Raw genomic sequence first — 112079 nt, 5'->3', positions numbered from 1 at the left:
CGGTATGAGTGCCCACTACCAGATCATTCACGACACCCATTACCACTACGACAGCCCGGTGTCCCTGGCCCAGCAGCTGGCGCACTTGTGGCCGCGGCCGTGCGCCTGGCAGCTGTGCCGCGAGCAGGCGTTGCAGATCAGCCCCGAGCCCACCTGGCGTGTGGATGACTATGACGTGTTCGGCAACCCGCTGACGCGCCTGACCTTCGAGCGGCCCCATGACGAGCTCAAGGTCAGCGCCCGCCTGAAAGTGGAAGTGCTGGCGCGGCCGGCGCTGGATTTTGCCGCCTCGCCAAGCTGGGAAGCGGTGCGCAGTGCCCTGTGCTACAGCAGTGCGCCCATTGCCGAAGACCTGATGAAAGCCTGTCGCTACCGCTTCGAGTCGCCCTATGTGCGCCTCAAGCAGAGCTTCGTGGCGTTCTCCGCCGATTGCTTCCCGCCAGGCCGGCCATTGCTGGAAGGCGCACGGGCGCTGATGGAAAAGATATTCGAAGAGTTCACCTTCGACGCCGAAGCCACGCAAGTGGCAACGCCGCTAGTGGAAGTGCTGGAGCGTCGCCGCGGGGTGTGCCAGGACTTTGCCCACCTGATGCTGGCGTGCCTGCGCTCGCGCGGCCTGGCGGCACGCTATGTCAGCGGCTACCTGCTGACCCAGCCGCCGCCCGGGCAGCCCCGGCTGATTGGCGCCGATGCGTCCCACGCCTGGGTGTCGGTGTATTGTCCGCCGTTCGGTTGGGTGGATTTCGACCCGACCAACAATGTGCAGCCCGCGCTGGAACACATCACCCTGGCCTGGGGCCGGGATTTTTCCGATGTGTCGCCGCTGCGCGGGGTGATCCTGGGCGGCGGCAGCCATGACCCGGAAGTGCAGGTCACGGTGATGCCGCTGGGGGAAATGCCGGACTGATCAGTCCGGCTTCTTGTCGGTCCACTTGGGCAGCACGGTAGGGCGCCAGGCATCCAGGGCGTCGAGCAGATCGCTGGCCGACTCGTTCACCTGCAGCATCGAGCGGTGCTGTTCACGCACGAAGTTCTCTTGCACCAGGTGGTCGAGGAAGCCGGTGAGCTTGCTGTAGAAACCATTGACCTCCAGCAGGCCCAGCGGCTTGCCGTGGTAGCCCAGTTGGCCCCAGGTCCACACTTCGAACAGCTCTTCCAAAGTCCCCAGGCCGCCAGGCAGGGCGATGAACGCATCGGCCAGCTCGGCCATGCGCGCCTTGCGCGCGTGCATGCCGTCCACCACTTCCAGGCGGGTCAGGCCCTTGTGGCCGATTTCCAGATCGTTGAGGCTGTGGGGGATGATGCCGATCACCTCGCCACCGGCTTGCAGCACCGCATCCGCGACGATGCCCATCAGGCCCACGGCGCCGCCACCGTATACAAGCGTCAGCTTGCGCTCGGCCAGGGTGCGCCCCAGGGTAATGGCCGCTTCACGATAAACCGGGTTGTTGCCGCTGCTGGCGCCGCAGAAAACACAGACTGAAGTCAGTGACATGGGGTTACTCCTGGCCGTTGAGGTGCCACAGGGTAAATCCGCGAGGGCTCTGGCTCCAGTCTTTCGTTCAGTCGTCCAGATAATCGGTGCCGGTGTTGCCGCAGGCGTAGGCGGCGAGCAGGCTGCGCAGGAAGTTGTTCATGTAAACGCTCCGTGATTGATATTGTATACAATATTGGGTGCGTGTTAGGTTTGTCTTGTTGATTGTCTCGATGAGGCTCATAGAAGAAGCCTTGCTTGAAACCTGTCCTGGAGAACCACCCATGTTCGCGAAAGTAGTAGCCGCTTCCCTGCTTGCCCTCGCTGCTGGCCAAGTATTTGCCGCCGAATGCTCGGTTGACGTCGATTCCACCGACAGTATGACCTTCGACAAAAAGGCCATCGAAGTCAGCAAGAGCTGCAAGACCTTCACCGTCAACCTGGGCCACTCCGGCGCCCTGGCCAAGAACGTGATGGGCCACAACTGGGTGCTGAGCAAGACCGCCGACGCCCAGGGCGTGGCCACCGACGGCATGGCCGCGGGTATCGAGAAGAACTACCTGAAGGATGGCGACGAGCGCGTGCTGGCGCACACCAAGATCATTGGTGCGGGCGAGAAGGATTCGGTGACTTTTGATGTGGCCAAGCTGCAGGCCGGGACTGATTACGCGTTTTTCTGCTCGTTCCCGGGGCACATCTCGATGATGAAAGGCGCGGTGACGCTGGTTAACTGATCCCCACACCCGTAGCCGCTGCCGCCAGGCTGCGCTGGCCCCTGAGTACACTGTAGATTTTCAGTGAGGCACAGGGCCAGCGCAGCCTGGCGGCAGCGGCTACGGGGTTTCAGGGTTTGACCTTGAACACATGGCGCAGATACGCCACGAAATTCTCATCCCGGCACTGCGTCTTCGCCGCCTCATCCGAGATCTTCGCCACCGGCTGGCCATTGCAGTCGGTCATCTTCAGCACAATGCTCATCGGCTCCACCCCCGGAATATCGCAGGTCAGGTTGGTGCCAATGCCAAAGCTGACGTTGATGCGCCCCCGCAACGCGCGGAAAATTTCCAGCGACTTGGGCAGGTTCAGCCCGTCGGAGAACACCAGCGTCTTGCTCATCGGGTCGATGCCCAGCTTCTGGTAGTGCGCGATGGCTTTCTCGGCCCACACCACCGGGTCCCCTGAATCATGGCGCAAGCCGTCAAACAGCTTGGCAAAGTACAGATCGAAATCGCTGAGGAAGGCATCCATGGTGATGCAGTCGGTCAAAGCGATGCCGAGCAGCCCCCGGTATTCACGCACCCAGCAATCCAGCGCCGCACTTTGGCTGTCGATCAGCCGCGGGCCCAGTTGCTGATGGGCCATGATCCACTCGTGGGCCATGGTGCCCAGCGGCTTGATGTCCAGTTCACGCGCCAGGTGCACGTTGCTGGTGCCGACGAAGCGCCCTGGGAAATCATGCTTGAGCACTGTCACCACTTCTTCCTGCACCTTGTAGGAAAAGCGTCGACGGGTGCCGAAGTCGGCTACCTGCAATTCAGCCAGCTCATCGGCCGAGGCGTTGGCGGTCAGCCACTCGAACTTGCGGTACAGCTGCTCGCGGGCCTGGCCCAGGGTGACTTCGCGGTAACGCACGCGGTTGCGCACTTCACTGACGATGGCCAGCAGTGGCACTTCGAACAGGATTACGTGCAGCCATGGGCCGCGCAGGCGGATGCTCAGCTGGTCGTTGTCGATGCTGGTCTGGATGTAACGCAGGTTGAAGCGGAACAGGCCCAGGAAGCGCAGGAAGTCCGGCTTCATGAAGTTGATGCGCTCAAGAAAGTCCAGCTGGTCGCTGCTCAGACTCAGTTCGCACAGCCGCTCGATCTGATAACGAATCTCGGCCAGGTAAGGGCGCAGGTCTTCACCGTTGCGGCAGCGGAACTCCCACTCCACCTCGACGTTGGGGTAGTTGTGCAGGACGGCCTGCATCATGGTCAGCTTGTACAAATCGGTGTCGAGCAGGTTCTGCACGATGCGATCAGCGAATACGCTCTCGCTCATTGAGGGCTCCAACTGGGCCTGGCGGCATGACGGAAACGGTAGTGGCGCACAGTAAAGGCACATTCTGCCAGTCTTTTGTGCCGGCCGCCGAATGCTTGAACCTGGCGCAAAAGCCTCTGGCCCAGCCATTTCGCCGCTTATATAAGTAGTTTCCTAACTAACTCTGTGTTTTTTCCTACACCGGCTAGCCTGTAATGGTGCGAGCCGTAGCAATCACGCACCTCGGATGTGCACTTCGGTTACGCAGCCTGTTACAGGTCGGTTGCACGCTGTGGCACGGGCAGGTTGCAATGATGGCACTTTAGGGTTGCTCCTTTTGTGTTGCAGGGTGCTACCAAGCGCCATCTAGACGGTTGCACGACCCGTATCGATGCGGGCGCAGGGCCTTCGCGCGGCAAAAGCGCGACGGTTTTCAGCATTTGAAAATCCGCTGGCACGGCGCTTGCTCAGAGCAATTGCTGAAGTTGTGAAGTTGTAGTGCCAACCAAAAAAACTCAGGAGCACCACCTCATGTCGCAGACGTTTTACAGGAAAGGTTTTCTGGCTCTCGCAGTGGCTACTGCATTGGGGGTTACTTCGTTTGTACAGGCAGCCGACATCAAGATCGGCGTGGCAGGCCCTATGACCGGTGCCAACGCATCGTTCGGCGAGCAATACATGAAGGGGGCCCAGGCGGCCGCTGACGAAATCAACGCCCACGGCGGCGTGAACGGCGGCAAGATCATCCTGGTGGCCGGCGACGACGCCTGTGAACCCAAGCAGGCCGTGGCCGTGGCCAACAAACTGGCTGACCAGGACAAGGTTGCCGGCGTAGTGGGCCACTTCTGCTCCTCGTCCACCATCCCGGCGTCCGAGGTTTACGGCGATGCTGGCGTGATCGCCATCACCCCAGGCTCCACCAACCCGGCCGTTACCGAGCGCGGCCTGACCGCCATGTTCCGCATGTGCGGCCGTGACGATCAGCAAGGCATCGTCGCTGGTGACTACATCGTCGACGTGCTGAAAGGCAAAAAAGTCGCGGTCATCAACGACAAGGACACCTACGGCAAGGGCCTGGCTGATGCCACCTCCGCCCAGCTGACCAAGCGCGGCGTCAAGCCGGTGCTGGAAGAAGGCCTGACCCGCGGCGAGAAGGACTTCAGCGCCCTGGTGACCAAGATCCGCGGCGTGGGCGCCGACGTGGTGTACTTCGGCGGCCTGCACCCCGAAGCCGGCCCACTGGTGCGCCAACTGCGTGAGGCCGGTCTGAAAGACGTGAAGTTCATGTCCGATGACGGCGTGGTTACCGACGAGCTGGTGACCACCGCCGGCGGCGCGCAATACGTCGATGGCGTGTACATGACCTTCGGCGCCGACCCGCGCCTGCTGCCAGACAGCAAGGCCGTGGTGGACAAGTTCCGCAAGGCCGGTTACGAGCCTGAAGGCTACACCCTGTACGCCTACGCTTCGATCCAGGCCCTGGCCGCCGGCTTCAACGGCGCCAAGTCCGACAAGGGTGAAGACGCCGCCAAGTGGCTCAAGGCCAACCCGGTGCAGACCGTCATGGGCACCAAAACCTGGGACACCAAGGGCGACCTGAAGGTCTCGGACTATGTCGTCTACCAGTGGGACAAGGACGGCAAATACCACCAGCTCGAAAAGCAGAAATGACATGAGGTCGGCCAGGCCTGCGGGGTAGCCCGCAGGCCGGGTCAAACAGGGCCTGGCCGAGTGTGCGGCGGGCCTGTCAGTTCTCTACCACCGCTCGTGTTCGAGTGGGCAGGCCCGGCTTGCCCGCGCGGACCCGTGCGGCCCAGAAGTTCGTGAGCGTGCATGATGGATGGTATTTTCCTGCAACAAATGATCAACGGCCTGACCCTGGGTTCGGTCTACGGTTTGATCGCCATCGGTTACACCATGGTTTACGGCATCATCGGCATGATCAACTTCGCCCACGGCGACGTGTACATGATCTCTGCCTACCTGGCCGCCATCGGCCTGGCCGTGTTGTCGTTCTTTGGTGTCGAGTCCTTCCCTTTCCTGATTCTCGGCACGCTGGCGTTTACCATCGTCGTCACCGGGGTCTACGGTTTTGTCATTGAGCGGGTGGCCTACAAGCCCCTGCGCAACTCCACGCGCCTGGCGCCGCTGATCAGCGCCATCGGTATCTCGCTGATCCTGCAGAACTACGCGCAGATCGCCCAGGGCCCCAACCAGCAGGGCGTGCCCACGCTGCTCAGTGGCGGCTGGCGCTTCGACATCGGCACCGGCTTCGTGCAGATCACCTACACCAAGCTGTTCATCCTGGTGGCCGCGTTCGCCGGCATGGCCGTGCTGACCTACATCATCAAATACACCAAGCTGGGGCGCATGTGCCGTGCCACCCAGCAAGACCGCAAGATGGCCTCCATCCTGGGCATCAACACTGACCGGGTGATCTCCTACGTGTTCATCATCGGCGCGGCCATGGCGGCGCTGGCGGGGGTGCTGATCACCGTCAACTACGGCACCTTCGACTTCTACGCCGGCTTCATCATCGGCATCAAGGCCTTCACCGCCGCGGTGCTGGGCGGCATCGGCTCGCTGCCGGGGGCCATGCTGGGCGGGTTGATCCTGGGGGTTGCCGAGTCGCAGTTCTCCGGCCTGATCAACTCCGACTACAAAGACGTGTTCAGCTTCGCCCTGCTGGTGCTGATCCTGATCTTCCGACCCCAAGGCCTGTTGGGTCGACCACTCGTGGCGAAGGTGTAATTTATGTCTGGTGCCCCAATCAAACCCATCGATATCAAACAAAGCGTGATCGATGCAGTCATCGCCGGGCTGCTGGCGCTGATCGTGTTCGGCCCCATCGTCGGCGTGGTGCTGCAAGGCTACGAGTTCAACCTGGAACCCTCCCGCGTGGCCTGGCTGGTGGCGGCGGTGGTGGTCGGGCGCTTCCTGATCAGCCTGTTCCTGCAGACGCCCAAGGGCATCCGCATGTCCCAGGGCATGGAGCGCGGCGGTTCGGGCGTGCATGTGCTGGCGCCTGGGCACAAGTCGGCGCTGCGCTGGGTGATCCCGCTGGTGATCGTGGCGGCGCTGGTGTTCCCGGTGTTCGCCAACAAATACGTGCTGACCATCGTCATCCTCGGCCTGATCTACGTGCTGCTGGGCCTTGGCCTGAACATCGTGGTGGGCCTGGCCGGGTTGCTCGACCTGGGTTATGTGGCGTTCTACGCCATCGGCGCCTACGGCCTGGCGCTGGGCTATCAATACCTGGGCCTGGGCTTCTGGTCGGCGCTGCCGCTGGCGGCCCTGGCGGCGGCGTTGGCGGGGTGCATATTGGGTTTCCCGGTATTGCGCATGCACGGCGACTACCTGGCCATCGTGACCCTGGGCTTCGGTGAAATCATCCGCCTGGTGCTGAACAACTGGCTGTCGTTCACCGGCGGCCCTAACGGCGTGCCAGTACCGTCGCCGACCTTCCTGGGCCTGGAATTCGGGCGCAAGGCGAAGGAGGGCGGGGTGCCGATCCACGAGTTCCTGCACATCGACTACAACCCCAACCTGAAATTCGTGTTCATCTACGCCGTGCTGTTCCTGGTGGTGATCGGCGTGCTGTACATCAAGCATCGCCTGACCCGCATGCCGGTGGGCCGCGCCTGGGAAGCGTTGCGCGAGGACGAGATTGCCTGCCGGGCCATGGGCCTGAACCACGTGCTGGTGAAACTCTCGGCCTTTACCCTGGGTGCCTCCACGGCCGGCCTGGCAGGTGTGTTTTTCGCCAGTTACCAGGGCTTCGTCAACCCTACCTCGTTTACCTTCTTCGAATCGGCACTGATCCTGGCCATCGTGGTACTGGGCGGCATGGGCTCCACGGTGGGGGTGGTGATCGCCGCCTTCGTGCTCACCGTGGCCCCGGAGCTGCTGCGCTCGTTTGCCGAGTACCGCGTGCTGCTGTTCGGCGTGCTGATGGTGCTGATGATGATCTGGAGACCGCGCGGCCTGATTCGCATCAGTCGTACCGGTGTGGTTCCGCGTAAAGGAGTGGCGCCATGAGTGAATACGTACTCACGGTCGAAAAACTGATGATGCACTTCGGTGGCATCAAGGCCCTCAGCGATGTCAGCCTGAAGGTCAAACGCAATTCGATCTTTGCCCTGATCGGCCCCAACGGCGCCGGCAAGACCACGGTGTTCAACTGCCTGACCGGCTTCTACAAGGCCACCGGCGGGCGCATCGAGCTGGAAACACGCGGCATCAAGACCAACGTCATCAAGCTGCTGGGCGAGCCCTTCCAGCCCACCGACTTCGTCTCGCCGCGCAGCTTCGCCAGCCGCATGTACTACAAGATGTTCGGCGGCACCCACCTGGTCAACCGGGCGGGCCTGGCGCGCACGTTCCAGAACATTCGCCTGTTCCGGGAAATGTCGGTGGTGGAGAACCTGCTGGTGGCCCAGCACATGTGGGTCAACCGCAGCATGGTCGCCGGCATCCTCAACACCCGCGGCTACCGCCAGGCCGAGGAGGACGCATTGAACACGGCGTTCTACTGGCTGGAGGTGGTGGACCTGGTGGACTGCGCCAACCGCCTGGCCGGCGAGCTTTCCTACGGCCAGCAGCGCCGCCTGGAGATCGCCCGGGCCATGTGCACACGGCCGCAGGTGATCTGCCTGGATGAGCCTGCCGCCGGCCTCAACCCGCAGGAAACCGAAGCGCTGAGCGGCATGATCCGCCTGCTGCGCGACGAACACGACATGACCATCGTGCTGATCGAGCACGACATGGGCATGGTCATGGGCATTTCCGACCACATCGTGGTGCTGGACCACGGCAACGTGATCGCCGAGGGCGGCCCGGAGCAGATCCGTCACGACCCGAAAGTGATCGCCGCCTACCTGGGCGCGGATGAAGAGGAGCTGGTATGAGTAACCCGATCCTCGAACTGAAAGAGATCGACGTGTTCTACGGGCCTATCCAGGCCCTGAAGAAAGTTTCGATGCACATCAACGAAGGCGAGACCGTGAGCCTGATCGGCTCCAACGGCGCGGGCAAGTCGACGCTGCTGATGTCCATCTTCGGCCAGCCGCGCGCTGCCAATGGGCAGATCATCTACCAGGGCACCGACATCACCAAGAAGTCGTCCCACTACATCGCCTCCAACGGCATCGCCCAGTCGCCGGAAGGGCGGCGGGTGTTCCCGGACATGTCGGTGGAAGAGAACCTGCTGATGGGCACCATCCCCATCGGCGACAAGTTCGCTGGCGAGGACATGCAGCGCATGTTCGACCTGTTCCCGCGCCTCAAGGAGCGCCGCAACCAGCGCGCCATGACCATGTCGGGCGGCGAGCAGCAGATGCTGGCCATCGCCCGCGCGCTGATGAGCCGGCCCAAGCTGTTGCTGCTGGATGAGCCGTCGCTGGGGTTGGCGCCGATTGTGGTGAAGCAGATTTTCAGCACGTTGCGCGAGCTGGCCAAGTCGGGGATGACCATCTTCCTGGTGGAGCAGAACGCCAACCACGCGCTGAAGCTGTCGGACCGGGCCTACGTGATGGTCAACGGCGAGATTCGCCTCACAGGTACCGGTCAGGAGCTGTTGAGCAACGACGAAGTGCGCAACGCCTACCTCGGCGGCCACTGATGTAGCCGCTGCCGAAGGCTGCGCTGGTCCTTGTCCACACTGCAGATTTTCAGCGAGGCACAGCGCCAGCGCAGCCTGTCTGCAGCGGCTACAGGCATCTCAAAAAGGGTTTTCCACACAATTGTGGAAAACCCTTTTTCATTTCCCGCTGACTGCGACATAAAACCACCCCAATTCATGATTCTGTCACCTTATGCACTTGTCCCCGTTTATTGTGGAACTGGCTGTGGGTAACTTGGGTGTATGTGGTTGAAGGCCTTGATTGGCGTGGCCTGCAGGCATGTGGTTGTTTTTTGATCAGTGATTTATAGGTCGCCGTGAGCGCGGTTTGTCAAGCCCTTATCCACTGGCAAATACCGTTCATCAGAGGCATAAAAACCTGTGGATAACTCTGTGGGCAAGCCTTGGAAAGACCGCCCGAAGCAGCGTAGTTACTGGCCTGGCGCCATCCCTTCGGTTTTCCTGAATGCGTGGTTGCTGGCAGGGCTACCTGACTGCACGGTCAAGGTCAAGGCAAAAAGCCGTTACACAGGGCTACAGGCCCCGCACCGCAAGGCTTTGTCCACAGCGAAGTTGCCCACGGATACTGTGCAAGCCCCTGTGGATAAGGTGCGTAAAAGTCGACGCGGACCAGCTGCGACAAGGGTTTGCGAGCTTCGATCATTTTTTGATCAGTGCGCCCTTTTACTTGCCGTCCCGCCGTGGGGCGGGCATGCTTCGAAACGATCTTTTCCACACAGCCTTTCAGGAGCATGCAATGACTTCCACCGTGTTTATCACTGGCGCCACTTCCGGGTTTGGCGAAGCCTGTGCACGTCGTTTTGCCGAGGCCGGCTGGTCGCTGGTGCTGACCGGGCGTCGTGAGGAGCGCTTGAACGCGCTGTGCGAAGAACTCTCCAAGCAGACCAAGGTGCATGGCCTGGTGCTGGACGTGCGTGACCGCAAGGCCATGGAAGAAGCCATCGGCAACCTGCCGCCTGAATTCGCCAAGCTGACCGGCCTGATCAATAACGCCGGCCTGGCCCTGGGCATTGAGCCGGCGCCCAAGTGCGACCTGGACGACTGGGACACCATGGTCGACACCAACGTCAAAGGCCTGATGTACAGCACCCGCCTGCTGCTGCCGCGCCTGATCGCCCAAGGCCGTGGCGCCAGCATCGTCAACCTGGGTTCGGTGGCGGGCAACTACCCGTACCCGGGCAGCCACGTGTATGGCGCTACCAAGGCGTTCGTCAAACAGTTCTCGTTGAACCTGCGCTGCGACCTGCAGGGCACCGGCGTGCGCGTGACCAACCTGGAGCCGGGCCTGTGCGAAAGCGAGTTCTCGCTGGTGCGTTTCGGCGGCGACCAGGCGCGTTATGACGCGACCTACGCCGGTGCCGAGCCTATCCAGCCGCAGGACATTGCCGACACCATCTTCTGGATCATGAACACCCCGGCGCACGTCAACATCAACAGCCTGGAACTGATGCCGGTCACTCAGAGCTGGGCCGGTTTCGCCATCGAGCGCCCGCACAAGGCGTGATGCCTGGGTTCGCTGGAGATTTTCAGTGGGGCACAGGGCCAGCGCAGGCTAGCGCCAGCGGCTACATCCCGTAGCCGCTGCCGCCAGGCTGCGCTGGCCCTCGAGTCCCCTGAAAGTCTCCAGGGAATCAGATAGCCAGGCTCTCGTAGCAGGTAGCCAGGTGGTACGGCGTGGTGGACGGCATGTCCAGGCGCGTCACCACACCCGCGGCATCACGGCACTCATACCAGCCGCCTGCGTGCAGGAAGCGCTCGCGCAGCACCTGCAATTGCCCCTCCACATCCCCAGCGGCCCGCAGCGTCAACGCACGCAGGTACTCAGCCTGAGCCCAGATACGCTGAGTGCCGTCGCGTACACCGCCGTCCACGTCCAACATGGCCAGCACGCCGCCATCCTTCACGCCCATACGCTCGGAGGTTGCGAAGGCCCGGTCCAGCGAACCGTGCAGATCGCCCCCGCGCAGCAGCGCGGAAGACTCCAGCAGGTAGAACCACTCGAACTGATGCCCGGGTTCCCACCAGTTATCCACAGCACCGCACGGCTTCTCCATCAGAAAGCCCGACGCCGGGTCGACGAAGCGCGCCTGCATGGCTGTGCATAAGCCCAGCAGGGCTTGGCTGACGGCCTCATCGTCGCGCACGGCCAGCGTGGCCAGGAAGGCTTCGGCCAAGTGCATCAGCGGGTTCTGCAGCGGCCCTGCGCCCACCTCGGACCAGTCCTCGGCCAGCGTGGCCTCGTACAGCCCGTCACCTGTGGAAAACTGCGTGGCCACCACGCTCAGCGCGGCGTCCAGCACCGATTCGGCCAATGGGTCGCGGGACTTGTGCCAGTAATGCGCGCAGGCAAACACGATGAACGCGTGGGTGTAGAGATCCTTGCTGCGATCAAGCGGGCGCGCCTGGGCATCGATGCTGTAGAACCAGCCGCCATGCTCGGCATCGTGGAAATGCTTCTGCAGCGAGCGGAACAGCGCTGCGGCATGCTCGCGCGCGCCCGGTTGCTCAATCAGCCCCGAAAACAGATACAACTGCCGCGCACAGGCCATGGCCCGGTAGCGCTGCACGGGCATGGGCCGGTGCTGCGGGTCCAGGGCTTCGTAGGGCAGGGCCAGTTCGGCGTTCCAGCCCGGGCCTTGCCATAGCGGCACGATGGTCTTCAGGAAGTGCTCATGCACGGCGGTGAAGGTGGCTTTGGGGGAGTGATCGAGCATGAAAGGTGTCGTCAGAGGGGCGATTTGGGCGACATGGTAACAGGGGGCGGGCGCAGATGGGCAAAGCAAGGTTTGTAGCCGCTGCCGCCAGGCTGCGCTGGCCTGTCATTCACTGCAAATCTTCAGTGAGCTCAAGGGCCAGCGCAGCCTGGCGGCAGCGGCTACGGATCAGCCGGCGAGCAGCCAGGCGCCAGTCAGGGCAGACAGGGCGCCGGCGATGCGCACCAGAGGGCTGGCCGCTTGCGGCAGCAGGCGCACCGCGGCGTAGCCGACCGCGTGCAGTGCGGCGGTAGCGGCGACGAAGCCGGCCGCGTAAGCCCACGGGCTGGACATTTCCGGCAGCTCCAGGCCATGCGCCACGCCATGGAACAGCGCGAACAGCGCCGTAGCGGCGACCGCCAGGGCCACCGGTGGACGAATGGCCAGCGCCACGGCCAGGCCCAGGGCCAGTACCGAGGCGGCAATGCCGCTTTCCAGGCCCGGCAGTTCCAGGCCTTCAAAGCCCAGCAGGCCGCCAATCAGCATGGTGCCGACGAAGGTGGCGGGCAGGGCCCAGCGCGCCTTGCCGGTCTGCTGCGCGGCCCACAGGCCCACGGCCAGCATGGCCAGCAGGTGGTCGATACCGGTCAATGGGTGCAATACGCCGGCGACGATGCCGTGCTCGCCGTGGCCGGGGTGGGCGAAGGCCAGGGCGGGGGTGAGCAGCAGGGCGGCAGCGCCGAGGAGTTTTTTCAGGGTCATCTCTAAGCTTCCTTGTTGAACGTACGTGTAGGAGCGGACTGCGTCCGCGAACCAGGCGACGCGGTGTGTCAGCAAGTGCGCGGTGTAGCCTTCGCGGGCACGGCCCGCTCCTACAGGGGGACGGTGGTGGATGAGCAGATCCGGGTCAGGCTGCGGTCAGCAGCCCCTGGCGTTCGATGAAGGCGATGATGGCTTCAAGGCCCTGGCCGGTCTTCTGGTTGCTGAACACGAACGGCTTTTCACCCCGCATGCGCTTGGTGTCGCCGTCCATCATCTCCAGCGAGGCGCCTACCAGCGGTGCCAGGTCGATCTTGTTGATCACCAGCAGGTCGGACTTGCAGATGCCCGGACCGCCTTTGCGCGGCAGCTTGTCGCCAGCCGACACGTCGATCACGTAGATGGTCAGGTCCGACAGCTCGGGGCTGAAGGTGGCGGACAGGTTGTCGCCGCCCGATTCGACCAGGATCAGGTCCAGGCCTGGGAAGCGGCGGTTGAGCTGGTCCACGGCTTCCAGGTTGATGGAGGCGTCTTCGCGAATGGCGGTGTGCGGGCAGCCGCCGGTTTCCACGCCGATGATGCGCTCGGGCGCCAGGGCCTCGTTGCGCACCAGGAAGTCGGCGTCTTCGCGGGTGTAGATGTCGTTGGTGACCACGGCCAGGTTGTAACGCTCGCGCAGGGCCAGGCACAGGGCCAGGGTCAGCGCGGTCTTGCCGGAACCGACCGGGCCGCCGATGCCGACGCGCAGGGGCTGGGTATTCATGGTTGTCATCTCCTAGGAACGGAACAGGCGGCTGTATTGGCGTTCATGGGCCATGCTCGCCAGGGACAGGCCGAACGCGGCGCTGCCGTAATGGTGGGGGTCTAGTTCGCTGGCGTGCTGCTGGGCTTGCTGCAGCAGCGGCAGCAACTCGCTGGTCAGGCGCTGGGCGGCTTGCTGGCCCAGCGGCAGGGTTTTCATCAGCACCGCCAGCTGGTTTTCCAGCCAGCTCCACAGCCAGGCGGCCAGGGCGTCGGCCGGGCTGATCTGCCAGGCACGGGCGGCCAGCGCCCAGCCCAGGGCCAGATGCGGTTCGGGCGTGGTGGCGAGAAAGTCACGGGCAGGTGCATCCAGCTCGGGCAGGCCGTCGAGCAATTGCTTGAGCGAATAGCCCATTTGCCGGCTTTCCTGCGCCAGTTCTCGGGTTTCGCGGCTGGCGCGGTGCTGGTCGCTGAGGGTACGCAGGCTGGACCAATCGTTTGCCGCGGCGGCCGTGCAATGGGCCAGCAACAGCGGCGCCTCGAAGCGCGCCAGGTTGAGCAGCAACTGATCGCTGATCCAGCGCCGGGCGTCGTCGGCCTGTTTCACCGTGCCCTGTTCCACGGCCATTTCCAGGCCCTGGGAATAGCTGTAGCCGCCGATCGGCAGTTGCGGACTGGCCAGGCGCAGCAGGGCCCAGGCCGGGTTCACGTGCGCACGCCGAACTGGTGGAGTTTGGGTGCGTAGTTGAAGTCTTCTTCGCCGTGACGGGAATGGTGGTGGCCACCGCCGTAGGCGCCGTGCTCCGGCTGGAAGGGCGCTTGGATGGCTTCGGTGCTGGCGCCCAGTTGTTCGAGCATGGCCTTGAGCACGTAATCGTCCAGCAGGCGCAGCCAGCCATCCCCTACTTGCAGGGCTACGTGACGGTTGCCCAGGTGATAGGCGGCGCGGGTCAGTTCAAAGGCGTTGGCGCAGGTGACGTGCAGCAGGGCTTCGGGGCGGGCCACCACTTTGACGATGCGTCCGTCCTGGGCTTCCAGGCATTCGCCGTCATGCAGGGGCGGTTGGCCACGTTCAAGAAACAGTCCGACGTCTTCGCCGTCGGCACTAAAACAGCGCAGGCGGCTTTTGCTGCGCGCTTCGAAATTGAGGTGTAATTCGGCCGACCAGTCAGGTTTTGGTTCGGTTCTGCGGTGGATCACCAGCATTTTCAGGCATCCGGCTGAGTGCGATACTCTGCTGACAGCAAGTGTCTTGCCAACTTGCTAGCGCTGCAAATGCCGGCCTTGTGCCAGAAGATTGGGCAACGAAATGTTACAACTTGGTGCGCTGTCGCCTGTATGGCACCAACTTGGGTCAGCCGTCAATGCTGCTCAAGCCTTGCCAGTGTTTGGCGCCCATGAAGATGAAGCGCAACTGCTGCGTGATCTTCGCCTGGGGCGTCAGTTGCCGGGGCAGAGCGGCGGCGGGCGGGTCGATCAATTCGGGCAGGGTGGCGAAGACCGTCTTCACCACCAGGTCAGCCATGACCGCCAGGGCGGCGCCGTCCAGATGCTGCCATTTGGGCATCAGCGCAAGGTCGGCGGCCAGGTCCGAACTGATGCCGTCACGCAGGCACGTCAGTGCCTGGCGCACCGGGCGCGAGTCGCCGTATTGCTCACGGGCCAGGAACAGGAACTGCGAACGGTTGGCCGCCACACTGTCGAGAAAGATGCGCACCGAGGCATCGGTGAGCCCTCTGAACTCGAATTCATTGCGACGCACGCGGCGGATGGTTTCTCGGAAGGTCTCGCCCACTTCATTGACCAGGGCCAAGCCCAGCTGGTCCATGTCATCGAAATGCCGGTAGAAACCGGTGGGCACGATGCCCGCGGCCTTCGCCACTTCGCGCAGGCTGATGCTGCCGAAACCACGGCCAGCGTCGATCAACTGCCGGGCGGCGTCCAGGAGGGCGTGACGGGTCTGCTGTTTCTGTTCGGCGCGGGGCAACATGGTGCGGAATTCTGTGAAGGGCAGCGCAGCACTCTAGCAAATCGCGGGGAAAATCAAAGCCCGGTGCAGAGACCGGGCTTTTTTCAAGGCTACCAAGGCTTAGCTCGCACGGTTCAGGGTGCGATCGGAACCGTCCTGGGCGACGCGGATCAGGGTGCGGTCCGAACCGTCTTGAGCAACGCGATTCAGGGTGCGGTCCGAGCCATCTTGAGCAACGCGGTTCAGGGTGCGGTCCGAACCGTCTTGAGCAACGCGGTTCAGGGTGCGATCCGAGCCGTCTTGAGCAACGCGGTTCAGGGTGCGGTCCGAGCCGTCTTGGGCAACACGGTTCAGGGTGCGGTCCGAGCCATCTTGGGCAACACGGTTCAAGGTGCGATCCGAGCCATCTTGGGCGACACGGTTCAGGGTGCGGTCAGAACCGTCCTGAGCCACGATCACCGCAGCACTGTGCTGGGCGACTGGTTGTTGAACATTGCTGGCGGCGAATACGTTGGCGGCCAGTACAGAGAGGGTCAGGGTCAGCAGCAATTGGCGTTTCATGATTTGGCGCTCCTTTGGAGGGCTGAAAAGTGGGTACGAAGCCAATGCTACTCTCAGGAATTAGATATAAAAGTTCATATAGGTAATGGTAACAATCAACGGAATTGATTGTTTGCCGGCAACCTGTCTAATCAACGGCTTACAGCGGTTTTTTGTGCACCGTCGCGGTGAGCGGCCGGGGAAAATGCGCCACCGTGGAACGTTCGTCGATCGCTGTGTTCGCCGATTTCATCAATCCGGTTAAACCCCCAGGCTGTTTGCCAGTCCTAAGGTAATGCTGCAACCGAGCGGGCCGCCCCCGCTGTCACTTGGAGATTCGTGCATGACGCGCCCCCGCAAGATCCTGGCCTGGGTAGTCGCCACCTTCGTGGTGCTGATCGCAATACTGGTGGTGGTGATCGCCACCTTCGACTGGAACCGCGTCAAACCGACGCTGAACGCCAAGGTGTCCGAGGCGCTGCATCGACCGTTTGCCATCAATGGCAACCTCGACGTGCTGTGGTCGCGTGAACCGGAGGAGGGCGGCTGGCGCGCCTGGGTGCCTTGGCCGCACTTCGTGGCCGAGGACCTGACCCTGGGCAACCCTGAATGGTCCAAGCAGCCGCAGATGGTCGGCCTCAAGCGTGTTGAATTCCGCCTGTCACCGCTGCCCCTGCTGGCCCAGCACATCGTCATCCCGCGCATTGACCTGACCCAGCCCGACGCCAACTTGCAGCGCCTGGCCGATGGCCGTGCCAACTGGACCTTCGATTTCGGCCCCAAAGACCCCAATGCCGAACCGTCGAAGTGGGTGATGGACATTGGCTCCATCGGTTTTGACAAGGGCCACGTGGTGTATGACGACGTGACGCTCAAGGCCCACGCCGATGTGCTCATCGACCCGTTGGGCAAGCCGATCCCCTTCAGCGACATCGTCGGCAGCGGCGCGGCCAAGAAGGTCAGCGACCAGGGTGCCACCGCTCAGGACTATGCCTTCGGCTTCAAGGTCACGGGGCGCTACAAGGACCAGCCCGTAAACGGCACCGGCAAGATCGGCGGCCTGCTGGCCTTGCAGGACGCCGCCAAACCCTTCCCCGTACAGGCAGACGTGCGCATTGCCGACACCCACGTGGCCGTGGCCGGTACCCTGACCGATCCACGCAACCTGGGCGCGCTGGATCTGCGGCTGAAGCTGGAAGGCGCCAGCCTGAGCAAACTGTACCCGCTCACGGGCGTAACGCTGCCAGACTCGCCGCCGTATTCCACTGACGGTCACCTGCAGGCCAAACTGCACGAACCTGCCGGGGCGACCTTCGACTACCAGGATTTCAACGGCAAGATCGGTGACAGCGACATTCACGGCGACCTGAGCTTCGTGGCCAGCCAGCCGCGGCCCAAGCTGACCGGCAAGCTGGTCTCCAATCAATTGCTGTTCACTGACCTGGCGCCGCTGATCGGTGCCGACTCCAACGCCAAGCAGGCTGCGCGTGGCAGCGATAGCAAGCAACCGACGGGCAAGGTGCTGCCGGTTGAGGAGTTCCGCACCGAACGCTGGCGCACCATGGATGCCGATGTCGAGTTCACCGGCAAGAAGATTGTGCAGAGCAAAGAGCTGCCGTTTACCGACCTCTATACGCACTTGATCCTCGATGACGGCCAGTTGAAGCTTGAGCCGCTGCGTTTTGGCGTGGCCGGCGGCAACCTCGACGCGCAGATCAGCCTCAATGGCCGCACCACGCCCTTGCAGGGCCGGGCCAAGCTGACGGCACGGGGCTTCAAGCTCAAACAGCTGTTCCCGACGTTCGAACCGATGAAAACCAGTTTCGGCCAACTCAATGGTGATGCGGACATTTCCGGCACTGGCAATTCCGTGGCGGCCTTGTTGGGCACCTCCAATGGCGACCTGAAACTGTTGATCAATGACGGTGCCATCAGCCGCGGGCTGATGGAGATCGCCGGCCTGAACGTGGGCAACTACGTGATGGGCAAGATCTTTGGCGACAACGAAGTGAAGATCAACTGCGCGGCAGCCGACCTGGGTATCAAGGACGGCCTGGCAGCGCCACGGCTGTTCGTGTTCGACACCGAGAACGCGATCATCTACATCGACGGCACGGCCAACTTCAAGACCGAGCAACTGGACCTGAAGATCAACCCTGAATCCAAGGGCTTCCGCCTGCTGTCGCTGCGTTCGCCGCTGTACGTGCGCGGCCCGTTTGCCAAGCCAAGTGCTGGCGTGCAGGCGGTGCCGCTGCTGTTGCGTGGGGCGGGGATGATTGCGCTTGGGGTGGTGGCTGCGCCAGCGGCCGGCCTGTTGGCCCTGGTGGCGCCAAGTGGCGGCGAACCTAACCAGTGCACGCCGTTGCTGGAGCAGATGAAGGCCGGCAAAGCCCCGAAAACCGTCCCCAGCACCCGCTGAGACCCAAACGTAGCCGCTGCCGGCAGGCTGCGCTGGCCCTCGAGTACACCCTGGATGTAAAGGGTGGAGGGGAGGGCCAGCGCAGCCTGGCGGCAGCGGCTACGGGGTGGGGTTGAATCAGAGGCCTTCGAGGATATCCGCCATGTCGTCGGCGTGTTCTTCTTCCTGGGCCAGGATGTCTTCGAACACACGGCGCGTGGTGGGGTCCTTGTCACCGATATGCTGGATGATCTCCCGATAGCTGTCGATGGCGATGCGCTCGGCCACCAAATCTTCGTAGACCATTTCCTTCAAAGTGTTGCCGGGCTTGTACTCGGCGTGCGAACGGCTGCTGAGGCTGTCGGGGTTGAAGTCCGGCTCGCCGCCCAGTTGCACGATGCGCTCGGCCAGCTTGTCGGCGTGTTCGGCTTCCTGGGTGGCGTGCTCCAGGAATTCGGCGGCTGCCACTTGCGCCTTCACGCCCTTGGCCATGTAGTAATGGCGTTTATAACGCAGCACGCACACCAGTTCAGTGGCCAGCGAATCATTGAGCAGGCGAATGATTTCCTCGCGGTCACCCTCATAGCCTTCGGTCACCGCACCGTTGTCCACGTTCTTGCGAGCGCGTTCACGCAGGGTGTTCTTATCGATCAATTCAATAGTCATGAGCATCTCCAGGCTATACGGTTGGGGTCGTCAGGCTCTATCGCGCCCGTCATTCAACGGGCGCCCGGCGTGATCGGTTCAGAGGTTGTGAGTACGCGGCACGGCGGAAAGTTTTATCGGCGCGACGTCAGGGCATGGCTTTCACGTTGGCCGTGCGTTGCGCACAGGTCATGAAACCCTTGCTGTCGACATGGCCGCTGGCGTCGAAGGTGACGTAGTAGGCCTGCTGCTTGCCGTCGGTGTTGAGCACGTAGTTGTTGCAGGTACCGGCGCTGGTCTTGCCGTTGCCGTCCACCACCGAAGAAGGCGTGCCGCCGATGGCGATGACTTGCTGCATGGTCATGCCGTTTTCCACCTGTTTGACCAGGGGCTCGTTGCGGTAGGTGACGAAGTCCACCGGGTTTTCGACCTTGGAGTTGGCGCAGCCCGCCAGCGAAGCCAGTACGCACACTGCAGCCAGGGTTTGCTTGTACATAGGTGTCGCTCCTTCGAATGAGCCAATAGTGGCCCCGTAGTATTGGGGCAACGGCGCAACGCAGGAGTTCGATGTCAGTGCGCTAGTATTGGAACTTGCCCTCAAGGATGTCACCGCCATGAACCAGCCCGGCGCTACGCGCTACCCCATCATCCTTGTGCCCGGCATGCTCGGCTTCGTGCGGCTGCTGCTGTACCCGTACTGGTTCGGTATCGTGCGGGCGTTGCGTCGTGGCGGCGCGCAGGTGTTCCCGGTGCAGGTGTCGCCGATCAACAGCACCGAGGTACGCGGCGAGCAACTGTTGCTGATCATTCAGCGCATCCGTCACGAGACGGGCGCCGCCAGGGTCAACTTGATCGGGCATAGCCAGGGCGCGCTCACTGCGCGTTACGCCGCTGCGAAGCGCCCGGAATGGGTGGCCTCGGTTACTTCGGTGGCCGGGCCTAACCATGGGTCTGAACTGGCCGACTACCTGGAAAGACGCTACCCGCATAACTCGGTGGGCGGTCGCCTGCTGCATTTCGTGCTGTACCTGCTGGGCCTGCTGATGGGCGCCCTGGAGACCGGCTGGCGCGGGCCGATTCTGCCCATCGACGTGCACGGCTCCCATGGTTCGCTGACCTGCGCCGGGGTGGCGCTGTTCAACCAGCGTTATCCACAGGGCATCCCGGCTACGTGGGGCGGGCAGGGGGAGCCGGTGGTCAACGGCGTGCATTACTACTCGTGGTCCGGCGTGTTGCAGGCCCCGGGTGCAGATGGCGCAGGCAACCGCCTGGACGGTTCGCACCAAAGCTGCAAGCTGTTTGCCCGCACCTTCGTGCGCGAAGCCGGGCAGTGCGATGGCATGGTGGGGCGCTTCAGCTCGCACCTGGGCCAGGTGATTGGCGACGATTACCCCATGGACCACCTGGATATCGTCAACCAGTCCCTGGGCCTGGTGGGCAAGGGCGCCGAGCCGGTGCGGCTGTTCACTGAACACGCCGCACGGCTGGCAGGTGCAGGGCTCTAGGCGCGCCCCAGCGGGGTGGTCCAGCGCTCAGCCAGCACCACGCCGCCCAGGGTGAGCAGGCCACCGACCAGGTGGTACAGGCCCAGTTGCTCGTGCAGCACTGCCGCTGCGATCAGCGCGGTCACCAACGGCAGCAGGTTGAAGAACAGCGCCGTGCGGCTCGGGCCCAGGCGGCTGACCGCCTGCATCCAGGCCAGCGGCGCGATCATCGAGGCCAGCAGGCAGGCGTACAGCACCAGGCCGATATTGCCCGTGCCCAGGCCCACCTTGGGCGACAGCACATACAGGGGCAGCAGCACGATGATCGCCACCAATACCTGCAAGTACAGCAATTGCAGCGGCGGCAGGCGTAACTGCCATTTCTTCAGCAGGGTGCTGTACACCGCATAGGCCAGGGTGGCCAGCAGCATCATGGCGTCGCCGCGGTTAAGCCCGTGGGCCAGCAGATTGCCCAAGTGTCCGCCGGAGACGACCACCAGCACCCCGGCCAGCGACAGGATCGCGCCGAACATGGCCCCTGCGGTGAGGCGCTGGCCCAGGCTGATGATGGCCAGGGTCAGGGACATCAGCGGCATCAGCGACAGGATGATGCCCATGTTGGTGGCGCTGGTCAGCGCGGCCGCGAAATAGGCCAGGCTCTGGTATACGGCCATGCCCAGCAGGCCGAGCACGAAGATTTTGCCCAAGTGGGGGCGGATGACGCTGCGATTGGCCCAGACCTTGGGCAGCAGGAACGGGGTGAACAGCACGGCGGCCAGTACCCAGCGGTAAAAGCCGATTTCGGCGGGGAAGATGGCACCAACGGCCATCTTGTTGATCACGGTGTTGCCGGCCCAGATCAGAATGGCCAACAACGGAAACGCGTATTGCATGGGGAACGCCTGTCAGTCGATAAGGCGCGATTATCCCTGCATGTGCGCCGTTGCACCTACTGATAACCGGTCAACCGACCCCACAAACCCGACACATCCCGGGTTGGCGGGCGTGTTACAAACTTTGTCTACACTTCAGGTCAATGCCGCGCGGCCCAGCGCGGCGCCAAGGAGAAAACTCCATGAAAATGCTCCACGCGCCTCTGCTGGTGCTCGGCCTGCTGCTGTGTTCGCAAGGTTTCGCCGCCACCGCGCAACAGAACAAGATGACCACCTGCAACGCCGACGCCACTGCCAAGAGCCTCAAGGGCGATGAGCGCAAGACCTTCATGAGTACCTGCCTGAAAGCCACGCCTGCGGCCGCTACCAAGACCCTGACCCCACAGCAGCAGAAAATGAGCACCTGCAATGCCTCGGCCAAGACCCAGAACCTGGCCGGGGATGCGCGCAAGACCTTCATGAGCACCTGCCTGAAGAAATAACCCCGTAGCCGCTGCCGCCAGGCTGCGCTGGCCTTCGAGTACACTGCAGACCTCCAGTGTGGCACATGGCCAGCGCAGCCTGGCGGCAGCGGCTACGCGGTGCCAAGGAGCACTGGCCCTGCCAGGCGAAGGCTGGCAGACTGCCGGTCCTTTCATGTGTTACATGTTCGAGGCTGTATGCCAACGTTTTCCCAGCGTCATGTGTTATGGGCCAGCCTGATCATCGTCTTTGGTGGTCTGTTGCTGGTGATGCCCCTGCGCCTGTTGCCCAGCCTGCTTGCAGGCCTGCTGGTATACGAACTGGTCAACATGCTCACCCCCAAGCTTGAGCACCTGATCTCGGGGCCGCGCGCCCGCTGGGTGGCGGTGGCGCTGCTGGGCACGGTGATTGTCAGTCTGCTGGCAGTGGTGTTTGCCCTGGCCATCAGTTTCCTGATGCACGAGGCCGAAAACCCCGGTGCCTTCCTCGACAAGTTCATGGACGTGGTCAATCGCGCCCGTGGGCAACTGCCGCCGTCGATCGATGCTTATTTGCCGGCCAACGTGACGGAATTCCGTTCGGCGATCAGCGACTGGGTCAGCAAGCACCTGGCGGAACTGCAACTGGTGGGCAAGGATGCGGTACGCACCTTCGTGACCTTGCTGATTGGTATGGTGCTGGGCGCCATTGTTGCCTTGAACCGTATCCCGCCCGAGGCACAGACCAAGCCCCTGGCCGGCGCCCTGCTGGTACGCCTGACCCTGCTGGTACAGGCCTTCCGCAACATCGTCTTCGCGCAGATCAAAATCGCCGCACTGAATACCGTGTTCACCTCGGTGTTCCTGCTGGTGATCCTGCCGCTGTGCGGCATCAAGTTGCCCCTGCACAAAACCATGGTGGTGCTGACCTTCATCCTCGGCCTGCTGCCGGTGATCGGCAACCTGATCTCCAATGCGTTGATTACCACCATTGCCCTGTCGGTATCGATCTGGGTGGCGGCGGCTGCATTGGGCTGGCTGATTTTGATCCACAAGCTGGAGTACTTCCTCAACGCCCGCATCGTGGGCAGTCAGATCAGGGCCAAGTCGTGGGAATTACTGCTGGCGATGCTGATTTTCGAGGCGGCGTTCGGGTTGCCGGGGGTGGTGGCGGGGCCGGTTTACTACGCGTATCTGAAAAGCGAACTGCGGCGCGCCGAGCTCGTGTGATGTAGCCGCTGCCGAAGGCTGCGCTGGCCCTTTCATACGCGGTGATTTCAGCGTTGAAAACCAGGGCCAGCGCAGCCTGCGGCAGCGGCTACAGGTGTCAGCCGTAACGCTTGCGCGCTTCAATCGCCAAACCGCTACCAATGCTGCCAAAGATGTTCCCTTCCACATGCCGCGCATTGGGCAGCATCGCCGCCACGCTGTTGCGCAGCGCCGGGATACCGCTGGAACCACCGGTAAAGAACACCGTATCCACCTGCGCCACGCCTACGCCGGCATCGCTCAGCAACTGGGTAACGCTGCCACGCACGCGCTCCAGCAGGGTGTCGATGGACGACTCGAACAGCGCACGGGTCATGTCCACACTCAGGCCCGGCTCGATGCGGTCCAGCGCTACCAGGCGGTTGTCGGCATGGGTCAGCTGGATCTTGGTTTCTTCCACTTCCATGGCCAGCCAGTGGCCGGCGCGCTGGTCGATCAGCTTGAACAGGCGGTCGATGCCGTCGGTGTCTTCGATGTCGTAGCGCATGCTGCCCAGGGCCAGCTGGGATTTCTGCGAGTACACCGAGTTGATGGTGTGCCAAGTGGCCAGGTTCATGTGGTGGCTGGTGGGCATGAAGGCACCGCTTTTCATGCGGCTGCCGTAGCCGAACAGCGGCATCACGCCCTGCAGGCTCAGCTGCTTGTCGAAGTCGGTACCGCCGATGTGCACGCCGCCGGTGGCCAGGATGTCGCTGTGGCGGTCGTCCAGGTTGTGACGCTCGGGGGCCAGGCGGATCAGCGAGAAGTCGGAGGTACCACCGCCGATGTCGACAATCAGCACCAGCTCTTCGCGCTGGATGCTCGACTCGTAGTCGAAGGCTGCGGCGATAGGCTCGAACTGGAATGACACTTCCTTGAAACCGATTTTCTTCGCCACGTCTTCCAGGGTGTCCTGGGCTTCCTGGTCGGCCGCCTTGTCGTCGTCGACGAAATGCACCGGGCGGCCCAGCACCACTTCGTCGAAGGCGCGGCCAGCATCGGCTTCGGCGCGCTTTTTCAACTCGCCGATGAACATGCCCAGCAGGTCCTTGAATGGCAGCGCGGTACCCAGCACGCTGGTGTCGTGCTTGATCAGCTTGGAGCCCAGCAGGCTCTTGAGCGAGCGCATCAGGCGCCCTTCGTAGCCTTCCAGGTACTCGTGCAGCGCCAGGCGGCCGTACACCGGGCGGCGTTCCTCGATGTTGAAGAACACCACCGACGGCAGGGTGATCTTGCCGTCTTCCAGCGCAATCAGGGTGTCGACGCCCGGACGGTGCCAGCCGACAGTGGAGTTGGAGGTGCCGAAGTCGATGCCGCAGGCGCGGGCCGGGGTTTGGTTGGTCATGTCGTTGCCGGATTCTGTGCAAAAAACGGCCGCGCAGTTTATGCCAGTGGCAGCGATAATCAAGGCCATCGCTGCTTTAATTGCCGCGCGGTCACACCTTGAAACCGGGCATGCGGCCCCCAATCTTGCAGTCATTCCTCACGACTGCGCCCACGGCCCTTCAACAAAGCCTGCCGGCAGTCGATAAACTTACACCTCATCGCCGGGTCTCTACACTATGTGGAATGACCTCGCGATCCCGATAAACGGATGGTGATCCTTAGATGGACTTCAAAGACTACTACAAGATATTGGGCGTGGAGCCGACGGCGGACGACAAGGCGATCAAGACCGCCTATCGCAAGCTGGCACGCAAATATCACCCCGACGTCAGCAAGGAAAAGAACGCCGAGGACAAATTCAAGGAGGCCTCCGAGGCCTATGAAGCGCTGAGCAACCCGGAAAAACGCGCCGAGTACGACGAAATCCGCAAGTACGGCCAGCACGGCCGTCCGTTCCAGGGCCCGCCAGGCTGGCAGGGCCGCGGCGGTGGCGGTTTCGAGGAAAGCGCCGGCGACTTCTCCGACTTTTTCAGCTCCATCTTCGGTTCGTCCGGGCGTGGCGGCAATGGCAACCCCTTTGGCCGCGGCCAGCAACGCAGCGCCGGGAGGCGAGGACAAGACGTGGAAATGGAACTGGCGATCTTCCTTGAGGAAACCCTGGCCACCGAATCGAAGCAGATCAGCTTCCAGGTGCCGCAGCACAACGCGGCTGGCCAGCAGACGGGCCATACCACCAAGACCCTCAACGTCAAGATCCCGGCCGGTGTCACCGACGGCGAGCGCATCCGCCTCAAGGGCCAGGGCGCGCCGGGCGTGGGTGGTGGCGCCAATGGCGACCTGTACCTGATCGTGCGCTTTGCCCCGCACCCGATGTTCGATGTGGAAGACCATGACCTGATCATCACCGTGCCCCTGGCGCCGTGGGAAGCGGCGCTGGGCACCAAGGTGGCGGTGCCGACCCTGACCGGGCGCATCAACCTCACCATCCGCCCCGACAGCCAGAGCGGCCAACGCCTGCGCGTGAAGGGCAATGGCCTGCAGCGCAAGCAGGGCGAGCGCGGTGATCTGTACGCACAGCTGAAGGTGGTGATGCCACCGCACGCCGATGAAGCCACCCAGGCACTGTGGAAAACCCTGTCGGAGAAAGCGGCCTTCGACCCACGCGCCAACTGGAGTCGTTAATCATGAGCAGCCCCCTGTACGTTCAACTGGATATGCACAGCTTCTGTCAGGCCGTCGACTTGTCGCCGGCCTTCGTGATCGAGATCGTCGAGCACGGCATTGTCGAACCACAGGGGCGAACGCCGGATGAATGGCTGTTCGATGACCACGCGCCGGGCATCGCCCGCCGCGCGGCCAAGTTGCATCACGACCTTGAGCTGGAATGGGAAGGCGTGGCGCTGGCGCTGGAGCTGCTGGAAGAGGTCCACGACCTGCGGGCCGAGAACGCCATGCTGCGCCAGCGCCTGGGGCGGTTTTTGCAAGGCTAGAAAATGGTTTCCTCGTCTATCAGGGCCTCCAGAGTACCCATCTCCAGCAGTACGTTGGCGCGGATGGGGGCCATCTCCGTTTTCAGCACCTCGCCCTTGTCCAGGCTCAAGCGCGGTACCAACCCGCGATCAATGTCCTTGACCCGCAGGCTGACGCTGCCCGTCAGGTCCGCAAGCCCTGGCGTGCCTTTGAATGTGCAGGCGCGGGTCTGATCCAGCAAGGCTATCCATTTGCCCTCGGGGTTTCCCGCCTGGTGCGCTTCGATGCGTTTGAAGGCGTAGTAGGCCCGCATGCGCCGCGCGGTGTTGGCCGGCACATCGGTCAGGCCTTGGCCGGACAGGCTGGCGGCGCAGTCCAGGGCCTTGAGCTTGATGCCCTGGCGTCGAGCTTCGGTTACGACCCTATAGGGCGTGTAGCGGCCCAGGTCGAGTAGTTCGCTGCGGTTGTTCATCCGTTTGAGTTGTTTTTCCAGTTCCCGTGGCATGCTGTTGGTATTCCAGTACTGGTCCAGCAGCTGTTGATGCAGGTCGTTGGCCAACCCCTCGATGTACAGCGTATCCACCCCATCCTGCTTGAGTTGCGCCATGTACTTGATCAGGAACTTGCGCCCGGCCATGCCACTGCGCGAGTCACCCAGTACCAGCCCGTAGGCATCCGAATACACTTCCTCCAGGAAGCGTGAAGGGGTCATGTTGCGGGTGATGACGGGTACCGCCGGCACGTCGCGGGCCGGCGGGGCGTCGAAGAATTCATTGGCCTGGCGTGCCAGCGCCTTGCGCAGGTTGACCAGCTCGCTGCGGGCACTGCTGAACACCCCGTCCAGTGCCGCGTTCATGAAGTTGTCGGCGTCGCGACCAATCAGGATTTCGGCCATGTCGTGATAACTCTTGGACACGTCCAGTTGCCGCAGTTGCAGGCTCAGCCGCCGTGCCTTGGCCAGTGGGTGCGCCGGATCGGTTGGCGTATGCAGCACCTGCTGCACGGGCGCGGTGACGCGCATCACGAAGGGCTCCCACTTGCCGCGCCAGTTGCGCTCCACCGGCCAGCTGCCGTACAGGCTGGCGGGGTTGGCCGGGTCGACGATTACCCAGCGCTCCAGCAGCTCGATATAGCGCACTTGATAGACCTGCCCGGCCATGCGGATGTACGAATGGGTTTCGTCCTGCTGATACACACCGCGACGTATGCCAACGCCCTGGGGGAAGGGCTCCGGATCAAGGTCCACGGCCAGGGCGCGCAAGGCCGGGTGGCTGTCCGGCACCGGTTCGACGCTGGCTACCTCGGTAGCCAGCAGCTCCTCGCCCAGGCCCAGGTCGGCGAACTCGCTCAAGGCGCTGTCCCCGGTGCTCTTGAGCAGTGGAACATCCAGCAGAATGGTCACTGCGTCCAGTACCGCGGCGCGGAACCCGGCCTGGCGGGACGCTCTGTCTTTACCATGCACCGCCTTGGCCAGGTGCGAGCCGAAACTCAACGAGCCCGCTGCCACTGTCACCAGGGCAATGGCCGGGTCACCCGGGGCCAGGGGGGCGGTGATGCGCACCAACGCATCCAGGTCTACCAGGAACAGCTCCTTGCGCAGCTCATAGTTGCTTTGCAGCAGCACGCGGGCGTCCTGTTTCAATCGCATCGCTACCTGTTCGAACAGAAAGGTGAACACATCACCCTGCAGCGTCTGGGTATTGACGTTGAGCAGCTGCTGGTCGGCACGCCAGGGGGTGGTGCGGATACGTTCCATGATCGGCAACAGCACCGAGCGTGGCGCTACGGTTGGGTCGTCGGGGTTGGCGAAGTGCTCCAGCAGGCGATCACGGGTGTAGGCATCGGCAGCGGTATCGCGCAGCCAGTCGTACATTTCCTGTTCATTGTGGAATACCTTGAACCAGCCGGGCGCCATGTACAGGATCTCGTGCTGGTCCTGGGTTTTGATGCGCAGGATGTCCCGTGCGCTCAAGTCGCCCAGGCTGAAGGTATGGACTGTGGCCAGCTTGCGGGCAGTGAACTCGGTGTCCAGGTTTTGCACACTGGGCGGCATGCCGGTGGTACCGGCCACCGTGTTGATGACCGTCTTCAGCTGGTTGCGGCTCAGGGAGCCGGCGTTGTAGGCGCGCCAGCTGAATGCGAAAAACAACACCTTGAGCAGCAGCCGGCCATCGCGGCCGCAGCGTTGCAGAAAGCCGTCCAAGCGCTTGTTGTAGTAGCTGGAAAAATCCGTGGCCCAGAACTCGTGCATGATCGAGGACGGTGCCAGCAGCACCTCATTGGTTTCGTCGAAGCGGGTGGCGTCCTTGGTGGTGTAGAAGCCTGACATCTGGTCCAGCAGGTCGAAGTTGACCTGGTAGAACATGTCGAAGCGGCGCAACACCAGTTCGGTCATGCTGATGGCTTGCTTGGGTGGCCCGAAGTGTTGCTGGCCAGTATGGGTGAGTGGGCTGTTCTGGGCGTTGTCGAAGTCCAGCCAGTACACCTGGTCGGGGTCCAGGTTCTGGTCGGTGTGGAACTTCAGCAGCTTGATCGCCCAGTCTCGGGCGCAGGTGCGCACGTCCGGGAAGTTTTCGTAGTAGCGGTCGGCGATGGCGCCGATTTCCTTGAGGGTGACTGCGTGGGCAGCGGACATGTCCGGCTCCTGGTGGGTAGGGAAGCCGGTACTCTAGGAAACCGCAGGGGGGGCCTGGCGGTAGATAGTTAGCGGGGGCTGGCGCGCAGCCCCCGCCGGGGTCAGAACAGGAAGTAACGCTGGGCCATGGGCAGCGTGTCCGCCGGTTCGCACCACAGCAGCACGCCGTCGGCCTTGACCTGATAGGTCTGGGGGTCGACGTCGATCGCGGGCAAGTAGCCGTTGTGGATAAGATCGGTCTTCTGCACGGTGCGGCAGCCCTTCACCACGCCAATCTGCTTCTTCAGCCCCAGCTGCTCGGGTACGCCGGCGTCCAGCGCTGCCTGGCTGATGAAGGTGATGCTGGTGGCATGACGCGAGCCGCCGTAGCTGGCGAACATGGGGCGGTAGTGCACCGGCTGCGGGGTGGGGATGGAGGCGTTGGCGTCGCCCATCAGGCTGGCCGCGATGGCGCCGCCCTTGAGGATCAGCGTCGGCTTGACGCCGAAGAACGCTGGGCGCCACAGCACCAGGTCGGCCCATTTGCCGATCTCGATCGAGCCCACTTCATGGCTGATGCCGTGGGTGATGGCCGGGTTGATGGTGTACTTGGCGATGTAGCGCTTGGCGCGGAAGTTATCGTTGCCGGCCACGTCCTCGGCCAGCGGGCCGCGTTGCTTTTTCATCTTGTCGGCGGTTTGCCAGGTGCGCGTGATCACCTCGCCCACGCGGCCCATGGCCTGGCTGTCGGAGCTGATCATGGAGAACGCGCCCAGGTCATGCAGGATGTCTTCGGCGGCGATGGTCTCGCGGCGGATGCGGCTTTCGGCGAAGGCAACGTCCTCGGCAATGCTGGGGTCCAGGTGGTGGCACACCATCAGCATGTCCAGGTGTTCGTCGATGGTGTTGCGGGTGAACGGCCGGGTCGGGTTGGTGGAGCTGGGCAGCACGTTGGGGAAGCCGCAGGCTTTGATGATGTCGGGGGCATGGCCGCCGCCGGCGCCTTCGGTGTGGTAGGTGTGGATGGTGCGGCCCTTGAACGCGCCCAGGGTGGTTTCCACGAAGCCGGACTCGTTGAGGGTGTCGGTGTGGATGGCCACTTGCACGTCGTACTGGTCGGCCACGCTCAGGCAGTTGTCGATGGACGCCGGGGTGGTGCCCCAGTCTTCGTGCAGCTTGAGGCCAATGGCGCCGGCTTTCACCTGTTCGATCAACGGCTCGGGCAGGCTGGCGTTGCCCTTGCCGGTGAAGCCGATGTTCATCGGGAACGAGTCGGCGGCCTGCAGCATGCGCGCCATGTGCCACGGCCCCGAGGTGCAGGTGGTGGCGTTGGTGCCGGTGGCCGGCCCCGTGCCGCCGCCGATCATGGTGGTAACGCCGCTCATCAGCGCTTCTTCGATTTGTTGCGGGCAGATGAAGTGGATGTGCGTGTCGATGCCGCCGGCGGTGAGGATCATGCCTTCACCGGCGATGACTTCGGTGCTGGCGCCGATGGCGATGGTCACGTCGGGCTGGATGTCGGGGTTGCCGGCCTTGCCGATGGCGGCGATGCGGCCGTCCTTCAGGCCCACGTCGGCCTTGACGATGCCCCAGTGGTCGATGATCAGGGCGTTGGTGATCAGCGTATCCACCACCTCGGCGGCCAGCAGTTGGCCCTGGCCCATGCCGTCACGGATTACCTTGCCGCCGCCGAATTTCACTTCTTCGCCGTAGGTGGTGAAGTCCTTTTCCACTTCGATCCACAGGTCGGTGTCGGCCAGGCGCACCTTGTCGCCGACAGTGGGGCCGAACATGTCGGCGTAGGCTTGTCTTGAGATTTTCATTGTCTGCCTTTGGGAATTCGGTGTGCTTGAGACCGTTCGCTTCGCTCACTTTCGCGGGCACGGCCTGCTCCTACAGAGGCACCGCTGTACCTGTAGGAGCGGGCCGTGCCCGCGAAAAGAGCAACGCCGAAATTACAGGTCGCCCATGATGCGGCCGGCGAAGCCGAACACGCGGCGGTTGCCGGCCAGGTCCACCAGTTCCACTTCGCGGCTCTGGCCCGGCTCGAAACGCACGGCGGTGCCGGCCGGGATGTTCAGGCGCATGCCGCGGCTGGCGGCGCGGTCGAAGGTGAGGGCGTCGTTGGTTTCGAAGAAGTGGTAATGCGAGCCCACCTGGATGGGCCGGTCGCCGCTGTTGGCCACGGTCAGGCTGAGGGTGCGGCGGCCGACATTGAGCTCGATGTCGCCGGGCTGGATCTGGTATTGGCCAGGGATCATTCAGGCCTCCTTAAAGGGTCTTGTAGAAAAACGCCGTGGCGGTGTATTCGCCGTCCGGGCGGCTGGCGAAGCCGGGGATCTGCCCGGCGCGCTTGTAGCCCTGGGACAGATAGAACGCCTCGGCGGGCGAGCCGGCCTCGGTGTCCAGGTGCAGCAGGCCGCGCTTGTACTGGCGCGCGGCAACTTCCACCGCTTCCATCAACTGCTGGCCCATGCCACGGCGCTGGGCGTCGCTGCGTACCATGAGCTTCTGCACCTCGGCACGGTTCAAACCGTTCACGCGCTTGCAGAACACCAATTGCGCGCTGGCCAGCACTTGCTCGTCACGCACTACCACCCACAGCACCAGGTCATTGATGGCGATGCGGTTCTTCACTTCGTCGAGGTAACTGTTGGCCTCATGGGCGTCCAGGTCGGTCAGAAAACCGATGGACGCCCCCTGCTTGATCGAGTCCAGCAGCAACTCGACCAGGCCCTGGCGGTAGTGGGCAAAGCTTTCAACGGTGACGCGGCGCAATTGGGCGGCATTCATGGCGGCTTACTCCACGGGAGTCGGGGAAGGTTCGGCGCCCGGGTTCAGGATCAGTTGCATGAAGGTCAGGTCCAGCCAGCGGCCGAACTTGCTGCCCACCTGGGGCATCTGCCCCGTGATCGTGAAACCGAGTCGCTGGTGCAGACGGATCGAGGCCGCGTTGCCACTTTCGATGGCGGCCACCATCACGTGTTTGTCACAGCCGCGTGCGCGTTCGATCAGGGCGTTCATCAGTGCGGGCCCCAGGCCCTTGCCTTGTTGATCGTTGCGCACGTAGACCGAGTGTTCGACGGTCTGGCGGAAACCCTGGAAGGGACGCCAGTCACCAAATGAAGCGTAGCCCAGCACGGCGTCGGCTGCGTCCACGGCCACCAGGATCGGGTAGTGCTGGGCCTGGCGTGCGGCGTACCAGGCCTGGCGGTTGCCCAGGTCCACCGGTTGCTCGTTCCAGATGGCCGTGGTGTTGGCCACGGCGTCGTTGTAGATGTCGCGGATGCCGGGCAGGTCGGCGTGTACGGCGTCGCGAATGCGGAAGGTCATGGCAGGCCTCAGGCGATGGGTTGGTGGACGGTGACCAGTTTGGTGCCGTCGGGGAAGGTGGCTTCCACCTGGATCTCGGGGATCATTTCCGGGATGCCTTCCATCACCTGGTCGCGGGTCAACAGGGTGGTGCCGAAGTGCATCAGCTGGGCGACGGTCTGGCCGTCGCGGGCGCCTTCCAGCAGCGCGGCCGAGATGTAGGCCATGGCTTCCGGGTAGTTGAGCTTCACGCCACGGGCCAGGCGGCGCTCGGCTACCAGGCCGGCGGTGAAGATCAGCATTTTGTCTTTTTCGCGGGGTGTCAGGTCCATGGTTCTTCCATATGTTCTTCGTTGGGTTTGCTGGCCTCTTCGCGGGCACGGCCCGCTCCTACAGATAATGCGCGGTCGTGTAGGAGCGGGCCGTGCCCGCGAAGGGGTCAGCAAATCAGGTGCTCCAGATTCTGGGGGCCAGGGCTTCTTTGCCCAGCACCTCGGGGCGCAGCAGTTTCCACAGGGCGATCAGCCAGTCGCGTGCGTGCAGGCCCTCATGGGCCAGGCAGCGGGCCACCAGCAGGCCGGGCAGCTGGCTGAGGTCGCCACGCACCTGGCCTTTCAAGGCGCGGCATTGTTCAAGCAATTCGGGGCTGATATCGGCACTCACCAGCAGGGTGGCGAACACAGTGTGGCCATCCAGCCCCATGGGCGAATCCAGCAGCCCGTCGTCGCCCACTACACGCTGGCGCTCATGCCACAGCAGCTCGCCGTCACGGCGGATGTCCACGTGGCTTTGGAAATGCCCGCGCTCAAAGCGCTCATCGGCCGCCGGGCGGCCTAGGGCAACCACGTCCCAATACACCAGACGGGCATCGCCTTGCAGCTCGATGGTTGTTTGCAGCTCTGCCTGCGCGGCGCTGTAGACGATGGTCTCCTGCGGCAGCCACTCCAGGGTCGCGCCGGGGGCCACGCTCAGGTTCAGGGTCTGGTAAGCGGGCCCGGCGGCGCGGTACCACTTGGCGGCGCCGGGGCTGGTCAGCTGCGCCCAGGCATTGGTGCCGACATCGACACTGATGTCCAGGCGGTCGCCGCCGGCAATGCCGCCAGGCGGGTGCACGATGATGTGCTGGCACACCTCGGGCCCCTCGGCGTACAGGTGCTTCTGTACCCGCAGCGGGCCAAGGTGGCGGCGCTGGGTGGGCCGGGTGGTGTCGCCGAAGCGGCCGTAGCCCAGCTCAAGCTCGGCGTGCCAGCTGGGCGTGTACAGGGCGGTGGAGACGGGCAGGTTCATAGGCGTGTTCGTTATTGGTTTGCGTGCAGATTAAATGGTTACCAGGCCGCGTACACCCTCGGCCTCCATATTTTCACCGCGACCCTGCTGCACGATCTCGCCGCGGGACATCACGATGTAGTGGTCAGCCAGTTCGGCGGCAAAATCATAGAACTGTTCCACCAGCAGAATCGCCATGTCGCCCCGCGCCGCCAGCTTCTTGATCACCGCGCCGATCTCTTTGATCACCGACGGCTGGATGCCTTCGGTGGGCTCGTCAAGAATCAGCAGGCGCGGGCGGCTGGCCAGGGCGCGGCCGATGGCCAGTTGTTGCTGCTGGCCGCCGGACAGGTCGCCGCCACGGCGGTGCTTCATTTGCAGCAGCACCGGGAACAGTTCGTAGATGAAGGCGGGCACTTGCTTGGCCTCGCTGGCGCTGAAGCGCGACAGGCCCATCAGCAGGTTTTCTTCCACGGTCAGGCGGCCGAAAATCTCGCGCCCCTGGGGCACGTAGGCGATGCCGGCGTGCACGCGCTGGTGCGGCTTGAAGCCGGTGATGGGCTTGCCTTCCCATTGCACCTGGCCTTCCTTGGACGGGATCAGGCCCATCAGGCACTTGAGCAGGGTGGTCTTGCCCACGCCGTTGCGGCCCAGCAGGCAGGTGACTTCGCCGACTTTGACGTCGAAGGACAGGCCGCGCAGGATGTGGCTGCCGCCGTAGTATTGGTGAAGCTTTTCGACCTGGAGCATAGTTTTTTATTCCTGTCTGTGGCGGCCTCTTCGCGGGCAGAGCCCGCTCCCACAAAGGCTGGGCTGATCATGAGCCTTGTGGGAGCGGGCTCTGCCCGCGAAGAGGCCCTAGAGGCTAGCGGCCGAGGTAAACCTCGATCACCCGCTCATCGGCCTGCACCTGCTGCAGCGACCCTTCGGCCAGCACGCTGCCCTGATGCAGCACGGTGACGTAGTCGGCGATGGTGTCGACAAAGCCCATGTCATGCTCCACCACCATCAGCGAATGCTTGCCGGCCAAGGTCTTGAACAGCTCGGCGGTGAACTCGGTTTCGGCATCGGTCATGCCCGCCACTGGCTCGTCCAGCAGCAACAGTTGCGGGTCTTGCACCAGCAGCATGCCGATCTCCAGGAACTGCTTCTGCCCGTGGGACAGCAACCCCGCCGGGCGCCGCACCGAGGTGGTCAGGCGGATGGTGTTGAGCACTTCGTCGATGCGGTCCTTCTGCTCGCCCGTGAGCCGCGCGCGCAGGCTGGCCCACACCGACTTGTCGGTTTTCTGCGCCAGCTCCAGGTTCTCGAACACGCTCAGCGCCTCGAACACCGTGGGCTTCTGGAACTTGCGGCCGATGCCGGCCTGGGCGATGTCGACCTCGCTCATCTTGGTCAGGTCCAAGGTTTCGCCAAACCAGGCCTTGCCGTGGCTGGGGCGGGTCTTGCCGGTGATCACGTCCATCAGCGTGGTCTTGCCCGCGCCGTTGGGGCCGATGATGCAGCGCAGCTCGCCCACGCCGATGTACAGGTTGAGGTTGTTCAGGGCCTTGAAGCCATCGAAGCTGACGCTGATGTCTTCCAGGGTCAGGATGGTGCCGTGGCGGGCGCTGAGCGCGCCGTCCACCCGCTGGCCCAGGCCGATGGCGTCGCGGCTGGTGCCGGCGTCGCGGTTGGGCTCAAGGATGGGTTCGAGCATGAACTCGGGGGTAGGCGTGCTCTTCATTGTTCGCCCCTTTTCTTGATCAGGCCGATGACGCCCTTGGGCAGGTAGAGGGTGACGATGATGAACAGCGCACCCAGGAAGAACAGCCAGTACTCGGGGAAGGCCACGGTGAACCAGCTCTTCATGCCGTTGACCAGACCGGCGCCCAGCAGCGGGCCGATCAGCGTGCCGCGGCCGCCCAGCGCCACCCATACGGCGGCTTCGATGGAGTTGGTGGGCGACATTTCGCTGGGGTTGATGATGCCCACCTGCGGCACGTACAGCGCGCCCGCCAGGCCGCACAGCACTGCGCTCAGCACCCAGATGAACAGCTTGAAGCCGCGCGGGTCGTAGCCGCAGAACATCAGGCGGTTCTCGGCGTCACGCAGGGCGGTCAGCACGCGGCCGAACTTGCTCTGTGCCAGGCGCCAGCCCAGCAGCAGGCTGCCCACCAGCAACGCCACGGTGAGCAGGAACAGTACCGCACGGGTGCCCTGCGAGGTGATGCTGAAACCCAGGATGCTGCGGAAGTTGGTGAAGCCGTTGTTGCCGCCAAAGCCGGTCTCGTTGCGGAAGAACAGCAGCATGCCGGCAAAGGTCAGCGCCTGGGTCATGATCGAGAAGTACACGCCCTTGATCCGCGAGCGGAAGGCGAAGAAGCCGAACACCAGCGCCAGCAGCCCCGGCGCCAGCACCACCAGGCACATGGCCCACAAAAAGTGCTGGGTGCCGGTCCAGTACCAGGGCAGCTCGGTCCACGACAGGAAGGTCATGAACGCCGGCAGCGCATCGCCGGCCGACTCGCGCATCAGGTACATGCCCATGGCGTAGCCGCCCAGGGCGAAGAACAGGCCGTGGCCCAGGGACAGCAGCCCGGCGTAGCCCCACACCAGGTCCAGGGCCAGGGCGACAATGGCGTAGCAGAGGATCTTGCCCACCAGGGTCAGGGTATAGGCCGACACCTGCAGGCTGCTGGTGTCAGGCAGCAGCGACATCAGCGCCAGGGCCACCAGCACCAGCACCACCAGGGCGCCGATGGCGATCGTGGCCTTGGGGCCGGCCTTTTGCGCGGCGGTTACCATCAATGGTTGGTTCATCAGTCGATCACCCGTCCTTTCAATGCAAAGAGGCCCTGCGGACGTTTCTGGATAAACAGAATGATCAGCGCCAGGATCAGGATTTTGCCCAGCACCGCGCCAATCTGCGGCTCCAGGATCTTGTTGGCGATGCCCAGGCCGAAGGCCGCCGAGACGCTGCCGGCCAACTGACCGACGCCGCCCAGCACCACCACCAGGAACGAGTCGATGATGTAGCCCTGGCCCAGCTCCGGGCCCACGTTACCGATCTGGCTCAGGGCCACGCCGCCCAGCCCGGCAATGCCCGAGCCCAGGCCGAAGGCGAGCATGTCGATGCGCCCTGTGGGCACGCCGCAGCAGGCGGCCATGTTGCGGTTCTGGGTGACGGCGCGCACGTTCAGGCCCAGGCGGGTCTTGTTCAGCAGCAGCCAGGTCAGCACCACCACGAACAGCGCGAAGGCGATGATGACGATGCGGTTGTAGGGCAGTACCAGGTTGGGCAGCACCTGGATGCCGCCGCTCAGCCATTCGGGGTTGGCCACTTCCACGTTCTGCGCGCCGAACATCAGGCGCACGGCCTGAATCAGGATCAGGCTGATGCCCCAGGTGGCCAGCAGGGTTTCCAGCGGGCGGCCGTACAGGTGGCGAATGATGGTGCGTTCCAGCGCCATGCCGATGCAGGCGGTGACGAAGAACGCCACCGGCAGCGCCACCAGCGGGTAGAACTCGATGGCGCCGGGGGCAAAGCGTTGGAACAGGATCTGCACCGCGTAAGTGGAGTAGGCGCCGATCATCAGCATCTCGCCGTGGGCCATGTTGATCACGCCCAGCAAGCCGAAGGTGATCGCCAGGCCCAAGGCCGCCAGCAGCAGGATCGAACCCAGGGACATGCCACTGAAGGCCTGGCCCAGCAGGTCGCCGATCATCAGCTTGCGCTTGACCTGCACCAGGCTGGTTTCGGCGGCGGTGCGCACGCCGGGGTCTTTTTCGACGTCGGGTTGCAGCAGGTTTTCCAGGCGGGTGCGGGCCATGGGTTCGCCGGTGTCGCCCAGCAGGCGTACCGCCGCCAGGCGCACGGCCGGGTCGGGGTCTACCAGCTGCAGGTTGGCCAGGGCCAGGCTCAGGGCGGTCTTGATGGTGCTGTCCTGTTCGCCGGCCACCACGTGGTCCAGCAGTTTCAGCTGGGCAGGCTGGGCGCTTTTCTGCAGTTGCTGTGCGGCGGCCAGGCGCACGGCCTTGTCGTTGTTGAGCAGTTGCTGGCTGGCCAGGGCGTTATCCACCAGGCCGCGCAGGCGGTTGTTCAGGCGCACTTTGCGCAGATTGCTGTCGGCAGGCGCGTCGGGTTTTTCGATGACGGCGTGTTTGTCGGCGTCCATGGACACCCGACCGTCCTGCAGCGCCAGCAGCAGGTCGAGGCGTTCGGGAACGGGCTCGGCGGCCCAGGTTTCCAGCAATTGGGCCTGCTGCGCGGAACTGCCGGCGACGAAGTCGTCAGCGTCGCTGGCGTGGGCGGCCAGGGGCAGCAGCAGGATGAGGGACAGCAGAAGGCGATAGAGGGACATGGCAGCGTCCTGGGCAGCGAAAAAAACGGATGGCGTCACGCATGTAGCCGCTGCCGACAGGCTGCGCTGGCCCCTGAGTACACCCAAAATTTGCAGTGAGGCTCAGGGCCAGCGCAGCCTTCGGCAGCGGCTACAGGGTTAGTTGCTCTTCACTGCGTAATCAGGCTTTTTGTCGTTGCCCGGGATGAACGGGCTCCATGGCTCGGCGCGGATCGGCTCCTTGGTCTGCCACACCACGTTGAACTGACCGTCGTCCTGGATCTCACCGATCATCACCGGCTTGTGCAGGTGGTGGTTGGTCTTGTCCATGGTCAGGGTGAAGCCCGACGGCGCGGCAAAGGTCTGGCCGCCCATGGCTTCGCGCACTTTATCCACATCGGTGGACTTGGCTTTCTCGGCGGCCTGGGCCCACATGTGGATGCCCACGTAGGTGGCTTCCATTGGGTCGTTGGTAACGGCCTTGTCGGCGCCCGGCAGGTTGTGCGCCTTGGCGTAGGCTTTCCAGTCGGCGACGAACTTGGTGTTGACCGGGTTATCCACAGACTCGAAGTAGTTCCAGGCGGCCAGGTTACCCACCAGCGGCTTGGTGTCGATGCCGCGCAGTTCTTCCTCGCCCACCGAGAACGCCACCACCGGCACGTCGGTCGCCTTCAGGCCCTGGTTGGCCAGTTCCTTGTAGAACGGCACGTTGGAGTCGCCGTTGACGGTGGAGATCACCGCGGTTTTGCCGCCGGCGGAGAACTTCTTGATGTTGGCAACGATGGTCTGGTAATCGGCGTGGCCGAACGGGGTATAGACCTCTTCGATGTCGCTGTCCTTCACGCCTTTGGAGTGCAGGAAGGCGCGCAGAATCTTGTTGGTGGTGCGCGGGTAGACGTAGTCGGTACCCAGCAGGAAGAAGCGCTTGGCGCTGCCGCCGTCTTCGCTCATCAGGTATTCCACTGCCGGGATGGCCTGTTGGTTAGGCGCAGCGCCGGTGTAGAACACGTTGGGCGACATTTCTTCGCCTTCATACTGCACCGGGTAGAACAGCAGGCCGTTGAGCTCCTCGAACACCGGCAGTACCGACTTGCGCGACACCGAAGTCCAGCAGCCGAACACCACCGACACCTTGTCCTGGGTCAGCAGCTGGCGGGCCTTCTCGGCGAACAGCGGCCAGTTGGACGCAGGGTCCACCACCACCGGCTCCAGCTTCTTGCCATTGACGCCGCCCTTGGCGTTGATCTCGTCGATGGTCATCAGGGCCACGTCTTTCAACGAGGTTTCGGAAATTGCCATGGTGCCCGACAGCGAATGCAGAATACCGACCTTGATGGTATCGGCGGCCTGGATGGTCCAGCTCATGCCCATGGCGGCGATGGACGCCGTGAGGGTAAACGCCTTGATCAAGCTACGACGCTTCATGGTGCAATCTCCATTTGATTTGGTTTTTTAGTGGGGCAGATGGCGACTTCTGCCAGGGAGATTGCAAGGGGTGTGCCGAAGTGGTGCGGGGCCGTGGGATGGCGCTTTGAGGGCGGTGGAGGTCGCACGGCTGCACCGGGCTGGTGCGCGTTTGGCAGGGCGGTGCGTGGGGTTGGGCATTGCTGGTGCATTGCTAGCGGTGTTGCTGGCAATCGCCCACCGCTGCGTTGAGTGCAACGCCATCTGTAGCAGCGACCGTCAGGTCGCGTCACAGGCGGCGCGCACCGTCTGACCCACCGCGTCGCTCGTGACGCAGCCTTCGGCAGCTGCTACAGGACCGCGTCGTCTGCATCGCGGCCAAGGCCGGCTCCTACCACCGACCGCGTAGGAGCCGGCCTTGGCCGCGATGGCGTCAGGTTGCGGTGCAGGCATCCACCAAAGCCTTGGCGCTTTCAATCAGCGGCATCACCGCGCGGGCCAACAGCTTGTCGCCGGTGGCATCGGCTTGCACGCCTGGCCGCTGATTTCAGCGACCAGAGGAGGCTATCCCTGGTACGGAGTGAGCTCAAGTCAGACGTTTCTGAAAATGAGGTTACTTTGTAGGACGTTTTCGCAGCAACGCGTTCTGATGCCGTGCAAACAAGGCCGACAACGCGAGTCCCATAGGCCATGGCACGTTGCAACAAATGTAGCACCGGCCGTGAGGCCGGGTCGCGCCGCGCGGGCGGCGCTCGATCTAAAGGGCGCTGCAAATGCCTTGGCTAGCGCCTGTCAGCCCTAACGCGGTCGCCTGCCATTGACGTGTGTTTTTTTGAGGTTTTCCCTGCGCTCAGCCGCATCATGGCTACCACCCGCCTGTCTTGATTGTTGTTGTGCCCTTTAGATCGAGCGCCGCCCGCGCGGCGCGACCCGGCCTAACGGCCGGTGCTACATTTGTTGCAACGTGCCATGGCCTGGGCTGCTACGAGTGCACCGCGCTCGAGCTTGGAATACGCGCCAACGCCCACTCGATTACCCACACCACCGCCAACGACACCCCCACCAGTGGAAACATCACCCCCAGCGCAACCATGATGCCGATCGCCACTTTCCATTTCGGCAAATCATGCCGCAACGGCGGCACCCCCAGTTGCCCCACGGGCCGGCGTTTCCACCACATGATCAAGCCGCTCGCCGAGCCCAGCAGGATCATCAGGCACACCAGCAGAATCACGATCTGGTTGAACGGCCCGAACATCTTCCCTTCATGCAGCATCACCCCGGCTTCGGTGGCGCGTGCGACGGGGCCGTAGTCTTTCCAGCCGACGCTTGCCAGCACTTCGCCGGTGTATTGGTCGACGTGCAGGGTCGCATCGTTGCGTGGGTCGTCGGCGAACACCGAGACGGTGAACACGCCGGTGTCGGTGGTCGGCAGGGTGATGCTGTAGCCCGGCTCAATCCGCTGCGCTGTGGCCAGGTCTACCACCTGCTGCAGGCTGATCAACGGATCGGCCGGCATCTGCATGTGGCCGCCGTGGGCCATGTGCTCGGCATGGGCGCCACCGGACATGGGCATCGGCGTGTTTTCCAGCGCCCACGGCACGGTCTGGCGGTTGGCTTTGTTCAGCTCGCCGGCCTGCACGTCGGACTTGGGTACGTTGTCCCACATGGCGGCGGGGAAGGTGTTCCACACCTGGGCGAATTGCTTGCCCCACAGGCCGGTCCAGGTCATGCCGCTGAGCAACATCAGCAGCAGGAACGCCGAGCCCCAGAAACCCAGCACGCCATGCAGGTCGCGCCAGAACAGCCGGCCGCGCGCGTTCAGGCGCGGCCATAGCACCCCGGCGCCGGCCTTGCCGCGTGGCCACCACAGGTACAGGCCCGACACCACCAGCACAATGCCCCAGCCGGCGGCCAGCTCCACCAGGCGGTCGCCGACGGTGCCGATCATCAGCTCGCCATGCAGGGCGCGGGCGATGGCCTGCAGGTTGAGTTTGGCGTCCTGGTCGCCGAGCACCGTGCCGGTGTAGGGGTTGATGAACACGTTGAGTTCACGCCCCTTGGCGGTCAGCACGAACTGCGCGCTGCGGTCGGCGGCGGTGGCGGGCAGGTATTGTGTGATGCCGTCCTGTGGATAACTGCTGTGCACGCGCTGCATCAGTTCGTCGGCGCTGAGTGTGTGCTCGGCGGGGGTGACGACCATCAGCGAGCGATACATCAGCGGATCGAGCTGGGGCTTGAATAGGTAGATGATCCCGGTGATCGCCAGCAGGATCATGAAAGGGGCGACGAACAGCCCGGCGTAGAAGTGCCAGCGCCAGGCCAGGTTGTAGAAATTAGTAGTTGGCTTGCTCATCAGGGAGCGCTCCACGGTAGCAAAAGGCGGCGCGATCCAGACGCGCCGCCGAAAGGGTTCAGAAGCTGAAATCAACCTTGGTCCACAGCGTGCGACCGGTTTCGTTCACGGCCTGCGGGTTGCTGGCGGGGTAGCCGAAACCGGCGTTGCCCGCCAGGTTCAGGTGTTCCGCGTAGGTCTTGTTCAACAGGTTGTCGACGCCGGCGCTGACCTTCAGGTGCTGGTTGATGCGGTAGGCGCCGTTGAGCGAGAACACGCCGAAGCCGGGGCTTTTTTCGTAGTCCTTGCCGACGACGTTGCCAGCGCCGATGTCCACGCGGTTCTGCGCGGCCACCAGCCGCCACAGCGCACCGGCGCTCCAGTTGTCCTGGGCGTAGGTCAGGCCCATGCGCGATTCCAGCGGCGGCATTTGCGGCAGGGCGCGGCCGTCGCTGCTGTTCTTGCCCCAGGCGTAGGCCAGGGTGGCGTCGGCTTTCCAGCCCTCGGTGAGCCGGTAGGCTGCGCCCAGTTCGCCGCCCAGGATGCGCGCGTCGATGTTGCGCGCCTGGGAGCTGCCGCCGCTGTAGTCGAACAGGATGAAGTCGCGCACCTGGCCGACGTAACCGGAGGCCCAGGCTTCCAGTTGTTCGGTCTTGTACTGCAGGCCGAAGTCCAGTTGCGTGGTTTTCTCCGGTTTCAGGTCGTGGAAGGCGTTGACCGCGCCGGGGCCGGAGGTGGGCGAGAACAGCTCCCAGTAATCCGGAAAGCGCTGCACGTGGCCCAGGCCGATGTAGGTGGTGGCAGGGACGGCGGCCAGATCATGCTCGTAACGCAGGAAGCCGCTGGGCAGCGTTTGCTCGCGCGTTTCATCGGCAGTGGGATTGGCCACGGCGCTCATCCCGGAGCCCGTGGTTTGCCGATAGTCGCGCGCCTGGGCGCGATCCACACGGGCGCCGCCGATGACACGGTCATTGCCGCTGACGTACCAGGTCAGTTCGCTGAACACGCCGATATCCTGCATGTCGGCGTCCTTGCTGCGCGGCACGTCCTTGTAGGCGTCCACGCCCATGGCGCTGCGCTTGCGGTGCTGGCTGGTCTGCGCGTCGATACCGCTCAGCAGTTGCCAGTCGGCCCACTTCCAGGTGGCCTTTATACGCGCCCCCAAGGTGCGGCGGTCAGGGTTACTGGCCATCGCGCCACTGCTGGACGGCGTGCGCAGGGTGTAGTTGTCCATCACGTGGTCGGCGTAGTTGTAGTAGACCTGGGCTTCGACCTTGTCCAGCACCTCGCCGATGTTCGACTTCTCGAAGCGCAGCCCCAGGCTTTCGCGCTTGAACTGGGTGCCGTCCATGCCGCGCCCGGCGTAGCGCGATTCGCCATCGCCCTTGCCTGCGGTCAACTCCAGCAGGGTGTCGGCGTCGGGCGTCCAGCCCAGGGCCACGTCGCCGTTCCATTTGTCCCAGCGCGAGGGCACGGTGTCGCCGTTGCCATCCTTGTAGTCGTCGGACTGCGAGGTGTTGCCGACAAAGCGGGCGTAGCCATCGGCATTGCCTACCGCGGCATCCACCACCTTGTCGAAGCGGCCGTTGGAACCGGCCAGCAGGCTGGCGTTGAAGCGGCTGCCCAACGTGCCGAAGTGCTCGGGCTCGCGCTCGAACAGCACGGTGCCGGCCGAAGCGCCGGGGCCCCATTGCACGGTCTGCGGGCCCTTGATCACGGTCAGGCGATCGAAGGTTTCCGGGGCGATGTAGGAGGTGGGCGCGTCCATGCGGTTGGGGCAGGCGCCCAGTACGTTGCCGCCGTTGGTGAGGATGTTCAGGCGTGAGCCGAACAGGCCGCGCAGCACCGGGTCGCCGTTGGTGCCGCCGCTGCGGATGGCGGAGAAGCCGGGGATGGTTTTCAGGTAATCGGCACCGTCGCTGGCCGGTACGGGCTGGCGCGGGTCCTTGGGGTTGGTGACGACTGTCAGCGGCGAGCTGGGCGCCACGGCGGTGATCACCGTGGGGCTCAGTTCGGCTGCGTCAATCAATTCGGCGGCAAAGGCCGCAGGGCAGAAAAGCGTGCCGCACAACGCGGCGGCCGTCCGTTTACGGGACAGCAATAAGGTAGCAGTAGACCTGGACATGGTTTATCCAACTTCGATCAGTCACAAAGGCACGGGTGCACGCCCGCCGCCGCGAGGGCAGCGTGGGAAACACGACGTGATCAGGGGCTAGGCGAAACGGATGGCAGGCGGTGCGCGGGTGCGGGCGCCAGGGAACACGGCCTGGGCGGCGTGGCCTTGCTGGGTGGGGGCAACCAGGCCAGCCACGGGCAGTGGCTTGGCCAATGGCAGGTAACCGGGCGCCTGGGGCAGGGCCGGGGTATGGAAGAACAGGCTGCAGTATCCGCACTTTTCCCACAGCGGGTGCAGCGTGGGGTCCGCATGATGGTCGCCCATGTCCATGCCGGGCATGTCCATGGACATTTCCATGGGCATGGCGCGGTCGTGCTCCATCGGCATCGACTGGGAAACCAGCGGGCCGAGGAACATCATCAGCATGGCGAACAGGCTTAGCCAGGTCGCCCGCCGGTTGGGCGGGGCATGGGGCCTGTGGTGGTTCGCGCGGCTCATGGCTTAGGGATTGGCTACCGGGGGCTGTTTCATGACCACTACTTGCACAGTGATATCACCGGCTTGTTTGAAGTGTAGTGTCAGCGGGAAGTGCCCGCCATCCTGCAACTGGCTGCGGTCGCTGAGGTTGATCAGCATCACGTGATAGCCCATGGGCTGGAACGTGGCCTGCTCGCCGGCGCCGATGTTCACGGCCTCCACGTGGGCCATTTTCATCATGCCGTCGCTGTTCATGTGCTGATGGATCTCGGCGCTGCCGGCGATAGGGCTTTCGGCGCTCAGCAGGCGATCGGCGGTGTTGCCGTCGTTGCGCAGGGTGAAATACGCAGCCACCGTGGGGGCGTTGGGCGGCAGTTCCTGGGACCAGGGTTGCAGCACCTGGATGTCCTTGGCCTGGGCCATGAAGGCGGGCAGCAGCAGGGTCAACGCTAACAGCACTTTCTTGAGCATGGTGGATATCCATGAGCAGCGTGTGGGATGACGGCGGTGGGGGATTATCCACGATAGCCCAGGGTTGCGCAGCCCCTCGTGGGGCAACTGGGCATTTCTAAGCTGTTACGACATATATCGTCAAATACGTTACAGGCTGGAGACGTATCCTGTTAGCTCATAGTCTGAAAAATATAAGTTGCTAAGGCGGGTTGGTAAAAAGATATTTAGTTAATATTCGGCAGCGGCCTGAACAATCTCCTAGCCTTTATTCAAGTGTTGCTTCATTGGCATGCGATGACAGATAACCTGGTTGAGGGAAATGTGATGGGGAACTTACTGACAACCTCCGAATACAGCAACTATGTGCGGCCGCTGAAGGCGCCGGCCCCAGTCCGTAACGTTGCAGAAGGTGAAATACCAGCTCCGGAAATTCTCGGGGCCGAGAATTATACCATCAGTGCCGAGCACGCACGGCAAGGCATCGAAGTCAGCGCTGGCCCTTACGTGGGCATGCGTGAAGGCGACGAGCTATCGGTTTACTGTTTGAGCGCTGCACCTATGGGCAGCGTTATTAAGCATTTTCTTATTGAAGTGCGTGACGTTGGGTTGTCGGTGAGGTTTTTTATCGAGCCGAGTGAGGTTTTACTTAGCAGCAATTCTACGCTTTATTTGCTTGCGCGTGTCAGTTCGGCAGGGGTTGATCGTTTAGGGTTGTGTGGTGCATACGAAGTCCAGGGTGCGCTGCCTGGGTTGATAGTCAATGACTCTTGGGGGGCTAGATACGATGTCTATCCGGTTCCTTACGAGGACCCTGCCCAGAAGATTGCGATGACGATTCCAGGGCTTTCGACAGTAGATGAGGACGACTATCAAGTTGTTTTTAACGTGGGGTCCCAACGCCCGGTCCTCAACGATTACGCATTATTCGAGCGACGTATGGAAGACCGACCCTTTGAAATCGGGGTGATTGCGGGCTCGCCTCAGTGGGCTGGCCGGCCTATTGGAATGACCAGTATAAGCCTGGTCGAAAAGCCTGACGGAACCTTGCTTTCGGGACCTCGCGTGCAATTTTACTTTTATCAACGGCAACTTGGGCTGGCACGTTCTCATTAAGGAGCTATGTCATGGCTATTCAGATTGTTCGGGGTCGGCTGAGCCCGGTCGAGGGCTTCGAAAAAGAGGAATTTCTTGAGGCACCTACCATTGATGAGGCTGTTGGTTTTGAGATTTCCGAGACCGTCGCCAAAGGTGGTCTCACGTTAAGAGCAAACGTTCCCCCCAGCTGGCCAGTGGGTAAAGAAGCTCTATTTATGATTGGCCCCTATGAGAATGCCAGTTTTGCCGCGCGAGTTTATGTTGATGAGAATCATCAGATTGTCAGGTTTCTCCAGCCAGAATACGCTTTGCGGCTTTTGAATCAAGAAGTGTGGTTCGCCTATGGCCCCTCCGACGAGCTGATTCTATCGGAGCAATCCTTCTATGCTATTGCAGTCGATACGTACAAAATCGATATAGCTGAGGCTGAGCGTCAAGGATATGTAAATAGAATTCCAGCTGATGCGGTTTTGAAAGGGCTGAACCTGTCTCTAAGGTTTTCTGGGGCGCGGCGCGAGGGTGATGTGGTTTCCATCTATCTCAGCGGTCTTGGTACGGCGCCTGCTTTTGTACGCCACATAGTGCTTGATTCTGATAATTTGAGAAAGGGAGTAGTGCTGCCAGTGCCGAGTCAATTTATACTTCCGCATATGGGAGGTTTTTTGACAGCTTTTTATGTTGTTAATGCGTTGGGCGTGGAGATACAAGGGCCGTCAGGGATTTTTCTGTTAGGCCGAACACCTGGGCTCCAAACGATTGGGCCCAAACTTGATAATTATGGAAACATTCGTGGCGTTGACACTTCTTTACAGATCAAGGCCCCCGAGTACCTTGACAAGCGAGAGGGTGACCTGCTCACCCTATGCCTCTATCACGATGTTTTTATCTACGATACTCGCAATTACAGCATTTACCGTCAGCAGGTAGCGTCGCCCGGTGTTGGTTGGGATATCCTTTTTGATGTGCCGCTTGCCACCATGATCCCTGAGAGTATCTGCCTGGCAACCATTATCCTGGAGCGCCAGCAGGGCGAGCCGCTTCTGGTGTCTGAGCAGATTGTTTATTTGCCTCCGTTCGGCCAGCGGGATAAGGAGGGCTTAACCCGAAGGGTCGTCGGCAACAATAGATGCGATCAAGTGTAGGAGCCGGCCTTGGCCGCGATGGCATCACCACCGATCTGTGGTGCCTGCATCGCGACCAAGGTCGGCTCCTACAAGGCCTGCAGCAGATCTGTAACTGAATAAAACTCGCGGTCTGTAGCGGGCAACACCGGGCGCGCCAGGACCAGCACCGGCACGCCTCTTTCCCGCGCCACTTCGAGTTTGGGCTCTGTCGCGGTACTACCACTGTTCTTGCTGATCAGCACATCAATCCCCCGCCGCTCGAACAGCGCCCGCTCATCCTCGATGTGGAACGGCCCGCGTGCGCCAATCACTTCGCACCGCTCATTACCCGGGCAACTGTCCAGGGCCCGCAACGTCCAGAACTGCCCCTCGGGGATCTCATCCAGATGCTGCAACGGCTCACGCCCCAGCGTGAACAGCGGGCGCTTGAACGGTTTGAGCGCTTCGATCAACGCCGGCCACCCCTCAAACTCGCGCCAGTCATCCCCCGCCTGCGCCTGCCAGGCCGGGCGGCGCAAGGCCCAGCATGGAACGTCCGCCATTGAAGCCGCCAGCACGGCATTGGCGCTGATCTGCGCGGCATAGGGGTGGGTTGCATCAATCAACAGGTCGACGCCTTCGGCACGGATAAACGCTGCCAGCCCTTCGGCGCCACCGTAGCCGCCAACCCGCACCTGGCAGCGCAGGTCTGTAGGCACCCGGCCCACACCCGCCAGGCTGTAGATATGTTCAGGCCCCAACGTGCGAGCAATCGCCAGCGCCTCGGTGACGCCGCCCAGCAACAGAATCCGTTTCAACGCGCTTCCCCCACAATGCCGCCCACCCGGTCGATGGCGAAGACTTCCACCTGCACCTGCGCCGGTACCACGCTGCGGGCGAAAATCAGCGCATGGCGGCACACTTCATCGCCTAACTTGATCCCTACCGCACTGGCCATGGCGAGTGCTTGCTGACTGGTGTTGGCGCCACGAATAGCCGCCTGCAGCTGTGCATCAGCACCGATGCCCGCCGCCCAGTCAGCCAATTGCTCAAGGTTGATACTCGAATGCCGGCTATGCAGGTCCATGTGCCCCGCCGCCAGCTTGCTGATCTTGCCAAACCCGCCACACAAGCTGAGTTTATCCACAGGCACCTTGCGCAGATGCTTGAGCACCGCGCCGACAAAGTCGCCCATCTCGATCAGGGCGATTTCCGGCAGGTTGTACACCCGGCGCATGGTGTCTTCGCTGGCGTTGCCGGTGCAGGCGGCGATGTGCATGAAGCCGTTGGTGGTGGCCACGTCGATGCCCTGATGGATCGAGGCGATGTAGGCCGCACAGGAGAACGGCCGCACGATGCCGCTGGTGCCCAGGATCGACAGGCCACCGAGAATGCCCAGGCGCGGGTTCATGGTCTTGAGCGCCAGGGCGGCGCCGTCCCGCACGTTGACCGTCACTTCGAAGCCGCCGCCGTAGCCGCACTCCAAAGCCAGCGCCGCGAGGTGCTCGGTGATCATGCGCCGGGGCACCGGATTGATCGCCGGCTCGCCCACGCCCAGCACCAGGCCGGGGCGGGTGACGGTGCCCACCCCTTCGCCGGCCACGAAACGGATGCCGTCAGCGACCAGCCGCACCCGCGAGTACAGCAGGGCGCCATGGGTCACGTCCGGGTCGTCGCCGGCGTCTTTAATGGTGCCGGCTTCGGCGCCAGCGTCGAGCCGCCGGCAGAACTCCAGGCGCATCTCCACCTGCTTGCCCTTGGGCAAGGTGATTTGCGCAGCGTCCAGCGCCTGGCCGGTCAGCAGCAGGCGTGCGGCGGCCAGGCTGGTGGCGGTGGCGCAGCTGCCGGTGGTCAGGCCGCTGCGCAGGGGTGAGGGTTGTTCGGCGGTTTCGTCACGCATCAAGGGGTTTGACCAGTTCCAGCAGGGTGATGGGCAGCGCCTGCCGCCAGGTGTCGAACTCGCCCAGCGGCTGCGCCTGGGCCACGTGGATGCGGGTGAGGTCGCCGCCGTGTTGTTCGCGCCAGTGGGCCAGGGCCAGCTCGCTTTGCAGGGTGACGGCGTTGGCCACCAGGCGGCCGCCGGGTTTGAGCTGCTGCCAGCAGGCTGCGAACACGCCCTCGCGGGTGACGCCGCCGCCGATGAAAATCGCGTCCGGGCGCTCCAGGCCGTCCATCGCCTGGGGCGCGCGGCCGCGGATCAGTTGCAGGCCGGGCACGCCCAGGGCGTCACGGTTGTGTTCGATCAGTTGCTGGCGGCCGTCGTCGCTTTCGATCGCCAGGGTGCGGCAGCTGGGGTGCGCACGCATCCATTCGATGCCGATCGAACCGCTGCCGGCGCCCACGTCCCACAATAGTTCGCCGGGCTGCGGGGCCAGGCGGGCGAGGGTGATGGCGCGCACGTCGCGCTTGGTGATCTGGCCATCGTGGCGGAAGGCGCTATCGGGCAGGCCGGCCAGGCGCGACAGGCGCGGCGCGTCGAGGGCGGCGCGGCAGTCGATGGCCACCACGTTGAGGTCGGCCACTGGCGCGTCGGGGCATCCGCAGGCGGTGAAGGACAGGCGCTGTTCGGCGGGACCACCCAGGTGCTCCAGCACGGTCATCGGGCTGTCACCGTAGCCGCGCTCGCGCAGTAACTGGGCGATGGCCGCGGGGCTGCTGCCATCATTGCTCAGCACCAGCAAGCGCACGCCGTTGGCCAGGTGGGCATTGAGCGCCGCCACCGGGCGGGCGACCACCGACAGCGTGACCACGTCCTGCAAAGCCCAGCCCAGGCGGGCAGCGGCCAGGGACAGGGACGACGGTGCGGGATGGATCAACAGTTCATCCTGAGCCACCTGGCGCGCCAGGCTGGCGCCGACGCCAAACAGCATCGGGTCGCCGCTGGCCAGCACGCACACCGCCGTGCCGCGCAATGCCAGCACGGGTGCCAGCGAAAACGGGCTGGGCCAAGGCTGGCGCTCGGCGCGGATGCAGTGGGGCAGCAGCTCAAGCTGGCGCGGGCTGCCAACGATGCGCGTGGCATTGAGCAGGGCATGGCGTGCGGACTTGCCAAGGCCGGGGTAACCGTCCTCGCCAATACCCACGATAGTCAGCCAGGGTGACATGAATCTTCCTCATAACCAGCTAATCCGACCGGCAGGCTTTTCATGCGCTCGGACAAAGCAGGCATAATACCGCGCCTTCTACACTGACAACGCCTTTTCACGATTGCCGGATGCCCTCTTGAGCCCACCTCAGCCCTCTGCTTCGATCCGCCCCTCGGCCTGCCCGGGGTTGTTGCGCATCGTCCAGGCGCTGGACGGCGGCATCTGCCGCATCAAGCTGGCCGGTGGTGAACTGAGTGCCGCCCAGGCGCGCGCCGTGGCCGAGGCGGCCGAGCGCTTCGCCGGCGGCGTGGTCGAGGCCACTAACCGCGCCAACCTGCAGATTCGCGGCATCACCGGCTCGCACCCGGCGATGCTGGAAGGCCTGCTGGCCGCAGGGCTTGGCCCGCGCAGCAGCGGTGGCGACGATGTGCGTAATCTGATGCTCAGCCCCGCCGCCGGTATCGATCCGCAAATGCTGTTCGATACCCGACCGTTGGCTGCGCAGATCCTCGACAGCCTGCAACGCCGCGAGCGTCTGCATGAACTGTCGGCCAAGTTCGCCGTGCTGCTCGATGGCGGCGAAGCCCTGGCCATGCATGAGCATGCCCATGACCTGTGGTTGGCGCCGCTGCAACTGGGCGGTGACATCTGGCTGGGCTTCGGCCTGGCCGGCTGCCCGGGGCAGGCACTGGCCGCCGTGCCGCTGCATCAGGGCCATGACCTGGTGATGGCCGTGCTGGAGCGCTTCCTCGACCTGGCCAGCCCCGAGCAGACGCGCATGCGCCATGTGCTTGCGCACGTCAGTGCCGAGGATTTCATCGCCCCGCTGGCCGTCACCCTGCGCCTGGGCCCGTTCCCGGTGCGCAAGGCGGGCAGCGACTGCCTGGGCACTTATCCACAGCGCCACGCGGGCAAAGTGTTCGTCGGCGCCGCGCCAGCCCTGGGCCGTCTCGACCCGCCGATGTTGCGCGGGCTGGCCCGGCTGGCCGAGCAATACGGCGACGGCACGCTACGCCTGACGCCTTGGCAAAGCCTGATCCTGCCCAATGTGGTCGACGCCCCGGCGTTGACGCTGGCGCTTCAGGCCTTGGGCCTGCTGTGCAGCGCCAGCCAGCCGCTGGCCGGGCTGATCGCTTGCACCGGCAGCGACGGCTGCAAGAAAGGCCTGGCCGACACCAAGGCCGATGCGCGCCTGCTGGCCACCCTGCTGCCTGCCGCGCAAGCCGTGCACCTGAGTGGCTGCACCCGATCCTGCGCCGCCGCCCATGTGGCGCCGGCCACCCTGCTGGCCACCTCGGCCGGCCATTACGACCTGTATCTGCGTGACGCCGGGCAACCGGGCTTCGGTGCCCTGCGCGCGCGCAATCTAGACCTGCACGCCGCCAGCGACCTGCTGGCGCGCCTGCCCACGGAGCAACACCATGATTGATTACATCCGCGACGGTCAGGAGATCTATCGCAACTCCTTCGCCATCATTCGCGCCGAGGCGGACCTGAGCGGTATCCCGGCAGACCTGGAAAAACTCGCCGTGCGAGTGATCCACGCCTGTGGCCTGGTGGACGTGGTGCAATACCTGCGCTTCTCGCCCGGGGCCGGCAAGGCCGGTCGCGATGCGCTGGCCAAGGGCGCGCCGATCCTGTGCGACGCCCGCATGGTGGCCGAAGGCATCACCCGCGCGCGCCTGCCGGCCAACAACGAAGTGATCTGCACCCTGCGCGATGAAAGCGTGCCGGCAATGGCTCAGCAGCTGGGCAACACCCGTTCGGCCGTGGCACTGGAGCTGTGGCGCCCGCACCTGGAAGGCGCGGTGGTGGTGATCGGCAATGCGCCGACCGCATTGTTCTACCTGCTGGAAATGATCGACGCCGGCGCCCCTAAACCGGCGCTGATCCTCGGCTTCCCGGTGGGCTTCGTCGGCGCGGCAGAGTCCAAGGCCATGCTGGCCGCCGACAGCCGCGGCATCCCGTTCGTCATCGTCGAAGGCCGTCGCGGCGGCAGCGCCATGGCGTCGGCGGCGGTCAACGCCCTGGCCACGGAGGTCGAATAATGCAGGCTCGTGGACGTTTGCTGGGCCTGGGCGTAGGCCCGGGTGACCCGGAGCTGATCACCGTCAAGGCCTTGCGCCTGCTGCGCGAATCGCCGGTGGTGGCGTATTTCGTGGCCAAGGGTAAGAAGGGTAACGCCTTCGGCATCATCGAAGCCCACCTGCAACAGGCCCAGACCCTGCTGCCGTTGGTGTACCCGGTGACCACCGAGGCGCTGCCCGCGCCGCTGTCCTATGAACAAGTGATCAGCGACTTCTACGACACCGCCGCCGTGGATGTGGCCGCGCACCTGGACGCCGGCCGCGACGTGGCGGTGATCTGCGAAGGCGACCCGATGTTCTACGGTTCCTACATGTACCTGCACGACCGCCTGGCCGAGCGCTACGAGGCGCAGGTGATTCCGGGCGTGTGCTCGATGCTGGGCGGCGCCTCGGTGCTGGGCGCGCCACTGGTGTATCGCAACCAGAGCCTGTCGGTGCTGTCCGGTGTGCTGCCCCACGAAGAACTCAAGCGCCGCCTGGCCGACGCTGACGCTGCAGTGATCATGAAACTGGGCCGCAACTTCCCCAAGGTACGCGACGTGCTGGCCGAACTGGGCCTGGCCGAGCGTGCGCTATACGTGGAGCGCGCCACCATGGCCAACCAGAAAATCGTGCCCATCGATGAAGTGGACCCGACCTCGTCGCCGTACTTCTCGCTGATCATTGTTCCGGGCGAAAGGTGGCAGGGCTGATGAATTCCAATGCACCGGCGATTGTCATCCTTGGCAATGGCAGCCTGGCCACCGCGCACCGCATCCAGCAAATCTACCCTGATGCGCTGATCCACGGCCTGGCCGAACGGGTCGAGGGCGCTGATCGCAGCTACGCCGATTTCGGCGCTACCTTGCGCCAGCTGTACCAGCAGGACACGCCGATCATCGCCCTGTGCGCTGCCGGCATCGTCATCCGTAGTCTGGCAGGCGTGTTGCTGGACAAGGGCGCCGAGCCGCCCGTGCTGGCCGTGGCTGAAGACGGTAGTGCCGTTGTGCCGCTGCTGGGCGGCCTGGGCGGCGTCAATGTCATGGCCCGCCAACTGGGCGCCGGCCTGGGCGTTGCTGCCGCGATTACCACCAGCGGCGAGCTGCGTTTTGGCACCTGCCTGCTAAACCCGCCCAGCGGCTATGCCCTGGCGGACCTGGAGCTGGGCAAGCGTTTCGTCAGCGACCTGCTGGCCGGTGAAAGCGTGCGCATCGAGGGCGCCGCCCCTTGGCTGGCCGACGCGCGCCTGCCCCAGGACGATCACGCGCAATTGGCCATTCACGTGGGCTGTACGGCCCGTGAGCCGTCGGCCAATGAATTGCTGATCTACCCGAAGAATGTGTTGGTAGCAGTGGACGCTGGCCTGGCGGACATCGCCGCCAGCGTGCGCGCAGCCCTGCAACAGGCGCGTATCGCCTTGCCATCGCTGGCCTGCCTGCTGGCCAATGATACGCAGATGGCCAGCCCGGCGTTGCGCGACGCGGCCCGCGAATTGGGCGTGGCCTTGCGCTTCGCGGCACCGGCCGACAGCGTTTGCGAACTGGCCGAACGCGCCGTGCCGCAATTGCTGCCAGCCCTGAGCGTGAACCCGCAACTGGCCATCGTGGTGGCCAAGCAGCCGCTGGACGTGCAGCACATCGGCCGCGAACGCGGACGGTTGGCGGTCATCGGCCTGGGCCCGGGTGCGGCCGAACTGATGGTGCCAGCGGTGAAGGCCGAGCTGGCGCGTGCCAACGATATCCTCGGCTACGAGACCTACGTGCGCATGGCCGGGCCGTTCCGTCCTGATCAGGTGATGCATTGCACCGACAACCGCGAAGAAATGCAGCGTGCCCGGCACGCCTTCGAGTTGGCGGCTCAGGGCCGTTCGGTGGTGGTGGTGTCCTCGGGTGACCCGGGCGTGTTCGCCATGGCCGCGGCGGTGCTGGAAGCGCTGCACGAGTCCAGTGAGGCGGCGTGGCACAACGTCGAGCTGGAGATTTTGCCGGGCGTTTCGGCCAGTTTGGCGACTGCTGCCCAGGCCGGCGCACCGCTGGGGCATGACTTCTGCGTGATGTCACTGTCGGACAACCTCAAGCCCTGGGACATCATCGAAAAACGCCTGGACCTGGCCTGTCAGGCTGACCTGGCGCTGGCGTTCTACAATCCCATCTCGCGCTCACGCCCTTGGCAGCTGGGCCGCGCGCTGGAAATCGTGCGCCTGCATCGCAGCCCCGAAACCCCCGTGGTATTGGGGCGCGACATCGGCCGACCAGGGCAGACCCTGCGCAACATCACCCTGGGTGAGTTGACGCCGGAGCAGGTGGACATGCGCACCATGGTGTTGGTCGGTTCCTCCACGACCTGCGCCTTCCCCCGCGCCGAGGGTGGCAGCTGGGTCTACACGCCGCGCTGGTACGGGCAACGCCCGTGACGGGTTAGTTTTCTACACTTTATTGTGTAGGAAGCACCACCTGATCGAGTCAGGCTTTCCTCTCAGCCTGCCCCTTTGCACAGGCAGCTCACCCTCCGTGAGCTGCTTCCCTGTGCCACCGCCCCAGCGCTGTTCGTACCTTGTGGCCATCGGTTCCACCCCGGAGCCGCATTGCGCAAGGGAATACGTGATGGCACATCTGCACGAAAAGGTCACTGTTGAAACACGGCTCGCCAGGATCGCCAACTATCAGCTTTCGGTAAAAGGCGTCGAGGACGAGGTGGACACTAGCGCGGCGGTGGTGGGCAACTCCGTCCTGTCGTTTGTCACCGGCATCGACAGCGAGCGCAAGCAGGATGCGATGAACACTTACCTGCTTGCTACCAAGGTGGCTGACAAGGCAGTGAAGTCGGGTCAGGGCGAAGACTGGTACGCCAAATTTCGCCAAGTCATGAAGGACTGCGGTTGGGTGGAAATCAACAATACCTACCGCCAGCACAGCAGCAAGAAGCAGCAGTTCACCATGGAAGAGGTTGCCGTAGAAATCCTCAAGGGCGCCGTGGTCACGGCGGCCATGTCGGGTGTGACGGCGATCACCGCCGTCGACGGCGCTCGCAAGGCCATCGAAGCACTAGCCAAGAAAGAAGGCCCGCTCAATGTCTTTGAACGTCATGTGCGCAGCGACCGCGGTGGCAGCTTCGGCCTGGGCAGCGCCGTGCAGACGCCGGAAGGCGATGTCATTCTGGCCCTGGGTACCGTCCATTACGCCAGCCAGACTAATGCTACCAGTGTGCTGTTCAGCAATTGGGACAGTGGGTCGGTGGAGATCTACCAAGGCGCCACATCCTTTGTCATGAACCCGATGCTGATCGCGGCAACCCGCGCAACCGTCGCGGCGAAGCTGGTAGGCAAGGCTGCAAGTGCCATTGCCGAATACGACATCGACTGATCGCGCAGGCGCACGGGGCCACCCGTGCGCCCTTCCACTCGGCAAGGAGGCATTCCATGTCTTTGAGTAACTACGAAGCCTGGCTTGATGGGGGGCAGTTGGTCTGTGTCGAGTCAGGCATGGCCGCTTGGCAGCGGGACATATTGCTCAAGTCCTCTCTTTATTTTCAATTCGCGGCCACCCGGCAGGTCGAGAAGTCCGGTGCGGCGCCTGGCTGGTTCGATAAATATGAGCAGGTGATGAAGGCTTTTGGCTGGCGGGTGCTGGAGAAGGGCAGCCACCACCAACGTGTCGCGGTGCTCGATGTGGGTCAACTGATCGCATCGCTGCATACCATGACCGGTGTATGCCGCCTCGATACCGTTCAGTCACTCTTCGCGTCACCCGCCCAGGTGCCGCAACAATGGCTGCGCCAGTCCTTACGCACGCGGATGGTGGGAGACCAGCCAATCCACGAGGTAAACCTGCTGCTGGGCAGCGCCCATTCCCGTCATCGACTGGACACGGTGCTGATCCGGTTTGAGCTGCGCCACCCTTCGTTGCCGGACCTGCTGAAAGAAACCTTCAGTGGCCCTGGCGTAGTCGGGGAGGTCAGCGTTTGCTGGTTGTGCGGTGAGCCTGACGGTCTGTCATTCCATCAGTTCAAGCCTGTCATCCTTGAGCGGTTGGCCAGGCGTGCCGACGGCAAGCCTGTGCGTGTCGATTTACCAGGGGGCCAGCCATGATCGAGCCAAACAGTGGCGTGGTGGCGTTCGGGCCAGGGCTGTCGGATGAAATTCGTGACGATATCTGCGACCTGCTGCAGTACGCCGACCGTATGGGGAGCAACGCCCGCGACCGCAACGAGAACTGGAAGGGGTGGGTGGACTACCACAGCAATCGCTTGCGCCGGTATGGCTGCGAAATGCGCAGCACCATTGCCACGGGGCCTCTGTTCATCTCCGCTCTGGACGAGATCGAGGCGATCAATCTCAACATTCATGGCCATGACGATGACCCCGAGCGCTTCTGGGCGCTCGGTGCCCAGGCCCTGCAGAAGCTGGATATCTACGGCTTTGCCGAAACCTTTTTCAAGCATGGCAGGGCCGGCGACACCTTGCAGTCCTGGCAGGTGGTGCCTTGCGAGCGCAACCGCCATGGGGAAATCATCCTGATGACCGTCGGCGTCCATGTGAAAACCGTGAAGGGCCACCGCGCCGGTGGCAGTTCTGGCCCGCTCGACGGGGAAATCATCATCCGTATCAACGGTGGCGTATACCTGTTCCAGCCTCACGACTATTCGGCATTCTTCCGTGACGACATTCGCAAGGCACTGATCGGGACTAGCCTGCGCCGCTTGCTGCGCCAGGAACTATGACGTTCAGGACAGGTAGCCCTTAATCCCGGTAAAGATGATCTGCGCAGCCAGGGCGCAGACGAACAGCCCCATCAGACGGCTGACGATCTGCAAGCCCTGTTCGCCCAGCAAGCGCTCGATGCGGTTGGACAGGTAAAGCACCAGCCCCACGGTAAAACTGGCCAGCGCGATGCTGAGGATGGCCATCAGCTTGTCATCCCAGTGCGGCTGGCTGACGCCCATCACCAGCAGCGCGCCGATGGTGCCGGGGCCGACGGTGATGGGGATAGTCAGCGGCACGATGGTCACGTCCTGCTGCACGTTGTCGGTCTGCACCCCTGATTTGCCTTGGGCCATGCCCAGTGCCGAGATGAACAGCACACTGCCGGCGCCGATGCGGAAGGCGTCGGCGGTGATGCCGAACACGTTGAAAATCACCCGGCCGAACAGATACAGCAGCACGCTGGCGATCAACACACCCAAGGCCACCTTCCACGCCAGGCGTTTGCGTTCTTTCAGGGAGTAGCCGCGTGACAGGCCGATGAAGCACGACAGAACGAAGAACGGGCTGTAGAGCACCAGCATCTTCAGGTAAACGCTGAACAACGTTTGCAGCATGGTCAAGGCTCGGGCGGGATGGGCGAGGGCAAAGTCTATAGTGCGAGCCGTCACGCCCGCGAGCTTTAAATCGCACCTGTAGCCGCTGCCGCAGGCTGCGCTGGCCCTGTGCCTCGCTGGGGAACTTCAGGGTTCACGCCGGCCGGCGCAGCCTGGCGGCAGCGGCAACATGGATCGCCTGTAGCCGCTGCCGCAGGCTGCGCTGGCCTTGTGCCTCGCTAGGGATCTTTAGGGTTCACGCCGGCCAGCGCAGCCTGGCGGCAGCGGCTACATGGATCGCCTGTAGCCGCTGCCGAATGCTGCGCTGGCCTTGTGCCTCGCTAGGGATCTTTAGGGTTCACACCGGCCAGCGCAGCCTGGCGGCAGCGGCTACATGGATCGCCTGTAGCCGCTGCCGAAGGCTGCGCTGGCCTTGTGCCTCGCTAGGGATCTTTAGGGTTCACACCGGCCAGCGCAGCCTGGCGGCAGCGGCTACATGGATCGCCTGTAGCCGCTGCCGCAGGCTGCGCTGGCCTTGTGCCTCGCTAGGGATCTTTAGGGTTCACGCCGGCCGGCGCAGCCTGGCGGCAGCGGCTACATGGATCGCCTGTAGCCGCTGCCGAATGCTGCGCTGGCCTTGTGCCTCGCTAGGGATCTTTAGGGTTCACACCGGCCAGCGCAGCCTGGCGGCAGCGGCTACATGGATCGCCTGTAGCCGCTGCCGCAGGCTGCGCTGGCCTAGTGCCTCGCTAGGGAACTTTAGGGTTCACACCGGCCAGCGCAGCCTGGCGGCAGCGGCTACGGGGCGTCAGGAATTGCTGGCGCGGTCCTGGCCCAGTTCGCGTTGAGCTACCCAGTGCTCGATCAGCTCGCGCAGTTGCGACAGCTCGATCGGCTTGGCCATGTGTCCGTCCATGCCCGCCTGGCGGGCGCGTTCCTTGTGTTCGGTGAGGATGTGCGCGGTCAGCGCCACCACTGGCGTACGCTCGCGCTGGGTGCCACGTTCCCAGTCACGCAGTTGCTCGGTGGCTGAGAAGCCGTCAAGGATCGGCATTTCGCAGTCCATCAGCACCAGGTCGTAGCGCTCGGCCTTCATCGCGCGCAGGGCTTCTTCGCCGTTGCTGGCGGTGTCGGGGGACACGTTGAGCTTGCCCAGCATGCCACGGATCACTTTGGTGGAAATGCTGTTGTCCTCGGCCACCAAAATGCGGAAGTCGGCGGGCACGGTGATGCTGCTGGCAGCGATACTGGGCGAGACCGGTGTGAGCTGTTCGCCCTGATTGCGCTGCGCCAGCTCGTCGGCCAGGGTGGTTTTCAGCGTGTAGCCGGCCACGGGCTTGGCCAGGATGCGCTTGATCCCGGCATTGCGGGCGATGATCTTGCTCGGCGCATTGCTGATGCCGGTGAGCATGATGATCAGGATGTCGTGGTTAAGGCTGGGGTCTTCCTTGATCTTGGCCGCCAGCTGCATGCCGGTCATGCCGGGCATGTTCTGGTCCAGCAACACCACGTCGAAGTAGTCACGCAGGTGCGCCTTGGTGCGCAGCAGCGCCAGTGCCTCCTTGCCCGACGGCACCGAACTGACGTTCAGGCCCCAGGCGCCGCATTGCTGCACCAGCACCTTGCGGCAGGTGTCGTTGTCGTCCACCACCAGCACGCGTGCGCCGCGCAGCGGGCTGTCCAGGTCCAGGGTAGGGTGCTCGAGACGCTCGGGGTCCAGCGGCAGGGTCAACCACAGGGTGCTGCCCTGCTGGCTGCCGCTCTTGATGCCGAACTCGCCTTTCATCAGCAGGATCAACTGGCGGGCGATGACCAGGCCCAGGTGGCCGCCCACTTCATTGCCCGATAGCAGGTTTTTGCTGTGCAGTTCGCTGTGCAGCAGTGCCTCGCGCTCGTCACGCGGGATGGGGACGCCACTGTCCTGCACGGCGATGCGCAGGCGCGGCTCGCCACTGCGTTGGTCCAGGGCCACCACCAGCAGGATTTCGCCCTGGTCGGTCTTCTTCAGCGCGTGGTCCAGCAAGGCCAGCAGTGTCTGGCGCAGGCGCGTGGGGTCGCCGCTGATCACCTGGGGCACCTGGGGCTGGGTGAAGCTGATCAGCTCCACGTTCTGTTGCTCGGCCTTGGCGCGGAAGATGTTCAGACAGTCTTCGATCAGCGCGCTGAGGTCGAACTGCACGTCGTCCAGCTCGATCTGCCCGGACTCGATCTTGGAGATGTCGAGAATCTCGTTGATCAGGGTCAGCAGTTCGTTGCCGGCGCTGTGGATGGTTTGCACATAGTCACGCTGCTTCACGGAGAGCGGCGTACCCAGCAGCAGCTCTGTCATGCCCAGCACGCCGTTCATCGGTGTGCGGATTTCATGGCTGATGCGGGCCAGGAACTCGGCCTTGGCGTTGACCTCGGCGTTGCTGGCGGCCAACTCGCGGCTGGCGCTGAAGCGGTCTTCGCTGATGTTGCGCAGGCGTTCGCTGAGGGCGGTGTTCAGCATCAGGCCGGTCAGCGCCCCCACCGCCATCAGGCCCAGCGCCAGCCACTGTGGCGGCGTGCGGGTGAGCACCAGCAGGGCCGGCAGCACGATCAGCACGCCCAGGTTGAGCAACAGCATGGCGCAAGTGAACAAGCGCGCCGGGCGGTAGCCCTGCTGCCAGTGATACGCGGAGGTCAGCAGCATCGCCAGGCCGCCCACTACCATCATCGAGTAGGTGATGGAGTTGATGGGCAGGCCGTCAATCAGCAGCACCATCAGCCCGCTCAGGCCGATCAGCAGCTTGGCGGCGGTCAGCAGGCGGTCGATCAGCGGCGTGGAGCGCGGCGCGAAGAAGCGCTGGGTGAACAATACGCAGCAAATGGCCGCCAGCATCAGCGCCAGGTAGCTGCCGGTGGTGCGCAGCGAGTGCCAGGTATCGAACCAGGGGCCGCTGAGGTTGAGCAGGATGGCGGCGCTGAGGGTCAGCAAGGCTTCCGAGGCCGCCAGCCACAGGCTGCTGCTGGAGCGGCTGTAGGCGTAGCGCGCCAGGTTGTGGACCACTAGCATGGCCAGACAGCCGAACAGCAGGCCCATCAATAGCGTTTCGCGCTGGTCGCTGGCGGCGCCGATGGCGGGCATAAGGCTGACGCTGGGGCGCAGTTGGTGTTCGGAAGTAAGGCGCAGGTAAAGGTCCAACGGCTTCTGGCTGACCGGCACGGGCAGCATGATGTCGGTGTTGGCGAACGACGGCTCGCCGCCGGGCACGCCGGCATCATTGCGGCGCTGGCTGATCAGCCGATCACCGTCCAGGACGTAGAAATCCAGGTCGGCAAGGTCGGGCGCATAGATGCGCACCACTTGTTCGTGGGCAGGCGGGGGCAGGCGGTAATGCAGCCACTGGGCGGCATTGGGCCCGCTGGCAACCAGTTGGTTGAGCTCGATGGGGCTGAACTGGTTCTGGAATCGGTCGGAGCGGATGTCGCTCAACTGCAGGCGTGCGTGTTCATCGAGCAATACCGACCAGCCGCTGCTGGACTCGGCCTGGGCCGGGCTTACGCAGAGCAGCGTCAGTACACTGACTATCGATGAAATGGCGATCCTGAGCCAGCGCACAGCGAAATCCCTTCCAAGGTTAATGACTGAGTATAACTATGCGCGGTGGATAAAGCGTAGGGCAAGTGGCCGAACGGCCTGAAAGTACCGGGAAAACCCGGTACTTCAGGCTTAGGCGCGGGGATTACTGACCGTTTTCGCGGGCAATGGCGCGGTAGCCAATGTCGGTACGGTAGAAGCAGCCTTCCCAGTCGATCTTGGCAGCCAGGGCGTACGCCTGTTGCTGGGCCTCGCCAACGGTGTTGCCCAGGGCGGTGGCGCACAGTACGCGGCCGCCGGAGGTCACGACCTGACCGTCCTTAAGTGCAGTACCGGCGTGGAACACTTTGCCGGCCAGTTGCGCGGCGGCGTCCAGGCCACCGATGGCAGCGCCCTTGGCGTAGTCGCCAGGGTAGCCGCCAGCGGCCAACACTACGCCCAGGCTTGGGCGTGGGTCCCACTGGGCTTCGATCTTGTCCAGGGCCTGGGCCATGGCGGCTTCCACCAGCAGTACCAGGCTGGACTGCAGGCGCAGCATCACCGGCTGGGTTTCAGGGTCGCCGAAGCGGCAGTTGAACTCGATGACCTTGGGGTTGCCCGCCTTGTCGATCATCAGGCCTGCGTACAGGAAGCCGGTGTAAACGTTGCCTTCCTCGGCCATGCCGCGCACGGTCGGCCAGATCACCTGGTCCATGACCTTCTGGTGCACGTCAGCGGTTACCACAGGGGCAGGGGAGTAGGCACCCATGCCGCCGGTGTTCGGGCCGCTGTCGCCGTTGCCGACGCGTTTGTGGTCCTGGCTGGTGGCCATTGGCAGTACATTCTTGCCGTCGACCATGACGATGAAGCTGGCTTCCTCGCCGTCCAGGAACTCTTCGATCACTACGCGCGAACCGGCGTCACCAAAGGCGTTGCCCGCCAGCATGTCGCGTACCGCGTCCTCGGCTTCGGCCAGGGTCATGGCCACGATCACGCCCTTGCCGGCGGCCAGGCCGTCGGCCTTGATCACGATCGGCGCGCCTTTTTCACGCAGATAGGCCAGGGCTGGCTCGATCTCGGTGAAGTTCTGGTATTCGGCAGTCGGAATCTTGTGGCGCGCCAGGAAGTCCTTGGCGAACGCCTTGGAGCCTTCCAGCTGGGCCGCGCCTTTGGTCGGGCCGAAGCAGTCCAGGCCGCGCGAGCGGAACAGGTCGACAACGCCGGCAACCAGGGGTACTTCCGGGCCGACGATGGTCAGGGATACGTTTTTCTCGGCGAAGTCGGCCAGTTGCTCGATGGCCTGCACGTCGATGGCGACGTTCTCGCACTTGGCTTCGATGGCGGTGCCGGCGTTGCCGGGGGCGACGAAGACTTTCTCGACGCGTGGGTCCTGGGCTACTTTCCAGGCCAGGGCGTGTTCACGACCGCCGCTGCCGATGATCAATACGTTCATGTCAAAACCTCGAATTCAGTAGGTGGCGGTCGTTCTATTGTGGGAGCGGGCTCTGCCCGCGAAAGGGTCGGTGGTGACCTCTTCGCGGGCAGAGCCCGCTCCCACAGGTTAACGAACCGCCAACGATCACTTAGTGGCGGAAGTGGCGCATGCCGGTGAAGACCATGGCGATGCCGGCTTCGTCGGCAGCAGCAATCACTTCAGCATCGCGCATCGAACCGCCTGGCTGGATCACCGCAGTGATACCCACTTTAGCCGCGTTGTCGATGCCGTCACGGAACGGGAAGAACGCGTCCGATGCCATGACCGAACCCTGAACCTGCAGGCCGGCGTGCTCGGCCTTGATGGCAGCGATGCGCGCGGAGTTGACGCGGCTCATCTGGCCGGCGCCGACACCGATGGTCTGGCGGTTCTTGGCGTAGACGATGGCGTTGGACTTCACGTACTTGGCCACTTTCCAGGCGAAGATCAGGTCGTGGATCTCTTGCTCGGTCGGGGCGCGCTTGGTCACCACTTTCAGGTCGTCGGCGCTGATCATGCCAATGTCACGGCTCTGTACCAGCAGGCCGCCGTTGACGCGTTTGTAGTCCCAGGCAGCGGCGCGGTCAGCCGACCACTCGCCGCAGGCCAGCAGGCGCACGTTGGCCTTGGCGGCCACAATGGCGCGGGCTTCGGCGCTGACCGACGGGGCAATGATCACTTCCACGAACTGACGGTCAACGATGGCCTTGGCGGTCTCGGCGTCCAGCTCGCGGTTGAAGGCAATGATGCCGCCGAACGCGGATTCGGTGTCGGTGGCGTAGGCCAGTTCGTACGCCTGGCGGATGCCGCCTTCGGCGTCAGGGCTGACGGCCACGCCGCACGGGTTGGCGTGCTTGACGATCACGCAGGCCGGCTTGACGAAGCTCTTCACGCATTCCAGCGCGGCGTCGGTATCGGCCACGTTGTTGTAGGACAGTTCCTTGCCCTGCAGCTGCTCGGCAGTGGCAATGCCCACTTCGGCCGGCTTGGCTTCCTTGTAGAACGCCGCGCTCTGGTGCGGGTTCTCGCCGTAGCGCATTTCCTGGGCCTTGATGAACTGGCTGTTGAAGGTGCGCGGGAATTCGCTGCGGCCTTCAGTGCTCAGGGTCTCGGCGGCCTGGTTCACGGTGCCCATGTAGTTGGCGATCATGCCGTCGTAGGCAGCGGTGTGCTCGAACGCTTTGAGCATCAGGTCAAAGCGCTGGGCGTAGGTCAGGCCGCCGTCTTTCAGGCTGGCCAGCACCTGGCCGTAGTCGCTGGCGTTGACCACGATCGCCACGTCTTTGTGGTTCTTGGCAGCGGAGCGGACCATGGTCGGGCCGCCGATGTCGATGTTCTCGATGGCGGTCGGCAGGTCGCAGCCTGGCTTGCTGATGGTGGCTTCAAACGGGTAGAGGTTGACCGCGACCAGATCGATCGGCTTGATGCCGTGCTCGCTCATGATGGCGTCGTCGATGCCGCGACGGCCCAGGATGCCGCCGTGGATTTTCGGGTGCAGGGTTTTCACCCGGCCGTCCATCATTTCGGCAAAACCTGTGTAATCCGCCACTTCCACTGCGGCAACGCCGTTGTCCGCAAGTAGCTTGAAGGTACCGCCGGTGGACAGGATCTCGACGCCCAGGGCTTCGAGTTCACGGGCGAATTCAAGGATACCGGTCTTGTCGGAGACGCTGATCAAAGCGCGGCGGACGGGCAGGCGGGTAGTCTGGTCGGTCATTTCAATTTCCGTCTAAAGCAGAGGAGTCAGCAAAAAAGGCGACCCTGGACAGGTCGCCTTTTCTGGTTTGAATGCATGCTTACAGCAGATCGTATTGCTTGAGCTTCTTGCGCAAGGTACCGCGATTCAGGCCCAGCATCTCGCTGGCCTTGGTCTGGTTGCCCTTGACGTAATTCATCACGCTTTCGAGCAAGGGGGCCTCGACTTCGGAAAGCACCAGGTTGTACACGTCAGTGACGGCAGCGCCCTCAAGATGGGCGAAATAATTGTGCAGCGCCTTCTCGACGCTGCCACGAAGGGTCTGACCCTCTTCGCTGGGCGTGTTGAGGTGCTGTTTCAAGTTGACGTTGTCGCTCACGGGCGTTGTTCCACTCACTAAAGTCTCGGTCATCATCGTCATGCGGCCACCCCCTGTCCGTCCCCTTTCACAGGGCTCTCGTTACATTCGCTGAGGAACCGGCGAACGTTGGCGCACTGCGCTTCCGTCTCTTCCAAACGATTGAACTGGGCGCGAAATTCCTTGGCGCCCGGCAAGGTGGCCAGGTACCACCCGACATGCTTGCGGGCGATACGCACGCCCATCACATCACCGTAGAAGGCGTGCAGCGCAGCCAGGTGTTCCAGCAGAATCTGTTCCACTTCACTCAATTGCAGTGCCGGCAGCAGTTCGCCGGTACGCAGGTAATGCTCGGTTTCGCGGAAAATCCACGGCCGCCCCTGGGCAGCCCGGCCAATCAGCAAACCGTCGGCGCCGGTGGCGTCGAGGACGTGCCGGGCCTTTTGCGGTGAATCGATGTCGCCGTTGGCAAAGACCGGGATCGACACCGCCTGCTTGATGGCGGCAATGGTGTCGTATTCGGCTTCGCCGGTGTACAGGTCGGCGCGCGTGCGGCCGTGAACGGCCAGGGCGCTGATGCCTGCCTGTTCGGCAATGCGTGCAACGGTGATGCCATTCTTGTTCGAACGGTCCCAGCCGGTGCGAATCTTCAAGGTGACCGGCACCTCGACGGCGGCAACCACGGCGTGCAGGATTTCCTGCACCAGTGCCTCGTCTTTCAGTAAAGCGGAACCTGCCGCCTTGTTGCAGACTTTCTTCGCCGGGCAGCCCATGTTGATGTCGATGATCTGGGCGCCCATCTCGACGTTGGCCCGTGCTGCCGCGGCCAGCATCTGCGCGTCACCACCGGCGATCTGTACCGAGCGCGGCTCGGGATCACCTTCGTGAATCATGCGCAGGCGCGACTTGCGGCTGTTCCACAGGCTCATGTCGCTGGTGACCATTTCTGATACAACCAGGCCTGCACCCATCCGTCGGCAAAGCTGACGGAAGGGCTGGTCCGTGACCCCTGCCATTGGGGCGAGGATCAGGGCGTTATTCAATGTATATGGGCCGATGCGTACCGCCGACATAGGTGTTCCCTGTTGTGGGGCCGGATCATTAGAGTTCGAAAAAGGGTGGGCATAATACCCGCTCTCGGTGACCGGATAAAGATCGTTTTGGATAAAATCTGAACAACTATTGGCTTATGCCGGGTGGTTTGGTTGCCACGCGACAGTCGGTGGTGAGGTCGGACGCAGCCTTCGGCAGCTGCTACAGGGTGATGTAGCAGCTGCCGAAGGCTGCGTCAGGGCCATCACTCGGGGGAGCGGAAGCTCAGGCTGTAGTTCACCGCTTTCGCGCCCGGGTCCAGGATGTCCAGGGAGATGTGGATCGGCGTCTGCGGCGGCATCTCCGCCTGTCCGGCCAACTCGCCCGACAGGTATTCGCCCGGCTTGAACCGACGACTGGCGATCAGGTGACCGTTGAGGTCGGCAAAGCGCAGCTCCAGCAGGGGGAACGGCTGGGAGAACGCCGCCCGGTTGTAGATGATCGCATCCACCACCAGTGCGCCGTTGAAGTCCGGGTGGCTGCGCACCACCAGGTTGCTGCTCTTGATCTTGTCGATGTCGACCTTGGAAGGCACGGTGCAGCCCACGCTTGGGCACAGCTGCTGGAACCACGGACGGTACTGGTCCTGGCGGGCCAGTTCGTCGAAGTGGTACCACACGTACTGGCCGGCCAGCGCCAATGCGGCGATCAGCGTCAACAGCAGCCACAGCAAACGCTTGCCCCAGGGCGTATCGCGTTTCTGCCAGTCCAGTTGCAGCGGGTCGTCGATCAGGTCCAGCAGCGGGGCGTCGCGCAGGTTGGGTTCGCTGCGTTCGTGCTTGTGCTTGCCCTGGCGTGGCGCCGGTTCGTCAGGCTCATCGTCGTCATCAAGGGCCGACAGGCGGTCCCCTCGCGGCGCAAGGTCGTCGTCGGCATGCAGCTTGCCAATCGCCGGTTCGTCGTGTGTCGGCGGTTCCAGCGACAGCGAGGGTTCAGTGCGCTCGTCGATGGCCGGCGGTGCTTCGTCCAGCGGTGGCTCGCGCTCGATGATCGGCGGCGCCGGGTCATCGTCGTGCAGTTCCTCTTCGTCGCCATGGGTGCCGAACGGCTTGTCGTGCCACTCGTCATGGGCGTCGTCGCGGCTGGCGCTGAACGACTCTTCACGCGGCGGCTGGTCACGGAAGACCTTGGCGGGCTGGATCTCCCGTTGCTCCAGGCGGGCGAGCTCGCCATCCAGGTCCAGTTGGTCCAGGTCCAGCTCATTGGCCGACCATTCGCGCAGGCTGATGGGCGTGGCGCGACGTTCAGGTGCAGCAGGCTCGGGTGCGGCAGGCTGCTGCTGTCGCCCAGCGCTTTGCTCCAGCAGTTGCCGGGCGGCGTTGAACACTTGCAGGCAGGCGCCGCAACGCACCACCCCGCGGGCCACGCTCAATTGATTGTGGCTGACGCGGAAGCTGGTCTGGCAATGGGGGCACTGGGTGACGAAACTGTCGGTCATGCGCGGGTCCGGATTATGCAGGCAGCCATTCTAGGCCGTCTCAGCGGCGACGACCACTGATGCGTACCCAGCCGTCGCGATTGGCGATAGGGTCCAGATCGAAGTCGGCAGCGTAGGCCGCGGCCACTTCTTCGCCCTGTTCGGCGAGGATGCCCGACAACGCCAGGCGGCCGCCCGACTTGACCAGGGTGCTGAGCTGCGGTGCCAGGGACACCAGCGGGCCGGCCAGGATGTTGGCCACCAGCACGTCGGCCTGCACCTGTGGCAGGTCTTCGGGCAGGTACAGCGGGAATTTGTCTTCGGCAACGCCGTTGCGGCCGGCGTTTTCACGCGAGGCTTCCAGCGCTTGCACATCGATGTCGGTGCCCACGGCTTCCTTGGCGCCCAACAGCAGTGCGGCGATGGCGAGGATGCCCGAGCCGCAGCCGAAGTCCAGCACGTTGCAGTCGGTCAGGTCCTGGCCGTCCAGCCATTCCAGGCACAGTGCGGTGGTGGGGTGGGTGCCGGTGCCAAATGCCAGGCCCGGGTCCAGCAGCAGGTTGACCGCGCCAGGCTCGGGGGCCGCGTGCCAGCTTGGCACGATCCACAGGCGCTGGCCGAAGCGCATCGGGTGGAAGTTGTCCATCCAACTGCGTTCCCAATCCTGGTCTTCGATGACTTCGGCGTGGTGCTCGGGCAGGGCGGCGCCGGTCAGCAGTTCCAGGTGCGCGAACACGCTGTCAGGCTGTGCGTCGGCTTCGAACAGCGCCAGCAGGTGGGTGTGGGTCCACAGCGGCGTGGTGTTGAGCTCTGGCTCGAAGATAGGCTGGTCTTCGGCGTCCATGAAGGTGACCGAAACGGCGCCGACTTCCAGCAGGGCGTCTTCGTAGGTTTCGGCTTGTTCTGGGCTGATGGCCAGACGGACTTGTAGCCAGGGCATGGCGGGTACCTTTGGAATCGGGAGCTAAAGCGGGGGAGTTTACTAGAGAATGAGGGTGAAGGCGGGGGGCCAGGCGGGGTTTTTTTGGCGTGTTCGAGATCGCGCGCCGCCCGCGCGGCGCTTCCCGGGCACAGCCCGGTCCTACATTTGTTTCGCGCCAGTCATGTCAGGGACATCACCTGGCCCGCCTTGTTGGTTCGCTGCCGATTTGTGTCGGTCCCACAAAGCGGTCGAGGTGATCTCGCAGGAAAAACTGGCCCGAAACAAATGTAGGACCGGGCTGTGCCCGGGAAGCGCCGCGCGGGCGGCGCGCGATCTTCGCTACCCCAAAAATCGCCAGGCGGGCACTTTCCATAAAAAAACCGGCCACGAGGGCCGGTTTCTTGTGCAGCTATCTACAACCGTGAATCACTTCTGGGCAGCCAGCTTGTGTTCCAGGTAGTGGATGTTGACGCCACCCTTGCAGAAACCTTCGTCGCGAGTCAGGTCGCGGTGCAGCGGGATGTTGGTCTTGATCCCGTCCACCACGATTTCGTCCAGGGCGTTGCGCATGCGCGCCATGGCTTCGTCGCGGTCCTTGCCGTAGGTGATCAGCTTGCCGATCAGCGAATCGTAGTTCGGCGGTACGGCATAGCCACTGTACAGGTGCGAATCGACGCGAACGCCGTTGCCGCCTGGGGCGTGGAAGTGCTTGACCGTGCCTGGGCTAGGAATGAAGTTTTTCGGGTCTTCGGCGTTGATACGGCATTCCAGCGAGTGACCGCGGATGACCACGTCGTCCTGGGTGAAGGACAGTGGGTTGCCGGCGGCAATGCTCAACATCTCTTTGACGATGTCGATGCCGGTGACCATTTCCGATACCGGGTGCTCTACCTGTACGCGGGTGTTCATTTCGATGAAATAGAACGCGCCGTTTTCATACAGGAACTCGAAGGTGCCGGCGCCGCGGTAGCCGATGTCGATGCACGCCTTGACGCAGCGGGCGAAGACCATCTGGCGGGCTTCTTCGTCGATGCCCGGTGCCGGAGCTTCTTCCAGTACCTTCTGGTGACGGCGCTGCAGCGAGCAGTCGCGGTCGCCCAGGTGCACGGCGTGGCCCTGGCCGTCGGACACCACCTGAACTTCCACGTGACGTGGGTTGGTCAGGAACTTCTCCAGGTACACCATCGGGTTGCCGAACGCAGCACCGGCTTCGGTACGGGTCAGCTTGGCCGAGGCGATCAGGTCTTCTTCCTTGTGCACCACGCGCATGCCGCGACCACCACCGCCACCGGCGGCCTTGATGATCACCGGGTAGCCGACTTCACGGCCGATGCGCAGGGCTTCTTCTTCGTCTTCCGGCAGCGGGCCGTCGGAACCTGGAACGGTCGGCACGCCGGCTTCGATCATGGCGTGCTTGGCCGATACCTTGTCGCCCATCAGGCGAATGGTGTCGGCTTTCGGGCCGATGAAGGCGAAGCCCGATTTTTCGACCTGTTCGGCGAAGTCGGCGTTTTCAGCCAGGAAGCCATAGCCTGGGTGAATGGCGGTAGCGCCGGTCACTTCGGCGGCAGCGATGATCGCCGGGATGTGCAGGTAGGATTGCGCAGCCGGTGCCGGACCGATGCAAACGGATTCGTCTGCCAGGCCCAGGTGCATCAGCTCCTTGTCGGCCTTGGAGTAGACGGCAACAGTCTTGATACCCATTTCCTTGCAGGCACGCAGGATCCGCAGGGCGATTTCGCCGCGGTTGGCAATCAGGACTTTTTCCAATTTCGCAGGTTGGGACATCGTTGGCTCTCCGCGATTCAAACGATGGTGAACAGCGGCTGGTCGAACTCAACCGGCTGGCCGTCTTCAACGAGGATCGATTCGATCACACCGCTGGTTTCAGCTTCGATGTGGTTCATCATCTTCATCGCTTCGACGATGCACAGGGTGTCGCCTTTCTTCACGGTCTGGCCGACTTCAACGAAGGCTGGCGAGGCTGGCGAAGCTTTGCGGTAGAAGGTACCGACCATTGGCGAACGGGCAACGGTGCCGTTCAGTTTTGGCGCGGCTGGCGCTTCGGCGGCAGCTGGGGCAGCGGCGGCAACCGGTGCAGCCACCGGGGCGGCTACTGGAGCTGGCGCGTAGTACTGCTGGGCCGGGGTTTTGCTGTGGCGGCTGATTCGTACGGACTCTTCGCCTTCACGAATTTCCAGCTCGTCGATGCCGGACTCTTCCAGCAGCTCGATCAGTTTCTTTACTTTGCGAATATCCATAAATCATCAACTCCCAAGGGTCGGTCAGGGGCGTTCAGGTAGTGTGTACATACAAGTTTCAAGGCGACCTCCCAGCCAGTCTGCGTGTGCGCTGGCGCCAAGGTCGCTGACCAGCCCGGTGGCCGTGAGGCACTGCCGGGCTGATGGCGCAGATTCTGCGAATGGCCTGTCGGACAATCGCACGTCGAAGAGTGGGATGCTCACTCTTGGCGGCGCGTCACGTTTTGCGTTGATACCAAGGGCAACTCAAGCGAAAACCAGTGGATCATCTTCATTCGCGGGCTCCCTGCATGGGCCAGAGGGTACTGGCGGGGTGACTATGCCGCACTGGGGCAACGACTGTCCAGTCAAGCACAATAGACAGCACGTTGCCCGATGTTCGCATAAAATTTGTGACTAACTTGTGTAAAACGGTCATTCGGGCCGGAATTGCACCGGCCTGAGGGCTTATGGCGTGCGTTGGCTGTCGGCAACGGCGATTTTTTGCAGGAAGCCGGCTGTGTCGATCTCGCCGATCACCTTGGCGGCGTCAATTTCGTCGCCGTTGGCAGCAAAGAACATCAGGGCAGGGGGGCCGAACAGCTTGTAGCGGTCCAGCAGCGCACGTTGCTCGGCGTTGCTGTCGGTGACGTCAAAGCGGATTTGCTGGTAGCCGGCCAGGCGCGTCTTGATCTCGGGGTGGGTCAGCACTTCGTGTTCGATCACCTTGCAGCTGATGCACCAGTCGGCGTACCAGTCCAGTACCAGCGGCTTGCCGGCCTGTTTCGCCGCAGCCAGGGCCTGGTCCAGTTGTGCCGGCGTGGTGATGGTTTGCCAGGTGCTGGCGGTTTCAGCTGTGGCGGCGGCAGTGGCTGGCGCAGGCAATGGGCGCATCGGATCGCCCTGGCCACTGAGCGCGCCGTACCAGCAAGCCAGGCCGTAGACCACCAACAGCAGGCCCAGCAACTGCGCCAGACGCCGGCGGGGAGCTTTGGAGGTGAACTCCAGGGCACCCAAAAACAGGCCCACACCCACCGCCAGCAACCCGACCAGCAGCAAGGTGACCGGGCCCGGCAGGACGCGGCTGAGCAGGCCGATGGCAAGCCCCAGCAGCAGGACCCCAATGGCGTTCTTGACCACTACCAGCCACGGGCCGCTTTTCGGCAGCCAGGTCACGCCACCGATGGCCACGGCCATCAACGGGATGCCCATGCCCAGGCCCAGGGCGAACAGCTTCAACGCACCGCCCAGGGCGTCGCCCGTGGTGCTGATGTACAGCAGCGCCCCGGCCAGGGGCGCGGAAACGCAAGGCGACACCAGCAGGCTGGACAGCACGCCCATCACCGCGGCGCCCCACAGCGAACCGCCCTGGGTGTTGCCGGCGATGCGGTCCAGCCGATGGGTCAGCGCGGCGGGCAGCTTGAGCTCGAACAGGCCGAACATCGACACCGCGAACAGCACGAAGAACAGCGCAAAGGGCCCCAGTACCCAGGCCGACTGCAGGCGTGCCTGCAGATTGAGGCTGGCACCGAACAGGCCCATCAGCGCGCCGAGGATGGCAAAGCACAGGGCCATGGGCAGCACGTAGGCCAAGGCCAGGGTGTAGCGGCGCAGGCGGCTGGTCTGCCCGCGCATTACCACCGCCGACAGAATCGGCAGCATGGGCAACACGCACGGCGTGAAGGTCAGGCCGATGCCGCCCAGCAAATACAGCAGCAGGTCCTTCCAGTCCCAGCCTTTGGCGGGTGCTGTGCCTGCCGTGACCTGGGCTTGCGCGGCGCCGCCATCGATCGCCAGTTTTTCGGTTTCCGGCGGGTAGCACAGGCCTTTGTCGGCGCAGCCCTGGTAGGTTACGGCCAAGGTAAACGGGCGGGTGTCCTTGGGATCGCGGGGCAGGGTGATCTCGACAATGCCGTGGTACACCTCGACGTCGCCGAAGTACTCGTCGTGCTTTTTCTCACCATCGGGAATTTGCGGTGCGCCGAGTTTGATGTCTGCCGGGGTGGGCTTGAACTGGAAACGATGGCGGTACAGGTAATAGCCATCGGTGGCGACGAACTGCAGGACAATGGCTTCAGGCGTGGTTTTGCTGACGTTGAGCTGGAAGGCCTGATGAACGGGCAGGAAATCACTGCTGTTGTTCAGCGCGCTGCCCAGGGTGGCGCTGGGGCGGCTGTCCAGCAGGCCAGCACTGAAAGCGGGCAGGGACAGCACCAGTAAAAAGAGGCAAAGCAGGCGGCGCATGGCAATCTCGCAAAGCAAAAGTCTGCGCATCATAGCCCAGCGGGCCCGGGCATGCAGGTGACAGGGTTGTAACCCGATCTTGCCAGCCCCGGTAGCCGCTGCCGCCAGGCTGCGCTGGCCTGGGCGAACACTGGAGATCTTTGCTGCCGCACAGGGCCAGCGCAGCCTGGCGGCAGCGGCTACGGATCGACAGTCTGCACGCGGTTGCGGCCGCCACCCTTGGCGCGGTACAGCGCTGCATCCGCCTGGGCCGCCATGCTCAAACTGTCACTGGCTTCACCCATCTGCACCACGCCGGCGCTGAAGGTGCAGCACAGGTCCAGCGGCTGCGCGGGATAGTGAATTTCGGCAAAGCGCTCGCGGATTTCATCCAGTACAGCATGCGCGGCCGCAAGGTCGGTGTCGGGCATGACGATGGCGAATTCCTCGCCGCCGTAACGACCAATGAAATCGGTCTTGCGCAGCCGTTGCTTGAGGAATAGCGCCAGGCTCTTGATGACCCGGTCGCCCATGGGGTGGCCGTGGCTGTCGTTGACCTTCTTGAAATGATCGATGTCCAGCATGGCGAAGCTCAGCGGCTTGCCTTCGCGGCGCGCACGGAAGGCACAGTCTTCCAGCAACTGCAGGATATGAGTGTGGTTGTACAGCCCCGTCAGGCTGTCGCGCACCATGCGCGACTTGAGGCTGCGCGCCCGTGAGGCGCGGTTGCGCACGGTGGTGATCAAGTGCCGCGAGCGAATGGGCTTGGTCAGGAAGTCGTCGCCGCCTTCGCTCATGGCATCCAGCTGCTTGTCCAGGTCATCCTCGGCCGACAGATAGATGATCGGCACGCTGACGTAGCGGTCGTTGTGGCGAATCACCTTGGCAAGCTCGGTGCCCGTGCAGGCGGGCATGTACATGTCGAGGATGATCAGATCGGGCTGGAAATCGGCCAGGTCGGCCATGGCGCCGATCGGGTCGGTCAGGGTACGGGTGACGATGCCCGCGCCGTTGAGCAAACGCTCTGTGTACATGGCCTGGGCCCGTGAGTCGTCGATGATCAGCACCCGGAACGGTTCGTACTGGGCGACGCAGGTCAGGTTCTCGATTTTTTCCAGCAGGCTGGACGCTTCCAGTGCCCCGGTAAGAAACTCCTGGCCACCGGCGCGCACGGCGGCCAGGCGGGTAGGGGTATCGGTTTCGTGCAGGCTGAAGAACAGCAGCGGCAGCTTCGGGTCCTGGCCGTCCTGGGCCCTGGCCGCCAATTGCAGGCCAAGCCCGCAGCCACCGAAGTCGACGTCCATGACAATGGCCGCCGGCTGGCATTCCTGCATCGAGGCCAGGAAGGCTGGCACGCTGTCCAGCGCCTGGGCATGCAGGCCGAAAAACTCCAACTGCATGGCCAGGCGTTCGCCTCGCTCGCTGTCTTGCAGCAGCACGTACACAGGTTTGCGCAGGGGCGGCAGCGGGGTGAGTTCGAGTTCGTCGCCATGGCGCAGGCCGGTGCGCGAAAGGCGCTGCATCAGGCGGTTGAGTTCGTTGATCAGCTCGCTGCTCAGGCGTGCGCGATTGTCTTCGACCGCCAGCAGTACCTGGTTGAGGTGGCGGGCGATATCGGTGTGGTCGGGTTGCTCGAAACGCTCGGCAAAGCGCAGCAGCCGCAGATTGGCCTCGTTGAGTTCCTGCAGATCTTCGTTGGACCACTCGCTGCGGTGCAGCCGCTGCCAAATCTCCAGAATCTGGCGGGCCTGATGAACCACGCGCTGGGCAAAGTGATGCTTTAGGCGCTCTCGGCTGGGGTCGTCTGCTTCGGTCATGGACTGACTACTTGTTGGGGGCGCTGCGACTCGATAGTGGCTCTATGCTAGCACTACTTTCCTTTCACGCGACGCTCATCCGGGAAATAACCTTTTACTTTGTGTATTCATTTAATGACTGGTCAGTCGCTTAACCCAATGGCGCTGCTTCCTTTATAGTGAGTACAGGATCGCCAACCCCGCTGGCACGATGCGCAGGGCGTGCGGTCGAATTTTTTGAATTCAGTGATCGAAAGGAATATAGCCATGCTGGACTGGAAGAACCGCACAGGCAAAGGCGAACCGCGCAAGCCCGCCGATAGCCAGGGGCCTACCAAGGCTGCGCCGCGCAGTTATCTGGGCGGCCTGCTGGTGAGCCGCGCCCTGCTGACCGTGGTGTGTCTGTACCTGGTGGTCACTGGGTTGCTGGGCTGGTACTGGAGCGAGGAGCCGGCCCTCTTCCCGGTGCAGCAGCACGCTCAGGAAGCGGCGGCCGCTGAAGGCCACAAGATGGTCGTCGGCTACACCACCGTGGAAACCCTGAAGACCGTCGCCGGTACCCTGCTGCACAAGCCGGGTGGCTATATTTCCAACGATCGCTTCCCGCCAGGCCTGTGGATGGACAACATGCCCAGCTGGGAGTACGGCGTGCTGGTACAGGTGCGTGACCTGTCCCGGGCCATGCGCAAGGACTTCGCCCGGTCGCAATCGCAGTCGGCGGAAGACGCGGACCTGGTCCGCGCCGAGCCCAAGTTCAACTTCGACAACAAGAGCTGGATCTGGCCCTCCAGCGAATCCGAGTTCCAGGATGGCATCAATTCCCTGAGCCGCTACCAGGCCCGGCTGTCCGACCCCAACCAGACCGGCGCGCTGTTCTACCCGCGTGCCGATAACCTCAACAACTGGCTGGGCGATGTGGCCACGCGCCTGGGCTCGCTGTCCCAGCGCCTGTCGGCCAGCGTAGGCCGGGTGAAACTGAATACCACCTCCAAGACCGAAACCATTGTGCCGGGCCAGGCGCCGCAGCTTGATGAGGAAATCGTCGAAACCCCCTGGATGCAGATCGACAACGTGTTCTACGAAGCGCGCGGCCAGGCCTGGGCGCTGTCGCATATGCTGCGCGCCATCGAGGTCGACTTCGCCGACGTGCTGGCCAAGAAGAACGCCACGGTCAGCGTGCGCCAGATCATCCGCGAGCTGGAAGCCTCGCAGGAGCCTGTCTGGAGCCCGATGATCCTCAATGGCAGCGGCTTCGGCATCCTGGCCAACCACTCGCTGGTCATGGCCAACTACATCTCCAGGGCCAACGCGGCGGTCATCGACCTGCGTCAACTGTTGTCCCAGGGGTGATGGATGTCGTACTCCGATAAAGAAGCGGCGCACCGCGCCGCGTCCGACGCCGAGGCCATCGTCTGGGTCGATGAGGAGGACAACCTGCTGGGCGCCTTGCCGCGCCGGGAGATACGCGAGCGCGGCCTGATTGGCCGCGCCACCTTCATCCTGCTGTTCAATTCGGCCGGTGAACTGTGCGTGCACCGGCGCACCCTGAGCAAGGCCGTGTACCCGGGTTATTGGGACGTGGCGGCAGGCGGCATGGTGAGTGCGGGTGAAAGCTACGTCGACTCGGCGGCGCGGGAGTTGAGCGAAGAGCTGGGGGTGTCGGGCGTGCCGTTGACGCCCCATGGCCAGTTCTTTTTCGACCAGCCGGACAATCGGATCTGGTGCGCGGTGTTTTCCGCGGTCTGGGATGGGCCGCTGAATGTGCAGCCTGAAGAGGTGATGGAAGCGAATTTCATCCCGGTGGCGCAGGCGTTGGCGGACAGTCGTACGCGCCCCTATTGCCCTGACTCGTTGGCAGCGTTGCAGCGAGTCGTGACCCCGTAGCGATCGTGTAGCCGCTGCCGCCAGGCTGCGCTGGCCTGTGTGAGCCCTGAAGATCTTCAGCGGGGCACAGGGCCAGCGCAGCCTGGCGGCAGCGGCTACAGCTGTTCAGGGCACCAGGCGTCGCGAATCCTGTGGAAAATGGCGCGTTTTGGCACTTAGCAATCCTTGCATTTGCCGTTACACTGCGCGACCTTTTCAAGCTGTCGCCATCCCCATGGCTTCAGTAGCGCTGCCCCTGCCTGAGTGGGGCTTCGCGGTCGGAACCCGCCCTGTGCGCCGGCCAGTTTTTTCGTCCTCACAAGAGGATTGCCAGTGGCCAAAAAAGCCGCATCCTTCGCCGCACTCGGCGGCCTGGTGTTCTCCACCGATGCAGGTCGGCATTGCCCGGACTGTCGTCAACCCGTAGATGCCTGCACCTGCAAGCAGAACGTCATCCCCGAAGGTGACGGGATTGCCCGTGTGCGTCGTGAAAGCAAGGGCCGGGGCGGCAAGACGGTGACCACCATCACCGGCATCCCGCTGGCGCCAGACGACCTCAAGGAACTGGCCACCACCCTCAAGCGTCGCTGCGGTACTGGCGGGGCGCTGAAGGACGGTGTCATCGAGATCCAGGGCGACCACGTCGAGCTGCTGCTCGCCGAACTGGTCAAACAGGGTTTCAAGGCCAGGAAGTCCGGCGGCTGATCAGCCCCACGCGTTTCCATTTCTAAACTTGACGTGGCCGGCAGGGTCTACCCTGCACTGGCAGGTAATCGTCATCTTCGCTTATTACACTGCACCGGCCGAATTACCGGTGGATTCTGACTATTTATAGGGGACTTCAATGTCCGTACGACGCACACGCAAAGACGATGGCAGCCAATGGACAGTTGCGGACAGCCGCAGCGTTTATGGGATACGCCATTGGGGGGCCGGTTATTTCGCGATCAACGAGGCCGGGCGCGTGGAAGTGCGTCCCAATGGGCCGAAAAGCGCGCCCATCGACCTCTTCGAACAGGTAGACGAGCTGCGCAAGAGCGGCCTGTCGCTGCCCTTGCTGGTGCGCTTCCCCGATATCCTGCAAGACCGCGTGCGCCAGCTGACCGGTGCCTTCGATGCCAACATCGAGCGCCTGGAATACCAGAGCAAGTACACCGCGCTGTACCCGATCAAGGTTAACCAGCAGGAAGCGGTGGTGGAAAACATCATCGCCACCCAGGATGTGTCCATTGGCCTTGAAGCCGGCTCCAAGCCTGAGCTGCTGGCCGTGCTGGCCCTGGCGCCCAAAGGCGGCACCATCGTCTGCAACGGTTACAAGGACCGCGAATTCATTCGCCTGGCGCTGATGGGCCAGAAGCTGGGCCACAACGTCTTCATCGTCATCGAGAAAGAGTCGGAAGTGGCGCTGGTGATCGAAGAAGCCGCCGAGCTCAAGGTCAAGCCGCAAGTGGGCCTGCGCGTACGTTTGTCGTCGCTGGCGTCCAGCAAATGGGCCGATACCGGTGGCGAGAAGTCCAAGTTCGGTCTGTCGGCTGCCCAGCTGCTCTCGGTGGTAGAGCGCTTCCGCGCCGCGGGCCTGGACGATGGCATCCGCCTGCTGCACTTCCACATGGGCTCGCAGATTGCCAACCTGGCCGATTACCAGCACGGTTTCAAGGAAGCTATCCGCTACTACGGCGAACTGCGCTCCCTGGGCCTGCCGGTGGATCACATCGACGTGGGCGGCGGCCTGGGCGTGGACTACGACGGTACCCACTCGCGCAACGCCAGCTCCATCAACTACGACATGGACGACTACGCCGGTGTGGTAGTGGGCATGCTCAAGGAATTCTGCGACGCCCAGGGCCTGCCGCACCCGCATATCTTCTCCGAGAGCGGTCGCTCGCTGACCGCCCACCACGCCATGCTGGTGGTACAGGTCACCGACGTCGAGAAGCACAACGACGAAGTGCCGGAAATCCAGGACAAGGAAAGCCTGCCCGAGACCGTGCAGTGGCTGGTTGACCTGCTGGGCCCGACCGACATCGAAATGGTCACCGAGACCTACTGGCGCGCCACCCACTACATGAGCGACGTGGCCACCCAGTACGCCGATGGCAAGATCACCCTGGCGCAGAAGGCCCTGGCCGAACAGTGCTACTTCGCCGTGTGCCGCCGCCTGCACAACTCGCTGAAGGCGCGTCAGCGTTCGCACCGCATGGTGCTGGACGAACTCAACGACAAGCTGGCCGACAAGTACATCTGCAACTTCTCGGTGTTCCAGAGCCTGCCTGACACCTGGGCCATTGGCCAGGTACTGCCGATCCTGCCGCTGCACCGCCTGGACGAAGAGCCCATGCGCCGCGCCGTGCTGCAGGACCTGACCTGCGACAGCGACGGCAAGATCAAGCAGTACGTCGACGAGCAGAGCATCGAGACCAGCCTGCCGGTGCACTCGGTGAACGAGGGCGAGGACTACCTGCTGGGCATCTTCCTGGTGGGCGCCTACCAGGAGATCCTGGGTGACATGCACAACCTGTTCGGTGACACCGACTCGGTGAACATCTACCAGAACGCCGACGGCAGCGTGTACAGCGCAGGCATCGAGACCCACGACACCATCGAAGACATGCTGCGCTACGTGCACTTGTCGCCCGAGGAGTTGATGAACCACTACCGCGACAAGGTGGCCAGCGCCAAGATCAGCCCGCGTGAGCGTACCCAGTACCTGGACGCACTGCGCCTGGGCCTGACCCGTTCTTCGTACTTGTCGTCGTAAGCCGATGAAGGGGCTGCTGGCAGTGCTGGGCGGCCTGATCATGGCTGCGTTGGCGGCCTGCTCGCCCCTGAAGGTGGTCGACCGCCTCACGCCCACGGACAGCTACAAGCTGACCGCGGGCGTGGCCTACGGCGGCGACCCGCGCCAGCAGCTGGATATCTACCAGCCCCTGAAACCACTGCCGGATCACCCGGTGGTGGTTTTTTTCTATGGGGGCACCTGGAACAGTGGCTCGCGCCAGCAATACCGCTTTGTCGGCGAGGCGCTGGCGTCGCGGGGCATTTTGACGGTGGTGGCTGACTACCGGCTTTATCCACAGGTGCGCTACCCGGATTTTCTCAAGGACAACGCTGCGGCAGTGGCGTGGACCTACCGGCACATCGGCGACTATGGCGGCAACCTCAAGCGCTTCTTTGTGATGGGGCACAGTTCGGGGGCCTACAACGCCGCGATGCTGGCGCTGGACCCGCGCTGGTTGCAGGCCGAAGGGTTAACGCCCGCTATTCTGCATGGCTGGATCGGTCTGGCCGGACCGTATGACTTCCTGCCGATCGTAAACCCTGAGGCCAAGCCGGTGTTCTTCTCGCCGCACGAGCCGCCGGACTCACAACCGATCAACCACCTGAGCGCCGCCGCGCCGCCAGCCTTGCTGATTGCGGCCAACCACGACAACCTGGTCAACCCCCGGCGCAATACCTGGCAGTTGGCGACCCGCCTGCGCGAGCAGGGTGTGCCGGTGCAGGACTTCTACTATAACCGCATCAACCACGTGACCCTGGTGGGCAGTTTGGCCAAGCCGCTGCGCTGGATGGCGCCGGTGCTGCCCGACATCGTCAGCTTTGTGTCTGTTCCCTGATTCACTCGATACCCAACTGGCCTCATCGCGAGCAAGCTTTGCTCCCACAGTGTAATGCCGACTCCGGTGCAGGATTCAACACCGTGGGAGCAAAGCTTGCTCGCGATGAGGCCAGCCCTGCCTGTGAAGAATTCAGCTCAGTTGAACCAACCATCGCGCCGCTGCAATCGCCACCCCACCACCCCCAACGTCACCGCCCGCAGCGCCATGAACAGCAGAAAACTTATCCACAACCCATGGTTGCCCCAGCCCATCGTTACCACCCCCACCGGCACCATCAACACCACGCTCAGCAACATCGCATTGCGCATCTCCCGCGCCCGTGTGGCACCAATGAACAGCCCATCCAGCAAGTAACTCCACACCGCAATCAACGGCAGCACCGCCAGATAAGGCAGGTAGATATCCGCCGTCTCGCGCACGCTGGGGATAGTGGTCTGCGCCGCAATGAACAGGTGCCCACCCAACAGAAACACCAGTGCAAATGCCACGCTAGCCAACAACGACCAGCCGCAGGCAACGGTCATCGACCGGCGCAGTTCGTCGCGCTTGCCCGCACCAATGGCATGCCCGCACAGGGCTTCCACCGCATGGGCCAGCCCATCCAGGGCGTAGGCCGTCACCATCAAGCCGTTGAGCAACAGGGCATTGGCCGCCACGGTCGCATCCCCGAGGCGGGTGCCCTGCACGGTGATCAGGAAAAACACCAGCTGCAGCGCCAGGCTGCGCAGGAAGATGTCGCGGTTCACCACCAGCATCGGCCTCCAGTTCTGCCACACCTTCAACGCCGCCCAGGCGACCTGGCCGGGGTAGGCGCGCAGGGCGGGGCGGGTCAGGGCCAGGCCGATCGCCACCGACAGCCATTCCGACAGCACCGAAGCCCAGGCCGAGCCGATCACGCCCCAGCCCAGGCCCAGCACAAACCACAGGTTGAGCACGATGTTGGTGAGGTTGGTCACCAGCAGGATCGCCAGCGGCGCGCGGGCGTTCTGGGTGCCCAGGAACCAGCCCACCAGCGCATAGCTGGCCAGCGCCCCGGGCAGGCCCAGCAGGCGTACCTGGAAGAAGGCGCGGGTGCTTTGTTCAAGCTCGGGCGAGGGCTGCATCAGCCCCAGAGCCAGATGGCTGAAGGGCAGGGCCAGCGCCCACAACAGCAGCGAAAACAGCATCGCCAGCATCAGCCCCTGGGCCAACACCTGGCGCAGCCCGGCACCGTCATTACGGCCGGCGGCCTGGGCAGCGAAGCCGGTGGCGCCCATGCGCAAAAAGCCCATGGCCCAGGCCAGGAAACCGTACAGGCTGGCCCCCACGGCCACGGCGCCCAGCTGATGGGCGTGGGGCAGGTGGCCGATGACGGTGCTGTCTACCAGCGCCACCAGCGGTACGGAAATATTGGAAAGGATCATCGGCGCGGCCAGTGCCCACACCCGGCGATGGGTGGGGCGGTCGCGCCAGTCGGTCAACAACATACTCATGGAGGCTCCTCGCGGGGCCGCCATCCTACCGCAAGCCTGTCAGTGAATGATCCAGCTGAGCAGCCATAGCCCCAGAATCAGCCAGATCACCCCGAGGAAAATCGACGCGCGCATGAAGGCCCGCAGGGCTGAATACAGGAACATCAGGCCAATCACCAGGGCGATGATGCTCACCAGCGAGGCATCCATCCCCAGGGTGCGTGACAACCCATCGACAAAATTGCCGCCCGCGTGGGCCAGCAGATTGAACAGCCAGCCGAGGCTGTCCACCACAAAACGAATGATCGCCCCCAGCGCCTGGCCGAGCCATTCGAAAAAACCTTCTGCGTGCATGTGAGCTTCCCGATCGATTACCGGCCTGCTGCCGGCCAGAGCCTTGGGCACGGCCGATTGCGCCGAGTTCCCCATCCACATCGTACTCGTATCCACTGTAGCCGCTGCCGCCAGGCTGCGCTGGCCTGCAGATGCACCGGAGATCTCCAGTGGGGCTCAGGTCCAGCGCAGCCTGGCGGCAGCGGCTACGGAGGGAGTCGGGGATCAGTGGCCGACCAGATGGATCTTGGGTTCGGGGAACAGATTGTTCAGGGTTTCCAGCAGTCGCACGTGGTAGATGGGCTTGCGGAACAGGTCCAGCACCTGCAGGCGCAGCATGTCGCTGACGTCCTCCATGTCGGCGTGGCCCGAGGTGACGATCACTGGCAAGTGCTGGCGCGAAGTGTGTTCGCGCAGCCGCCGGATCAGCGACATGCCGCTTTCCTCCGGCATGCGCAGGTCGGTGATGACGAGGGCAATGTCGGGGTTGCGGGTGAGGTGGTGCAGGGCGAGCTTGACCGAGGTGGCGGTGAAGCAGGTGAAGCCCTCGCCTTCGAGCAGCTCGGCCAGTTCCAGCAGGGCGTCCTCTTCGTCGTCCACGAGAAGCAGTTGTTGGCGTGGGGTGGGGGAGGGACTCATAGGGAATACCTGATGCCGATTGAAATCATGAGTGAAGGCCGTTAACCGTTACCTTTATGCAGGGTCAGTGTAGAGCACTAGAGGGCATCCCGAATGCTGGTAAACATTACGGTGACTTTTGCCGCAATTGGCCCGCTGAAGGCGACGAGAGCAACTGCCACCATGGTTGCAATAATTGCATACTCGATACCTGACGCACCGTCGGTACGCTTCAGGAAACGAGTGATAGCTTGCTTGGCTTTATTCAGGGACATAATGGATTCTCCTTGGCGCCATGGCGCTGATGCTCCCGGTACAACGTGATTCCCCTCTACAGCAGCATCGACAACTCCCCGCCCCCCAGCAACTGTAAGAAAGCATTATCACTAAAGTGATAGTCGCCTCGAGTCCGTCAATAACCCGTTGTTTTTTCAGCCCGCCAACGTTTGCGCATATTTTGTTCCAGCCAGTAATGGCGTTTCGTCCTAGCTCAACTACCTTGAAATAGCGAAATGGTTTCACGTACTTAACACCTGCACTGGCCAGACTTCGGAAGGCTGACGGTTATCAAGCATAGGGAGGCGCGCAGATGAGCAGTCGATTGACCATGATCCTGGCGGGCCTTTTCCTGGTAGGCGCGCTGGTGGCGGGCTATTGGGGCATTGTCCTCAGCAAGCCTGCCGCGCCGCCTCCTGCACCTGTGCCAACGGAGCCTGTGGCGAATAGCGAGCCTGCTCCGACTGCGCCGCCGCCCCCGGACCTGCTGCAGTCGGTGGTGGTGCTGGTTCACGACATCAACCCCAACACCCCCTTGGTCGCGGCTGACGTGGCCGTGGAAAAGGTGCGTATCGCCCCGCCCGGCAGCTTTTCCAACCTGGACCAGGCCATCGGTCGCAGCACCTGGCGCAGCCTGCCGGCGGGTACCTGGCTCAACGATGAAGCGTTCAGCGCAGGTGGGCCGTTAGCACGCATGATTCACCCTGACGAGCGCGCCCTGGCAGTGGCGGTGGATGAAGTCATCGGTGCCGCTGGTCAATTGAGCCCGGGCGACTACGTGGATGTGATGCTGTACTTGCGGCAAGACCAGAGCAACCCGCTGGCTTCGGCCCAGGTGGTGGTGCCGGCCGTGCGCGTGCTGAGCATCGGCGATCAGCTAGGGCTGGCCAACGACGGCCATCCTGCCGTGCCGGGGGCCAGCAATGACGACAAGAATCACCGCAGCGCCCGCACGGTTGTGCTGGCGGTGCCTCAGGAACTGGTCAGCCGCCTGATGCTGGGGGCACAGGCGGGTACCTTGCGCCTGGCAGTGCGCAGCGCCGACGAGAACCGCCTGGCCCGTTACTGGGCAGGTGACAAGGACGCAGCAAAGACGGTGGAAGCCACCAATCGCGAGCTGCTGCAGTTCAACAAGTTGGCCATGAGTAATGGGGCATTGCCCGGCCTGGCGCAGGGCACGGCCCCGGCCCGACGGGAAATGGAAGTGATTCGCGGAAACGAGAAATCCGAAAAGACGCCCTGAATGACAGCAAGGATGCCCGAATGAGCAGTCGTACCGTGCCGGTTTTCCAGCGAATGATCCACAGCGTGCTGTTGGCGGGCATGTGTGTGCCTGCCGTGCAGGCGGCGCCTGCAGGGTGCGTGCAATTGCCTGCGCTGCCCGGCGTGATGGAAGTGACCCAGGGTTTGCAGAGTGAAGTGCACAGCCCTGTGACCATTACCCGGGTGGCCATTGGCGAGCCCAAGATTGCCGACGTGCACCCGGCCGGTGACAACGGCTTCGTGGTGACCGGCGTCGCCCAGGGCACCACCAGCCTCACGGTATGGACTTCATGCTCCACCGTTCCGCGTCAGAGCATGGTGTTTGTGCGCGGTGCCGCCACCGCTGGCATGGACCCACGCGGCGGCCCGCCGGCCACCGACCCGGACCTGCCCAGCCAGGTGCAGACCGACATCCGCTTTGTCGAAGTCAGCCGTACCAAACTCAAGCAGGCAAGCACTTCCATCGTCGGCAATAGCTCCAATTTCCTGTTCGGTTCGCCCGGTACCCTCAGCGGCACCGTGTCCCCAGGAGCGATCGGCAGCGTCGCAGGGGCGGCCACGTTGGCCAGCGGTACCTTCAATATCGCCTTTGGTGGAGGGAAACTACTGGGCCTGATCAACGCCCTGGAGAGCAGTGGCTTCGCCTACACCCTGGCGCGCCCCAGCCTGGTGGCCTTGAACGGGCAGAGCGCAAGTTTTCTCGCCGGCGGCGAAGTGCCGATCCCGGTGCCCAGTTCCGGCAGCAACAACATTTCCATCGAATACAAGCAGTTCGGCATCCGCCTGACCCTCACCCCAACGGTGGTCAGCGGCGACCGCATCACCCTCAAGGTGGCGCCCGAGGTCAGCGAGCTGGATTACTCCGGCGGCCTGACCATCCAGGGCACCACGGTGCCGGCGCTCAACGTGCGCCGCACCGATACCAGCGTGTCGCTGGCCGACGGCGAAAGCTTCGTGATCAGCGGCCTGATCAGCAACAAGACGATCTCGGCAGTGGACAAGTTTCCCGGGCTGGGCGACATCCCGATCCTGGGTGCCTTCTTCCGCAGTTCCTCCATCAGCCGCGAAGAGAAGGAGCTGCTGATGGTGGTGACGCCGCACCTGGTCCGGCCACTGGCAGCGGACGCCCAGCTACCGAACCTGCCGGGCGAAAAAATGCGCAATTACGACCCCAACTGGTACCGCATGTACTTTCTGGATAACGGCAAATACGACCGCATGAGTGGGTTGTCCCAATGAGCCAGAGCCTGAGTCAGACCTTCCTCGCCATCACCCGCAACGACGGTGACCTGGAATGGTTGCAGGGCGCCCTGGCGCCCTTGGGGCAAGTGGTGGGGGCAGCCGGTGACAGCCTCGATGAATTGCTGGCGCTGGTGGACGTGACCTTCGCCAGCCTGGTGTTCATTGGCCTGGACCGCGACCAGGTGGGCAACCAGTGCGCGCTGATCGAAGGTGCCCTGGAAGCCAAGCCAATGCTGGCAGTAGTGGCGCTGGGCGACGGCATGGATAACCAGCTGGTGCTCAATGCCATGCGCGCTGGCGCCCGCGACTTCGTCGCCTATGGCTCGCGCTCCAGCGAAGTAGCCGGCCTGGTGCGGCGCCTCAGCAAGCGCCTGCCACCCACCGCGCCCAACCCCAACCTGGGGGCGTTGACCGTGTTGTATGGCGCCCAGTCCGACGGTGACGGCGCGTTGCTGGCGGCGCACCTTGGGCTGGTGGTGCACCGCAGCAAGCAGCACACGTTGCTGCTGGACCTGGGGCTGCCCCGAGGCTCCAGCCTGGCCATGCTCAATCTGGAAGCCACCTTCCACTTCGGCGATGCCCTGCGCAACCTGCGCCGCCTGGACGGCACCATGATCGACAGTGCGTTTCCGCGCTCGCCCTCGGGCATGAGCATTCTGGCCTACAGCGAAAAGGACGAGCCGCTGTCCGAGACCAGTGCTGCCGAGCTGTACATGCTGCTCAGCGCGCTGCGCCAGCACTTCCAGCACATCGTCGTGAACCTGATGGGGCAGCCAGACAGTGAAGCGGTGCGCACCTTCGTCAGCCATTGCGACAAGCTGCTGTGGTACACCGACCAGAGCGTGGTGGAGTGTCGTCGTAACCTGGCCGTGCTCAACCTGTGGCGCGAAAAAGGCATGAAGCTGCAGCACGCCAGGCTGCTGGTGGACCGCTACCTGCGCTCCGTGGTGCCCGACTCCGACGCCCTGGGTAAAAGCTACGGCCTGCCGGTGTTGTCGGTGCTGCCGTTCAGCCCCGAAGTGCGCATGAACGCCAAGAACCAGGGCGTCAGCCTGTTCGAGCTGGCCCCCCGCGAAACACTCACCAATGGCCTCAAGGCCTTGGGCGAGCGCCTGGCCAAACGCTCGGAAAGCGTCAGGCCCCAGGCCTCGGGCTGGTTCAACCGCCTCTGGAGTAACAAGGAATGAGCGAAAAACTGTTCGGAGGCCCGCGTGGGCAAAGCTCGAGTGCAGATCCCCAGGGCCTGAAACTGGTGCTGCACCGCTTCATCATCGATGCCATCGAAGAGTCCGGGAAAAACCTGCTGGAAGGCTCGCGCGCCTCACTCGCGCAATTTGTCATGGACAAGGTCGGCGACTATATCGCCCGTCGGCACTTGGCTGTGTCACGCTATGAAATGGAGCGCCTGGGCGAGGAGTTGGTCGACGAGCTGACCGGTTTCGGCCCGCTGGAGGTGTTGCTGCGCGACACCAGCGTCACTGAAATCCTGGTCAACGGCCCGCATCGGGTATTCGTTGAACGTCAGGGCGTGCTGCACCACACCGACCTGCGCTTCATCGATTCGCACCACGTGGAGCGGGTGATGCAACGCATCCTTGCGCCCCTGGGCCGGCGCCTGGACGAATCCTCGCCCATGGTGGATGCGCGCTTGCCCGACGGCAGCCGGGTCAATGCCATCATCCCGCCGATTGCCCTGGACGGGCCGTGCCTGTCGATTCGTAAATTTCGCAAGGACATGCTCAAGAGCGCCGACCTGATGGCCACGCAAACCATCGATCAGGCCATCTACGACTTCATCCAGGAAGCCGTGGGCAAGCGCTGCAATATCCTGGTCAGTGGCGGTACCGGCACGGGCAAGACCACCATGCTCAATATCCTCAGCCAGTTGATCAGCCCCCATGAGCGCTTGGTGACTATCGAGGACGTGGCCGAGTTGCAACTGGAGCACCCCCACGTGGTGCGCCTGGAAACCCGGCCGCCCAATGCCGAGGGGCACGGCGAGGTGAAGTCCTCCGATTTGATTCGCAACGCCCTGCGGATGCGCCCAGACCGCATCATCCTGGGGGAGATCCGTGGCGTTGAGGTATTGGACGTACTGACGGCGATGAACACCGGTCACGATGGCTCCATGAGCACCGTGCACGCCAACAATGCCCAGGACGCGCTGCTGCGCCTGGAAACCCTGGTGGGGCTGACGGGGCGTACGGTTGCCGAGAAAACCCTGCGGCAGATGATCTGCGCGGCGCTGGACGTGGTGATCCAGCTGACCCGCCGGCCCGATGGCCGCCGTTGCGTGAGTGAGGTGGTGGAAGTGGTGGGCGTGCGTGACGATGTCTACGTGACCAATACGCTGTTCCGCCTGGACCGCCAGACCGGCTATGGCTTCGTGCGCGAAGCCATCAACCCGGCGGGCCAGAAGCTGCGCCGCGACACCATCAGTCACTCGCACTGAGCCGGGGCCAGCATGATCGCGGCAATCGTGATGGGCGTGCTGAGCGCGGGACTGCTTGGCCTGTCCGTGCGGTTCTTCTTCGCCGGGCTGCGCCGTACAGGCGACAAGCGTGTGCTGGAACGTCTGGGCCAAGGCCAGGCGGCCACGCCCAGCGAACGCCCGCTGATGCGTTGGCTGGAACGCTGGTTCTTGCGTGCAGGCCTGGGGCGCCCCAATGATCGCGTGGGGATTTTCCTGGCGGTCTGGGCGTTCATCGTGCTGCTGGGCGCACTGAGCGGCAGCTGGTTCGGGTTTATGCTGGCGCTGCTACTGCCGCCCCTGGGGCTGCGACTGTACGTGAGTTGGCTGTACCGCCGCCGGGTGCAGCGCATGATCCAGCAGCTGCCGTCGATGCTGGATTACACCGTGCGCAGCCTCAAGTCGGGACGCACCCTGGCCGACGCGGTGCTGGGCGCGATGGACGCCAGCAGCGACCCGCTGCGCGAGGCCATGGTGCGGGTGGATCGCAACGTGCGGCTGGGTGTCAGTTTGGACGAGGCGGTGGAGGATTTTGCCGAGTTGTACGAGCGCGACGAATTTCGTCTGTTTGCCCTGGGCCTGCGCATCAATCAGCGCTTCGGCGGCAACGCCAGCGAGCTGCTGGAAAACCTGATCAAGCTGATCCGTGAACGGGAGCAGGCAGCACGGCAACTGGCGGCCATGACCGGCGAGACACGCATGACCGCCATGGTGCTGGCGGGGCTGCCGACGGCGGTAGCGGGCTACTTCCTGGTCACCAATCCCACTTACTTGACCCGTATGTGGTACGACCCCAGTGGCCAGTACATGCTGATGGCGGCCATCGGCTTGCAGATCGTGGGATGCCTGGCGCTGTGGCGCATGTTGAGGAGTATCTGACATGGCGATGTTGGTCAGTGCATTGCTACTGTTGCTGAGCGCCGGCCTGCTGGCGAATCAGTATGTGGACATGCGTCGCCGCGAGCGGCTGGTGGCCCGGCGCCTGCGTGGCGAATTGGATGTGGACCCGCGTACCAGCAGCATCTGGCAGCGGCTGGGTGATAGTCGGCTCGGGCAGCGGGCCGTCAGCCTGGACAGCGAAACCCAGACCCTGCTTGACCGCATTGGCTGGCGCCGGGCGAGCCAGCGTTCGCAATTTGCCGCCTGGCAGGTGGGCACGCCCTTGGTGGCGTTGATTCTGGTGTGGAGCCTGCAGACGGTGTTTTTCCAGCCGGTGCAACATGACATGCTGGCGCCGATCTTCGCCCTGGGAGTGGGCTATATCCTGCCCAAGCGTGTGCTGGCCTGGGCCGCCGAGCGTCGCAAGCAGCAAGTGGCACGGGAGGTGTCGACCTTCATTCCCCTGCTGCGCATTCTGTTCGAGTCAGGCCTTGCCGTGGAGCAGGCGCTGCGCGTGTTGACCAACGAATCCCGGACGCTGCTGCCCGTGTTGTCCAGTGAACTGCGTGCCGTACTGAATCGCGTGGATTCAGGGCTGGAGCTTGGGGAGCAACTGGACAGCGCGGCCCGCCTGCTGGCGGTGGATGAATTCACTGACACCTGCGTGATTCTGCGCCAGTTGATCAGCCAGGGTGGGGGCGCAATGAAGTCCCTGCTTTCGCTCAAGCAACTGCTGGATGACCGGCGGCTGACGGGGCTGCAGGAATACATCTCCAAGCTCTCGGGCAAGATGTCCGTGGTGATGATGGTTTTTCTGTTTCCTGCCTTGTTGATCATATTGGCTGGCCCCGGCTTCATGGCGTTGTCGCGGGCCTTTGTACGATGATGCTGCATACCGGAGTTTCACGGATGAAAGTAGTGTTACTGGCAACCCTGCTGCTGGCCTTGGGCGGTTGCGCCGCCGACGGCCGATTTGACCTGCAGGCGCTCAACGGCAATGCCCGGCCCGGAATGTGCGCCAAGCCCACCCCGGAGCAGGAATTGTCGCTGAACCTGGCCGATGACATGGCCAACGAAGGTCGCCTGCACGCCAGCCTGGCCAACCTGGAAGGCCTGCCGCCTGACCTGGTGCAAGTGCGGGTGCGCAAGGCGCGGGTGCTGCGCCTGTTGGGGCGTGGCGAAGCCGAGCCGCTGTACCGTGGCCTGATCGGTACCTGCATGGCCGCCGAAGGCGAGCAGGGACTCGGCCAGCTGGCGGCGGCGCGGGGCGACAATGGCTTGGCCATGAGTCACTTGCAACGGGCCGCTCGTCTGTCGCCTACCGATGAGCGCATCCGCAATGACCTGGGGGTGGTGTACCTCAATCAACTGCGCCTGGACGATGCCCGCTTCGAGTTCCTCACGGCCATGGAACTGAAGCAGTCCGATACCTTGGCGGCCACCAATCTGGTGACGTTGCTGATCTATCAGGACAACTGGAAGCAGGCCGCCGAGTTGGTGACCCGCGCCAACCTCACGCCCGACCAGGTCAGCGATGCCCAGGCCCGGGCCGACAAGCTCAAGCACGGGAGCAAGGTGGTCGCGGCCATCGATACCCCGACCCCGTCAGCCAAATAACCCGCAGGAGGCAGCATGAGTGCCAAGGCATTGATCGTGGCGGCAGCGTTGATCACAGGTCCGGCCTGGGCCATCGAGCCGGGGCCGTCGTCGGCGCCGCAGAAGGGCACCGAGCAGTGGCTGCAGTTGCAGAGCAGCGGCGCCGCAGCGTCGCGCAATCCACAAGCCACCACGGCCGTGGAGAAAGAGGCGGCGATGAAGCGCTGGCTGGAGAGCTACACGCTGAAAATCCCGCAGTGGTACACGGACGAAGACTCGGGCGAGATCAGCAAGTAGAGCGCAGTTCGCGTTGGCGCGGGTTCATGGCCAGGGCCAGTTGCGTGCGGTTATGCATGTGGGTCAGGCGCAGTACCTGGCTGACGTAGAGTTTTACGGTGTTCTCGGTAATGCCCAGTTCGCAGGCGATCTGGTAGTTGGTCTGGCCCTTGCCTACCAGTTTTGCCACGGCCAGTTGCCGGGGCGACAGTTGATTGAAGTTGGGGGGGATGATCAGCGCCACGTTTTCGCGGGCTGCTTTGCTGACCTCGCCACGCAGTGGCCGCTGCGCACGTTCCAGGTCCTGGTATAGCGCCTCGATGGATTCGCTCAGGTACTGCAGCTTTTCGTTGAGATCGCCCAGTTGGCGGTACTCTTCCTGGCGTTCGGCAAGGCTGGCCTCATGTCGGCGCAGGCCTTCCAGCAGCTCGGCGGTATCCACCGGCTTCTGGTAGTAATCCACGAACCCCTCGCGCAAGGCCTTTATCACCTCCTGCTTGCCGGCGCGGTCGGTCATCATGATCGGCTCGAAAGGGCGCGCTTTCCCGGCAATATGCCGCAGTTCACGCAACAGTTCTATGCCGTCCAGCCCGGGCATGTGCAGGTCGCACAGTACCAGGCCGATATCCGCTGCCTGGGCGAAACGCTCCAGTGCCTGCTGGCTGCTGAACGCTGGGACGCAGCGGTAACCGTGGGCCTGCAGGAATTCACAGAGCTCTTCGACGATCGGTGGCTGGTCGTCGACCACCAGCACGGCGACGGGTGAGGCGGGCTTGTTCACGGGCGACTCCCTGCTGACGACCTGATGTAGACGGTCGTGTCCATTGGCCTGGTGGCACATGATGGCCACCAGGCTGCTGTCTTGAAGGTAGTACTACTTTGCGACTATGTACATGGAATGAGTGCGGTGGCCGATCAATGGATCCAGACTAGCGACGCCAGGAAGCCGGCCAGCAGGAAGGGTACGAACGGCGGCTTGGTGGTCGGGTCCGGTTGCAGGTTATGCAGGCGTTTGCGTGTTTTGATGCTCAATTGCTTCCACAGGCGTGGCCCCAGCAGCACCCAGGCGATCATTACCACCCCTGCGCCGATGAAGGTGCCCAGCACATGCATGCGGTCGGTGGCCAGCGCCAGCGCCCATAGCAATTTGACGTCGCCGGCACCCAAGCGGCCCGTCATGTAGCCGGGCAGGGTAAGCACCATGGCGATGGCCAGTGCCAGGCCGGCTTCCTCGACCGAGCCGCCCAGCCACGTATGGCCGCTGTAGAACAGAAAGAAAAGCGCAAACAGGGCTCCGCCCAAGGTCAGTCCGTTGGCAACCTGCCGCTGGCGGATGTCCTGTTCGGCGCATAGGGTGAACCAGATCAGGAGTACTAGGCTTGGCATCCGGTAAAAAACGTCCCTTTTTGTCGAATGATTCTATGCTCTAACACAGGTGTACTGTCAGGGTAGACGCGATCATGAATGCAAGCCTCCCCCGCAAGCAAAAAGGTGCCGCCGCGATCGAGTTCGCGCTGGTGTTCGTGATCTTTTTCGCGGTGTTCTACGGGGTGGTGGCCTACAGCCTGCCGCTGCTGATGATGCAATCATTCAACCAGGCCAGTGCCGAAGGCGTGCGGCGCGCGGTGTCGATCGACCCCACTACGTCAGGCTCCAATTACGCAGCGTTGGTCAGGTCAACGGCCACCACTGCCACGGCCAATGCCTTGACCTGGATTCCGCCGGGCCTGAACTTCAACTCGAGTTATATCTCAGTGAGCTACACCGGGGCAGGCAGTTCCTTGACGGTCACCATCCGCTACCCTTCCAGCAACATCAGCAACGTATTGCCTTTCCTCGTGTTGCCCGGGGTTGGTCAGGTGCCTAGCCTGCCCACCACCCTGACGGCTTCGGCGAGCCTTATCCTTTGAGTGCCGGCGAGAAGCTGTTCGGGCGATGGCGTTCGCAGCCTACGCCAGTGCTGCCGGTCGCCCTCGAAGTGGCGTCGCAGGTCACCAGTGGCTTGCAACTGTTGCTCGACGCCCAAGGGCAAGTGCTGCGTGTCAGTGGTCCGCTGCGCCACCAACTGGCGCCCCTTGCCGGTACTGACCGGCGCCTGGCGACTTACCTGATGCCCAATAGTCGGCTCGCGGTAGAAGGCGAACCGTCCGACTGGCAGGGGCAGACGTTGGACCTGGACTTCAAGGCCAGCGATGGCGCCTTGCCGACCCGCGGCTGGGTGCAGCACCAAAGTGAGGGCTGGGTGCTGCAGGTCTTCGATGTCAGCGATCTGCTGGCCGAGCGCGGCCAGCAGCAGGATCACGGCCAGTTCCAGCGTCTGCTCGCCACGATTGGCGAGCGCCTGCGCTTGAGTAGCCTGGAGCGCCTGGACGAGGTGCTCGTCGAGCAACTGCACGGCATCGCCAGCCATTGCCAACTGCCCGGTGTGGCGCTGGTGCTGCGTGACAGTGAGTCGGCGCAGTGGCGTTTGTTCTCTGACTGGTTGCGCCCCGGCGAAATCACCCTCTGGCCGGCAGAAACCCGGCTTAACCGCAGTTTGGCTGGCCTGGACAGTCACAGCGTGGTGGACACCGACCTGCTGGCCCCGGCCGCTGGCTGCCTGGTGCCCTATCGTGAAAATCAGGGCGTGGTGGGCTGGTTGCTGTGTGCCTTGCCGCCCACTGACGTGCCCACGGCATTGCGCGAGCAGGGCGTGGCGCTGCTGGCTGCGCTTGCCGGCCCGGTGCTGGCGCGGCTGGCCGAACGTGGCCATCGTCATCAGCTGGAACGCCTGGAAACCTTGCAGGGCCTGATGGGCACCGGCTGGTGGGAGTTCTTCCCCGAACGCGACAGCCTGCAACTGGCCCCTGGCCTGGCCCAGGCGCTGCATGCGCCGGAGCAACTGGCGCTGGCCGATTGGCTGGCCCTGATCCATCCGGCCGATCGCACTGAATTGCAAAGCCGCCTGCGCGACGTGCAGCGTGGCCATGAACTGATGCTCAGCGTGCGCCTGCACAATGCCGACACGCCCATCTGGTACCGCATCCAGGGGCGGGTGCTGGAAGGCGACCGCATCCGTCGCGTGGTGGGCATGATGCTCGACATCAGCGACATCAAAAACCAGCAACAGCAGGCCACGGCCGCCCACAAGCGCCTGGACAACGTCATCGCCAGCTCGCCGGCGGTCATCTACGTGCAACGCTATGCCGAGGGCGCCCTGCAACCCTCGTTTTTCAGCGACAGCCTGCGGCCGTTGCTGGGTTGGACCCTGGAAGACTGCCAGGACGGCGAGCTGGCGCAATGGGTACACCCCGACGATCGCGATGGCTACTTCCAGCGCACTCGCCAACTGCTGCGCGAAGGCGCCGTGCGCAGCCGTTATCGCTTGCGCGACAAGCAGGGCAACTACCATTGGCTGCTGGACGAGGCGCGGTTGTTGCGCGACGACCTGGGCATGCCGGTGGAGGCCGTGGGCCTGTGGTTGGACATCACCGAAGCCACCGTCGCCTCGGAGCGCGTGCGGGAAAGCGAAGAGCGTTATCGCATCCTGGTAGAGGACTCGCCGGCGATGATTTGCCGCTACCGCCCCGACCTGACCCTGACCTTCGGCAACCAGCCGCTGGCGCGTTACCTGGAGTGCACCACCGACGAGCTGCCAGGCATCAACCTGGGTAACTGGCTGTCCGATGAGCAGCGCGCTGCGTTCATCCAGCGCGTACGCACGCTAACCCCGCAAAACCCCGTCAGCGCGTCGGAAATCGCCCTGCAATTGCCGGGGCGCGAGCATGCATGGTGGGTGTGGTCGGACCGTGGCGTGTTCGACGATCGCGGCCAACTGGTGGAGATCCAGGCCGTGGGCCGCGACAACACCGAAGTGCGCCGCACCCAGCAGCAACTGACCCAAAGCGCGAAAATGGCCACCCTGGGCGAAATGGCCACCGGCCTTGCCCACGAGATCAACCAGCCGCTGAACGTAATGCGCATGGCCATCGTCAACGTGCTCAAGCGCCTGAGCAACGGCGATGTGCAGATCGATTACCTGCAGGACAAGCTCAACCGCATCGACTCCCAGGTGCAGCGCGCCGCGCGGGTGGTGGACCACATGCGCGTGTTCGGCCGCCGTTCGGAAATCGAGATGCAACTGTTCAACCCCAAGGTGGCGGTGGAGGGCACCTTGTCACTGTTGTCCGAGGGCATGAAAGGCAAGGGCGTGGAGTTGCGCGTGCCGGAGATGACCCTGGACGTGCAGGTGCGCGGGCATGTGGATCAGCTTGAGCAGGTGCTGATCAACCTGATGGTCAATGCCCGGGATGCCCTGCTGTCCAAGCGTGAAGGCAATCGTGAGCTTGAGCCGTGGATCGAGACCACGGGGGAGTCGGATGAGGAGAAGGTGCGGCTCTATGTGCAGGACAATGGCGGCGGCATTCCCCCGCGCTTGCTGGAGAAAATCTTCGAACCGTTCTTCACCACCAAGCCGGTCGGTGTGGGCACTGGGCTGGGGTTGTCGGTGAGTTACGGCATCATCGAAAACATGGGTGGGCGGTTGAGTGTGGTCAACACCGAAGAAGGGGCGCGCTTCTGCATTGAGCTGCCCATCGCCCGGTCAGAACCGGAAGCGACAGCCCCAGCCTCGTAGCCGCCAGGCTACAGCACCAGCTGTGAACGGCCAGTATGGCAGGTTAGATTCGCCCCGACGTCGAGGGTGGCGAGGTCTAAGCCCAAAAGACTTAGCAGATTATTTATTATCGGGTCCAGCAATGGGCCCAGTATTGCACTCAAGGCTGAGCCTACGCTGCCCAAGAGAGTACTCACGATAGTTCCCACCAGGGCGAAGAGGCCGCCCGAGTTGCTACTGACTGACACCAGGGTGGAGTTGGATAAGCTGCTGCCAAGGTTGGTTACGATGTTGTTTGACGAAAATGTCTTGTAAAGCGGTGCCTGCCCTACGTTGGGGGCAGGGGTGTACACTGAAGTGTTGGTACCAGGGGCCACTTTGAAGTTGCCACCCAGCTTGACCGTGGCGATAGTTGATGGGGTTCTGGCACCGCACACTAATGCTCCGAGCAAGCTGCGGGTGCAGGTTTTCGTGCCGATATCCACCAGGGTAAGCGGGCTGTCTACGGGGGGGCTGGCCGATGAAAAGAAACTGGTTGAATCTATGCTGCCTAGAATGATCGTAGCCGCTGACTGGTCAGATTGAACGGTGAGTGCTTTATTCGTGCCTGTGCAGTCAGGCTTGATGACATAGGCACTGCCGGTGGCAGCCAATACCCCTACGTCAATTGAGACGCTCGCTGTTGCGTCTGGCATCGCGGTGCAGGTGCCAACTATACATAGGGTGTCTGACAAAAAGTTGATGGCTCCCGTCGCGAGCGAAACGGCGCTATTGACCAAGCCGGATTGAAACGAAATCAACAGTCGGGTTTGTGCGGTCGATACGTAAATCCTGTCGGCTCCCGTTGGATTGAGTTTGGCACGATCAGGGTTGCCGGTAGCCGAAAACTGCGGGGGCTGGATCAGGCCCAATTTGACACTGACGTTGGCCAGCGCCCCAAGATTCACACCGGCGCTGATATCCAAGGCCTTGCCTTTTCCCGCCACCTGAACGAGCCCCTGCACTAATTGCAGCAACTGTACGTTGGCATCCAGCCCGGCGGTGCTGGTACCAGTGGCTGCCTGGATCAAACTCCCCAGCTTGATCGTAGAGCCGCTGCCCAGCGCTGAGATCTGTCCAAGGGTCGAGGTTACAGAGACGGCTGAGCCACTTTGCTGGACCACTGTGGCGGCTGCCTGCACCAAGGTCGCGACGCTCACATTAGTATTCAGCAGCGTGGTGTAGTCCCCCACTGTGACACCGGCGGATAGGGCGGCCTGGTTCAGGTAACTGAGCAAGTTGAGGTTGGTATTGGCCAACCCTTGGTATTGGACCGCAGTCAGGTTCAGGCTACCACCCAGAACTCCGCCAATTAAGGCGTTGAGCAGGGCCGATTGGCTGCTGCTGATGCTGACTAACCCGCTGCGAATCGTGAGCTGTGCCAAAGGATCCCCCACATACCCCGCCGTAGCCGTGGCATGCAGCGTGGTATTGGTACTGAAACTACCGCCGGCCAGCAGCGTCCACAGCCCATTGGCGAAGCTGGTAGTTACCGTCTGAGCTGCCGTTACCTGGATGGCCTGGGTTGCAGTGGTACTGGCGGTAAAGGTGCGCAGGTTGTTGCTGCCGGTGGTCAGCGTGCCGCAGGTCGCTGTCAGGGTATTGCCGCTGCCCACGGTGTACCCGTTTCGCGCGGCGCTGGCTTTGGCCTGGGTCAGGGCGTTGACGCCGGTGCCACTGCACACGGCATTGAGGTTGGAGGCTTCCAGCGCCGCAGTGTCGACCACTCGCTGTAGCGCGCGCTTTTCCATGTACAAGCGCCCAGTGTCGATCACCAGCAACATGAACAACAACGCCATCCCCAGCGTAATCGCCGCCATCAACCCGATAGCACCGCGTTGCCGGTGCACAGAAGCAAAGCGCGGGACCATCGAGCACTCCTTGCTGACACTGTCACATCCAGTGGGTGTGTTTCAGCGTAGCAGGTGAGGTCGGTGTTGCCCGCATCGCGACCAAGGTCGGCTCCTACGCCGTTCTTGGTCGCGATGCAGGCCTGTAGCAGCTGACGAAGGCTGCGTCAGGTTCACGCGTTGAATCAGGTATACCGCAGCGTCCGTGACGCGGCCTGGCGGCCGCTGCTACAGGGGGCGGCGTTGTTTGCGATGGGGGTCACGCTATTTCGGCGGGTAGTTCGACAACACCTTGGTCACGGTCTTCTGGATGGCCGCGGTACGCTCGGATGGGCTAGGCGGGTAATTGTTCATCACCTGCTCCGAGCTGCCACGCCACACCAGCTTGCCGTCGCGGCCGTCCAGCAGGTCCACCTGAATGGTCGCTACCTTGTAGTCCACGCTGCGGGTTTCGTTGTAGGCCGGGCCACCCCAGTAGCCGCCCCAGTAACCACCCCAGGCGCCGCCGTAGTTGGTGGTGATCTGCTGTTGGCGGTTTTCCACGATCAGGTAGGTCTGCACGCTCAGGTCACCCTGGGCGCCGGCCTTGGCTGGCCGCAGGCCGCGCTGGTCCAGCTCGCTGGCCACGGCTTCGCGGATGCGTTGCTCGGTCAGGTCACTCTTGATGCGCGGGTCATCAGGGCGGTACTGCAGGGCCGGGGTCTTCCAGCTCCAGCTGCGGTAGGCGGCGAAGTCACGACTGGCATCGAAGTCGTGATTGACCCGGTTGCTTTCGCACGCACTGAGCAGCAGCGCAACCAGTGACAGTAATGCAAGACGGCGGAACATGATGACGTTCTCCCTTTGCCTAGCGTGGGGGGTAGGCCGTGAGGGCCTTGTTGACGGCTGTGCGCAAGGCATCGCCGCGTTGACTGATGCTGCCACGGCCGTCGCTCTCGGCGCTGGTGCTCCACACCGGCTGTCCGCTGGCGCCGTCGAACAGGGTCAGGCGTACCACCATCACCTGCACTTCATAGGTGCGCACCACCGGCGGGTAGCCGCCGTACGGGCCGTAGGGGCCATACCCCGGCCCCGGGCCGTAGTCTTCCTGCACCTGGCGCAGGCGTTTCTCCATGCGCACATCGGTGCTCACCAGCAGGTCGGCAGGGCCGTTGCGGGCGGGGCGCAGCCCGCGCTGGTCCAGGCCTTCACTGACGGCTTCGGCAATCTGGTTGGAGTCGGCCAGGGGGCTGCCCGGCGGCAACTGGTGGTTGAACCAGGTCCAGCTGCGGTAGCTGGCGAAGTCCCGGGGCGCGGCCGGGTAGGCGCTGGCGTCGAAGCTCTGCGCCGCTTGCGGCGGCGCAGGTGGCAGCGGGTTGGAGCTGGCCGTGTAAGGGTTGGGGCTTTGGCAGGCCGCCAGTGTCAGGCAGATCAGGCTCAGGGCAAATGGGCGGTACATGGTGATCTCCACAGCGTCAGACGGGACGGCAGATCCAGTGCAGATAGCGGCCAAGGCCCGCGTACGCCGGGTGGCGCCGGTAGGCCAGTTCCATTTCCAGCAAGTCATCGAGCGCGGCCTTCTTCTGGAAGTCGACCGGCATGTAGTCGTGGAATACCCTGACACCGCTTCTGCTTTCGACAAGCCAGTGGCCATCAAGTTGCGCCTGCAACTCGCGCGGGTCCAAGGGCATTTGCGGGGTCAGGCTTTGCTTCTCGCCAGCCATGTCGTTGCTGCGCAATTTGCGGAAGTGGCCCTTGAGCAGGTTGCGGTACACCAGCGCGTCGCGGTTGTAGAACGCCAGCGACAGCCAGCCGCCGGGGGCTACCAGGCTGTGCAGTACCGGCAGGATGGTGTGCGGCTCGGCCAGCCATTCCAGCACGGCGTGGCAGATGACCAGGTCGTATTGTTCGGTCAGCAGGCCGGGCAGGTCCTGCCAGGGCGCCTGGATGAACGTGGCGGCAAGGCCTGCTTCGGCGAAGCGCTGGCGGGCGCCGTCGAGCATGGGCTCGGCGGGTTCGGCCAGGGTTACCTGGTGGCCCTGTTCAGCCAGCCACAGCGACATGTGGCCCAGGCCGGCGCCGATGTCCAGCACGCGCAGCGGGCGCTGGGGCAGGGCTTCGGTCAGGTCGGCCTGCAGCACGGCCAGGCGGATGGCACCCTTGGCGCCGCCATAGATTTTCTCGGCGAAGCGGGTGGCCAGTTGGTCGAAATGACGGTCGCTCATTTGGCAAACCGCGCTTCGCTGTGGGCCAGTTTGCTGCGCACCACGTGTTCCATGTCCAGGCCCAGTTCGCTGCACAACAGCAGCAGATAGAGGACGATGTCGCCCACTTCCTGGCCGGCGTGTTCAAGTTGGTCGGCTGGCAATTGGCGCGACTGGTCTTCGCTGAGCCATTGGAAAATTTCCACCAGCTCGGCCATTTCGACGCTGGCGGCCATGGCCAGGTTCTTGGGGCTGTGGAAGCCACGCCAGTCATTGTTGTCGCGGATGCGATGCAGGCGTTGGGTCAGTTCTTCGAGGTTCATGGTGCTCTCCTGTACCTCAAGCTTGGGGCGCAGGGGCGCGGGGCGCAAGAGCGACGCGAATGAAAATCTGTATGGGGGCTGAAACGGATGCACATTTCCCTGTAGCCGCTGCCGCAGGCTGCGCTGGCCCAGATGGTCGCTGGGGATTTTCAGTGAACCCAGGGGCCAGCGCAGCCTGGCGGCAGCGGCTACAGGGTCAGGCGAGTACGGCCGTCCAGGCTGAGATCAGCAGCAACACCGCCAGCACCTGGTTCATGCGCTGCATGGCCTGGGGCGAGCGCAGCCAGCGGGCGGAGCCGGCGCCCAGTAGGGCCCAGCAGGCCATGCACGGCAGCGAGACGAGGAAAAACGCCAGCGCCAGCCAGTGCACCGCCAGCCCCCGGGCACTGAACACGCTGACCACTGCCAGCGCCATCATCCAGGTCTTGGGGTTGACCAGTTGCAGGCTGGCCGCGCTGGCCACGCTCAACCGGCGTTCATCGCGGGCATCGACGGCCTCTGCAGGTGCGGCCCAGATTTTCCAGGCCAGGGAGGTCAGCCACAGCAGGCCGATCACGGTCATGGCTGGTTGCACATAGGGCAGCGTCATCAGCGTGCGCCCAAGGCCGGTGCCCACCGCCAGCACGATCAACGCCGCCGCCGCGCAGGCGCCGAAGATGATCGGCAGCGCGGCAGGCAGGCCAAACCGTGCGCTGTTGCTCAGCACCAGGATGTTGGTGGGCCCGGGGGTGATGGAGGCGACGAAAGCGAACAGCAAAAAGGCGAGCATGGCAGGCTCCAAAGGCAGGGAGTGGCCATGATCAACCACGTCTGTGGTTCAGTCTGGAAGGTTTGAGCAGCGCTTGCGGTACGCCGCCGGCGTCATGCCATAGGCGCGCAGGAACCAGCGGCCCAGGTGGCTCTGGTCGGCGAAACCCAGGTCGCTGGCCACATCGGCGGGCCAGGCGCCACCCGCCAGCAGGCGACGGGCGCGGGCCAGGCGCAGTTGCACCAGGTAGGCGTGGGGCGGCAGGCCGTAAGCGGCCTTGAAGGCGCGGGTCAGGCGATAGCGGTCCACGCCGCACGCCAGCGCCAGTTCGTCCATGCCCAGGTCGCGGTAGCAGTGGGCGTGCAGGTAGTCGCGGGCGCGTTGCGCCACCAGTGGCAGGCGCGGATCGCTGGCCTGGCGCTGACGCCATTGGGTGTGCTCGGTCAGGCGCGCAAGCAAGCCGTCCAGGGCGCTCTGGCGCACGATGCGCAGTTCCTGGCCGTGCAGCGCGCCGAAGGCGAACAGGGCGGCGTGGGCCAGGCGCGGGTCTTGGGTCAGGGTTTCGGCGAAGCTGAGCGCGTGGTTGGCCGGGGCGCCCTCGAACAGGCTGGACAGTTCGCGCTCCAGCCACTGCGGGTCCAGGTACAACATGCGATAGGTGAAGCCGGCATTGTCTGGCGCTTCGCCGTCATGGATCTCGCCCGGCTCGATCAGGAAGATCTTGCCCGGTGTGCTGTCGTGCCGCGTGCGCCGGCAGTTGAAGCGCTGCACGCCTTGCTCGGTGACGCCCACCAGGTAGCTGTCATGCCAGTGCGGGTCGTAGGCATGACCTTTGTAAAAGTGGGCGCGCAGGGTTTCGATGCCGGTTTCCCGGTCCTGGGCCAGGTCGATCCAGTTGGCAGGGTTCATGGGCCAAGCTTAACGCGCGCGCGCCGGGGGCTGTCTAGAAGCTTTGTGCAGCCCCCGGGCGGATCATTCGATCAGCGACCAGTGGCCTTCCATGTGCAGCAAGTCACCCTTGCCCTTGAGTTCAAACTGGCCGCTGGCGCCACCGGTGCTGGCCCACAGCACCAGCTCGCTGGGCAGGCGCACGGGTTTGCGGAACTGCGCGTGCACGTCGTAATTGGCCGCCGGCAGCTGTTCGCGCAAGGCCGCCAGGGAGCGTGCCTTGCTCCACATGCCATGGGCGATGGCGGTGGGGAAGCCGAACAGTTTGGCGGTGGCGGCGCTCAGGTGGATCGGGTTGTAGTCGCCGGAGACCTTGGCGTACTGGCGGCCGCAGTCGTTGCCCGCGTACCAGCGTGCCTGTTCGAGCATCGGCGCCGTGCCGGCCTGCAACTCGGCGGCCGGGGACCCTTCAAGCTTCACGCCACGGCACAGCATGACGCTGGTCTCTTCCCACAGCGGGCCCAGGCTATCGTCGATGCGGGTGATCAGGTCGAAGGTCGCGCCTTTCTCGTGAGGTTGCAGGTTGTCCACATGTACCCGCGCATGCACGCGACTCAGGCCGCCCAAGGGGCGCAGCACACGAATGCTGTTGCTCAAGTGCACCAGGCCCAGCAGTGGAAAAGGGAAGTCATGACTGGTGAGCAACTGCATCTGCAGGGCAAAGGCCATGACGTGTGGATAAGTGGGCGGCAACAGGCCGCTTTCGCCGAACCCGCACACCTGCCGGTACGCGGCCACCCGCTGGTTATCCACCGTCAGCCAGGCGCGCAGGCCGGTGTCCGGCAACTGCTGGCCGCTGATTTTGCGGCGCAGCGCGGCGCGGGTGGACAGGCCGGAAAGGGAGGCGACGCGGTCGAGGTCCTGCCAGTGCACGCTCATGCTCAAGCCCCCACCACGCTTTGGCCGCACACCCGCAGCACTTGGCCGTTGACCGCGCCACTGCCCGGTTGCGCCAGCCAGGCCACGGCCTCGGCCACATCCTGAGGCAGGCCGCCCTGGCCCAGGGCGTTGGTGCGCCGGCCGGCTTCGCGCAGGGCGAAAGGCATCTGCGCGGTCATGTGGGTTTCAATGAAGCCAGGGGCCACCGCGTTGATGCTGGCGCCACGTTCGGCCAGCGTCGGCGCGTAGGCTTGGGCCAGGCCGATCAGCCCGGCCTTGCTGGCGGCGTAGTTGGTTTGCCCGCGATTGCCGGCGATGCCGCTGGTGGACGACAGCAGGATCACCCGGCCATTGTCCTTCAGGGTGCCGCTGTCGAACAGCGCCTGGGTCAGCCGTTGCGGGGCGTTGAGGTTCACGGCCAGCACCGAGTCCCAGTATTCGGGCGTCATGTTGACCAGGGTCTTGTCGCGGGTGATGCCGGCGTTGTGCACCACCACGTCGACGCCATCGGGCAACGCCGCGATCAGTTGCTGCGCGGCATCGGCGGCGCAGATGTCCAGGTCCACGGTGCGCCCGCCCAGGCGTGCGGCCAGGGCGTCGAGGTCGGCCTTGGCCTGCGGCACGTCCAGCAGAATCACCTCGGCGCCGTCGCGCGCCAGGGTTTCGGCGATGGCAGCGCCGATGCCTCGGGCGGCACCGGTGACCAGGGCTTTCTTGCCGGCCAGGGGCCGAGTCCAATCGGCGACCTGCGTGGCGCACGCGCCCAAGCGCAGCACCTGGCCGTCCACAAAAGCGCTTTTGGGCGACAGGAAGAAGCGCAGGGCGCCTTCCAGCTCGCTCTCAGCGTCCAGTTGCAGCAGTTGCAGCACGCCGCCGTTGCGCAGTTCTTTGGAGAGCGAACGAGTAAAGCCTTCGATGGCCTTCTGGGCAATGTGCGCGGCAGGTTCCAGACCGTCTGGCACGCGGCCCAGCACCAGCAGGTGGGCGCTGTTGTCGAGGCTTTTGATCAACGGCTGGAAGAATTCACGCAGTTGCTTGAGCTCGCTGATGTCGGCGATATGGCTGGCGTCGTACACCACGGCCTTGATTTTCGGGCCCAGGCCAGGGGTCCAGGCGGGCAGGGCGGTACCCTCGCTGGCAAAAGCGAAGGCGCTGTCCGTCAGCTTCGGCGCAAATTCGGCCACCTTCGCCGCCAGTGGCCCGCCGCCTACCAGCAAGCTGCCTTCGATCGGCCGCAGCCGCCCGGCCTGCCAGCGCTCCAGCCGGGCCGGGGTGGGCAGCCCGACGGCGCCTACCAGGCGGCGGCCGATGTCGGAATTGGCGAAGTCGATATAACGGTCGGACATGGAACGCTCCCCGGCAGATTGAGTTCAAAGTGTGGACCACGTTAGCGGGTCAGTCGTTCGCTCGGGCACGTTTGATCTACCGTAGCCGCTGCCGCAGGCTGCGCTGGCCCCTGAGTACACTGGAAATCTCCGGCGAGGCATGTGGCCAGCGCAGCCTGGCGGCAGCGGCTACGGTAATGGGTACCTTGCCCACTTTTACAGGGAGTCTCACATGAATGCAGTGCGTCGGGTCGCCATCATCGGCGGCAATCGCATCCCCTTTTCCCGCGCCAACGGGCCTTACGCACGGGCCAGCAACCAGGCCATGCTGACAGCCGCCCTGGAGGGCCTGATCGAACGCTTCGGCCTGCATGGCCTGCGCATGGGCGAGGTGGCGGCAGGGGCGGTGCTGAAGCTGTCACGTGATTTCAACCTGACCCGTGAATGCGTGCTGGGCTCGCGCCTGTCACCGCAAACCCCGGCCTACGACGTGACCCAGGCCTGCGGCACCGGGCTGGAAGCGGCCTTGCTGGTGGCCAACAAGATCGCCCTGGGGCAGATCGAGTGCGGTATTGCTGGCGGTGTGGACACGGCTTCCGATGCGCCGATCGCGGTTAGCGAAGGCTTGCGCCAGATTCTTCTGCAGGTCAACCGCGCCAAGAGCACGGCGGACAAGGCCAAGGCGTTCCTGCAGTTACGGCCGCATCATCTCAAGCCGGAACTGCCACGCAATGGCGAGCCGCGCACAGGCCTGTCCATGGGCCAACACTGTGAACTGATGGCAAAAACCTGGCACATCAGCCGCGAAGACCAGGACCTGCTGGCCCTGCACAGCCACCAGAACATGGCCCGCGCCTACGCCGATGGCTGGCACGACGACCTGGTGACACCGTTCCTGGGCCTGACCCGCGACAATAACCTGCGCCCTGACCTGACCCTGGAAAAGCTCGCTGCCCTCAAGCCCGTGTTCGAGCGCAGCGCGCAGGGCACCCTGACAGCCGGCAACTCGACGCCACTGACCGACGGTGCCTCGGTGGTGCTGTTGGGCAGCGAAGACTGGGCGCGCGAGCGCGGCTTGCCGATACTGGCCTACCTGCGCGACGGCGAGACGGCGGCGGTGGACTTCGTCAACGGCCACGAGGGCCTGCTGATGGCCCCGGCCTACGCCGTGCCGCGCCTGCTGGCGCGCAACGGCCTGACCCTGCAGGACTTCGATTACTACGAGATTCACGAAGCCTTCGCCGCCCAAGTGCTGTGCACCCTCAAGGCCTGGGAAGACCCCGATTACTGCCGCACGCGCCTGGGGTTGGATGCGCCGCTTGGGTCTATCGACCGCAGTAAACTCAACGTCAAGGGCAGCTCCCTGGCCGCCGGGCACCCCTTCGCCGCCACCGGCGGGCGCATCCTGGCCAACCTGGGCAAGCTGCTGGCCCAGGCGGGCAGCGGCCGCGGGCTGATCTCCATCTGCGCCGCCGGCGGCCAGGGCGTCACCGCGATTATCGAACGCTGACCGGGGCCTGGGCGTCGATCTCGGCCAGGGTCTGCGCCTTGATGCGGTGCGAGTAGCTTTCGGCAATCACCGAGCAGACGATCAACTGCAGCGGGTGGTAGATCATGATCGGCAGCAGGATCAGCCCGAGGCCCGGGTTGGCGCCGAAGATCAGCGCTGCCATGGGCGCACCCGCCGCCAGGGATTTCTTGGTGGCGCAGAACACCGCGGCCACCTCGTCGGCGTGGTTGAAGTGCAAAGCCTTGGCGCTGCGCGTGGTCAGCACCAGGATCACCGCCAGCAGGATCGCCGTGCCGACAAACGCGGTGACCAGCACCGTGTCACCCTGCTGCTGCCACAGGCCGGAGACCATCGAGTTGCAGAACGCGGCGTACACCAGCAGCAGAATCACCAGCTTGTCGATGACGTTGGTGTACTTCTTGTAGCGGGCGAAGAATTTGCCCAGCAGCGGGCGCATCAGCTGGCCCAGCACCAGCGGCAGCAACAGCATGGCGCACAGGTCCAGCAGGGTCTTGCCCAGGTCGATGCCGCCGCTGCCAGTACCCACCACCAGGCTCACCAGCCACGGCGTGATGAAAATGCCCAGTACGCTGGACAGGCTGGCATTGAGGATGGCCGCCGGCACGTTGCCCGACGCGCTGCCGGTGAGCGCCACCGACGAAGAAATGGTCGAGGGCAGGGCGCACAGGTAGAAGAAGCCCAGCATCAGCGTCGGCGAGACGAATGCGCCGAATAGCTTGTCGCACGCCAGCCAGATCAGCGGGAACACCACAAACGTGAATACCTGCACCATGAGGTGCAGCCGGGTGTTTTTCAGGCCGTGACGGATCTGCTCGCCGGACAGGTTGATGCCGTGCATGAAGAACACCACGAACACCCCGGCGTTGATCACGTACTCGGCGTGCATGGAGCCGCCGCTGGCGCCGAAGCGCGGGAAGAAGTACGCCAGCAGCGTGGCGAGGAACATGCCGAGCAGAAACCAGTCGGTGACTACGCGTTTAAGGTGTTTGAGCGCTTGCATAGCGGGATCCTGCGGACGGATTTGTAATCATTGGTCGCAAAGATTACCGTGGGCCATCTTCTGCCGTCTTGCGACACAAGGCCAATCGATGCCGACTAACGGACAAAACGGCCTGCCACGCCGAATTCCTGCCCTGACCCGCCTGCCACGCCCGCTCTACGCCCGTGCCGAGAGCCTGAGCGCCGGTTCCTGGACGCCACGCCACACTCATGAGTGGATTCAGTTTTCCTACGCCATCAGTGGCGTGCTCGGTGTGCACACCGCCGAGGGCAGTTTTTTTGCCCCACCGCAGTGGGGTGTATGGATTCCGGCCGGCATGGAGCACGAAGTGGTGACCTCCATGCGCGCCGAAATGCGCAGCCTGTACGTGCGTCGCGAAGACGCGCTGTGGGCAGGCCCGCGCTGCCGGGTGCTGGAAGTCACGCCCCTGGCCCGTGAGTTGATCAAAGGCTTCTGCCAGTTGCCGGTCGACTACCCGGAAGGTGACACCGCCGAGGCACGCCTGGCCCAGGTGCTGCTGGACCAGTTGGCTAGCCTGCCGGAGGTGGGGTTCTCATTGCCCTTGCCGCGCCATCCGCGACTGCTGTCGTTGTGCAACGAACTGATCGAAAACCCCGAACAGGCCGTGACCCTCAGCGATTGGGCCAGCCGAATGGGCACTTCGGAAAAGACCTTGATGCGCCTGTTCCAGCGCGAGACCGGCCTGAGCTTCCGTGGCTGGCGCCAGCGCATGCGGCTGCTCTCATCCCTCGATCATCTGGAGCAGGGGCGCAGCGTGACCACGGCGGCGCTGTCCTGCGGCTACGACTCCACTTCAGCGTTCATCGCGGCCTTCAAAAGCCTGTTCGGGATTACCCCTGGGGAATTGTTCCGGTAGGCAATTGCCATGTTTCCCACAATGCATAGCTAAAGCGCTGGCTCTCAATCGGGATCTTTCATGCAGCCCGTGACGGTCGCGTCCTAAATGCAAGCGCTGCACACCTCCGTAGTTTGTCTTGGCCAACGGCAATCACAACTAAGGAAGGTTGAACATGAGCAAGCATTTCTCCATCGCACTGCTGGCCACCAGCGTGGCTGTCCTCAGCCACACCGCGCAGGCCGAGCAGGCGTCATCTGCCTACTACCCGGGCGAACGCGCCATTCTGGCGGCCGCCAGTGCCGGCACGCAGGCCTGGTACGGCGAGCTGTCGGGTATCCGCGGGCGCTTCGATGAGTTGCGCAACCAGGGTGGCCAAGAGGGGGTATGGGTGCGCACCCTCAACAGCAAATCGCGCTATTCGCCCACTAGCGGAGCTGACTTCACCCAGCGCCAGGGTGGCTTCACGGTGGGTATCGATGCAAGCCTGAGCGACGAGGCGCGGGTAGGGTTGATGGGCGGTTACAGCCGGTCCAACCTCAGCATCAAAGGCAGCGACAGCGCCTACCTGTCCAGTTACTACCTGGGGGCGTACGGCACCTGGATGAATGAGGAAGGGTATTACCTGGATGGCTTGGTCAAGGCCAACCAACTGCGCAACGACCTCAAGTCGAGCTTCCGCGAGTACCGCATCAAGGGGCAGTACCGCAACCTGGCGCTCGGCGCGTCGGTAGAGGGTGGCAAGGTGATCACGCTGGATGACGGCTGGTACCTGAAACCGTTCGGGCAGCTGTCGGCAGTGGCCGTGCAGGGTAAGGATCATGAGCTGAACTACGGTCTGGATGCCCATTCCGAGAGCAATCATTCCATGCTGGGCAAGGCTGGGTTGCAGGTGGGGCGCAACCTGATGACGGCGGATGGCGGCGCCCTGCAGCCTTATGCCCGGGTGGCGTACGCCCGTGAGTTTGCCGACACCAACGAAGTCTACGTAGCCGACCGTTACTACACCAACGACATGGCGGGCGGTCGCTATGAATATGGCGTGGGCGTGGCGGCGCAGGTGTCGGAGCGGGTGCAGCTCAATGCCGATGTCGAATACGCCAAGGGGAAGCGAGTCGAGCAGCCATATGGCCTGAACGTCGGCCTGCGCTACGCGTTCTGACAAGGCGTCTGCGATACCTGTAGCCGCTGCCGCCAGGCTTTGCTGGCACCTGAGTACGCTGGAGATGTTCAGCGTGGACAAGGGCCAGCGCAGCCTGGCGGCAGCGGCTACAGTGCTATATGCCAATCAGGTGCGGAAGCGCCGCACCAACGCATCCAGCTCATTGGACAGCCCCGCCAGGCTCTGCGAATCCGTGCGGGCGGTATTGGCCAACTCCGCCACCAACTGCGCATCGCCATGAATCTGGCTGATGTGCCGATTGATGTCCTCGGCCACCTGATGCTGCTCTTCGGCCGCCGTGGCGATCTGGGTGTTCATGTCGCGAATCACATCCACCGACTCGCGAATCTGCCCGAAGCTGGCCCGCGCCTGCCCGATGCGCTCCACTGACTGTTGCGACACTTCCAGGCTGGCGTGCATCTGCTGCGCCACCTGACTGGTGCGTTGCGCCAGGTTGCCCAGCAGGCCATCGATCTCGGCGGTGGAGTCCGCGGTGCGTTTGGCCAGCGCCCGCACCTCGTCTGCCACCACGGCAAAACCGCGACCCTGCTCGCCAGCCCGTGCAGCCTCGATGGCGGCGTTGAGGGCCAGCAGGTTGGTCTGCTCGGCGATGGAGCGGATAGTGCCCAGGATCGACTGGATATCGTTACTGTCGCGTTCAAGCTGGGCAATTGACTGCGCCGACTGCTCGATCTCCTGGCTCAGGCGATCGACACTGTTCACCGCTGCATCGATCTGCTGCTGGCCTTCGCGGGCCTGGCGCTGGCCGCTGTCGGCCGAGTCCGCGGCCTGGCTGCACGAGCGGGCCACTTCGTTGGCGGTGGCAACCATTTCATGGAAGGCCGTGGACACCATGTCCACCGCTTCGCGCTGGCGGCCAGCGGCATCGGCCATGTTGGCCGACACTTGGGTGGACTGGCTGGAGCTGGCGAGGATCTTGTTCGCCGCGCCGCCGATGTGCTGGATCAGGCTGCGAATGGCACCCAGGAACTGGTTGAACCAGTTGGCCAGCTGCGCCGTTTCGTCGTTGCCGCGGATGCTCAGGTTCTGGGTCAGGTCGCCTTCACCCTGGGCGATGCCCTCCAGGCCGCTGGCTACGCTGCGGATTGGCCGCACGATGACGGTGGCGAAGCTGGCGCCCACCACGGCGAAGATGATTGCCAGTACCGCGGCAATGCCAGCGATCAGCCAGGTCAGCTGGGTGGCGCCGCTCATCACCTCGCTCTGCTTGATCAGGCCTACGAAAGTCCATCCCAGTTGCTCGGAGGGCCAGACGTTGGCCATGTAGCGCTCGCCATTGATCTGCACTTCCACCAGGCCTTTGCCGGCGGTGGCCAGCTGCGCGTAGCCCTCGCCCAGGCTACCCAGGGCCTTGAAGTTGTGTTCGGGCTGTTTGGGGTCGACCAGTACGGTGCCGTCGCGCTCCATCAGCATCAGGTAACCGCTTTCGCCCAGCTTGATCTGTTTGACGATCTCGGTCAGGCCCTTAAGTGATACGTCGATGTTGACCACGCCGCCCTGGCTGCCCAGTTCATTGGCCACGGCGCGCACGGTGCTGACCAGCACGGCGTCGTCACCGGCCCAGTAGTAGGCCGAGGTGCGCACGGTTTTGCCGGGGTTGGCCATGGCGGTCTTGTACCAGGGGCGCTGGCGCGGGTCGTAGCTGGCCATTTTCGGGTCGCCGGGCCAGAAGGCGTAGCCGCCGTTGCTGGTGCCGTACGACACGTAGGAATAGTTGGGGTGGCTGGCGGCCAGGCTGGCGAAGAAGTCGAACAGTTGCTTGTCCTTCTCGCCCATGGGAATGCTCGGGGCGTCGGCGCCCATGTAGCTCTTGATACTGGCATCGGCGCCCTTGACCAGCGGGTGCGCGGCCAGGAAGTCGACGTTCTGGCTGATGCCATCGAAGAACAGCTGCATGGCATTGGCCACCTGGCGGATCTCGCGGCTGCTGCCATCGACGAAGTTGGATCTGGCATCGCTGCGCAGATTGAGGATGACCAGGGTTGCCACCAGGATGATCGGCAGACACGCGATCACCGCAAAGGCCCAGGTCAGTTTCTGTTTGATGTTCATCCGCGCTCCAGAATCTTTTTTATATAAAAGGGGCAGTTCATCGAAAACAAAAGGCAGTGCGCAGGCGTGGTTTTTTTGGAGGCCTGCGCTGGTAGTGTCGGCTGGTATACCAAAAAATTGAGCTGAATTTTTCGGGGCAGAAGGGTCAAACGGTTCAGTGGCAAAAGTTGCTTACAGAGCTTGGCATTGCCTTTGCTCGGGAAAAGTCGGCATTGTGGCGCCACTGTGAGAGGATGGCCGCCGAACCATTGCATTCCCGCGTGTTTGGTTACAAAGGACCCACAATAAAAGCTGATGAAGACTCCAAAACGCATTGAACCCCTGATCGAGGACGGTCTGGTCGACGAGGTGCTGCGCCCACTGATGAGTGGCAAAGAGGCAGCGGTCTATGTGGTGCGCTGTGGTAAAGAGCTGCGCTGCGCCAAGGTCTACAAGGAGGCGAACAAACGAAGTTTTCGTCAGGCGGCCGAATACCAGGAAGGCCGCAAGGTGCGTAACAGCCGTCAGGCCCGCGCCATGGCCAAGGGGTCCAAGTTCGGGCGCAAAGAGGCCGAGGAAGCGTGGCAGAACGCCGAAGTGGCGGCCCTGTTTCGGTTGGCCAGTGCTGGCGTGCGGGTACCCAAGCCGTTCGACTTCCTGGAAGGCGTGCTGCTGATGGAACTGGTGTCCGACGAATATGGGGACGCGGCGCCGCGCCTCAACGACGTCGAACTGGACGCCGACCAGGCGCGCGAGTACCACGAGTTTCTGATTCGCCAGATCGTGCTGATGCTCTGCACCGGCCTGGTGCATGGTGACCTGTCGGAGTTCAACGTGCTGCTGGGGCCTGATGGCCCGGTGATCATCGACTTGCCACAGGCGGTGGATGCGGCGGGCAACAACCACGCGTTCAGCATGCTGGAGCGTGATGTGGGCAACATGGCCAGCTACTTCGGCCGCTTTGCCCCTGAATTGCGCGACACGCGCTACGCCCGTGAAATGTGGGCGCTGTACGAAGAGGGCAAGCTGCACCCCGAAAGCGTGCTGACTGGTCAGTTCGCCGACGACGACAGCGTGGCGGATGTGAACAGCGTAATGCGCGAAATCGAAGCTGCGCGCATCGACGAAGCCCGCCGCCAGGCCGCGCGCGCCGCCGACGACGCCCCGCCGTCCAAAGCCGAAGAGCCGCCACCCCCGTGGCTGCAGTAAACCTGTAGCCGCAGCCAAAGGCTGCGCTAGCCCTTACCCACGCTCGAGATCTTCAGCGAACTCAGGGGCCAGCGCAGCCTGGCGGCAGCGGCTACAAGTGCTCGTAGCCGCTGCCGAAGGCTGCGCTGGCCCTTGTTCATGCTGGAGATCTTCAGTGAACTCAGGGGCCAGCGCAGCCTGGCGGCAGCGGCTACAAGTGCTCGTAGCCGCTGCCGAAGGCTGCGCTGGCCCTTGTTCATGCTGGAGATCTTCAGTGAACTCAGGGGCCAGCGCAGCCTGGCGGCAGCGGCTACAAGTGCACGTAGCCGCTGCCGAAGGCTGCGCTGGCCCTTGTTCATGCTGGAGACCTTCAGTGAACTCAGGGGCCAGCGCAGCCTGGCATCAGTGGCAGCAGCCGCCGCCCGAGGCCAGGTCTGCCAGGATCGGGCAGTCGGGGCGGTCGTTGCCCTGGCAGTGCGACGCCAGGTTCTGCAGGGTGTCGCGCAGGCCGGTCAGTTCGGCGATGCGCCGGTTCAGGTCGTCGATATGCCGATGGGCCAGGGCCTTCACGTCGGCGCTGGCGCGGCCACGGTCCTGCCACAGGGTTAGCAGTTGTGCCACTTCCTCCAGGGAAAACCCCAAATCCCGCGAGCGTTTGATGAACGCCAGCGTGTGCAGGTCATCGTCCTGATATAACCGGTAGCCGCTGTCCGTGCGCAGCGCCGGCTTGAGCAGGCCAATGGATTCGTAATAGCGGATCATCTTGGCGCTCAACCCGCTTTGGCGGGCTGCCTGGCCGATGTTCATGTTCATGGTGTCATTCCTTCCCATTCAGCCCGCCGGGCTTCCAGGTCTTGAGCAGCAGGGCATTGCTGACCACGCTGACGCTCGACAGCGCCATGGCCGCGCCGGCCAGTACCGGGTTGAGCAGGCCGAACGCGGCCAGCGGTATGCCGATCAGGTTATACACAAACGCCCAAAACAGGTTCTGGCGAATTTTGGCGTAGGTCTTGCGGCTGATCTCCAGCGCGGCGGGCACCAGCCGGGGATCGCCGCGCATCAGGGTGATACCGGCTGCCTGCATGGCCACGTCGGTGCCGCCGCCCATGGCGATGCCGACATCGGCGGCGGCCAGGGCCGGGGCGTCGTTGATACCATCACCCACCATGGCCACCACGCCGTCGGCCTTCAGGCGCAGCACAGCGGCGGCCTTGTCGGCGGGCATCACCTGGGCATGCACATCGTTGATCCCCAGCGCCCGGGCGACGACCTGGGCACTGCCCTGATTGTCACCGGTCAGCAGATGACAGCTGATGTGGCGTTCCTGCAACTGCGTCACCGCTTCCAGGGCGCCAGGCTTGAGGCTGTCGCCGAAGGCCAGCAGGCCCAGTACACGAGGCTCCTCACCCTGCTCGATAAGCCAGGAAAGGGTGCGCCCTTCGACTTCCCATGCCTGTGCCTCGCCCTGCAAGCCATCGCTGCCCAGTGCTTGCAGCAGGTGCCGATTGCCCAGCGCCAAGGCATGCCCCTGTACGGTGCCGCTGATGCCCTGGCCGGGCAGTGCGCGGGCGTCCGACGGCGATTCCAGCGCCAGCCCTCGCTCGGCGCAGGCGCTCAGCACAGCCTTGGCCAACGGATGCTCGCTGGCTTTCTGCAGGCTGCCGGCCCAGGCCAGCAACCTGTCTTCACTGATCCCCACGGCCTGCCAGTGCACCAGCGTCGGGGCACCGGTGGTCAGTGTGCCGGTCTTGTCGAACACCACGCGGTTGACCGCATGGGCACGCTCCAGCGCTTCGGCGTCCTTGATCAGAATACCGTGGCGGGCGGCCACGCCGGTGCCGGCCATGATTGCCGCCGGTGTCGCCAGGCCCAGCGCGCAGGGGCAGGCGATCACCAGCACGGCCACAGCGTTGATGATCGCCTGTTCCAGCGGCGCACCGTGCAGCCACCAGCCCACCAGCGTCAGCAAAGCCAGCACCAGCACGGCCGGGACGAACACCTGGCTGACCCG

The 112079-nt window shown here is 63.7% G+C and carries 107 protein-coding genes and 1 pseudogene (2 of these 108 running past the window's edge); 43 read left to right on the top strand and 65 right to left on the bottom strand.

Annotated features, from left to right (window positions below; translation table 11 throughout):
- A protein-coding gene (locus tag ACZ9GA_RS25680) for a circularly permuted type 2 ATP-grasp protein (protein WP_457359851.1) crosses the window boundary here: on the top strand, positions 1 to 8 show its final stretch. It extends 2476 nt beyond the left edge of the window; only the last 8 of its 2484 coding nucleotides appear in the window; its start codon lies off the left edge, out of view; its stop codon occupies positions 6 to 8.
- The gene (locus ACZ9GA_RS25675; protein ID WP_457359853.1) at positions 5 to 907 is read left to right on the top strand and encodes a transglutaminase family protein; all 903 of its coding nucleotides are present in this window, start codon (positions 5 to 7) and stop codon (positions 905 to 907) included. Before ACZ9GA_RS25680 ends, ACZ9GA_RS25675 begins: the two co-directional genes overlap by 4 nt.
- Here ACZ9GA_RS25675 and ACZ9GA_RS25670 read toward each other — a convergent pair whose 3' ends face one another.
- Both ACZ9GA_RS25670 and ACZ9GA_RS25665 read right to left on the bottom strand, forming a co-directional pair.
- Complete coding sequence (locus tag ACZ9GA_RS25670; RefSeq protein WP_457359855.1) at positions 908 to 1495, bottom strand: LOG family protein; 588 nt, start codon at positions 1493 to 1495, stop codon at positions 908 to 910.
- A gap of 67 nt (positions 1496 to 1562) precedes the next feature.
- Complete coding sequence (locus ACZ9GA_RS25665) at positions 1563 to 1718, bottom strand: hypothetical protein (RefSeq protein WP_457359857.1); 156 nt, start codon at positions 1716 to 1718, stop codon at positions 1563 to 1565.
- A 40-nt stretch (positions 1719 to 1758) separates the two neighbouring features.
- Between ACZ9GA_RS25665 and azu the strand changes: the two genes are divergently transcribed.
- Positions 1759 to 2208 (top strand): azurin, encoded by a 450-nt coding sequence (gene azu, locus ACZ9GA_RS25660; RefSeq protein WP_455926561.1) that lies wholly within the window; start codon positions 1759 to 1761, stop codon positions 2206 to 2208.
- Between the two features lie 109 nt (positions 2209 to 2317).
- On the opposite strand, the gene pncB is transcribed toward azu, so the two are convergent.
- Complete coding sequence (gene pncB, locus ACZ9GA_RS25655; protein WP_457359859.1) at positions 2318 to 3517, bottom strand: nicotinate phosphoribosyltransferase; 1200 nt, start codon at positions 3515 to 3517, stop codon at positions 2318 to 2320.
- 510 nt (positions 3518 to 4027) lie between these two features.
- Here pncB and ACZ9GA_RS25650 point away from each other — a divergent pair.
- The 6 genes from ACZ9GA_RS25650 (at position 4028) to ACZ9GA_RS25625 (ending at position 10641) form a co-directional block, all read left to right on the top strand.
- A complete protein-coding gene (locus tag ACZ9GA_RS25650; RefSeq protein WP_455925286.1) occupies positions 4028 to 5167 on the top strand; it encodes an ABC transporter substrate-binding protein in 1140 nt (379 codons plus the stop codon).
- 165 nt (positions 5168 to 5332) lie between these two features.
- Positions 5333 to 6247 (top strand): ABC transporter permease subunit, encoded by a 915-nt coding sequence (locus ACZ9GA_RS25645; protein ID WP_457363649.1) that lies wholly within the window; start codon positions 5333 to 5335, stop codon positions 6245 to 6247.
- A 3-nt stretch (positions 6248 to 6250) separates the two neighbouring features.
- Positions 6251 to 7534: a high-affinity branched-chain amino acid ABC transporter permease LivM gene (gene livM / locus ACZ9GA_RS25640; protein WP_455925285.1), complete on the top strand. Its 1284-nt coding sequence runs from the start codon at positions 6251 to 6253 to the stop codon at positions 7532 to 7534.
- Complete coding sequence (locus ACZ9GA_RS25635) at positions 7531 to 8403, top strand: ABC transporter ATP-binding protein (RefSeq protein ID WP_457359862.1); 873 nt, start codon at positions 7531 to 7533, stop codon at positions 8401 to 8403. Before livM ends, ACZ9GA_RS25635 begins: the two co-directional genes overlap by 4 nt.
- The gene (locus ACZ9GA_RS25630) at positions 8400 to 9116 is read left to right on the top strand and encodes an ABC transporter ATP-binding protein (protein ID WP_027979688.1); all 717 of its coding nucleotides are present in this window, start codon (positions 8400 to 8402) and stop codon (positions 9114 to 9116) included. The genes ACZ9GA_RS25635 and ACZ9GA_RS25630 overlap by 4 nt, the downstream gene beginning before the upstream one ends.
- Before the next feature lie 757 nt (positions 9117 to 9873).
- Positions 9874 to 10641, top strand: coding sequence for an SDR family oxidoreductase (locus tag ACZ9GA_RS25625; RefSeq protein ID WP_457359864.1), 768 nt, complete (start codon positions 9874 to 9876; stop codon positions 10639 to 10641).
- Positions 10642 to 10768: 127 nt separating this feature from the next.
- Here ACZ9GA_RS25625 and ACZ9GA_RS25620 read toward each other — a convergent pair whose 3' ends face one another.
- The 7 genes from ACZ9GA_RS25620 to ACZ9GA_RS25590 form a co-directional block, all read right to left on the bottom strand.
- The gene (locus tag ACZ9GA_RS25620; RefSeq protein WP_457359866.1) at positions 10769 to 11851 is read right to left on the bottom strand and encodes an AGE family epimerase/isomerase; all 1083 of its coding nucleotides are present in this window, start codon (positions 11849 to 11851) and stop codon (positions 10769 to 10771) included.
- 168 nt (positions 11852 to 12019) lie between these two features.
- Positions 12020 to 12592 (bottom strand): HupE/UreJ family protein, encoded by a 573-nt coding sequence (locus tag ACZ9GA_RS25615; protein ID WP_457359867.1) that lies wholly within the window; start codon positions 12590 to 12592, stop codon positions 12020 to 12022.
- 145 nt (positions 12593 to 12737) lie between these two features.
- Positions 12738 to 13352, bottom strand: coding sequence for an urease accessory protein UreG (gene ureG / locus ACZ9GA_RS25610; RefSeq protein ID WP_457359869.1), 615 nt, complete (start codon positions 13350 to 13352; stop codon positions 12738 to 12740).
- Between the two features lie 12 nt (positions 13353 to 13364).
- Positions 13365 to 14039, bottom strand: coding sequence for an urease accessory protein UreF (locus ACZ9GA_RS25605; protein WP_457359871.1), 675 nt, complete (start codon positions 14037 to 14039; stop codon positions 13365 to 13367).
- Entirely contained in the window at positions 14036 to 14536 is a 501-nt protein-coding gene (gene ureE / locus ACZ9GA_RS25600) for an urease accessory protein UreE (protein WP_457359873.1), read from the bottom strand. Before ureE ends, ACZ9GA_RS25605 begins: the two co-directional genes overlap by 4 nt.
- Positions 14537 to 14684: 148 nt before the next feature.
- Complete coding sequence (locus tag ACZ9GA_RS25595) at positions 14685 to 15320, bottom strand: TetR family transcriptional regulator (protein ID WP_457359875.1); 636 nt, start codon at positions 15318 to 15320, stop codon at positions 14685 to 14687.
- Between the two features lie 99 nt (positions 15321 to 15419).
- The gene (locus tag ACZ9GA_RS25590; protein ID WP_457359876.1) at positions 15420 to 15860 is read right to left on the bottom strand and encodes a phage infection protein; all 441 of its coding nucleotides are present in this window, start codon (positions 15858 to 15860) and stop codon (positions 15420 to 15422) included.
- A gap of 322 nt (positions 15861 to 16182) precedes the next feature.
- Between ACZ9GA_RS25590 and ACZ9GA_RS25585 the strand changes: the two genes are divergently transcribed.
- Positions 16183 to 18258, top strand: a complete 2076-nt coding sequence (locus ACZ9GA_RS25585; protein WP_457359877.1) for an AsmA family protein — start codon at positions 16183 to 16185, stop codon at positions 18256 to 18258.
- 117 nt (positions 18259 to 18375) lie between these two features.
- Here the strand turns inward: ACZ9GA_RS25585 and ACZ9GA_RS25580 are convergent, their stop codons facing one another.
- Together ACZ9GA_RS25580 and osmE are read right to left on the bottom strand one after the other, a co-directional pair.
- Positions 18376 to 18903, bottom strand: a complete 528-nt coding sequence (locus ACZ9GA_RS25580; RefSeq protein ID WP_457359879.1) for a ferritin-like domain-containing protein — start codon at positions 18901 to 18903, stop codon at positions 18376 to 18378.
- Positions 18904 to 19030: 127 nt separating this feature from the next.
- Positions 19031 to 19378, bottom strand: a complete 348-nt coding sequence (gene osmE / locus ACZ9GA_RS25575) for an osmotically-inducible lipoprotein OsmE (protein ID WP_457359880.1) — start codon at positions 19376 to 19378, stop codon at positions 19031 to 19033.
- 118 nt (positions 19379 to 19496) lie between these two features.
- Between osmE and ACZ9GA_RS25570 the strand changes: the two genes are divergently transcribed.
- The gene (locus tag ACZ9GA_RS25570) at positions 19497 to 20387 is read left to right on the top strand and encodes a lipase family alpha/beta hydrolase (RefSeq protein WP_457359881.1); all 891 of its coding nucleotides are present in this window, start codon (positions 19497 to 19499) and stop codon (positions 20385 to 20387) included.
- Here ACZ9GA_RS25570 and ACZ9GA_RS25565 read toward each other — a convergent pair.
- Complete coding sequence (locus tag ACZ9GA_RS25565; RefSeq protein ID WP_457359883.1) at positions 20384 to 21259, bottom strand: DMT family transporter; 876 nt, start codon at positions 21257 to 21259, stop codon at positions 20384 to 20386. The two genes, ACZ9GA_RS25570 and ACZ9GA_RS25565, sit on opposite strands and share 4 nt — an antisense overlap.
- Positions 21260 to 21441: 182 nt before the next feature.
- On the opposite strand from ACZ9GA_RS25565, the gene ACZ9GA_RS25560 reads away from it, so the two are divergent.
- Positions 21442 to 21741, top strand: a complete 300-nt coding sequence (locus tag ACZ9GA_RS25560; protein WP_457359885.1) for a PsiF family protein — start codon at positions 21442 to 21444, stop codon at positions 21739 to 21741.
- A gap of 177 nt (positions 21742 to 21918) precedes the next feature.
- Entirely contained in the window at positions 21919 to 22929 is a 1011-nt protein-coding gene (locus ACZ9GA_RS25555; RefSeq protein ID WP_457359887.1) for an AI-2E family transporter, read from the top strand.
- Positions 22930 to 23026: 97 nt separating this feature from the next.
- Here the strand turns inward: ACZ9GA_RS25555 and ACZ9GA_RS25550 are convergent, their stop codons facing one another.
- The gene (locus ACZ9GA_RS25550) at positions 23027 to 24292 is read right to left on the bottom strand and encodes an Hsp70 family protein (RefSeq protein WP_457359889.1); all 1266 of its coding nucleotides are present in this window, start codon (positions 24290 to 24292) and stop codon (positions 23027 to 23029) included.
- Between the two features lie 263 nt (positions 24293 to 24555).
- On the opposite strand from ACZ9GA_RS25550, the gene cbpA reads away from it, so the two are divergent.
- Both cbpA and ACZ9GA_RS25540 read left to right on the top strand, forming a co-directional pair.
- Positions 24556 to 25515 (top strand): curved DNA-binding protein, encoded by a 960-nt coding sequence (gene cbpA / locus ACZ9GA_RS25545; RefSeq protein ID WP_457359891.1) that lies wholly within the window; start codon positions 24556 to 24558, stop codon positions 25513 to 25515.
- 2 nt (positions 25516 to 25517) lie between these two features.
- Positions 25518 to 25823 carry a chaperone modulator CbpM gene (locus tag ACZ9GA_RS25540; protein ID WP_455925265.1) on the top strand — a complete coding sequence of 102 codons (306 nt, stop codon included), beginning with the start codon at positions 25518 to 25520 and terminating at the stop codon, positions 25821 to 25823.
- On the opposite strand, the gene ACZ9GA_RS25535 is transcribed toward ACZ9GA_RS25540, so the two are convergent.
- The 16 genes from ACZ9GA_RS25535 to ACZ9GA_RS25460 form a co-directional block, all read right to left on the bottom strand.
- A complete protein-coding gene (locus ACZ9GA_RS25535; RefSeq protein WP_457359893.1) occupies positions 25820 to 28438 on the bottom strand; it encodes a dermonecrotic toxin domain-containing protein in 2619 nt (872 codons plus the stop codon). The two genes, ACZ9GA_RS25540 and ACZ9GA_RS25535, sit on opposite strands and share 4 nt — an antisense overlap.
- A gap of 101 nt (positions 28439 to 28539) precedes the next feature.
- The gene (ureC, locus tag ACZ9GA_RS25530; protein ID WP_457359895.1) at positions 28540 to 30240 is read right to left on the bottom strand and encodes an urease subunit alpha; all 1701 of its coding nucleotides are present in this window, start codon (positions 30238 to 30240) and stop codon (positions 28540 to 28542) included.
- Between the two features lie 132 nt (positions 30241 to 30372).
- The gene (locus ACZ9GA_RS25525; RefSeq protein WP_455925262.1) at positions 30373 to 30678 is read right to left on the bottom strand and encodes an urease subunit beta; all 306 of its coding nucleotides are present in this window, start codon (positions 30676 to 30678) and stop codon (positions 30373 to 30375) included.
- Positions 30679 to 30688: 10 nt separating this feature from the next.
- Positions 30689 to 31210, bottom strand: a complete 522-nt coding sequence (locus ACZ9GA_RS25520; RefSeq protein ID WP_457359897.1) for a GNAT family N-acetyltransferase — start codon at positions 31208 to 31210, stop codon at positions 30689 to 30691.
- Positions 31211 to 31216: 6 nt separating this feature from the next.
- Positions 31217 to 31750 (bottom strand): GNAT family N-acetyltransferase, encoded by a 534-nt coding sequence (locus tag ACZ9GA_RS25515; RefSeq protein WP_455925260.1) that lies wholly within the window; start codon positions 31748 to 31750, stop codon positions 31217 to 31219.
- Positions 31751 to 31758: 8 nt separating this feature from the next.
- A complete protein-coding gene (locus ACZ9GA_RS25510) occupies positions 31759 to 32061 on the bottom strand; it encodes an urease subunit gamma (protein WP_457359899.1) in 303 nt (100 codons plus the stop codon).
- A gap of 115 nt (positions 32062 to 32176) precedes the next feature.
- Positions 32177 to 33016: an urease accessory protein UreD gene (locus ACZ9GA_RS25505; RefSeq protein WP_457359901.1), complete on the bottom strand. Its 840-nt coding sequence runs from the start codon at positions 33014 to 33016 to the stop codon at positions 32177 to 32179.
- Positions 33017 to 33046: 30 nt separating this feature from the next.
- Positions 33047 to 33745, bottom strand: coding sequence for an urea ABC transporter ATP-binding subunit UrtE (gene urtE, locus ACZ9GA_RS25500; protein ID WP_457359903.1), 699 nt, complete (start codon positions 33743 to 33745; stop codon positions 33047 to 33049).
- Between the two features lie 115 nt (positions 33746 to 33860).
- Positions 33861 to 34721, bottom strand: coding sequence for an urea ABC transporter ATP-binding protein UrtD (gene urtD / locus ACZ9GA_RS25495; RefSeq protein WP_457359904.1), 861 nt, complete (start codon positions 34719 to 34721; stop codon positions 33861 to 33863).
- Entirely contained in the window at positions 34718 to 35797 is a 1080-nt protein-coding gene (gene urtC, locus ACZ9GA_RS25490; protein ID WP_027979660.1) for an urea ABC transporter permease subunit UrtC, read from the bottom strand. Before urtC ends, urtD begins: the two co-directional genes overlap by 4 nt.
- Positions 35797 to 37338 carry an urea ABC transporter permease subunit UrtB gene (urtB, locus tag ACZ9GA_RS25485; protein ID WP_457359906.1) on the bottom strand — a complete coding sequence of 514 codons (1542 nt, stop codon included), beginning with the start codon at positions 37336 to 37338 and terminating at the stop codon, positions 35797 to 35799. Before urtB ends, urtC begins: the two co-directional genes overlap by 1 nt.
- Positions 37339 to 37476: 138 nt before the next feature.
- The gene (gene urtA / locus ACZ9GA_RS25480) at positions 37477 to 38742 is read right to left on the bottom strand and encodes an urea ABC transporter substrate-binding protein (protein ID WP_455925253.1); all 1266 of its coding nucleotides are present in this window, start codon (positions 38740 to 38742) and stop codon (positions 37477 to 37479) included.
- 961 nt (positions 38743 to 39703) lie between these two features.
- The gene (locus ACZ9GA_RS25475; RefSeq protein ID WP_457359908.1) at positions 39704 to 41077 is read right to left on the bottom strand and encodes a PepSY-associated TM helix domain-containing protein; all 1374 of its coding nucleotides are present in this window, start codon (positions 41075 to 41077) and stop codon (positions 39704 to 39706) included.
- A 58-nt stretch (positions 41078 to 41135) separates the two neighbouring features.
- Positions 41136 to 43181: a TonB-dependent copper receptor gene (locus tag ACZ9GA_RS25470; protein WP_457359910.1), complete on the bottom strand. Its 2046-nt coding sequence runs from the start codon at positions 43179 to 43181 to the stop codon at positions 41136 to 41138.
- Positions 43182 to 43268: 87 nt separating this feature from the next.
- Positions 43269 to 43670 (bottom strand): DUF2946 domain-containing protein, encoded by a 402-nt coding sequence (locus ACZ9GA_RS25465; RefSeq protein ID WP_457359912.1) that lies wholly within the window; start codon positions 43668 to 43670, stop codon positions 43269 to 43271.
- Positions 43671 to 43673: 3 nt separating this feature from the next.
- Complete coding sequence (locus ACZ9GA_RS25460) at positions 43674 to 44120, bottom strand: copper chaperone PCu(A)C (RefSeq protein ID WP_457359914.1); 447 nt, start codon at positions 44118 to 44120, stop codon at positions 43674 to 43676.
- Between the two features lie 276 nt (positions 44121 to 44396).
- Between ACZ9GA_RS25460 and ACZ9GA_RS25455 the strand changes: the two genes are divergently transcribed.
- Together ACZ9GA_RS25455 and ACZ9GA_RS25450 are read left to right on the top strand one after the other, a co-directional pair.
- A complete protein-coding gene (locus ACZ9GA_RS25455) occupies positions 44397 to 45215 on the top strand; it encodes a hypothetical protein (RefSeq protein WP_457359916.1) in 819 nt (272 codons plus the stop codon).
- Positions 45216 to 45226: 11 nt separating this feature from the next.
- Positions 45227 to 46339 carry a hypothetical protein gene (locus ACZ9GA_RS25450; RefSeq protein WP_457359917.1) on the top strand — a complete coding sequence of 371 codons (1113 nt, stop codon included), beginning with the start codon at positions 45227 to 45229 and terminating at the stop codon, positions 46337 to 46339.
- A gap of 68 nt (positions 46340 to 46407) precedes the next feature.
- Here ACZ9GA_RS25450 and ACZ9GA_RS25445 read toward each other — a convergent pair whose 3' ends face one another.
- Genes ACZ9GA_RS25445 through cbiE form a run of 3 tightly spaced genes read right to left on the bottom strand, consistent with a single transcriptional unit; the run spans position 46408 to position 49404 of the window.
- Positions 46408 to 47118: a cobalt-precorrin-6A reductase gene (locus tag ACZ9GA_RS25445; protein ID WP_457359919.1), complete on the bottom strand. Its 711-nt coding sequence runs from the start codon at positions 47116 to 47118 to the stop codon at positions 46408 to 46410.
- The gene (locus tag ACZ9GA_RS25440; protein WP_457359921.1) at positions 47115 to 48200 is read right to left on the bottom strand and encodes a cobalt-precorrin-5B (C(1))-methyltransferase; all 1086 of its coding nucleotides are present in this window, start codon (positions 48198 to 48200) and stop codon (positions 47115 to 47117) included. The genes ACZ9GA_RS25445 and ACZ9GA_RS25440 overlap by 4 nt, the downstream gene beginning before the upstream one ends.
- Complete coding sequence (gene cbiE / locus ACZ9GA_RS25435; protein ID WP_457359923.1) at positions 48193 to 49404, bottom strand: precorrin-6y C5,15-methyltransferase (decarboxylating) subunit CbiE; 1212 nt, start codon at positions 49402 to 49404, stop codon at positions 48193 to 48195. The genes ACZ9GA_RS25440 and cbiE overlap by 8 nt, the downstream gene beginning before the upstream one ends.
- Before the next feature lie 118 nt (positions 49405 to 49522).
- On the opposite strand from cbiE, the gene cobG reads away from it, so the two are divergent.
- The 7 genes from cobG (at position 49523) to ACZ9GA_RS25400 (ending at position 56171) form a co-directional block, all read left to right on the top strand.
- A complete protein-coding gene (gene cobG, locus ACZ9GA_RS25430; RefSeq protein WP_457359925.1) occupies positions 49523 to 50815 on the top strand; it encodes a precorrin-3B synthase in 1293 nt (430 codons plus the stop codon).
- Entirely contained in the window at positions 50808 to 51434 is a 627-nt protein-coding gene (locus ACZ9GA_RS25425; RefSeq protein ID WP_457359926.1) for a precorrin-8X methylmutase, read from the top strand. The genes cobG and ACZ9GA_RS25425 overlap by 8 nt, the downstream gene beginning before the upstream one ends.
- Positions 51434 to 52165, top strand: a complete 732-nt coding sequence (locus ACZ9GA_RS25420) for a precorrin-2 C(20)-methyltransferase (protein ID WP_457359928.1) — start codon at positions 51434 to 51436, stop codon at positions 52163 to 52165. The genes ACZ9GA_RS25425 and ACZ9GA_RS25420 overlap by 1 nt, the downstream gene beginning before the upstream one ends.
- Positions 52165 to 53865 carry a precorrin-3B C(17)-methyltransferase gene (cobJ, locus tag ACZ9GA_RS25415; RefSeq protein ID WP_457359930.1) on the top strand — a complete coding sequence of 567 codons (1701 nt, stop codon included), beginning with the start codon at positions 52165 to 52167 and terminating at the stop codon, positions 53863 to 53865. The genes ACZ9GA_RS25420 and cobJ overlap by 1 nt, the downstream gene beginning before the upstream one ends.
- Before the next feature lie 190 nt (positions 53866 to 54055).
- Complete coding sequence (locus ACZ9GA_RS25410; protein ID WP_457359932.1) at positions 54056 to 54814, top strand: hypothetical protein; 759 nt, start codon at positions 54056 to 54058, stop codon at positions 54812 to 54814.
- A 56-nt stretch (positions 54815 to 54870) separates the two neighbouring features.
- Positions 54871 to 55539: a hypothetical protein gene (locus ACZ9GA_RS25405; RefSeq protein WP_457359934.1), complete on the top strand. Its 669-nt coding sequence runs from the start codon at positions 54871 to 54873 to the stop codon at positions 55537 to 55539.
- A complete protein-coding gene (locus ACZ9GA_RS25400; RefSeq protein ID WP_457359935.1) occupies positions 55536 to 56171 on the top strand; it encodes a hypothetical protein in 636 nt (211 codons plus the stop codon). The genes ACZ9GA_RS25405 and ACZ9GA_RS25400 overlap by 4 nt, the downstream gene beginning before the upstream one ends.
- Positions 56172 to 56174: 3 nt before the next feature.
- On the opposite strand, the gene ACZ9GA_RS25395 is transcribed toward ACZ9GA_RS25400, so the two are convergent.
- The 12 genes from ACZ9GA_RS25395 to ACZ9GA_RS25340 all read right to left on the bottom strand — a co-directional run bounded on the left by ACZ9GA_RS25395 (position 56175) and on the right by ACZ9GA_RS25340 (position 73527).
- Positions 56175 to 56765 carry a MarC family protein gene (locus ACZ9GA_RS25395; protein ID WP_455925288.1) on the bottom strand — a complete coding sequence of 197 codons (591 nt, stop codon included), beginning with the start codon at positions 56763 to 56765 and terminating at the stop codon, positions 56175 to 56177.
- A gap of 790 nt (positions 56766 to 57555) precedes the next feature.
- Complete coding sequence (locus ACZ9GA_RS25390) at positions 57556 to 60330, bottom strand: response regulator (protein ID WP_457359937.1); 2775 nt, start codon at positions 60328 to 60330, stop codon at positions 57556 to 57558.
- Between the two features lie 124 nt (positions 60331 to 60454).
- Entirely contained in the window at positions 60455 to 61741 is a 1287-nt protein-coding gene (gene purD, locus ACZ9GA_RS25385) for a phosphoribosylamine--glycine ligase (RefSeq protein WP_457359939.1), read from the bottom strand.
- A gap of 130 nt (positions 61742 to 61871) precedes the next feature.
- Positions 61872 to 63479, bottom strand: a complete 1608-nt coding sequence (purH, locus tag ACZ9GA_RS25380; RefSeq protein ID WP_027979644.1) for a bifunctional phosphoribosylaminoimidazolecarboxamide formyltransferase/IMP cyclohydrolase — start codon at positions 63477 to 63479, stop codon at positions 61872 to 61874.
- Positions 63480 to 63558: 79 nt separating this feature from the next.
- Positions 63559 to 63879: a DNA-binding transcriptional regulator Fis gene (gene fis / locus ACZ9GA_RS25375; RefSeq protein ID WP_008368706.1), complete on the bottom strand. Its 321-nt coding sequence runs from the start codon at positions 63877 to 63879 to the stop codon at positions 63559 to 63561.
- Positions 63876 to 64889, bottom strand: a complete 1014-nt coding sequence (gene dusB, locus ACZ9GA_RS25370) for a tRNA dihydrouridine synthase DusB (protein ID WP_457359941.1) — start codon at positions 64887 to 64889, stop codon at positions 63876 to 63878. Before dusB ends, fis begins: the two co-directional genes overlap by 4 nt.
- 224 nt (positions 64890 to 65113) lie before the next feature.
- Positions 65114 to 66346, bottom strand: a complete 1233-nt coding sequence (locus ACZ9GA_RS25365; RefSeq protein ID WP_457359943.1) for a DUF3426 domain-containing protein — start codon at positions 66344 to 66346, stop codon at positions 65114 to 65116.
- Positions 66347 to 66386: 40 nt separating this feature from the next.
- Positions 66387 to 67265 (bottom strand): 50S ribosomal protein L11 methyltransferase, encoded by an 879-nt coding sequence (gene prmA, locus ACZ9GA_RS25360; protein WP_457359944.1) that lies wholly within the window; start codon positions 67263 to 67265, stop codon positions 66387 to 66389.
- Positions 67266 to 67673: 408 nt separating this feature from the next.
- Complete coding sequence (gene accC / locus ACZ9GA_RS25355) at positions 67674 to 69035, bottom strand: acetyl-CoA carboxylase biotin carboxylase subunit (RefSeq protein WP_457359946.1); 1362 nt, start codon at positions 69033 to 69035, stop codon at positions 67674 to 67676.
- Positions 69036 to 69052: 17 nt separating this feature from the next.
- Positions 69053 to 69508: an acetyl-CoA carboxylase biotin carboxyl carrier protein gene (gene accB / locus ACZ9GA_RS25350; RefSeq protein ID WP_457359948.1), complete on the bottom strand. Its 456-nt coding sequence runs from the start codon at positions 69506 to 69508 to the stop codon at positions 69053 to 69055.
- A gap of 447 nt (positions 69509 to 69955) precedes the next feature.
- Positions 69956 to 71731: a protein-disulfide reductase DsbD gene (gene dsbD / locus ACZ9GA_RS25345; protein ID WP_457359950.1), complete on the bottom strand. Its 1776-nt coding sequence runs from the start codon at positions 71729 to 71731 to the stop codon at positions 69956 to 69958.
- 179 nt (positions 71732 to 71910) lie between these two features.
- Positions 71911 to 73527: a diguanylate cyclase gene (locus ACZ9GA_RS25340; RefSeq protein ID WP_457359951.1), complete on the bottom strand. Its 1617-nt coding sequence runs from the start codon at positions 73525 to 73527 to the stop codon at positions 71911 to 71913.
- A gap of 246 nt (positions 73528 to 73773) precedes the next feature.
- On the opposite strand from ACZ9GA_RS25340, the gene ACZ9GA_RS25335 reads away from it, so the two are divergent.
- The 5 genes from ACZ9GA_RS25335 to ACZ9GA_RS25315 all read left to right on the top strand — a co-directional run bounded on the left by ACZ9GA_RS25335 (position 73774) and on the right by ACZ9GA_RS25315 (position 78983).
- Positions 73774 to 74856 (top strand): DUF2333 family protein, encoded by a 1083-nt coding sequence (locus tag ACZ9GA_RS25335; protein WP_457359953.1) that lies wholly within the window; start codon positions 73774 to 73776, stop codon positions 74854 to 74856.
- A 3-nt stretch (positions 74857 to 74859) separates the two neighbouring features.
- The gene (locus ACZ9GA_RS25330) at positions 74860 to 75390 is read left to right on the top strand and encodes an NUDIX hydrolase (RefSeq protein WP_476227063.1); all 531 of its coding nucleotides are present in this window, start codon (positions 74860 to 74862) and stop codon (positions 75388 to 75390) included.
- A gap of 312 nt (positions 75391 to 75702) precedes the next feature.
- On the top strand, positions 75703 to 76074 hold the full coding sequence (locus ACZ9GA_RS25325) for a translation initiation factor Sui1 (protein ID WP_457359955.1): 372 nt from the start codon (positions 75703 to 75705) through the stop codon (positions 76072 to 76074).
- A 139-nt stretch (positions 76075 to 76213) separates the two neighbouring features.
- Complete coding sequence (gene speA, locus ACZ9GA_RS25320) at positions 76214 to 78127, top strand: arginine decarboxylase (RefSeq protein ID WP_457359957.1); 1914 nt, start codon at positions 76214 to 76216, stop codon at positions 78125 to 78127.
- Positions 78128 to 78131: 4 nt separating this feature from the next.
- Complete coding sequence (locus tag ACZ9GA_RS25315) at positions 78132 to 78983, top strand: alpha/beta hydrolase (protein WP_457359959.1); 852 nt, start codon at positions 78132 to 78134, stop codon at positions 78981 to 78983.
- A gap of 137 nt (positions 78984 to 79120) precedes the next feature.
- Here the strand turns inward: ACZ9GA_RS25315 and ACZ9GA_RS25310 are convergent, their stop codons facing one another.
- The 4 genes from ACZ9GA_RS25310 to ACZ9GA_RS25295 form a co-directional block, all read right to left on the bottom strand.
- Complete coding sequence (locus ACZ9GA_RS25310; protein ID WP_457359960.1) at positions 79121 to 80458, bottom strand: MATE family efflux transporter; 1338 nt, start codon at positions 80456 to 80458, stop codon at positions 79121 to 79123.
- A 39-nt stretch (positions 80459 to 80497) separates the two neighbouring features.
- Positions 80498 to 80791 (bottom strand): hypothetical protein, encoded by a 294-nt coding sequence (locus ACZ9GA_RS25305; RefSeq protein WP_457359962.1) that lies wholly within the window; start codon positions 80789 to 80791, stop codon positions 80498 to 80500.
- A 204-nt stretch (positions 80792 to 80995) separates the two neighbouring features.
- The gene (locus tag ACZ9GA_RS25300; RefSeq protein ID WP_027979629.1) at positions 80996 to 81409 is read right to left on the bottom strand and encodes a response regulator; all 414 of its coding nucleotides are present in this window, start codon (positions 81407 to 81409) and stop codon (positions 80996 to 80998) included.
- Between the two features lie 77 nt (positions 81410 to 81486).
- Positions 81487 to 81663, bottom strand: a complete 177-nt coding sequence (locus tag ACZ9GA_RS25295) for a Flp family type IVb pilin (RefSeq protein ID WP_457359964.1) — start codon at positions 81661 to 81663, stop codon at positions 81487 to 81489.
- Positions 81664 to 81977: 314 nt separating this feature from the next.
- Here ACZ9GA_RS25295 and cpaB point away from each other — a divergent pair, with 314 nt between their 5' ends.
- From cpaB to ACZ9GA_RS25255, 8 genes are read left to right on the top strand one after another with little or no spacing between them, the layout of a single operon-like run.
- Complete coding sequence (gene cpaB, locus ACZ9GA_RS25290; RefSeq protein WP_457359966.1) at positions 81978 to 82907, top strand: Flp pilus assembly protein CpaB; 930 nt, start codon at positions 81978 to 81980, stop codon at positions 82905 to 82907.
- A 20-nt stretch (positions 82908 to 82927) separates the two neighbouring features.
- Positions 82928 to 84166: a type II and III secretion system protein family protein gene (locus ACZ9GA_RS25285; RefSeq protein ID WP_457359968.1), complete on the top strand. Its 1239-nt coding sequence runs from the start codon at positions 82928 to 82930 to the stop codon at positions 84164 to 84166.
- Positions 84163 to 85356: a CpaE/TadZ family protein gene (locus ACZ9GA_RS25280; protein ID WP_457359969.1), complete on the top strand. Its 1194-nt coding sequence runs from the start codon at positions 84163 to 84165 to the stop codon at positions 85354 to 85356. The genes ACZ9GA_RS25285 and ACZ9GA_RS25280 overlap by 4 nt, the downstream gene beginning before the upstream one ends.
- On the top strand, positions 85353 to 86621 hold the full coding sequence (locus ACZ9GA_RS25275) for a TadA family conjugal transfer-associated ATPase (RefSeq protein ID WP_457359971.1): 1269 nt from the start codon (positions 85353 to 85355) through the stop codon (positions 86619 to 86621). Before ACZ9GA_RS25280 ends, ACZ9GA_RS25275 begins: the two co-directional genes overlap by 4 nt.
- A 12-nt stretch (positions 86622 to 86633) precedes the next feature.
- Positions 86634 to 87518, top strand: coding sequence for a type II secretion system F family protein (locus ACZ9GA_RS25270; protein WP_457359973.1), 885 nt, complete (start codon positions 86634 to 86636; stop codon positions 87516 to 87518).
- Position 87519: 1 nt separating this feature from the next.
- Positions 87520 to 88404 (top strand): type II secretion system F family protein, encoded by an 885-nt coding sequence (locus tag ACZ9GA_RS25265; protein ID WP_457359975.1) that lies wholly within the window; start codon positions 87520 to 87522, stop codon positions 88402 to 88404.
- Positions 88405 to 88427: 23 nt separating this feature from the next.
- Positions 88428 to 89135 carry a tetratricopeptide repeat protein gene (locus ACZ9GA_RS25260; RefSeq protein WP_457359977.1) on the top strand — a complete coding sequence of 236 codons (708 nt, stop codon included), beginning with the start codon at positions 88428 to 88430 and terminating at the stop codon, positions 89133 to 89135.
- 15 nt (positions 89136 to 89150) lie between these two features.
- Positions 89151 to 89411: a DUF3613 domain-containing protein gene (locus ACZ9GA_RS25255; protein ID WP_457359979.1), complete on the top strand. Its 261-nt coding sequence runs from the start codon at positions 89151 to 89153 to the stop codon at positions 89409 to 89411.
- Here the strand turns inward: ACZ9GA_RS25255 and ACZ9GA_RS25250 are convergent.
- Together ACZ9GA_RS25250 and ACZ9GA_RS25245 are read right to left on the bottom strand one after the other, a co-directional pair.
- Positions 89401 to 90171: a response regulator transcription factor gene (locus tag ACZ9GA_RS25250; protein ID WP_457359981.1), complete on the bottom strand. Its 771-nt coding sequence runs from the start codon at positions 90169 to 90171 to the stop codon at positions 89401 to 89403. The two genes, ACZ9GA_RS25255 and ACZ9GA_RS25250, sit on opposite strands and share 11 nt — an antisense overlap.
- A gap of 134 nt (positions 90172 to 90305) precedes the next feature.
- Positions 90306 to 90776 (bottom strand): prepilin peptidase, encoded by a 471-nt coding sequence (locus ACZ9GA_RS25245; RefSeq protein WP_457359983.1) that lies wholly within the window; start codon positions 90774 to 90776, stop codon positions 90306 to 90308.
- 74 nt (positions 90777 to 90850) lie between these two features.
- Between ACZ9GA_RS25245 and ACZ9GA_RS25240 the strand changes: the two genes are divergently transcribed.
- Both ACZ9GA_RS25240 and ACZ9GA_RS25235 read left to right on the top strand, forming a co-directional pair.
- Positions 90851 to 91300: a TadE/TadG family type IV pilus assembly protein gene (locus tag ACZ9GA_RS25240; protein ID WP_457359985.1), complete on the top strand. Its 450-nt coding sequence runs from the start codon at positions 90851 to 90853 to the stop codon at positions 91298 to 91300.
- The gene (locus tag ACZ9GA_RS25235; RefSeq protein ID WP_457359986.1) at positions 91297 to 94005 is read left to right on the top strand and encodes a PAS domain-containing sensor histidine kinase; all 2709 of its coding nucleotides are present in this window, start codon (positions 91297 to 91299) and stop codon (positions 94003 to 94005) included. The genes ACZ9GA_RS25240 and ACZ9GA_RS25235 overlap by 4 nt, the downstream gene beginning before the upstream one ends.
- An 8-nt stretch (positions 94006 to 94013) precedes the next feature.
- On the opposite strand, the gene ACZ9GA_RS25230 is transcribed toward ACZ9GA_RS25235, so the two are convergent.
- The 9 genes from ACZ9GA_RS25230 to ACZ9GA_RS25190 all read right to left on the bottom strand — a co-directional run bounded on the left by ACZ9GA_RS25230 (position 94014) and on the right by ACZ9GA_RS25190 (position 102300).
- Positions 94014 to 95894: a pilus assembly protein TadG-related protein gene (locus ACZ9GA_RS25230; RefSeq protein WP_457359988.1), complete on the bottom strand. Its 1881-nt coding sequence runs from the start codon at positions 95892 to 95894 to the stop codon at positions 94014 to 94016.
- A gap of 243 nt (positions 95895 to 96137) precedes the next feature.
- Entirely contained in the window at positions 96138 to 96701 is a 564-nt protein-coding gene (locus tag ACZ9GA_RS25225; RefSeq protein ID WP_457359990.1) for a DUF4136 domain-containing protein, read from the bottom strand.
- Between the two features lie 19 nt (positions 96702 to 96720).
- A complete protein-coding gene (locus ACZ9GA_RS25220; RefSeq protein WP_457359992.1) occupies positions 96721 to 97311 on the bottom strand; it encodes a DUF4136 domain-containing protein in 591 nt (196 codons plus the stop codon).
- A 16-nt stretch (positions 97312 to 97327) separates the two neighbouring features.
- A complete protein-coding gene (locus ACZ9GA_RS25215) occupies positions 97328 to 98077 on the bottom strand; it encodes a methyltransferase domain-containing protein (RefSeq protein ID WP_457359994.1) in 750 nt (249 codons plus the stop codon).
- Positions 98074 to 98379 (bottom strand): MazG-like family protein, encoded by a 306-nt coding sequence (locus ACZ9GA_RS25210; RefSeq protein ID WP_455924149.1) that lies wholly within the window; start codon positions 98377 to 98379, stop codon positions 98074 to 98076. Before ACZ9GA_RS25210 ends, ACZ9GA_RS25215 begins: the two co-directional genes overlap by 4 nt.
- Positions 98380 to 98575: 196 nt before the next feature.
- Entirely contained in the window at positions 98576 to 99148 is a 573-nt protein-coding gene (locus ACZ9GA_RS25205) for a LysE family translocator (RefSeq protein WP_457359996.1), read from the bottom strand.
- A gap of 48 nt (positions 99149 to 99196) precedes the next feature.
- Positions 99197 to 100036 (bottom strand): AraC family transcriptional regulator, encoded by an 840-nt coding sequence (locus tag ACZ9GA_RS25200; protein WP_027979609.1) that lies wholly within the window; start codon positions 100034 to 100036, stop codon positions 99197 to 99199.
- Between the two features lie 63 nt (positions 100037 to 100099).
- Positions 100100 to 100954, bottom strand: a complete 855-nt coding sequence (locus ACZ9GA_RS25195) for a MaoC/PaaZ C-terminal domain-containing protein (protein WP_457359998.1) — start codon at positions 100952 to 100954, stop codon at positions 100100 to 100102.
- Between the two features lie 2 nt (positions 100955 to 100956).
- The gene (locus ACZ9GA_RS25190) at positions 100957 to 102300 is read right to left on the bottom strand and encodes a 3-oxoacyl-ACP reductase (RefSeq protein WP_457360000.1); all 1344 of its coding nucleotides are present in this window, start codon (positions 102298 to 102300) and stop codon (positions 100957 to 100959) included.
- 211 nt (positions 102301 to 102511) lie between these two features.
- Here ACZ9GA_RS25190 and ACZ9GA_RS25185 point away from each other — a divergent pair, with 211 nt between their 5' ends.
- Complete coding sequence (locus ACZ9GA_RS25185; protein ID WP_457360002.1) at positions 102512 to 103789, top strand: acetyl-CoA C-acetyltransferase; 1278 nt, start codon at positions 102512 to 102514, stop codon at positions 103787 to 103789.
- Here the strand turns inward: ACZ9GA_RS25185 and ACZ9GA_RS25180 are convergent.
- Positions 103776 to 104810 carry a bile acid:sodium symporter family protein gene (locus tag ACZ9GA_RS25180; protein ID WP_457360004.1) on the bottom strand — a complete coding sequence of 345 codons (1035 nt, stop codon included), beginning with the start codon at positions 104808 to 104810 and terminating at the stop codon, positions 103776 to 103778. The two genes, ACZ9GA_RS25185 and ACZ9GA_RS25180, sit on opposite strands and share 14 nt — an antisense overlap.
- Before the next feature lie 88 nt (positions 104811 to 104898).
- On the opposite strand from ACZ9GA_RS25180, the gene ACZ9GA_RS25175 reads away from it, so the two are divergent.
- Positions 104899 to 105687, top strand: coding sequence for an AraC family transcriptional regulator (locus ACZ9GA_RS25175; RefSeq protein WP_457360006.1), 789 nt, complete (start codon positions 104899 to 104901; stop codon positions 105685 to 105687).
- Between the two features lie 154 nt (positions 105688 to 105841).
- Positions 105842 to 106828, top strand: coding sequence for an autotransporter outer membrane beta-barrel domain-containing protein (locus ACZ9GA_RS25170; protein ID WP_457360008.1), 987 nt, complete (start codon positions 105842 to 105844; stop codon positions 106826 to 106828).
- A 126-nt stretch (positions 106829 to 106954) separates the two neighbouring features.
- Here the strand turns inward: ACZ9GA_RS25170 and ACZ9GA_RS25165 are convergent, their stop codons facing one another.
- Both ACZ9GA_RS25165 and ACZ9GA_RS25160 read right to left on the bottom strand, forming a co-directional pair.
- A complete protein-coding gene (locus ACZ9GA_RS25165) occupies positions 106955 to 107683 on the bottom strand; it encodes a methyl-accepting chemotaxis protein (RefSeq protein WP_476227676.1) in 729 nt (242 codons plus the stop codon).
- A 129-nt stretch (positions 107684 to 107812) separates the two neighbouring features.
- Positions 107813 to 108745 (bottom strand): annotated as a pseudogene (locus ACZ9GA_RS25160) (cache domain-containing protein); the annotation flags it as partial.
- Positions 108746 to 109195: 450 nt separating this feature from the next.
- Between ACZ9GA_RS25160 and ACZ9GA_RS25155 the strand changes: the two are divergent.
- Entirely contained in the window at positions 109196 to 110089 is an 894-nt protein-coding gene (locus ACZ9GA_RS25155; protein WP_457360010.1) for a PA4780 family RIO1-like protein kinase, read from the top strand.
- Positions 110090 to 110470: 381 nt separating this feature from the next.
- On the opposite strand, the gene cueR is transcribed toward ACZ9GA_RS25155, so the two are convergent.
- Positions 110471 to 110875 (bottom strand): Cu(I)-responsive transcriptional regulator, encoded by a 405-nt coding sequence (gene cueR, locus ACZ9GA_RS25150; protein ID WP_476227674.1) that lies wholly within the window; start codon positions 110873 to 110875, stop codon positions 110471 to 110473.
- Between the two features lie 10 nt (positions 110876 to 110885).
- Positions 110886 to 112079, bottom strand: partial view of a heavy metal translocating P-type ATPase gene (locus tag ACZ9GA_RS25145; protein ID WP_457360012.1) — the 3' portion only. 990 nt of this gene lie beyond the right edge of the window; 1194 of the gene's 2184 nt are visible here — the last part of the coding sequence; the start codon falls outside the window, past its right edge; it ends in the stop codon at positions 110886 to 110888.

The sequence above is a fragment of the Pseudomonas sp. TE3644 genome, from assembly GCF_056278815.1.
Note: the sequence above shows the minus strand (reverse complement) of the source record. Positions and strands in the feature narration are given on the sequence as shown.

Coding starts and splice junctions, on each gene's coding strand:
- ACZ9GA_RS25665 (WP_457359857.1), bottom strand. CDS start 1,718: ATGAGCCTCATCGAGACAATCAACAAGACAAACCTAACACGCACCCAA.
- urtA (WP_455925253.1), bottom strand. CDS start 38,742: ATGAAGCGTCGTAGCTTGATCAAGGCGTTTACCCTCACGGCGTCCATC.
- ACZ9GA_RS25305 (WP_457359962.1), bottom strand. CDS start 80,791: ATGCACGCAGAAGGTTTTTTCGAATGGCTCGGCCAGGCGCTGGGGGCG.
- ACZ9GA_RS25315 (WP_457359959.1), top strand. CDS start 78,132: ATGAAGGGGCTGCTGGCAGTGCTGGGCGGCCTGATCATGGCTGCGTTG.
- ureC (WP_457359895.1), bottom strand. CDS start 30,240: ATGAAAATCTCAAGACAAGCCTACGCCGACATGTTCGGCCCCACTGTC.
- ACZ9GA_RS25300 (WP_027979629.1), bottom strand. CDS start 81,409: ATGAGTCCCTCCCCCACCCCACGCCAACAACTGCTTCTCGTGGACGAC.
- ACZ9GA_RS25330 (WP_476227063.1), top strand. CDS start 74,860: ATGTCGTACTCCGATAAAGAAGCGGCGCACCGCGCCGCGTCCGACGCC.
- ACZ9GA_RS25515 (WP_455925260.1), bottom strand. CDS start 31,750: ATGACCTTCCGCATTCGCGACGCCGTACACGCCGACCTGCCCGGCATC.
- ACZ9GA_RS25550 (WP_457359889.1), bottom strand. CDS start 24,292: ATGACCAACCAAACCCCGGCCCGCGCCTGCGGCATCGACTTCGGCACC.
- osmE (WP_457359880.1), bottom strand. CDS start 19,378: ATGTACAAGCAAACCCTGGCTGCAGTGTGCGTACTGGCTTCGCTGGCG.
- ACZ9GA_RS25295 (WP_457359964.1), bottom strand. CDS start 81,663: ATGTCCCTGAATAAAGCCAAGCAAGCTATCACTCGTTTCCTGAAGCGT.
- ACZ9GA_RS25535 (WP_457359893.1), bottom strand. CDS start 28,438: ATGTCCGCTGCCCACGCAGTCACCCTCAAGGAAATCGGCGCCATCGCC.
- ACZ9GA_RS25560 (WP_457359885.1), top strand. CDS start 21,442: ATGAAAATGCTCCACGCGCCTCTGCTGGTGCTCGGCCTGCTGCTGTGT.
- cobJ (WP_457359930.1), top strand. CDS start 52,165: ATGAATTCCAATGCACCGGCGATTGTCATCCTTGGCAATGGCAGCCTG.
- ACZ9GA_RS25275 (WP_457359971.1), top strand. CDS start 85,353: ATGAGCGAAAAACTGTTCGGAGGCCCGCGTGGGCAAAGCTCGAGTGCA.
- ACZ9GA_RS25285 (WP_457359968.1), top strand. CDS start 82,928: ATGAGCAGTCGTACCGTGCCGGTTTTCCAGCGAATGATCCACAGCGTG.
- ACZ9GA_RS25225 (WP_457359990.1), bottom strand. CDS start 96,701: ATGTTCCGCCGTCTTGCATTACTGTCACTGGTTGCGCTGCTGCTCAGT.
- ACZ9GA_RS25510 (WP_457359899.1), bottom strand. CDS start 32,061: ATGGACCTGACACCCCGCGAAAAAGACAAAATGCTGATCTTCACCGCC.
- accC (WP_457359946.1), bottom strand. CDS start 69,035: ATGTCCCAACCTGCGAAATTGGAAAAAGTCCTGATTGCCAACCGCGGC.
- cbiE (WP_457359923.1), bottom strand. CDS start 49,404: ATGTCACCCTGGCTGACTATCGTGGGTATTGGCGAGGACGGTTACCCC.
- ureG (WP_457359869.1), bottom strand. CDS start 13,352: ATGAATACCCAGCCCCTGCGCGTCGGCATCGGCGGCCCGGTCGGTTCC.
- purD (WP_457359939.1), bottom strand. CDS start 61,741: ATGAACGTATTGATCATCGGCAGCGGCGGTCGTGAACACGCCCTGGCC.
- ureE (WP_457359873.1), bottom strand. CDS start 14,536: ATGCTGGTGATCCACCGCAGAACCGAACCAAAACCTGACTGGTCGGCC.
- dsbD (WP_457359950.1), bottom strand. CDS start 71,731: ATGCGCCGCCTGCTTTGCCTCTTTTTACTGGTGCTGTCCCTGCCCGCT.
- ACZ9GA_RS25615 (WP_457359867.1), bottom strand. CDS start 12,592: ATGACCCTGAAAAAACTCCTCGGCGCTGCCGCCCTGCTGCTCACCCCC.
- ACZ9GA_RS25270 (WP_457359973.1), top strand. CDS start 86,634: ATGATCGCGGCAATCGTGATGGGCGTGCTGAGCGCGGGACTGCTTGGC.
- ACZ9GA_RS25620 (WP_457359866.1), bottom strand. CDS start 11,851: ATGCTCGATCACTCCCCCAAAGCCACCTTCACCGCCGTGCATGAGCAC.
- ACZ9GA_RS25645 (WP_457363649.1), top strand. CDS start 5,333: ATGGATGGTATTTTCCTGCAACAAATGATCAACGGCCTGACCCTGGGT.
- ACZ9GA_RS25570 (WP_457359881.1), top strand. CDS start 19,497: ATGAACCAGCCCGGCGCTACGCGCTACCCCATCATCCTTGTGCCCGGC.
- ACZ9GA_RS25400 (WP_457359935.1), top strand. CDS start 55,536: ATGATCGAGCCAAACAGTGGCGTGGTGGCGTTCGGGCCAGGGCTGTCG.
- ACZ9GA_RS25565 (WP_457359883.1), bottom strand. CDS start 21,259: ATGCAATACGCGTTTCCGTTGTTGGCCATTCTGATCTGGGCCGGCAAC.
- ACZ9GA_RS25450 (WP_457359917.1), top strand. CDS start 45,227: ATGGCTATTCAGATTGTTCGGGGTCGGCTGAGCCCGGTCGAGGGCTTC.
- ACZ9GA_RS25470 (WP_457359910.1), bottom strand. CDS start 43,181: ATGTCCAGGTCTACTGCTACCTTATTGCTGTCCCGTAAACGGACGGCC.
- azu (WP_455926561.1), top strand. CDS start 1,759: ATGTTCGCGAAAGTAGTAGCCGCTTCCCTGCTTGCCCTCGCTGCTGGC.
- ACZ9GA_RS25465 (WP_457359912.1), bottom strand. CDS start 43,670: ATGAGCCGCGCGAACCACCACAGGCCCCATGCCCCGCCCAACCGGCGG.
- ACZ9GA_RS25505 (WP_457359901.1), bottom strand. CDS start 33,016: ATGAACCTGCCCGTCTCCACCGCCCTGTACACGCCCAGCTGGCACGCC.
- ACZ9GA_RS25245 (WP_457359983.1), bottom strand. CDS start 90,776: ATGCCAAGCCTAGTACTCCTGATCTGGTTCACCCTATGCGCCGAACAG.
- cueR (WP_476227674.1), bottom strand. CDS start 110,875: ATGAACATCGGCCAGGCAGCCCGCCAAAGCGGGTTGAGCGCCAAGATG.
- ACZ9GA_RS25365 (WP_457359943.1), bottom strand. CDS start 66,346: ATGACCGACAGTTTCGTCACCCAGTGCCCCCATTGCCAGACCAGCTTC.
- ACZ9GA_RS25540 (WP_455925265.1), top strand. CDS start 25,518: ATGAGCAGCCCCCTGTACGTTCAACTGGATATGCACAGCTTCTGTCAG.
- ACZ9GA_RS25455 (WP_457359916.1), top strand. CDS start 44,397: ATGACAGATAACCTGGTTGAGGGAAATGTGATGGGGAACTTACTGACA.
- ACZ9GA_RS25525 (WP_455925262.1), bottom strand. CDS start 30,678: ATGATCCCTGGCCAATACCAGATCCAGCCCGGCGACATCGAGCTCAAT.
- ACZ9GA_RS25590 (WP_457359876.1), bottom strand. CDS start 15,860: ATGAAACGCCAATTGCTGCTGACCCTGACCCTCTCTGTACTGGCCGCC.
- ACZ9GA_RS25265 (WP_457359975.1), top strand. CDS start 87,520: ATGGCGATGTTGGTCAGTGCATTGCTACTGTTGCTGAGCGCCGGCCTG.
- ACZ9GA_RS25190 (WP_457360000.1), bottom strand. CDS start 102,300: ATGTCCGACCGTTATATCGACTTCGCCAATTCCGACATCGGCCGCCGC.
- ACZ9GA_RS25425 (WP_457359926.1), top strand. CDS start 50,808: ATGATTGATTACATCCGCGACGGTCAGGAGATCTATCGCAACTCCTTC.
- ACZ9GA_RS25170 (WP_457360008.1), top strand. CDS start 105,842: ATGAGCAAGCATTTCTCCATCGCACTGCTGGCCACCAGCGTGGCTGTC.
- purH (WP_027979644.1), bottom strand. CDS start 63,479: ATGACCGACCAGACTACCCGCCTGCCCGTCCGCCGCGCTTTGATCAGC.
- ACZ9GA_RS25240 (WP_457359985.1), top strand. CDS start 90,851: ATGAATGCAAGCCTCCCCCGCAAGCAAAAAGGTGCCGCCGCGATCGAG.
- livM (WP_455925285.1), top strand. CDS start 6,251: ATGTCTGGTGCCCCAATCAAACCCATCGATATCAAACAAAGCGTGATC.
- accB (WP_457359948.1), bottom strand. CDS start 69,508: ATGGATATTCGCAAAGTAAAGAAACTGATCGAGCTGCTGGAAGAGTCC.
- ACZ9GA_RS25625 (WP_457359864.1), top strand. CDS start 9,874: ATGACTTCCACCGTGTTTATCACTGGCGCCACTTCCGGGTTTGGCGAA.
- ACZ9GA_RS25185 (WP_457360002.1), top strand. CDS start 102,512: ATGAATGCAGTGCGTCGGGTCGCCATCATCGGCGGCAATCGCATCCCC.
- urtE (WP_457359903.1), bottom strand. CDS start 33,745: ATGCTCCAGGTCGAAAAGCTTCACCAATACTACGGCGGCAGCCACATC.
- ACZ9GA_RS25255 (WP_457359979.1), top strand. CDS start 89,151: ATGAGTGCCAAGGCATTGATCGTGGCGGCAGCGTTGATCACAGGTCCG.
- ACZ9GA_RS25650 (WP_455925286.1), top strand. CDS start 4,028: ATGTCGCAGACGTTTTACAGGAAAGGTTTTCTGGCTCTCGCAGTGGCT.
- ACZ9GA_RS25440 (WP_457359921.1), bottom strand. CDS start 48,200: ATGCGTGACGAAACCGCCGAACAACCCTCACCCCTGCGCAGCGGCCTG.
- ACZ9GA_RS25475 (WP_457359908.1), bottom strand. CDS start 41,077: ATGAGCAAGCCAACTACTAATTTCTACAACCTGGCCTGGCGCTGGCAC.
- urtD (WP_457359904.1), bottom strand. CDS start 34,721: ATGAAGAGCACGCCTACCCCCGAGTTCATGCTCGAACCCATCCTTGAG.
- ACZ9GA_RS25195 (WP_457359998.1), bottom strand. CDS start 100,954: ATGAGCGTGCACTGGCAGGACCTCGACCGCGTCGCCTCCCTTTCCGGC.
- ACZ9GA_RS25230 (WP_457359988.1), bottom strand. CDS start 95,894: ATGGTCCCGCGCTTTGCTTCTGTGCACCGGCAACGCGGTGCTATCGGG.
- ACZ9GA_RS25165 (WP_476227676.1), bottom strand. CDS start 107,683: ATGGTGTCCACGGCCTTCCATGAAATGGTTGCCACCGCCAACGAAGTG.
- prmA (WP_457359944.1), bottom strand. CDS start 67,265: ATGCCCTGGCTACAAGTCCGTCTGGCCATCAGCCCAGAACAAGCCGAA.
- ACZ9GA_RS25460 (WP_457359914.1), bottom strand. CDS start 44,120: ATGCTCAAGAAAGTGCTGTTAGCGTTGACCCTGCTGCTGCCCGCCTTC.
- urtB (WP_457359906.1), bottom strand. CDS start 37,338: ATGTCCCTCTATCGCCTTCTGCTGTCCCTCATCCTGCTGCTGCCCCTG.
- ACZ9GA_RS25155 (WP_457360010.1), top strand. CDS start 109,196: ATGAAGACTCCAAAACGCATTGAACCCCTGATCGAGGACGGTCTGGTC.
- ACZ9GA_RS25555 (WP_457359887.1), top strand. CDS start 21,919: ATGCCAACGTTTTCCCAGCGTCATGTGTTATGGGCCAGCCTGATCATC.
- ACZ9GA_RS25220 (WP_457359992.1), bottom strand. CDS start 97,311: ATGTACCGCCCATTTGCCCTGAGCCTGATCTGCCTGACACTGGCGGCC.
- urtC (WP_027979660.1), bottom strand. CDS start 35,797: ATGAACCAACCATTGATGGTAACCGCCGCGCAAAAGGCCGGCCCCAAG.
- ACZ9GA_RS25580 (WP_457359879.1), bottom strand. CDS start 18,903: ATGACTATTGAATTGATCGATAAGAACACCCTGCGTGAACGCGCTCGC.
- ACZ9GA_RS25280 (WP_457359969.1), top strand. CDS start 84,163: ATGAGCCAGAGCCTGAGTCAGACCTTCCTCGCCATCACCCGCAACGAC.
- ACZ9GA_RS25405 (WP_457359934.1), top strand. CDS start 54,871: ATGTCTTTGAGTAACTACGAAGCCTGGCTTGATGGGGGGCAGTTGGTC.
- ACZ9GA_RS25675 (WP_457359853.1), top strand. CDS start 5: ATGAGTGCCCACTACCAGATCATTCACGACACCCATTACCACTACGAC.
- pncB (WP_457359859.1), bottom strand. CDS start 3,517: ATGAGCGAGAGCGTATTCGCTGATCGCATCGTGCAGAACCTGCTCGAC.
- ACZ9GA_RS25340 (WP_457359951.1), bottom strand. CDS start 73,527: ATGACCGAAGCAGACGACCCCAGCCGAGAGCGCCTAAAGCATCACTTT.
- ACZ9GA_RS25175 (WP_457360006.1), top strand. CDS start 104,899: ATGCCGACTAACGGACAAAACGGCCTGCCACGCCGAATTCCTGCCCTG.
- fis (WP_008368706.1), bottom strand. CDS start 63,879: ATGACGATGATGACCGAGACTTTAGTGAGTGGAACAACGCCCGTGAGC.
- cbpA (WP_457359891.1), top strand. CDS start 24,556: ATGGACTTCAAAGACTACTACAAGATATTGGGCGTGGAGCCGACGGCG.
- ACZ9GA_RS25420 (WP_457359928.1), top strand. CDS start 51,434: ATGCAGGCTCGTGGACGTTTGCTGGGCCTGGGCGTAGGCCCGGGTGAC.
- ACZ9GA_RS25310 (WP_457359960.1), bottom strand. CDS start 80,458: ATGAGTATGTTGTTGACCGACTGGCGCGACCGCCCCACCCATCGCCGG.
- ACZ9GA_RS25180 (WP_457360004.1), bottom strand. CDS start 104,810: ATGCAAGCGCTCAAACACCTTAAACGCGTAGTCACCGACTGGTTTCTG.
- ACZ9GA_RS25635 (WP_457359862.1), top strand. CDS start 7,531: ATGAGTGAATACGTACTCACGGTCGAAAAACTGATGATGCACTTCGGT.
- ACZ9GA_RS25520 (WP_457359897.1), bottom strand. CDS start 31,210: ATGAATGCCGCCCAATTGCGCCGCGTCACCGTTGAAAGCTTTGCCCAC.
- ACZ9GA_RS25595 (WP_457359875.1), bottom strand. CDS start 15,320: ATGTTGCCCCGCGCCGAACAGAAACAGCAGACCCGTCACGCCCTCCTG.
- ACZ9GA_RS25205 (WP_457359996.1), bottom strand. CDS start 99,148: ATGCTCGCCTTTTTGCTGTTCGCTTTCGTCGCCTCCATCACCCCCGGG.
- cpaB (WP_457359966.1), top strand. CDS start 81,978: ATGAGCAGTCGATTGACCATGATCCTGGCGGGCCTTTTCCTGGTAGGC.
- ACZ9GA_RS25670 (WP_457359855.1), bottom strand. CDS start 1,495: ATGTCACTGACTTCAGTCTGTGTTTTCTGCGGCGCCAGCAGCGGCAAC.
- speA (WP_457359957.1), top strand. CDS start 76,214: ATGTCCGTACGACGCACACGCAAAGACGATGGCAGCCAATGGACAGTT.
- ACZ9GA_RS25335 (WP_457359953.1), top strand. CDS start 73,774: ATGCTGGACTGGAAGAACCGCACAGGCAAAGGCGAACCGCGCAAGCCC.
- ACZ9GA_RS25260 (WP_457359977.1), top strand. CDS start 88,428: ATGAAAGTAGTGTTACTGGCAACCCTGCTGCTGGCCTTGGGCGGTTGC.
- ACZ9GA_RS25630 (WP_027979688.1), top strand. CDS start 8,400: ATGAGTAACCCGATCCTCGAACTGAAAGAGATCGACGTGTTCTACGGG.
- dusB (WP_457359941.1), bottom strand. CDS start 64,889: ATGTCGGCGGTACGCATCGGCCCATATACATTGAATAACGCCCTGATC.
- ACZ9GA_RS25410 (WP_457359932.1), top strand. CDS start 54,056: ATGGCACATCTGCACGAAAAGGTCACTGTTGAAACACGGCTCGCCAGG.
- ACZ9GA_RS25200 (WP_027979609.1), bottom strand. CDS start 100,036: ATGAACCCTGCCAACTGGATCGACCTGGCCCAGGACCGGGAAACCGGC.
- ACZ9GA_RS25585 (WP_457359877.1), top strand. CDS start 16,183: ATGACGCGCCCCCGCAAGATCCTGGCCTGGGTAGTCGCCACCTTCGTG.
- ACZ9GA_RS25210 (WP_455924149.1), bottom strand. CDS start 98,379: ATGAACCTCGAAGAACTGACCCAACGCCTGCATCGCATCCGCGACAAC.
- ACZ9GA_RS25215 (WP_457359994.1), bottom strand. CDS start 98,077: ATGAGCGACCGTCATTTCGACCAACTGGCCACCCGCTTCGCCGAGAAA.